The following is a 115,343-nucleotide window of genomic DNA, read 5'->3' on the forward strand; positions in this document are numbered from 1 at the left end:
CTATAATTACACGCACCTTTTTGATGACATCCCCTTCTGACCTCTGCCTGGTTCGTGCCTCATTCAGCCGGGCCTCTGCGGCCTGCCTTACGCTAAACGCATCTGCACAGGCCTTATCCTTTTCAGGCAGAATCGCGATTGCGCCATCAAGCTCTTTTGTCTCATTGTCCTGCTGTACGCGCAAAGTAGCCACTTTAATGTAATCGCCTTCAAGACTGAAAACCTTGCCGGATTTGTCCAGCTTTTTTGATTCCGGCTCAAACGCGTGACGGCGTTTCTCGAAATCCTGCTGTTTCTTGTCCAGTTCTCCCAGTTCTTTCTCCAGGGCAACCATCCCCTCGATCCAGGTCAGGGCCTTCTCCACTTCCTTCATTTTCCCGGCAAGTTCGGTTTCCTGCCTCTGCTTTTCTGTTAGACCGGTCTGCAAATCCCTCTCTTCATCTTCGCTTAAAACCTGGATTCCTTTCAGCTCGGCCTGCAATATCTCAAGTTTGTTGTGTTCTTCCGTACGGCGTTGATGAACTTTCACGGATATCTGGCTGTAGATTTCGGTCCCGGTGATCTGCTCCAGGATGGGCGCCCGCTCGTCGGGAGGGGCCTGGAGAAAGGCCGCGAACCCCCCCTGGGCCAGCAGCATCGAACGGGTGAAGCGCTCAAAATCCATACCCGTGGCCTTCTCTATAAATTCGCCCACCTGGTTTATCTTTGATTCCAGGATGGCACCGGAATCGGCATCGGCTATTTCATGCTTTGCCTGTTGTAATGCACCATCAGATCTTTTCCGGGCGCGATACTGGCTCCAGTGGCAGCGAAACCGGCCCTTCTGCGTCTCGAATGTCACCTCGGCAAAGCATTCACCCGTTTGGCGCGACATGATTTCGTTGCTGCTTTTCGTAACCTTATCCAGGCGGGGCGTCCGGCCGTAAAGCCCGAGGCAGATGGCGTCCAGGATGGTCGTCTTTCCTGAGCCTGTAGGGCCTGTGATTGCAAATATACCGCCAGACGAATAGTCCGGGTGGGTAAAATCAACCTGCCATTCGCCCGTGAGTGAATTAAGGTTCTTGAACCGAACACCCAGTATCCTCATGCCATGTTCTCCTATTCGGCTAAGGCGTCTTCGTCATGCAAAGAGGCGATGATTTCCTGATATGCGCTCAAAAGCTCCTGCCGCTGATCCTCCGGGACTTCGTGCGATTCAAGGCAGCGTTTAAACACGTCTGTTGCATCCAGATCGTCGAGTGTTTCATCCACATCCATTCCGCTCATGGCGCGTTCCAGCACCCGGTTGTTCTTGACGCGGAGGATCTCTATGCCGGTCCCTTCGATTGCCTCATCCAGGCGCTCGCGGAGGCTGCCGGCTATCTCATCTCCTTCATATACTATCTCCAGCCAGGCGTTGCTCCCCCCGGACTTTAGTTCTTCGATATTTCGTGCGATGGCTGGCCAATCCCCTTGCAGGGTCTTCAGTTCCTGGAACCTGGGTACTGGAATAGTTGTGACATTGGGCGCATTTCCCGAAAATTCCACGAGGACCACGCTCTTTTCCTGTTCAGCTTCCCCGAAGCCGATGGGCAGGGGTGAACCTGAATAGCGTATGAAATCTGAACCGCCCACCGTTTGAGGAATATGAAGATGCCCCAAGGCAAGGTAATCGATATGTTCGGGAAACACATCTGTTTTGACCTTTAAAAGGGAGCCGATATACAGTTCGCGCACCCCATCGCCATCAATGGTCTGGCCGCCTGCTGTGAACAGATGCCCCATGGCGATAATCGGAACGGGCTTTTTCAGCGTGGAGCGTTTCTGTTCGGCCGCCTCATACACCATATGGTAATGAGCCCTGATCCCTTCAATGATTTTCCTCTCCTTGTCCTCAATGCTCTCTCCGGCCTCGGCAGTGCGGATATCGCGGTCTCTGAGATAAGGGATGGCGCAGACAATAAGCTGCGGCTCATGATCCAGCCCGGCAAGCACGAGCAGTTCATCTTCAGGAGAATCGGATGCGCAACCCACGACATGGATGTTCAGAAATTGCAGTAGTTCCCTGGGTGCATTTAAAAAAGACGGCGAATCATGATTTCCTGCCGTGACCACCACATGACGGTTTGGAACGGCTGCCACACGGTACAGGAAACGATAATACAACGCCTGTGCATGGTTGCTGGGCGTGCTGTTGTCGAACACGTCCCCCGCCACGAGCAGCACATCGATGTTTTCGTCCTCCATAAGTCCAGCCAGCCAGTTAAGGAACGTTTCGAGTTCCTCGTATCTCTTGCGGCCATACAGAGCGCGGCCGATATGCCAGTCGGAGGTGTGGAGAAGCTTCATGTCTTATCCTTTTTTGTGTTTGTAGAAACCCGATCCGGTCACAGGACTTCTTGCCATGGCCCTCCGGGCGGCCAAGACTTGTTAAAGGATTCACCTAGGGCCACTGCCCTGACAGGCGGCATGACAAATGCCACGATGAACGTGACTGCCTCGGCAAGACTGACGTCTCCCCGCAGCCCTGCCCGGTTCAAAAATGCACGCCACTGCCGGAGCTTCTGAGCGTCTCCCGAAAACTCCGCTGTCAACGCCAGTGGCATGTCAAACGGGATGAAGGTATTCCTGCGTTCAAAGGTTTTCGCTATTGCACTTGTCAACGTCGTTCCATCGAAATCGAACATCCGGCCAATCGTCCACAGGTCATGGAAATCCTTCATGCGGCTGTTGGCGATACCAAGCTGCACCATTGCCTGAAATTTTTCCGCAACCACGGTTTCCCGCGGGTAGACGCGTAAATGGGGCGCAGGCAGGTCAAGCAGAGTTGGAAAATCAGCAAATGCGGTATCAGGGGTGACCGCATCCCCAAAACCGATGTCTACCTGTACATGAATTCGTGCACCGTCCAGGTCGGCATTGATTCTCACCCTGACGCCGCCATATTCCATCTGGTCTCTGATATCCTCGGCCTGTACACTTGCCGGCCCGAAATGGATGCCGTCATCTTCCACATCTGTCAGACAGACGGCACGGATTGTCCCGACAATCGTTTCGATGTCGTTTTCACCGAAACCGAGGAGATCAATATCACGGGTTTGCCGATACGACGGCATCCCCCAGACGGGGAAAAGCATGGCTCCCTTTAGGATAAACCGGTCGCGATATTCCGACCTTCCGAGGCGATAGAGAAAGCGCTCCAGTCCATAACGGGTCAGCATGAGATTAAAGTCGATTTGCCTTTCCCTGGATAGGTCAAGTAGTCGCTGTCGAACCGATGCAGCCATGTTTGTTCTTTTTGCCAGCGTCATAGGGTAATGGCATCCAGGTATGGCCGAATCACGTTGCTTACCCGACAGATTTTCGCGTTACGCCACACCTCGTCCACCGTGCAGCAACGCTTTTTCAGACATTCACGTAGGGATTCAAGAGCAACATCGAGCCCGATTTTGTTTCGATATTTAAAGCAATCGGCTACCGTCTTGGCCGGACTGTAGACCTTGATCGTCACACCATTCACCTTGTGTCTCTCCACCCCTTTGCTGAAGGCTTGACCGGAGAATCGAACAATACGGATCGGCAGGTCGGTTTGAGGTTTACGCGCCTTCGCGTCAATCGCCAGCCAGATTTCAAAAGGCGCCTGTGTAGTGAGGTCGTGATAGCGCAGGGCGGAAAGAAGGCAGACAACCCCATGCGGTACGCGCTTGCATACCTCCATCATTGTTATCTGTTCGTTTGCAGTTGACTTTGCCATACGGTATAGACCATGGCCAACCCGTTCTACATGCCCGGCACGGTGAAGACGCTGGAGTGCAGCACGCGGAATTCCATGCTGCTCAAGATCGCGCGGACGAAGCACGCCCCTTTTTTTCACGAGATCAATGACCTTTTTCTTATGCTCCTGATTCTGTCTCATAGAGATTCCTTGTTACGAAACGTCGGTAGTCGTATATATATACCGACGTTTCGTAACAATCAATCGATATTTGCTTTGACATGGGCTTTCCCGCTGTGCTATCAAAAGATTACAAAGATATACATATAATCAAGCCCGTATCGGCAACATTGCCTCATCTTGTGAATAAGAATAGGTGGGGTTATTATCATGCGGAATATATGTCCCCATGGAGTGCCAATGCTGTACGGCCGTTTTACCTTTGCCAGTGAGTTGAGTGCTGAGGCAGTTCTGCCGCCCTTTAAAGGTTCGACATTTCGCGGGGCCTTTGGGGTAGCGCTGAAGCGGGTGGTCTGTGCCCTGCGAAGACAGGAATGCCCGGACTGCTTATTGAACAGCCGCTGCGTCTATGCCTTCTTTTTTGAGTCCCCTCCTCCAAATCCCTTCGTAATCGAACCACCTTTGACCACCCAGACCCGCTTCTTGCCCGGCGAGGCCTTTGATTTTACACTCCTGCTTTTTGGGCGTGCCGTCGAGTATCTACCCTATTGCGTCTATGCGTTTGACCGGATGGGGCAAACCGGGATCGGGAAACGCGTCAACGGAAGGCGCGCAGGCTTTGTGCTTAAGGCGGTCGGGTCGGGACTTGGCGGGGAGACGATCTATTCTTCTCAAGACCGGCGACTTCAAGGGATGAACTTTTCCTCCGAACTCACGCTGCCTGAGCCACCGGTCGCCGACATCCGACGAATAACTATACAATTGGAAACCCCTTTGCGGGTAAAGCAAGAAAATCATCTTACAGCCGATCTGCCCTTTCACACCCTCATTCGGGCCGCACTTCGGCGCATTTCTTCGTTGTTTGCTTGCTACGGGGCAGGAGAACCGAACTTGGACTATAGGGGCATGGTTGAGCGGGCGCAGGCCGTCGAGATCGTCGAGGCCGATCTCAGATGGTTGGACTGGGAGCGCTACTCAAACCGCCAGGAAACGAGAATGCTCATGGGCGGCATGTCAGGAAGCATCACCTATTCAGGAGAGCTTCGAGAGTTTCTGCCCGTGCTTCGCGTCTGCGAGGAAGTACACCTGGGGAAACAGACCACCTTCGGGTTGGGGAAGATTGAGATAATCGAAGACGAGTTTCAGTAGTTTCAAGTTGCAGGAGTTTAAGAGTTGAAGAAAAACGCAGCCTTTGCGCCTTTGCGGTGAATGAGAAATGAAGAATATCCTGCTTGCCGTATGCGGTCTTAGCCCGCAGGTTATCACGGAAGCGCTTTACGCCCTGCACCAGGAGGGGAGGCGGGTCGATGCTATTCGGGTCATTACCACCCGGAGCGGAAAAGATATAATTAATGCCGCCCTGCTTTCACCTGTTGATGGCAGGTATTACCAGTATCTTCGTGAATACGGGATAGACCCGGGACAAATAGACTTCCATGCGGGTCATGTCTATACGGTAACCGACGAAAACGGCCAGGAAATAGACGACATCGGAGACGAGGACGACAACGAGCTTGTCCTTAAGAAATGCCTCGATATCACATTCGACCTTACACGTGATCCTGAAACTGCCGTGTTTTTCCTGGTCGCGGGTGGCCGGAAGACCATGAGTTCTTGTCTGACCCTCGCTGCCCAGATGTATGGCCGGAAGCAGGATCGCATATACCACGTACTTGTATCCCCCGAATTCGAGAGCAATCGTGACTTCTTCTACCCGCCCGCAAAACCGGTCAAGATTGAACTCAAGGACAAAAACGGAGAGAGGTTTACAAAAAGCACGAGCTATGCCAGGATCAATCTGATTTCCATGCCGTTTGTTTCTATTCGACAGAGGCTCTCCAGTGAGCGGCTGAAAACACCGCAGGACCCGGCCAGCCTGATGCTCTCCATTGTCCGCGAAGCAAAACCAATTTTGACGGTAAACATACCGGACAAGAAGTTGATCTACAAAGGCATGGAACTTGACCTGCCGCCGGCGCTCTTGACCCTTTATGCCTTTTTTGCCATGCAGAAGAAAGACTGCCGCCTGGAGAAAACCTCCTGCCGGTCCTGCTACGATTGCTTTTTGAGCATTCAGGACGTCTATGCCGGTCAGGAAAAAATAACCGAACTCTACCACCGTATGATTGGAAACACTCTGCCTTTGGTTCAGGCTGATAAAGGGATATTCAATCTTCAAGCGGAGGATTTTAATGCCTACAAGTCCAAGCTAAGAAAAAAGATCGGGCAGCGCTTCGGCCTCCATATACTGCCTAAAATCGAGATAACCTCCATCGGCCAGAAGCCGGACACCAGGCATGGGATACTGCTGGATAAGAGCCTGATACGGATAGTGCTGTAAAGGTGAACCCTGGCAACGTTGCCAGGGTTGAACTCTGCCGTATGGAAATTGTAACATGAGTCGGAAGACATAAGCTTTGAGAGCGAGGGGCAAAATGGGCTTTGATCAAAGGGAATATCAAACCGTGGTGCTGGGTGCGCTGATGCATGATATGTGGAGGGATTGATGGATATGAACATCTACAAAATAGCAATAGCAGCATTTTTGCACGACATAGGAAAATTTGCAGAGCGGGCCGGTGCTGCATTCAACGTAAGTCCCGACTTTATCAGCGGAAACATGGACCTTTATCAGCCCCACTTTCAGGAACAGTACACGCACAAACACGCACTATATACAGCAGCCTTTATCGATCACATCGAGAAGTTGTTGCCCAGGGAGTTCAACAGAGATGAATGGGGGCTGGGGGATTCCTTCATAAATCTTGCGGCCGGGCACCATAAGCCCGAAACACCCCTGCAATGGGTTATAGCGATGGCAGACAGGGTAAGCAGCGGTTTTGACCGCGATGAGTTTGAGAATTACAACAAGGAGAAATCTGACAAGGGGATAGCATTCAGGGATTATAAGAAGACGCGGCTCTTAACAATCTTCGAGGGGATCTCGCCGGACGGTAACTGGAAGGAAGATAATCTCGAATCGTACAGATTTAGATATCCACTCAGAGAGCTGTCGCCCGAGAACATCTTTCCAGTGGATGATCCTGAATACAGGAAACTAGATGGTGAACAGGCATCGAAGGAATACGAGGAGCTGTTCTTCAACTTCATCGCATCGCTGGAAAAGCTTGAACACAGGCGAAACATCCCACTATGGTTCGAGCACTTTGACAGCCTGTTTATGATTTATGCGTCCCATATCCCTGCCGCAACGGTGGGCAAGGTGGTGCCGGATGTCTCTCTTTACGACCATTCACGGACAACGGCGGCACTGGCTTCCGCCATTTATCTCTATCATCTCCATAGCAATAGCCTGGAGGTGGGAAAGATTACCGATTATGACAACAAGAAGTTCTTGATCGTAACCGGAGATTTCTATGGGATTCAGAATTTTATCTTCTCCGAAGGCGGAAGCACGAATAAGGCCTCTGCCAAGCTCTTAAGAGGTCGTTCATTTGCCGTGTCTCTCCTTTCCGAACTTGCCGCCGACATGTTATGCAGGCAGATCGGTTTGACTTTCATCTCGGTCGTTTTGAATGCAGCCGGAAAGTTTACCGTGATCGCTCCCAATACAGAAAAAACCAAGGACGGCATAAAGGGTGTGGAAGACAAGATCAATGACTGGCTGGTTTCCCGATTTTTCGGAGAATCCGCTTTTGGTCTGTCTTACGTGGAGGCATCTTGTAACGATTTCACATCGAAAAAGTTCGGGGAACTGTTGGAAAGGCTGGCCAAGACATCGGAGGAAAAGAAATTCAACAAGATCGATCTCGAAAAGTACGGCGGCGCGGTGCACGGCTATCTTGACCGGTTCAATAACAATCTGTCCAGTAAGCTCTGCCCGTTTTGTCATAAACGGCCATCGAGTCCGGAAGCAGAAAATGATAAGTTACTGAGCGACAAGGGATCAGCCTGCAAAGTATGCCGGGACCACATTTATATCGGCACACGTCTTGTGAGGACGTCGAGAATTGCCGTGACGACAATAGACGCAGAGATCCCCGGCCCCAAACTCTTGGATCCACTATTTGGAGACTACCAGGTCTCTCTCAATGTTGACGGAAAACTGGACAAATTGGCCGAGAAGGGAGTTCTGCTCAAGTACTGGGATATCTCGTTGCCACAGAATGGGAGAATAGCCAAGGACATAACCGCCAAATTTGTAAATGGCTATGTGCCTAAGTACGAGCAGGAAGATAATCATGATGAAAGGCTCCTGGTCGGACCGAAACGCGAAGAGACAATAATGGAACTCATAGAAGCTGTCCGACCGGGAGAGGAGACCCCGAAAACCTTCCTGCATATCGCAAAGAAGGCTTTGAATCATACGGACAAACCCGGCAGGTTCACTGGTATCGAGGCACTGGGCATCCTCAAGGCCGACGTGGACAACCTGGGGCTGGTCTTTGCTTGCGGCCTCAGACACAACAGCCTCTCACGCCTGGCAACACTCAGCAGGCAGATGAACCATTTCTTCTGTATCTTTCTGCCGTATGCTCTGAGCACAAAAGACGAGTTCAGGGACATCTACACGATCTTTGCCGGAGGCGACGACCTTTTTCTGGTGGGGCCTTGGAACAGGATTGTTGATTTTTCATCATACCTGAACAGTTCATTCAGAAGTTATGTGTGCGGCAATGACCAAGTCACGATCTCGGCGGGTATGAGCGTGAACAGACCTGGTGAGCCGGTCCCATCCATCGCTGACAAATCTGAGGCTGCCCTTGGGAAATCAAAACGGAATGGCCGAGACTCGGTCACGCTTTTTGGTGAGCCAGTAAAATGGGCGCAGTTCCAAGAACTGAACGGAGTGAAGGAGGCTATCGAAGCCTGGATGGACAGACCTATTATTAACAACGCCATGCTTTTCAGGCTGAATGCATTCTCCAATCTGGCAAAACAGGAGAAATACCTCTTGAGCCTGAAGGAAGGGATTGACATTGAAGAATGGAACTGCCTTAAATGGCGAGCCACTTTCAAATATACTCTGGCCAGAAATGTGGGCAAGAACTTGAAGGGCAACGAAAGAACGGAGGCTATGAAAGAGGTGGAAAAAGCTGTCGACTGGTTTGCGCAGTACGGCGGCGCTATGAAGATTCCTGTATGGCAGGTCATCTACAACCGAAGATAGGAGGCGACATGGGAGGATTTTGGAAAGACAAGAGCAAGAAACAGATTGATCCGGACTTGTTTTCTAAAACCGCAGAGACTTTGGCCAGGAAGATATCGGAAGAAGGGAGCAGCAAGCTGAACAAACCCACTCAGATACGGAAATTCTATGACGAGGTGGTACGGTTTGACAGCATATTAAAAAATAACCCCGGAGATTTCGATAACATTCTGCCTTATCTCAGAATGCTCAACGCAAAAGCGGCTTACGCAGCGGGCCGGGATTTGATTTCGGCGGGGTTCAAGGACTTCATTTCGAGTTCGTTGAACCAAGTCAAGGACAAGGATGACTTTGATGCCTTTGCGGGATTGTTTGAAGCATTTATAGGGTACTACAAGTTCTTTAGACCTTCTGAAGGAGGGGGAAGATGAGACTTACGAAAATCAAAAGGCTTGAAGGAACCATTACTCTAAAGAGTGGTCTACACATCGGTTCGGGCAATATGGAAATGCATATAGGCGGCACTGACAGTCCGGTGATAAAGCATCCCCATACGTTGGAGCCGTATATCCCTGGGTCCTCGCTAAAGGGAAAGGTCAGGGCGCTGCTCGAAATGGAGAGCGGGCTGATGCTTCACACCAAGGGAGACGTGGTGTCAAGTAAGACATTGGAAGCAAAAGAGGTCAAGGCTAACACGGAGTTGACAGATAAGTGTGAGGGAATTCTGAAGGTCTTTGGGTCAAGCGGCGCAGATAGAGAGGACGAAACGGGGTTCGGACCCACCAGAGTCTCTTTCGCGGACTGTTATCTGGATGACGTCTGGAAGAACAAGGCCAGGGATAATCGTTGGCTGCTGACAGAAGAGAAATCTGAGAACGTTATTAACAGGATCAAAGGCACCGCTGAACATCCAAGGTTTATCGAAAGAGTCCCGGAAGGCACAGTGTTCAGATTTCTGGTCACGTTTAAGGTGTTGCAGGATGGAGATGAAGCCCTCTTTGACGGAGTGCTCCTCAAAGGGCTCAAACTCCTTGAGATGGACGCGCTCGGGGGAAGCGGAAGCAGAGGTTACGGAAGGATCGGCTTTGAGTTCAACGATGGGGAAACAAATGCCAGATTCAAGACATTGAATCCGTTTTAGGAGGTATAGATTGAAGGTCTATGAAATTACCGTAAAACCTGTGAGCGGGTTTGGTACGCCTTTGAAAGGTGACACAATCTTCGGGCATTTTTGCTGGCAGATTGCCTACGACAAAGCGCTCGTTCGAAGCTCCATTGACGCTATCCTTTCAAGCTATCATACAATGCCTTTTGCCGTTTTTTCATCTGCTTATCCCAAATTGTGCATCGGGACCCAGTATCACTATGTCCTCAGAACGCCAAGCCTTCCGATCGAGAAGATTTTCACTTTGCCGGACAGCAAATGCGAGAGAATCCGGACACGTAAGGCCTATAAGAGCAAGGTGTGGATGGTGGTCCCAGAAGGAGGGAAGTTCTCTTCCCTCAAAGAACTGGAATTCCTGAGTGACCAAGAATTGCTCGATCGGGCGCGCGCCAACGTCAGTGAAGAAACCAAGAGGCACATGAGGCGGCGCTTGCGCGGGAACTTCACCGAGGACTTCCGCCAATTCCACAATACAATAGACCGGTTGACCGGTACAACAGGCGAAGGCCGTTTTGTCCCCTTTATGGCCGAACAACGGGTCTATTATCCGGAGACCGAACTGGCGGTATTCGTTGGTATCGATGAGACCGTACTGAGTATCGAACAGGTCATGACCGGACTTCAGCGAATCGGCGATCTTGGTTTCGGTAGAGATGCGTCTACGGGGTGCGGTCGGTTTGAAATCTGCGATGAGTGCGAAATAAACCTGTCCGAAATGGGAAGCGGCGCTCCCAATGCCTGTTACACCCTTGGCCCGTGTGTCCCGGAAAATGATACATTCACGGAGATGTTATTCACGCCCTTCACAAGGTTCGGAAGACATGGCGATGTTTTGGCGAAATCTGTTAATCCGTTTAAGAATCCCATCATCATGGCAGATGAAGGAGGGGTCTTCAAGCCAAAGATCCGGGACGTCTTCAAGAAACCTTACATCGGAAGCGCTGTTCGGGGCATCTCAAAAGCCCAGTCGGAGGCCGTCAGCCAGGGGTACTCCCTGTATATTCCCGTGAACGTGGAGGTTTAGGAGATGGTGAACGTATTGAATGTCAGACTCCATATTGTTTCGCCTGTGCATATCGGATGCGGGGATGTGTACGAACCGACGAGTTTTGTGATCGATGAACGGCGGCAGAAACTAATAGAATTCGATCCGATAGATTTCATTCGATCCCTTTCGGCTACAGACAGGGAGAGATTTACCGCGATTTGCATGGAAGGAACTATTTCGTCCATTGTTGATCTCTATCGCTTTGTCTCCGGCAGGCCAATTAAGGGGAGAGAGGTCGAGATAGCCTCCGGTTTGCCGGCACATTACAAGGAAATGCGTGCGCTCAATTCCAGAAACGAGGCATATGTCAAGCGAGAGATCAATCAGTTCACCATAAGCAGGACGGCGTTCAATCCCTATACCAAACTGGCCTATATACCCGGTTCCTCTCTGAAGGGCGCCTTGAGGACTGCGTACCTGAGCAAACTGGCGAAAGATGCCGGTATCAGGGAGTGGGGAAAAACACGGGGCGCCAAAGCCGCAGAGTTGGAAAAAATACTCCTCGGAGGGACGTTCGCATCGGATCCCTTTAGAATGGTCAAGAGCTCGGATTTATTGCCCGTGCGATCAGCGACAGCAAAGGTAGTCTATGCTGTTAACAAAAAGAAGAAGATGTCCAAATTCGAAGCGCGAGGCCCATTCCAGATCGTAGAAGCAATCACGGATGGGACTAGGTTCGAAGGCGTGATCAATATTCAGGAACCGGAACGACTTGCGGGGATCAAGAAACCGATAACAGCAGAAGGTCTTCTAAAGGCCGTTCATGATTTCTACATGCCCCTGATGATACAGGAAAGCAAAATTACTGACGAAGTCGGCACTGGGAATCCAGTGGCAAAGATGATCGATGAAGAGTTCAGAGACAGGTTGGGGAAATCGGCCTTCTTAGTACGCATTGGCAGACACTCGGGAGCAGAGGCGGTGACCATCGAGGGAAACAGAAACATAAAGATCATGCAGGGAGGAGGTGCTCCAGACAAATATCTCGACCACGCGACGACTATCTGGCTTGCATCGGAAACCAGCAAGCCAACTGTAAACAGCGGGCTGGTCCCGTTCGGGTGGGCAGTACTGGAGGTGGTGGACAAACTAACAGAGTCGGCTGCCGGGAGAGAAACGGATGCTGAACACCATCATCTCAATTCACCGGCGTTGGAGCGGGCAAGTATCGCGGACGTCCACGAGGCGACGTTGCCAGAGACAGATCCCGCAGATTCTCTAATGAAAAAACTTCTGAGAGATGTGGCTCGATGTCGCGGGCCTCAAGACAAGCATGTCTTAGTCCGGGCCTTTGACGAGGCCAAGGCACTGCCACCGGCAAAACGGCTGGAGTTTCTTCAAAAAGTTGAGGAATCGCTTCCTGCTGCGATGAAAGCGAATGCAAAGATAAAGGCTTTTCTGCAGGAACAGCGACAAGCTTTCGAAGCCGCTCAATAGCGAAAAAGTCGAAGGCGGGCGAACTCCATGGTACGAGCGAGGTGCAGCATGGTGGGTTCGTGGTGGGTTTGATCCCTTTCATCCCGGACTCCGGCCCGACCGGGACGAATTTGAGGAAAGAATATGACGAATTTTGAAGCGGATGTCGAAAAATGGAAACAACTCCTCCGGGAGAATCCGGCCCAGGCAAAGGAGTTTTATAATGCCAGCGTCTTTCCGGAGGCCATCTTCCGTTTTTGTCAAAAAGCTGAGAATCTTCGGCGACACCGGTTCGTCATTTCGCTTGTGGGTTTTTCGCCGCAACCCATTATTCTTTTCATCAAGGCCATTCGCCCTGAGAAAGTTTTGTTTCTGTATTCCGACGAATCAGAGAGCATGCTCGACATTATAGGGCAGTATACCGGGTTAACACTGTCCCAGATTGACAAATCGGTAGTGGATCCTTCTGATGTGACTGACGTGTACAAAGGGATCAAGCGATTTGTATCCGACAAGAACCAGGGAGAGGTTTTCGTAGATATCACCGGCGGTAAGAAGTCGATGGTGGCAGGGGCTGCATTGGCTGGATATATCCTCGATCTCACAGTAGGCTACGTGGACTATGAGAAATATCTGCCCGATCTGCGCCAGCCTGAACCAGGAACGGAATATCCTAATATCTTGAAAAACCCACTCACTGTTTTTGGTGATTATGAGATATCTAAGGCGCGCGAGTTTTTTAACCAGGGTCATTTTGCCCGTGCCCGGGAGATTGCCGAGAATTTAGAAGCGAGGATACCTGACGTCTGGCCAGCGAGGGAATTGAAAGACCTAATAGAGGTTTATAAAGCATGGGATGAATTAAACTTTGCCTTCGCTCTTGATACAATAAAGAATTTCCTAACACGTCACGAATATCATGCCGACAAACGTCTTCTGGAATGTGTCCGTAAGCACCTTGAGATATTAACCATTCTTGCCAATCCCCAACATCCCTCTAGTTCTCTATACTTGGCATTAACGTTTTTCTGCGTTGGTAAGCGCCTTGCTTCCAGACAACGTTACGACATGGCTGTTTTGTTGACGTACCGGACTATTGAACAGACACTTTCCATGTTTTTGCAGGAGTCGGGAATCGACTCTTCTGCACCGGTGTATCCGCCTAAATGCACCCGCGAAGCTTACAATCAAAAGCTCAGAGAGGTGTACGAAAAACAATATTACGAGAAGGACCTTCCCACAAAATTAGCACTCATGGATCAAGCTATCGTGCTGAGCCTTTTAGATCATAAGATAGTTAGCAGGCTTGACCTCAATAAACTTAAAGGCATTGTGGAACTGAGAAACTCTTGTATTTTTGCCCACGGTACGAAAACTATGATCGAGGAAGACTGGAGTAAATTCAGGAGGATAGCTGCCAAACTTTTGGCAGAAGCCCTCAAAATAAGGGGCGGGGGCGATCAAGACCTCTCCACCTACGAAGAAAATTTTGCATTCCCTCATTTGCCCTGACTGAACAAACTGTTTTCGGTTACCGGCGATGTAATCATATTCGACCATAGCCCGTTTTGATAAGAAAGTTTCAAGAGTTACAACAGGTTCAATAGTTTCAAAAGTTGCAAAAGTTACAGCAGGTTCAAAAGTTACAGAAGTTACAAAAGTTGAAAGGAGATGGGGATGAGTTTTAAGCGCTTTGAGGACATTATAGCCTGGCAGAAGGCCCGGGAGCTGACGAAGAGGGTCTATGCGCTTACAAGAAACGGAGATTTTGCAAGGGACTACGGCCTCACTGATCAGATCCGCCGGGCCGCAGTTTCCGTGATGTCCAACATAAGCGAAGGATACGAACGGGGAACGAAGGAAGAATTCATACATTTCTTGTATATAGCTAAAGGATCATGCGGCGAGGTGCGTGCCCAGCTTTATGCGGCGCTGGATCAGGACTATATTACAGAAGGGGATTTTGAGGATATTTCGTCACTGGCCGTTGAGACTTCCCGGCTCATCTATCATCTTATTGAGTATCTGAAAGGCACAAATATAAGGGGCGCCAAATTCAAAAAGCCGCCGGTAAAGAACTTTCGGGAAGAGGTGCAGGATCTCCTGAGTGAATACAGCAAAAAAGAATAGTTTCAGGAGTTGCATGAGTTACAAAAATACAGTTCAGGCCGCCCGCTATCACCACAACTTCTGCAACTATTGTAACTGTTTTAACTATGTACCTAACATTGGCAAAAAAACTTCTGGCCGAAGGCGATGAAGACCGCGCCCGAGATATAATCCTTGCCCATCGCCGGGGTGCCGGTAATGATCCGGAGGCGCACTTCCAATGGGGTCTCCTGTGTGAGGAAATCTCCGTCTTCAATCCGGCCTGCCAGTCCTACGAAGAGGCCCTAAGGCTGAGCCCGAGGAACAGCAAGTACTTATTTCAACTGGCCCATCTTTACGCCGATGCCGGCCGGAACGAAAAGGCCATGCGCTATGCCGAGCAGGCCGTCAAACATGACCCGGGCCATACGGAGGCGCGCCGGCTGCTGGCCGATTTGCTTGAAGCCCTCGGACAGGCAGGTTCCGCCGGCGTCGTCCGGGGTTCCGAAAGGGAGGAAAAGGCCCCGCTTCGCTATTTCCCGCCCTCGGTCGGCCAGGCTGATCTGGACACCTTTCTCCATCTCTTTTCCGGTCGGGAGATGGGTTATGCGACGCAGGCATTGGAAGATGTCACCGGCGGTGTCCGCTGGGCATATCAGGATGGGCCAATCACTCCTCAGGTTGTCGAAAAACACATCCTGGGCGAGATTACCTTGGGCGGGCTGCCGCTCCGTTCAGATAACACGGTTAAATACGCAGCCATTCATATCCGGCCCTATCAGCGCGCCGTTTTTCAATATCTCAAGAGCCCCAGCATTCTTATACAACTTGAGGAAGCGGCTCAGGAACAGGCGCGTAGGTTGGTTTCGGCCTGCGCGACTCAGGGAATCCCTGCCTATATTGCAGATTCCGGCCAGCGGAGCAGAAGGGTATGGTTTTTCTTTGCCCGGTTTTTTCACCTTCTGCTTGTAAAGCGCTTTTTAGCGCGCATAACGGAGGCCGTGCCGGTTTCAGATTCGCGCCTGGCAGTGGAGTCCTTTTTAGCTACCCGGCCTGTAGGAATCGGCTGGCAGGAGCAGGCCGTCTTATTACCTCTGGGTGTGGACCGCCGGACAGAAAAGAGAAACCTGTTTATAGACGGGGACGGCGCAGCCTTTCCGGAACAGCTAAAGTTCATCCGCAAGATACGCGAGATAGATGAACCCTTGCTGCGGAATGCCTTTAAGAACCCCCGTATTCGTTTCGGTGGCGGGGTATCTGGGCCAGAAGGACTGAAAGGCATGCAGAACAAATGTCCGGTACTTGTTGAACTGATTAATAAAGCCCAATCTGGCCGTAAATTAAGCAGCGACGAAAAGCTCATCCTCTTTTACACCCTGGGCTTATCCGCGAAGACCAAACCCTACATACATGACATACTTGACCCCTGCCCGGACTATAATTACCAGAAGGTTGTGCGCATACTCCAACAGCTTAAGCCGCACCCTATAAGCTGCCTCAAGATTAGAAGTCTCGTCCCGCATATCACGGCTTCAGTGAATTGTGATTGCGTTTTTGACTTGCGGGGCGGCAGATACCCGTCTCCATTCCTGCATATTGAGCCGCAAACATTTCTGTGCACGGCGCAACACAGACTGGCTGGGGCCTCTCTCAGGGAGATGGCCAATAACTACTTTTTGCTGCTGGCTAAGCGCGAGGAGGTTGGCCGGGATATGGAGAGGCTTGAAAGGGTCATTGAAGAACAACTGGCCGGAAAGGGTCTGGAGAGTGTGGAAACGGCTTACGGATCCCTGCGCCGCGTGGTAAGGGATGGAAGCCCCATGCTTTTATTGGAGCGATAGGGATGTCTGTTGTCTATCTGATGGAACAAGGCGCTGTGGTAAGCAAGGAGGGCCAGAGACTTCTAGTTAAGAAGAAAGGCCAACTGCTTCACACTATCCACAGCTTCAAGCTGGACCAGCTCGTGCTGTTCGGATCCATTTCTCTCACTCCGTCGGTGGTGGCGCATCTTTTGCAAAATGGTGTGGACACAGCCTTCATGACCATCCACGGCCGGTATCTGGGAAGATTGCAGCCGCCGGAAGGAAAGAATATCCTGCTTCGGCAGGCGCAGTACCGGCGTTTTGCGGATGAATCTTTTGTATTGGAGACGGCTCGATCCATCGTAAGAGGGAAATTGGCTAACCAGCGGACTGTTTTGATGCGGCTGAACCGGAACCGGGAGGAACTGAAGCTGGAGGAAATGGTCTTCGGCCTCAAGAAAATCATGGACAAGACATCGGAATGTTCCGGCGTGGAGGGACTTCGGGGGTATGAAGGCAGCGGGACGGCGACCTATTTCAAGGGGTTTTCTCAAGGTTTTCTGGCGGACGGGATACAGTTTACGGCACGAGTGCGGCGGCCTCCTACGAATCCGGTCAATGCCCTGCTGAGCCTCGGATACACCTTTCTCTTTAATGTTGTACTGGCTGCAGTGCAGATGGTCGGTCTGGAACCGTACCTCGGCAGCCTTCATACCGTTGATTACGGGCGACCTTCTCTGCCCCTGGATCTGATGGAGGAATGGCGGCCGATCATTATTGATTCTCTGGTCCTGAGCGTCTTCAATCTCGAGACGATAACGGAAAAGGATTTCACTACGGAGAGGCGCGCCCTGGATGACGAGGTCCTGCCGGAAGGAGAATCTTGTGATAAAAATGGGGCGTCTGGAGCGGGCATCCCGGTGTATTTGACTGATAGCGGGTTCCGAAAGTTTTTGACCCAGTTCGAACGGAAGATGGCCCAAACCGTCTCCTTTCATCTTACCGGTCAGGAGCTTTCGTATCGTGATTGTATCCGCGAACAGGTGCGCCATTTTGTTCGTTATGTGAAGGGTGAAGATAAAGCATATATTCCTATAACCATAAAGTAGTTACAAAAGTTACAATAGTTACAGAAGTTACAATAGGTTTATGTACGTTCTTATTTCTTACGATATTGTCAGCGATAGGGTGCGGAATAAGGTCATGAAATTTTTAAGGGATTATGGTGATCATGTGCAAAAAAGTGTATTTGAATGTCATCTGCATGAAGATAAATACAACGAAGTCAAGGATGGCTTGAGAAAGCTCATTAACCCTAAAGAGGACCGTGTTCGTCTTTATAGGATATGTCACGCCTGTATGGGCAGGGTAGAGATATCCGGTTGGGGTACAGTAAAAGAGGAAGAGGAGTTTATAATAGTTTAAAGTGTCATCACAGGATATAAATCATATCATAGCCAGTTATGATATATGTGACGCCCGGCGGCTACAGCGGGTGGCGAAGGTGATGAAGGACTTTGGTGCCCGAGTGTTGAAGAGCGTCTTTGAGTGCAACCTGACAACCGCCCAGTATCTGGAAATGAAATATAAAGCCGAGCAGATAATTAATCCGCTGGAAGATAGCGTACGGTACTATTTCCTTTGCGGCAAGTGCTTGAAGAATGTGGAGCGCATCGGGAAAGGCGGCGCGTTTACTCATGATGAGGACGTAACCATTGTCTGATATGTACCCTTTTTCTTATTTCCTGTAGGAGCACCTTCCATCTGTGACTCCAGCTTGTGTGTAAGGGTGCTGTGTCCGGAAAGCGGTGAGAGGGACTCGACAATAGTGCGAGAACCGCCGGTGATTTTTGGCGATTTTGTAACTTATTGATTTAGCTAATTATTGTTAATAAGCCTGAATGAAGTTGGCGCATTTGAGAAAAAAGCTGTATTTTCAAATACATAAGATCGAAAAAAGGAGGTATGAGCGATGAGAAGATGTGAGCAACGACTGAGGGCTTACGGAGGTCTGCGGAAACGCGACTTGATCGCCTTGATTTATCGTTATGATTTGAGGCCGCTGAAGGAACGACTGACCCGATGAAGAGGGGATTGCGACCCGATTGCGGCCGGTACGATAATGCGATGCATATACAGAAGGAACGACTGACCCGATGAAGAGGGGATTGCGACCCTGATATATGGTCCCATAATTATCCCGTGCCGGCGAAGGAACGACTGACCCGATGAAGAGGGGATTGCGACCTTCCAGCGAATCCCATTCATGATATGATTCTTGAAGGAACGACTGACCCGATGAAGAGGGGATTGCGACTCTTCCAGCGAATCCCATTCATGATATGATTCTTGGAAGGAACGACTGACCCGATGAAGAGGGGATTGCGACTTGATTTATAGCTACTGATATAATACCCCTGATAATGAAGGAACGACTGACCCGATGAAGAGGGGATTGCGACTGTATTGCAACATTGCCGTTCAACACGTCCTGTAATGGAAGGAACGACTGACCCGATGAAGAGGGGATTGCGACTGGATATTGTAGCTCTCTATTAGCTTCCCTGTTTCGAAGGAACGACTGACCCGATGAAGAGGGGATTGCGACACCATTTCGAGCCGGGTATCTACATTATGGATATTGGAAGGAACGACTGACCCGATGAAGAGGGGATTGCGACACACCTGGGGTTGCCCGGTATCTGTGTATTTTCTGCCGAAGGAACGACTGACCCGATGAAGAGGGGATTGCGACCCTGTTATATTTGCGGATGAAAAACATCTTTTTGTGGAAGGAACGACTGACCCGATGAAGAGGGGATTGCGACCACCCCCTGCCAGATACGATCGTGTATGGTCATGATGGAAGGAACGACTGACCCGATGAAGAGGGGATTGCGACCTCATTTCGGCCTTGTTTTTACATTTCCAAACTGCGAAGGAACGACTGACCCGATGAAGAGGGGATTGCGACCGAGCTGGTTCGGGTCTATTCTTTTTTGCGACTTAGAAGGAACGACTGACCCGATGAAGAGGGGATTGCGACATATGCCCCACATCGGGGATATAACCTACCGGAACATGAAGGAACGACTGACCCGATGAAGAGGGGATTGCGACTCTTACACGTGATATGTTCTATAGTTAGTCCTGGTGAAGGAACGACTGACCCGATGAAGAGGGGATTGCGACATTTCCGGGGATTCCGAAGGGAGGCATAATTTTGTGAAGGAACGACTGACCCGATGAAGAGGGGATTGCGACTGGGATAGATCATCTGTTCGGCCTGCGCAATAGCGAAGGAACGACTGACCCGATGAAGAGGGGATTGCGACCGATCAAAAATTTCCTGAATTTCATCGACCAAGGCCTGGAAGGAACGACTGACCCGATGAAGAGGGGATTGCGACCGTGCTGTTACTTCTTTTCGGTACAAATCCACAACGAAGGAACGACTGACCCGATGAAGAGGGGATTGCGACTTGGGACAATACCGTTCATAGAATATTTTCTTTCCAAGAAGGAACGACTGACCCGATGAAGAGGGGATTGCGATGCCTTTGACGTTTACACGTTCGAACGCTTATCATTGACAAACTATCCGGAATGTGAAACTCTTGCCCCGGTTATGCCTTATCCATTCCCGTCAGGAACTTTAAGAACCGGCAATGAATAAAAAACCGGCGGCAATCAATATCATCTGGCTTTTTCTGATCCTTCTGTCCGTGGTGGCAGCGGCCTATAGCGGAAGGATGAAAGAGACCCTGGATGCCTCTTTTGAGGCGGCCAAGGGCGCGGTGGAATTGGCCATTGGGTTGGTAGGCATCATGGCCCTCTGGCTGGGCTTAATGAAGGTGGCTGAGGTTGGGGGACTGCTTTCTATGGTGGCCAGGGCAGTGCGGCCGGTAATGGTGCGGCTGTTCCCGGAGGTGCCGTCCGGTCACTCTGCCATGTCGGCCATGATCATGAATATCTCGGCCAATGTCCTCGGCCTGGGCAATGCCGCCACGCCGATGGGCATAAAGGCCATGATGGAACTTGACAAACTCAATCCGCATAAAGGGCAGGCAACAAATGCCATGGCCCTTTTCCTGGCCATAAATACCTCCAGCGTCACTGTCCTGCCCCTTGGAATAATCGGGGTGCGGGCGGCCGCCGGGGCGGCCGATCCGGCATCCATTATTATTCCCACCCTTATTGCCACTATTTGCTCGACTGCAGTAGCTATTGCCGCGGCCAAGGTCCTGGCCCGGCGCAGCGAACCGGAAGAATACCCGGTAGATTTTGCCGCTAACCCCGGGGATGCCTCAGGCTCTTCAGGAGGAGAGACGCCTGAAAAAGTGGATCTGTCACCGCCCGGCCGTCTGGGCAAGGTGGTGGCCATCTCCATCATGGCGGCTATAGTCAGCGCCTTCATCTATCGGCTCACCAGGGATGGCGACGCCCTGGCCCTGGGTAAAGAGGTCATTACCTATTGGCTGGTGCCTCTTATCATGTGCGGCCTTTTACTCTTTGGCTATATGCGCGGGGTCAGGGTTTACGAGGCGGCCACGGACGGGGCCAAGGAGGGATTTCAGGTAGCCATTCGTATTATCCCGTTTCTGGTTATGATCCTGGTGGCCATTGGCATGTTCCGGGCCTCCGGGGCATTTGATATATTGGTCAGGATACTGGAGCCGGTTACCGCTCTGATCGGTATGCCGGTCGATGCCCTGCCGGTGGCCCTCATGCGGCCGCTTTCCGGGACCGGCGCTTTTGGTCTGGTCAGCGAGGTGGTCAGCCGTGACCCGAATGGTTTTTCATCTTTTCTGGTTTCAACCATGCAGGGATCGACGGAAACCACCTTCTATGTGCTGGCTATTTATTTCGGCGCCATAGGGGTTACCCGGATACGCCATACCTTGGCGGCCGCTCTCACGGCCGACGTTGCCGGTATCGGCGCTGCCCTGGCTGTCTGCCATCTCATGTATTGAACTTCTAAGTAGTGTTCATCCGGAAACTACTGTTTCCGGCCTCACGCTCTCAGCGATCAGCTGTCAGCTCGTGTCATAGGCAGATTCGCCGGGGCGAAAAAAAACGAAGACAAGCAACACATTAAGCTGAACGCAGATAGCTGAGCGCTGACAGCTCATCCGGAATTTTTGGGTTTCCGGATGAAAACTAAGAAATTTCTTTTTTCAGCACGGCTGGAATTTTAATACGCTGTTCCTTTTCCATGGCCAGTAAGTATTTGGATATATACTCTACCTCAATATCCATCACTTCACTGATGTGCGTGAGGGTTACGGGGTTTTCTTCGATGAGGACGGAGAGCCAATTTTTAATGTATTCGTCCTGACGGGCGGCCCCTGAGGATGGACATAGTCTCTTCTTTCCGGTTTTCCTGGTGTTCACCTGACTCAGCCCGGCGGCAACAAGGCCCCGGATTCTTTTGGTCTCAAGATTGTTTTGTAACGTCCTGAGTTTTTCGCGGGCCACTTTGTTCAGATGTAATGGACCCAGGGATATTATCTTCTCTGTAAATTTTCCGGCCATGTCATGCAGTCCTCTGCCTTTTATAGCCGGGATCCTGTCAAGGCATAATCTGTCTGTTTGTATGTGTGCCGCAGCAAGTAAGGAAGCTATCTCGTGGAATCTTTCAGCGCCGGAGTCAGTCTCTGCCCGGTTGCGGCAGTAATCCGGAGGGCATTCCAATATCAGGACGCCGTCAAAATTGGCCAGAAACGGTTCCAGCAGTATCTCCGGCTCAATCCGGTGTGAGCAGGTCACTTTGACTAAGCGGATATCAACCGGTGCCCGGCCTCTTAAGCGTTTCGTTAAATCCAAGGGATGGCCGGTGCATATAAATGTCAGTATGCGGGGTTCAAAACTGGATGTCACTTGTTGCTCTGCCTTCTCTTTTACTCCATCTTTAAATTGCCATTTCTATGCCAACCCCTGCGCTTATATATAACCAATTGATTATATTATATATTTATTTTCAGTCTGTTTTCCCAAGACATTATTTTTGGGTAAATACTCCGCAGGGTAACGCAAAATGCCCCTTTTCAGGAATGTATCGAGGATGATCGATTCGTAAAAAAGCCTTTTCACCGCTGAGTACGCAGAGCCCACAGAGAAAAACTGCAAACTATTCAATATGTTATCTCAGCGCTCTCGGTGACCTCTGCGGTAAAATTTTACTTTTTACGAGACCATCAAGGATGTCATTTCCCTTGACTCCCGGTGGCAGAGCCAATAGTATGGAAGACGTGCTGGAGTTTTCCGAATTTTCGGTACAATTAGGAAATTGTATTGATCTACCTTGACTACAACGCCACTACCCCGGTTGACTGCGAAGTGGCTGCGGCCATGCTGCCCTTTATAGAAGAGAAATGGGGCAATCCCAGTAGTTCGCACCAAATGGGCCGGGAGGCCCGGGCGGCGGTGGAAACTGCCAGGGGTCAGGTTGCCGGACTCCTTAGGTGCAGGCCGCAGGAAGTGGTTTTTACCAGCGGGGGTACGGAATCCAATAACGCCGTATTGAAAGGCGTAGCTCACGCCCTGCGCAAGAAGGGGAGGCATATCATCACCTCGGGGATTGAGCACCCTTCCATCCTGCAGCCGGCCATTTTTTTGATGGAGAATGGCTGGGAAGTCACCTTTCTTCCCGTAGATAGCTATGGCATGGTTGATCCGGATGATGTCCGCCGGGCGCTACGCAAGGACACCGTCCTGGTCAGTCTCATGCATGCCAACAATGAGACCGGAACTATCCAGCCCGTAGTCGAGATAGGGGCGGTGGCGCGGGGACATGGTATTTACTTCCATAGTGATGCTGCGCAGTCCGTAGGAAAGGTCGAGACTTACGTTGAAGATATGGGCGTAGATTTTCTGACCGTGGCCGGCCACAAGGTCTATGCGCCTAAAGGGATCGGCGCCCTCTATATACGCGAGGGGGCTGCGCTGGAGCCGCTTCTGCATGGCGCGGGTCAGGAGGGCGGCCGCCGTGCCGGTACGGAAAACGTTATCCTGGCGGTGGCCCTGGGTGCGGCCTGCGCGGTTGCCGCCCGGCGGCTGCATGATGAGACAAACCGGCAAAGGAGACTGAGGGATCAACTCTTTGAAAAAATCGCCTCAGAGATTCCGGACGCAGTGCTCAACGGGCATAAGGATAAAAGACTCCCCAATACCCTGAATATCGCCTTCCCCGGCCTGGCGGGCGGGGAAATACTGGACGCTATCCCCGGGCTGTGCGCCTCTACCGGCGCGGCCTGTCATGACCGTTCGGTTACCCTGTCACATGTCCTGGCCGCCATGGGGGTGTCCAAGGAAGTCGGGATGGGGGCTATACGCCTGACGGTGGGCCGATATACAACCGAAGAGGAGATTTACCGGGCCGCTTCCCGGATCGTGGCCGCGGTCAAAAAAACAAAAAGAAGGAGCTATTAAGTGGATAAAACAAGACGTCTTCTTATTATAGCGGCGGCGGTCGCATTCCTGGCCCTGATCTTTGGGCAGACGGCGGCAGCCCTTTATACGGACTGGCTGTGGTTTGATTCCCTCGATCTTTCTCTGCTCTTTACCCGGGTCTTCAATATCCAGGCCCTTTTGGGGCTGGTCTTTGGTCTGGTCTCCGGCCTGCTTTTTTATCTGAACGGGATTTTCGCTCAGCGCTGGGGCGGACCGGCGGTCCTCGGCTCCGGTGAGTATCTACAGTTTTCGGCCATGGATCGCCTGTCAGAGAAGATCCCCTATCTCTTAAAAGGCGCGTCCATTCTGATAGGTGTAGTAATGGCCTTTTATGGGGCGGCCCAGTGGGAGGCTTTTCTCAGTTTCTTTTACGGAGTCCCATTCGGCAAGAGCGACCCGCTTTTTGGACATGATATCGGATTTTATATCTTTAGGTTGCCGTTTATCGAACTCTTGATCGGGTGGCTGTTCAGACTCCTGTTTGTAATGTTTTTAGCTGCCATGGGAATCTTCGCCCTCCGCCTGCAGATTGTGCTGTCGCCGCAAGGCGTCGATTTCCGGCTGCCGGCCAAGAGATATCTGGTCCTGTTTGGCGCGCCGTTTTTTGTTATTATAGCCGGTTATTTTTTTCTGGCACGGTACGACTTGCTCTATGCAAGCCGCGGCGTTGTCTTCGGGGCCGGTTACGCAGATGAAAACGGGCTTCTTCCGGCCTTGAATGTAATGGTCGCGATTTCCCTGGGCACAGCCGGCGCTTTCTTTTATAACTTCTTTCGCTATAATGTTAAGGCCATCTACGGCACGCTGGCCGCTTTTGCCGGCATCTACCTCCTCGGTATCCATATCTACCCCATGGCCCTCCAGCGCCTGGTGGTGTTGCCGAATGAGATAGCCAAGGAAACCCCATACCTCATGCGTGATATAGCGGCTACGCGCGCCGGGTACGGCATTACGAGTGTCGAGGAGCGTGACCTTTCCGCCGCCGCCTCCTTGACGCCGGAAAGCCTGGCCAGAAACGACCTGACCATCAAGAACATACGGCTCTGGGATCACCAGCCTTTGCTTGAGACGTATGGTCAGATCCAGGAGATACGGACCTATTACAAGTTCCTGTCTGTGGATAATGACCGCTACTATATAAACGGCGAATACCGTCAGGTCATGCTTTCGCCGCGGGAGCTTTCCTATGACGATCTTCCCAGCCGGGTGTGGATTAACGAGCACCAGATTTATACCCACGGTTATGGACTGACCCTGGGCGTGGTTAATCAGGTGACCCGGGAGGGGCTGCCGGCGCTCATGATTCAGGATATCCCGCCGGTTTCCAAGACCAATCTCAAGGTGGACAGGCCTGAGATCTACTTCGGAGAGATTGATAACGACTATGTCTTTGTCAATACCAGGCTTAAGGAATTTGATTATCCTTCCGGGGAACAAAATGTATTTGCCCGCTACGAGGGCAGGGACGGGATCACAATAAATTCAGTATTGGACAAGGCATTGTGGGCGTTTCGGTTTAGTTCTTTGAAGATACTTCTTTCTACGGATATAACACCCGGAAGCCGCATTCTGTTTGACCGCGATGTCTATTCGCGGGTAAAAAAACTGGCCCCTTTCCTCCGGATAGATCGCGACCCATATATGGTAATTTCCGGCGGCAGGCTTTATTGGCTTATAGACGGTTATACCTCTTCCGATCTGTATCCCTATTCCAGACGGGTGAAAGGCGGGGATAATTATATACGCAACTCGGTAGTGGCCGTGGTCGATGCTTACAATGGGAATGTGAACTTTTTTATCAAGGATGCCGACGACCCGATAATTCGCACCTATGCCAGGATATTCCCCGGTGTATTCAAGCCTCTTTCCGCCATGGATGCCGATCTTCAGAATCATCTCCGCTATCCGCACTGGCTCTTCCGCACCCAGGCAAACATATATACCACATATCACATGACAGAGCCCCATGCCTTTTACAACAAAGAGGATCTATGGGAAATACCGGGAAGTCTGCGCGCCGAAAATGTCCAGATGGAGCCTTATTATACCATCATGCGTCTTCCGGGCGAGGACAAAGAGGAGTTCATCCTCATGACACCGTTTAATCCCAGTAAGAAAGATAATCTGGCCGCCTGGATGTGTGCCAAATGTGACCCCAAAGAGTATGGAAAGTTAGTAGTTTATCGCTTTCCAAAACAGAAACTCATATACGGACCACGACAAATCGAGTCCAGGATCAATCAGGAGCCGGAGATTTCCCGGCAGCTTTCGCTTTGGGATCAGCGAGGCTCAAACGTTATTCCGGGGACGCTCCTCGTTATCCCCGTCGAGGAATCCCTGATTTATGTACAGCCCATATACCTCAAGGCTGAAACCGGACAGATCCCTGAATTAAAACGTGTTATCGTAGCCTACGAAAACTCGATAGCGATGGAAGAGACGCTGGAGCAATCCTTGGCCAGGGTCTTTGGAACAAGACTTCCTGCGGCAGTCCAGGCGACGGCATCCGCTCCGTCCGCAGCCGAAGGGCGGCCTTCTGATCTCGGGGAGTCGGCCTGGCATCATTTTGAAAATGCCCGGCGATATCTGAAAGAGGAAAACTGGGCCGCATACGGTGAAGAACTAAGGAAATTAGGAGACGTCCTGAAAAGACTCAAGGAGAAGAAATAAAACAGGCATGATAGCTCATGGCTGATGGCTGATAGCTGGAAGCTTACTCTCACGCAAAGCGAAGCAGGAAGACATGATACAGGGTAACTACGCTGTATAAGACAGCAATGCCGGTAATTAACCAGTTGACGCGCAGATGCCTGCTCAGGGCACAGAGCAGGAGCAGGCCTCCGGCGGTCATAAGATATTTGAAGAGGAATGCCTGATACCCGCCCAGTGTAAAGAGATAATACATGACCGGGTTCAATTCTCTTAGTCCAAGCGTGATCATGTGTCTTACGGTAAAGAGATAATCAAGTATTGAGCAGGAGAGGATAAATAACACAGAAAAGGGAAGGCGATATCCCATGGGTATCGTCATCACGGCTGTCCGATCATGCCACAGGCAGATTAGACGAGGCGAACTGTTCCTGTTATACTTAGCGGCAACAGATTCTTTGGTCAACATTTCTCTCTCTCCCAGCTCTATTGCTTAGATTCTCTCATGGAAAGTGGCTGAGTTTTCTTTGCAAGACGCTGCAACGGCGGAAAGGTGAAGGCATGGCAGTAAATACTTGCAGTTAGACTGGTCACAAAACCCACCAGCGGCCTTACCAAAGCAATCAAAATTACCTTCTTTTAATTGCCTTCTGCGAATAACCGGGGTTACAGTTTGTACCTGACAGATATCACACAGCCCGGAGGATGGGCTGTTAGATTGATAAGGAGTAGAACAGGCCACCTCCCATTTTTTACCGCATACAATACATATTACCGGTTTTTTATATTCCACCCCGGTCGAAGATGTTCGCCCCCCGGCGAATGCGGATCTTAGACTGGTATTGTTTCCGTTACCTCTTTGTGGCATGCCCTTTCCCTCCTTGCTATGGGCGAGCATATTTCATGCCATCACTCCGTTGTCTGTAATCTATTGTTTTAATTGGTCTTTGTTAGTAGCGCGGCGTTCTGTGTGTAATATTTTACCCTTTCAAGGGAAAATATTTTCCACAATGTGGTATTCTATTACCCACCGTCCCGTTCGCCTCTGGCGCACGCGGCCCGCCGAAGGCGGACCGTGGCCAGAAGGCACTCCTATAGATGAGTCAGTAGCCTCCCTCAGAAACAGCCTACTTTTTGTCTAACATGAAAAAAAGGATATTATCGGGTTGGAAAATTATAAAAGTTACGATAGCCGTTGTCACACATTTCAATTAATTACCTTTCTATTTAAAGTTAGTTGTTTTTCCTGCCGATTCTTATAAATAAGCGTTCAGCTATCAAATGCACCATAAACCTTTCCCTGCTGACCGCTGAATGCTTATCAGCTCAAAACGAGAGGGATCCAATGGAGACTGGCGAGATTTGTGTATCTGCCGGGGCCAGGCCATTAACTACAGGCCTGGCGGCTATGGGTATTGAAAATGAGGCAGTGAGACAGCTTAACGGCGTCTTTGCCCGGAATTTTATATGCATGCCGTTAAAAGTCGTAGATGAAAAACTTCAGGTGGCCGTGGCTGACTCCGACGATTATGAAACCCTGGAGGCCGTTAAATCTTATACTGGTAAGGACGTGATACCGGTAACCGTGCCTGCTGCTGAGATATTAACGGCGATTGATACATTTTACGGAGACCTGGAATATAATGATGCCGAGGCAGGCCGACTGGAGGACATCCGGCCCACCCATAAGACCTTTGCGGTTATTTCGAATAAGGGAGGGGTGGGCAAGACGCACGTCTCCATTAACCTGAGTTGTGCCCTGTCTAAACTGGGTAAACACATCCTCCTTATCGACGGCGATCTGGCCAATGCCGATGTTTCCAACAAGCTGGGGATATTCCCTTCATGTACCCTCCAGCATTTTTTCAGCCATGCGAAAAAGATAGAGGAGATTATTTACCGGACTGCTTACGGTTTTGAACTAATAGGAGGGGTCTCCGGAGAGTACAAGCTGGCCAATCTCAATTATGCCCAGCGGCATAAGTTTATTAAACATTTTTTGGCCACAAGCAAGTATTATGATATGACCATATTTGATCTTGGGGCGGGTATCAGCTATGCGGTGCTCGACTTTGCCCTGGCGATGGACGAGATAATCATTGTAACTACGCCTCAGGATATAATCAGCGGATATGCGTGTGTAAAAGCCGCTTTCCAGCGTTTTATGGAAATCGAGAACAAACTCAGACGTAATAAGAAATATGAGGCCAAAGATTGTTTTGCGCCCTACATAGCGGTCAATCAGACGAGGAATCCCCGGCAGGGCAGGATGGTTTTTGAAAATATCGTAAAAACCGCGGACGAGAACATAAATTCCGATGAGACAGAGTTTGTTTTAAGGCCGAACTATATGGGCTCCCTGCCTTATGAGTCTGAGGTTATTAACAAGGCCGAGCTGAAGAAAAGGCCGCTTTTTACCGAATTTTCTCAATCGGGCTTTTCCCGTTCTATTGAATCCCTGTCCAAGGTCTTGCTTGACCCATCAACCGGACCGGAGGAAGAGACAGAGCCTGCCGGTAAGCTGTGGCGTATCTCTAAGATATTAGGTTTGAATTTTTTCTAGGCTGAACTTTGCGCCGTTTGATAATGGCCCGGGCGGCCACCAGACCGCTCACCGAAGCCTGTATAAGCCCGCGTGTAATGCCTGACCCATCTCCTGTGATGAAGAGATTTTTGGCCTCTGATTCCAGTTCGGTATTCAAACGAATGCGGTGTGAGTAAAACTTAACCTCCACTCCGTAGAGGAGTGTGTGCCGGGAATATACACCGGGCACAATCCTTTCCAGGGCCTCCAGCATTTCCATGATATTTTTAAGGTGGCGGTAAGGGAAAACAAAGCTGAGGTCGCCGGGTGTGGCCTCGGGCAGAGTCGGACGGGTGATACATCGGGAAATTCTTTTTTCGGTGGTGCGCCGCCCGGCCAGCAGATCGCCCAGGCGTTGGACTATTACCCCGCTGCCCAACAGATTGGCCAGGGAAACGATGGCCCGGCCATAGCCTATAGGATCATCAAAAGGCTCGGTAAAGCGACTGCTCACCAGAAGCGCAAAATTTGTGTTTTCCGAGCGTTTTTCCGCGTAACTATGGCCGTTTACGGAGATGAGGCCATCGACGGCCTCGCTGACCACCTCGCCATAGGGATTCATGCAGAACGTTCGAATCCGGTCGTCAAAGGTCTGTGAATAGTAGATAAGCTTGGCCTCATAAACCACATCTGTCAGCTTTTGCATCACTACCGCGGGCACTTCTACCCGGACGCCGAGGTCCACCGGATTGGGCGTGGCCGTAAGACCCAGACGGGCCGCTTCTTTTTTCATCCAGCTAGCCCCTACCCGGCCCGGAGCGGCAATCACATATTCTCCCCGCAAGACCTCCCCGGAAGGTAATCGCACTCCCTTTGTCTGGCCTGATTCCACCACAATCTGATCCACTTTTGTCTCTGTCCGGATATCGATTTTGTCCTGTAGATATTCCCGGATGTTGGTCAGGACCCTTACGCAGTTCTCCGTACCCAGATGTCTTATGGGTGAATAGATAAACTCCATCTGGGCCAGCTTGGCCTGTATTTCCAGGTTATCCAGGACCTCCCGTGGCGGGCTGTAGGTTTTGGCAGGGGCGCCGAAGGAAAGGAATATATCATCGGCCTGCTGCAGGAGGCTTTTTACTTCTTTCCGGGGTATAATCTCACCCAGAAATCCTCCTACATCCGGGGAAAGGGTGAGTTTGCCGTCACTGAAGGCCCCGGCGCCTCCCCATCCGCAGAGGAGGTCTTTACCGGAGCGATCTGTCCTCTCGTAAATGTCTTTGCCCTGTTCAATAAGCAGTATGGGGCCGATTCCGGCTTTAGTCAATTCCAGACAGCTAAAAAGACCGGACGGTCCGGCGCCTATAACGATTACTTTATATTTCTTCATATCATCTCGCCTCATCAATAACAGTTCAAACTGCTTAACCTGTTCAAACGGTTCAAGTCGTCTTTCCTCAGTGTACTCTGTGGTTTCTTTTTCATAGAGTTTTTGACATTGCCTATTTTGGTTTTTCCGTCTGTTTTATCATTTCTCTACACTTCGCACAGGGTTCTTCACTTTTCCTGTCCGTATCCTGGAGGCTATTTGAAAAATGCATGACGCAGCGTGTGTCCGGACAATGGGATAGCCCATAGAGATGTCCTACCTCATGCACCGCCTCCTTGATTGCCCGCGTGGTGAGCAGAGCCGGATCCGCCGGCAGTTGATAAAACTCCTGCCTGAGGCGGGCAATGGAGATTACGGCTATATCCGTAAGCAGACCGGCCAGGCCAAAGACAAAATTCAGAGAAGGCGCATAGAGGTCAAAGTCGGCCACGGCCAGCACCTTTCCGGATTTCTTTTCTCTTTCAAGAGACTGGACAAGTAGTTCGGCGCTGTATTGGCGCCGTCGGGGATTATAAGCCGTGTCCGGGATAGGTATGGGTTCCTTTTCTATGATGACCCTTGCATTAAATATCCCGGCAAGCCGATGGGCTATTTTTTCTAATAGCCACGCATCGGGTTCTCTACCTATCGACGATGAAATCGGCTGGATGTAAATGTGCCCGGTCATATTTCCTTATACTGTTTGCAGCCGCCCGTTTTCGGCACAACCTGCGTTTGGAGACGTTAGCTCCCACCGGCCTTTATCATTTGCGGGAAGTTCGCCTGAAGGTAATATGGATTTGCTTGACACTGCTTTCGATCTCCTTATAGCTTACTTTATCACAGAAATAGTAGTAAGTACAAAAATGATATGGGATTTTATCTGTTGGCCGCCCAGCTTTTACAAAATATTTGACAATATCATTGTATATAGCGAAAATTTAATAAAGAAAAAACGTGAACTTAACGTGCAACTCCGTTTGATACTTTAACCCGCTCTTTTCATGGTGGCTCATCGTGAAAGAGTGTGGGTAATTTTCTCTTAAAATAAGGCGTGCTTCTTATCATCCCCCCTTTAGTAAAGGGGGGCGAGGGGGGATTTGAAAACGCCTGGTAGTAACTATGCTTTCGTATAATAAGAGCCTAAAACAATTATGATTTATAAAATTTCCCCTAAAGCCCCTCTTTTCCAAAGAGGGGAATAGAGAAGAGTAACAAATTACCCACTCGATTACGCGAAGACCCTTCATGTTAAAATCGACGTGGTCCTTTAGAAAGAGCTCATGTCAGGAGACAATTCATGGGTGAATCGGCATTGGAAAGCGCGCTGAGTAGATGCCCGCTTTTTGCCGGACTGGGCGATAAAGACTCGCGGGAGGTGTCTTCCATATCCGTCAGGCAGCGGTATAAGAAAAGAGGGCTTATTTTTTCAGAAGGAGATGTGGCAAAGGGATTTTATGTAATCCTGTCTGGTAAGGTAAGGATATTTAAAACATCTCCGGAGGGCAAGGAGCAGATCATCCATTTTTTCTCTACGGGTGACATGTTTGCCGAGGTAGCCCTATTCCACGGGACTACCTATCCGGCCTCAGCCGAGGCCTTAACAGATACGGAGATCCTTTTTTTCCCTAAACAGAGATTTTTGCGGCTAATTCAGGAGCAGCCTCAACTCAGTCTGAACATGATGGCTAATCTAGCCAGGATGCTCAGGTATTTCACTAAGTTGGTAGAAGAACTCTCTTTGATGAATGTTTCCTCCAGACTGGCTGCTTATTTGCTAAACACAGCAGACAGATACAAAGGGGATAAGTTTGTTTTGGAGATAAGTAAAAACCAACTGGCCTCAAGATTGGGCACCGTAAGCGAAACTCTTTCCAGGAGCTTTAGAAAATTGAAGGAGCAAGCCATCATAGAGATAGAACAGGACACCATTTGCATCCTCAATCGGCAGGCGTTAGAGGATATATCGACCGGCCTAACCCCTATGTAAGCCTTTTGACTTAAGTCAAGGTTATTTGCCTCCTTAGTGCTTATATTACAGGTGAAGAAAAAATAAGGAGGAGACAAGATGACCATGCAAAAATCAGAAGGGTCAACATGCCAGGCCTGTCCCCTAGGGAAAGTGATGGGTCAGAAAGGATGCCCCGGCACAAAATTGAAAATGAAGCTGCTGGCCTGGTTAAAAAAACATGCGCCTAAAAAATGAAGCGAAATGGCATTTGAACTATTCAAGGAGGACAAATTATGTCCAGATGCCCCGGCCAGGATACCATGTACTGGAAGCCCGAAGATATCTTCGAGGTAACTTGTCCCGTGTGCAGCACGCCCGTGGAATTTTTCAAGGACGACAGTTCGCGCAAGTGCCTTGTCTGCGGTCTCAGATTCAGGAATCCCCGTCTCGACCCGGGCTGTGCCGGGTGGTGTCCTCACGCCGAGCAATGCCGGACCGGAGACAAGGTGCATTTAGTAGAGGCGGAGAGCCTTTAAAAAATTTTTTAAGACAAAATGATGGAGGTGCATTATGGTGTACAGAGTTAGCCTTATGTTATTCGTGGCCCTGCTCTTTTCTCTCAGCGCTTCAGCGCAGGAATGCGCGGACTGCCACCGGAAAGTCACGGCCCATATCGTCTCTGATTGGCAGGCCAGCAAGCATAGCGAGAACGGCATCGACTGCCCGGCCTGTCATGGCGGCCAACACAAATCGACTCAGGATGTGGCAAAGGCCCGAATCCCAACTCCGGAGACCTGCGGTAACTGCCATGAAGACCGCGTTCAGCAGTTCAAAAAAGGGAAACATGCCATGGCCTGGGCGGCGATGAAGGCCATGCCCACCGCTCACTGGCAGCCCATGGCCCTGACAGAAGGGCTGAAGGGTTGCGGCGGGTGTCACAAGATCGGTTTGAAGACGGAACAGGAGATAAAGGATTTAGGAAAGGAGGGGGCCGCATTTGGCGTGGCTTCCTGTGACGCGTGCCATACCCGTCACACCTTCTCGGTTCAGGAGGCAAGACAGCCACAGGCATGCCAGACCTGCCACATGGGCTTTGATCACCCTCAATGGGAGATGTATTCGTCTTCCAAGCATGGGGTCAGGTACTTGTTAAGACAGAACAAGACACTTCCCGAGACTACTGCGGCGCCGACCTGCCAGACCTGTCATATGCAGGAAGGCAACCATGCGGTCCGAACCGCCTGGGGATTTCTGGCAGTGAGGCTTCCCTTACCGGAAGATAAACAGTGGGCTGACGACCGGGTTACCATTCTTCAGGCCTTGGGTGTACTTGACCCTATGGGGAAACCAACTCCGCGGCTGGATGTGGTGAAGGCGGCAGATGTGGCCAGGCTCACGCCGGAAGATTGGCAGAAAGAGCGCGACAAGATGATCAAAACCTGTAATCAGTGCCACTCTGCCAATTTTGCCGGGAGGGAGATGGAGAAAGGCGACCGTATGATTAAGGAGGCGGATCATCTCCTGGCCGAGGCCATCCGCACGGTGGCTGCCTTATACAAGGATGGAATTCTTCCTAAACCGAAAAACTATGCCTATGCCTTCCCGGACTTACTGACCTTCCACGATGCTCCCACGGTCATTGAACAGAAACTCTTTGTGATGTTTCTAAAACATCGGATGAGGACATTTCAGGGCACATTCCACGCCAATCCTGATTATGCACTCTGGTACGGCTGGAGTGAGATGCAGCGGGACCTCGCAGAGATCAAGGAGATGGCTGACGAGTTCCGGAAATGTTGCCGGAGCCGTAAGAAATAATGAGATTGTGAGGTGATGGCTATGAAAACATACAACGTACCCGAAATCTCTGAAGGAATATATTGGGTGGGGATAAAGGACTGGAACCGCAGAATCTTTGACGCCCTGATTCCACTTCCCCAGGGGACAACGTACAACGCTTATCTGGTGCGGGGAAAAGAAAAAACGGCGCTCATCGACACGGTGAATCCCGGATTCGAGAGGGAGCTGGAAGAAAAGATCGCGCAAGTGATAGGTGAAGCCCCGCTAGATTACATTATAATGAACCATGCCGAACCGGATCATGCCGGCGCCATCCCTGTCATGATGGAGTTATATAAAGGGGCGCAGCTTATTACCACAGAAAAGGGCGCAAAAATGGCGCAGATCTACTATAACGTGCCGGCAGAAAGGATAAGGGCGGTTAAAGACGGGGATACGATTGAACTCGGCGGCAAGACCCTGAAATTTATCGAGGCGCCTTTTTTACACTGGCCGGAGACCATGTTTACATATCTTGCCGAGGATAAGATTCTTTTCTCCTGTGACTTTTTTGGGGCGCATACCGCCTTTGGGCTGTATGACAACGAAGTTGAAGACATACTGCCATTGGCCAAGAGATATTTCGGGGAGATCATGATGCCCTTCAGAAAGATGGGTCAAAAGGCCTTGGAAAAGATACAGGATTTAGAGATCAAGGTCATTGCCCCCAGCCACGGCCCTGTTTATAAAAACCCGGAAAAGATACTGGAGGTTTACCGTAAATGGACGGCCGGAGAGACGAGGGAAAAGGCGATTGTGGTTTATGTCAGCATGTGGAAATCTACCGAGGCGATGATAAAAACCATGGTGGAGACGCTCTTGGCCGAGGGTATTGAGGTGAGCCTGTATAACGTTGTCAATTCGGATATCGGAGATATAGCCGGAGACCTGGTCGATGCGCGCGCCATTGTACTCGGCACACCGACCGTACTGGGCGGAATGCATCCGGTGGCTGCGCACGCCGCAAATCTGGCAAAGGCATTGCGGCCGCCGTTGAAATACGGGGTTGTCCTAAGCTCTTACGGCTGGGGCGGGGGAGCGCGCAGACAGGCCCTGGAAGTATTAGGGCCGACAAAGATAGAGGTAATCGACACCCTTGAGGTAAACGGCCCTCCGTCAGATGAGGATCATAAAAAGATAGGTGAGATAGGAAGGCAACTCTCCCGTAAAATTAAGGAAAATGGATAGGTGATACAAAGGCCGGATACAAGTTCAGGTCGCAGCGCTCAACCGGCCACGGACGGCTAAACTGCCCCCCGGTTTACTATCTTAGGAGGCTTATTCTGAGAGACAGTTGCAAGGCAAAGGGCCAACTCATAGATGAGGTGGCACAACTGGGCAAAAAAGTTGCTGAATGGGAGGCACCGGAGGACAGGACCGGGCGGGCGGAGAGGATATCAGGGACGAATGAGGAGATATTGGCGGGGATTATTGTCTCGATAACAGACCACATGAGCATGATCGATGAAAACCACAACATTGTATGGGCAAACGAGGTCGCCAGGGAATTGTTCGGGCCGGATCTGGTCGGCAAGAAGTGTTACAGGGCCTACCATGGGTATGATAATCCCTGTGAACCGTGCGTGGCGCGAAGGTGTTTTGAGGATGGAAAGGTTCACGACCAGGAAACGGAGGTTATCAGGGCCGATGGGAGGCAGATGGTATTCTGGTGCGTGGCCGGTGTGGCGGCCCGGCACGAAGACGGCCGGCCCAGGTTAGTGGTGGAAATCTCCCGGAATATTACCGTCCGAAAGCAGGCAGAGAAGGCGCTGCGGGAAAGCGAGGCGCGCTACCGTGCGGTCGTTGAGGATCAGACTGAATTTATCTGCCGGTTCCTGCCGGATGGGACCCTTACCTTTGTCAATGAGGCTTACTGCCGGTATTTCGGCAAAAGGCGTGAGGAATTAATCGGCCACGATTTTTTGTTGCTCATTCCCGAAGAGGACCGGGAAGGCGTCAAAAATCAAATTTCGTCTCTATCCCCGAAAAATCCCGTTGCCATGTACGAGCATCGTGTTATTGTACCGGACGGCATCCATTGGCAGCAGTGGAATGACCGCGCCATATTGGACGAACAGGGGCGCATTGTTGAGTTTCAGTCGGTGGGACGCGATATTACCGAACGCATGGAAGCGGAACAGCGGATTCGCGATTACCAGAAGCAGCTCGAGTCGTTAGCCATGGAATTATCGTTGGCCGAGGAGCGGGAGAGGCGGCGTATTGCCACGGATATACACGATGATATAGGCCAGGCCCTGATCACTGCCAAACTTAAGCTGGAGATGCTGCAACAATCGGTCTCTTCCACCAGAACTGCGGCCCGGTTGAACGAAATTACCGCCCTTCTCCATCAGGTGATTGAACGTGTGCGGTCGTTGACATTTGAACTCAGCCCCCCCATCCTTTATTATTCGGGTTTTGAGGATGCGGTAGAGTGGCTTTGCGAGCGCATGCAACAGGAGCATGGCGTCCGGTTCGAATTTACGGGTGACGGACAGCATATACCGATGAACGAGGACGCCCGTATCCTCCTCTTTAAGGTGGTGCGGGAACTGCTGACAAATATCGCCAGACATGCGCAGGCGCAAAAGGCCCGGGTTTCCATCACAAGGGACGGCGATAATGTCCAAATCCACGTTCACGACAACGGCATCGGCTTTGATGCCTCCCACGTCAACTCCTATCCGGCCGGAACTCCCGGTTTCGGCCTCTTCAGCATTCGTGAGCGGCTGAGACATCTGGGGGGACATTTGGAAATCAATTCCACGACCGGTAAGGGAACACGGGTTACCGTAATAGTCCCGGCAACATGCCGGAAGTGAGCTGAAAGGCAAATAGATTGAGTATAAAGATTCTCCTGGTTGATGACCATACTATCGTACGCGAAGGTATTCGCGCCTTACTTGAGAAACAGCCCGATATGGAGGTGCTCGGCGAGGCGGAAGACGGGAGGATAGCCGTGCGTCTGGCCCGGGAACTGCGGCCGGACGTGATCCTTATGGATGTAGCCATGCCTGGTCTGAACGGCATAGAGGCCACCCGTCAGGTCACCGGCGAGGTTGCCGGCGTCAAGGTACTGGCCTTGTCGATATATTCGGACCGGCGGTTCGTGCTCGATATCCTCAAGGCAGGGGCTTCGGGTTATCTATTAAAAGACTGTGCCTTCGCCGAATTGGTCCGCGCCGTTAGATGCGTGACAGACAACCAGACCTACCTGTCCCCTACCATAGCCCATATCGTGGTCAAGGACTATCTGCATAAGATGGCTGAAGTGCAATCTTCGATTTTTTCCGCTCTGACCAACCGGGAGCGCGAGGTGGCACAGCTTATGGCAGAGGGTAAATCTACAAAGCAAATCGCCACCGCCCTGCACGTGAGCACAAAGACGGTCGAGACCCATCGCCAGCAGATCATGAAAAAGTTAAAAATCCACAGCATAGCCGAACTGGTCAGGCTTGCCATCCGCGAAGGCCTGATTCTTATCTAAACCGGGACCGTCATTTATACCTTATCCACCTCCTAACCTTGACTTGACGGCTTCATAAAAAGTCAATTTCTCACGCCAAGGCGCGAAGACCGCGAAGGAAAAATGAAAATCTGGAAATCAAGAAATCAGTAATAAAAGATTTTTTCATGAGTTCATGAGTTCCAGATTTTATTCTTTTTGCGGCCTTAGCGGCTTTGCGTGATATTTTGGTCTTTTTATGAGTTAGCCAACCCTAAATTCAGATATATCGAAGCCGGAATTCAGTAACTTCCCCTATTATGTTATAAGTTCATGCAGCCGTAACTAAGACGAAAGAAGGAATACAGGCGGTAGGCCTGACCAACAAAATAAGGAGGAAAGGAAATGCCTATTAAGAGTAAGAAAGAGGTTAAAAAGGTTGGAACCAATGATGCACTGTTAAGGGAGCTTAACGAGGCCAAGGCCAGGGCCAGGCAATGCGAAAATATCGTAGCCTCGATAGCCGCACCCATGTTCGTAACCGATAAGGACCTGGTCATTACCTCCATAAATGATGCGGCCCTCAAGGCCATGGGCTATGCACGGGATGAGGTGGTGGGGAAGATGACCTGCGCCCAGATAGCCAGGACGCCCCTTTGCGGCACCAACCAGTGTACCATAAAGAACTGCATGCGCACCGGTGAGGTAATCAACGGTGAGACGGTGGCCGAGACCAGGGATGGCCGGAAGGTGCCCATCCAGGCGGCCTGCTCCGCCCTCTTTGACGAACAGGGCAATCCCTATGGCGGCATGGAGGTTATTATAGATCGGTCTGAGGCGGTCCGCGCCAAGTGGGAGACGGATAACATCCTTAAATCCGTCGCCGCACCGATGTTTGTAACCGATAAGGACCTGGTCGTCACCTCCATAAATGATGCGGCCCTCAAGGCCATGGGCTATGCACGGGATGAGGTGGTGGGGAAGATGACCTGCGCCCAGTTAGCCAGGACGCCCCTTCTGCGGCACCAACCAGTGTACCATAAAGAACTGCATGCGCACCGGTGAGGTAATCAACGGTGAGACGGTGGCCGAGACCAGGGACGGCAGAAAGGTGCCCATCCAGGCGGCCTGCTCGGCCCTCTTTGACGAACAGGGCAAGCCTTACGGCGGCATAGAGGTAATCATCGACATAACAGAGGTCAAACGCCTGCAGAAAGAGGCCGATGAGCAGCGGGAATACCTGGCAAGACAGGTGGCCATGCTCGTGGAAAACATGGATAAGTTCAGTAACGGAGATCTTACCATCGAACCGAAAGCCGAACGGGATGATGAGGTGGGTCGGCTCGTTGACAGTCTTAACAGGACCATTGTGGGGTTGAGAGATATCGTCGGCCAGATAAAGGATGCGGCCGATAATGTGGCCTCCGGCAGTCAGCAGACGAGCAGCGGGGCGGAACAACTCTCGCAGGGGGCGAACGAGCAGGCGGCTTCCATTGAGGAGGTCTCCAGCTCCATGGAGGAGATGAACAGCACGGTGACGCAAAACGCAGACAACGCCAAACAAACGACTTCTATTGCCGAGAAGGCCGCCGGCAATGCCCAGGAAAGCGGCAATGCCGTGGCGGAAGCGGTCGGAGCCATGAAGCAGATTGCGCAAAAAATATCCATCATTGAAGAAATCGCCCGCCAGACAAATCTCCTGGCTTTAAATGCGGCTATCGAGGCGGCCCGGGCCGGGGAACACGGACGGGGCTTTGCCGTGGTGGCGGCCGAGGTGCGCAAGCTGGCCGAGCGCAGCCAGACCGCGGCCCAGGAGATCGCCAACCTGTCCGGCAGCAGCGTTCAGGTGGCCGAACGCGCCGGCACTCTGGTGGCCGAGCTGGTTCCCAATATACAGAAGACCGCCGAGCTGGTTCAGGAGATAAACGCCTCCAGCACTGAACAGGCCAGCGGCGTTGAACAGGTGACCCAGGCTATCCAGCAACTGGATAAGGTGGTGCAGCAGAATGCCAGCGCGGCGGAAGAGATGTCGTCCACCGCTGAAGAACTCTCCGCCCAGGCCGAGAACCTCCTGGAAACTATCGGATTTTTCAAACTGGACGGGCATGGTGAACGCACTGTGAAAAAACCGGCCGCCGGGCATATTTCTCAGACTCGCGGCCCGGAAAGGAAAAAAACGGCGCCGGCAACAAAATCCGCCTTACATAAGACGGATATCAGACCGGCCATAGCGCATAAATCGACCGGGATAGACCTGAAAATGAAAGACAAGGATATATCCGATCAGGAATTTGAAAGATTTTAGCCCAAAAGGAGACTTAGTCATGGCTGATATTAAACAGTACCTTACATTTGTCTTAGGCGGAGAAAACTTTGCGCTCGAGACCTCAAGGGTGAAAGAGGTCCTTGAATATACCACCATTACCAGGATTCCGCGCATGCCGGACTTCCTCTGCGGCGTGATAAACTTGAGGGGCAACGTGGTTCCGGTCATGGATATGCGTTTAAAGCTGGGGATGCCGTCGGCCGGGCGGACGGTTGATACCTGCATCGTGATCGTTGAGGTGGATTTTGATGATGAATCGGCCACCATAGGGTGCCTGGTGGACTCGGTCAAGGAAGTCCTGGAGATAGCGGCCAATGAAATCGAACCCCCGCCCAAGATGGGGATGCGCCTTGGAACGGATTTTATCCAGGGCATGGCCAGACAGGGCGAGAGTTTTATTATCATCCTGGACATCAACAGGATAATCGCGGCTGAAGATATAATGCTGCTTCAGGGCGCGGCCGGTAAAGGAGCCGATTCGCCGATGAGGAATCCCGCCGAGGAGTGTGTTGATATATAAACGAAAATTTGGGTAGAGTAGGGAATTAGAGATAGAACAACACCACTATGCCGGTTCCCTGCTCTACCCTTATTTTATTACTTTTCTTTGGGGGATTTGTATGGCATAAGTATATCATAAATATCAAGATACGCATGTGAGACAAGACAATAAAAAGGCGCTGATATGCAGGAATCAAGACCGGATCTGAAAGAGAAGATTAGACGAATACTTGTTCATGCGGACATTGCCTTTCACGTGCTGGCGGGTCTTTTACTGCTTATCGCCTGCGGATTCATCATGTATTATGGGATTATTAATCTTATGCAGCCATCCCGCGTGGCCATAATCAGCCTGGTGAATGATGTGCTTCTGGCTCTGATTATCCTTGAGCTTTTCTGGACCATTATCCGTTTCCTTAAGAAACAAAGATTTACACTCGGACCTTTTCTTTCTATCGGGATAATAGCCTCGGTTCGGCGGATACTGCTGGTCGAGATCGAGATATCACATGTGGAGCACGTTCAGATGGAACGGCTCTGGGAGATCGGGCTTAGCGCCCTGGTAATTTTACTCCTGGTCTTTGCCTATTATCTGGCTGCGAAGGTAGAAAAGATGGGGGTAGAGTGAAGGTAACTTCTCTTCACAATAGCATCAGGAAAGGGCGGCCCAGGTAGCCAGAAACAGGGTGATGCTGATTATGCCGTTCATGGTAAAGAAAGAGAGGTTGATTTTTGAAAGGTCTTTGGGCGTAACAAATATATGTTGCAGCGCCATAGCCATCGCCGTCAGGGCGATGCCCGCATAATAGACCCACCCCAATCCGGTCATAATGCCGGTATAGAGAAAGAACAGAAAGGCCAGGATATGGAACCCTACGGCAAAAGCAAGCGCCCTTTCTTTGCCGAATTTGCAGGGTATCGAGTGCAGTCCTTCGCGGCTATCAAATTCGAAATCCATACAGGCATAAATGGTGTCAAAACCTGCCACCCAAAATATGACCCCGGCGCTCAGGATAAGAGGCGCGGCTTCGAGCGCCCCTTTAACGGCTATCCATCCGGCGGTGGGGGCAATGCCCAGGGCCAGACCCAGAAATATATGCGACAACCAGGTAAATCGTTTGGTGTAAGAGTAAGAGATGACTATGGCCAGGGCCAGGGGGGATAGCATAAATGTCAGCCGGTTTAGCTTATAGGCCGCAAAGAAGAAGAGCAAAGAGGCCAGGATCACAAAGAGCCATGCCTCGCTTATCTTTATCGCGCCTTGGGGCAGGGCCCGGCCTGCGGTGCGGGGATTCTTGCGGTCATAGGGGAGATCAATTATCCGGTTAAAGCCCATAGCCGCCGTACGCGCCCCGGCCATGGCCAACAGGATCCAGAGACATTTTGCCGACTCCGGCACGCCGCCCGCCGCCAGAAAGGCCCCCATGAAGGCAAAGGGCAGGGCAAAGATGGTGTGCTCGAATTTAATCATCTCCAGGAAGGTATGGGTCTTTCGTATCATGAGTCGATACCCCACCTTTTGGCCTCTGGATCGGGCAGGCCGAGGACATCCAGGATTCTGTCCACGAACATAGCGACCAGATCTTCAATGCTCGCGGGGTGATGATAAAATCCGGGCATGGCCGGCATAATGGTCGCTCCGGCCTCTGCCAGGCGCAGCATATTGCTTATGTGTATCCTGTTTAGCGGGGTCTCCCGCAAGATCAATAAAAGTCTTCGGCCTTCTTTTAAGGTCACATCCGCGGCCCGATGGACAAGGTTACTCGATATGCCGTTGGCTATGGCGCCCAGTGTGCCCATGGTGCAGGGGATAATAATCATGCCGTCATGGGGGAAAGACCCGCTGGCTACCGGCGCGGCAAAATCTTTTTCGTCGTAGAGCCTGGTCATGTACCGGCTGACCTCTGAGGTAGAAAGACCGGTTTCCAACTTCAATACCTGGGCCCCGGCCGCGGACACGAGGCCGTGTATCTCCACGTTTTGCGCCGCTAATTTCTGTAAGAGGGATACGGCGTAGGGCATGCCGCTGGCCCCGGTCAAGGCCACGATGTAACGTTTAGGTGGATATGCCGTCATAACCCCAGCTTTCCCCAGATGGCGTCAATTTTCTTTTTCACGGCCTCATCCATCTCAATGACCTCCGGCCAGTCGCGTTCAAATCCCTCCTCCGGCCACTTGCGTGTGGCATCGATGCCCATCTTCCCGCCATAGTGGGGTAGGGTAGAGGCATGATCCAGGGCATCCACCGGACCATCGGTAATAACCGTATCCCGCCGCGGATCGACGTTGTTGCCGATACGCCAGAGGACCTGTGACAGGTCCTGGACATCGACTTCCCGGTCAAAGATGGCGATGATCTTGGTGAACATCATCTGGCCCATCCCCCACAGGGCGTGCATCACCTTCCGGGCATGCCCCGGATAACGTTTATCAATAGAGATGAAGGCGAGATTGTGGAAGACACCTTCCAGAGGGAGGTTCATATCCACGATTTCCGGCAGTTGTTTCTTTATCAGCGGCAGGAAGATGCGTTCCGTGGCCTTGGCCATATAACAGTCTTCCATGGGTGGGCGGCCCACGATGGTCGCCGGATAGACGGCGTCTTTGCGATGGGTGATACAGGTGACATGAAAGACAGGATACTTGTCCGCCAGTGAATAATAGCCGGTATGGTCGCCAAACGGGCCTTCCATGCGTCTTTCGCCCGGCTCTACATAGCCCTCAAGGATAATCTGCGCCTCGGCCGGCACCTGCTGATCGACGGTAAGGCACTGCACCAGTTCGACCGGTTCGGAACGGAGAAAGCCGGAGAAGACCATCTCGTCGATGTCTTCCGGCAGAGGGGCCGTGGCCGCATAAGTTGTAGCCGGGTCTGCGCCGATAGCTACCGCCGCTTCCAGCCGCTCGCCGCGTTTTTCGGCTATGCGGTAATGCTGGGCCCCGCCCTTGTGGGTGTGCCAGTGCATACCGGTTGTGGCGGCGTCAAAGACCTGTATGCGGTACATCCCGCAGTTACGCACGCCGGTCTCCGGGTGTTTGGTAAAGACCAGAGGCAGGGTGATGAAAGGCCCGCCGTCCTTAGGCCAGCAGTGCAGCGCCGGAAGGCGCCCAAGGTCGATATTATCTTTTATTACTACTTCCTGGCAGGGGGCCTTGCTCACCATCTTCGGGAACATATCGGCCAGCCGTTTGAGCTTTGGTATCATCTTGAGCTTTTTGATTAAGGTATCCGGGGCCTCGGCCTCCAGGAAGGTCAGGATGTCTTTTCCGATCTCTTCGAAATTAGAGACCTGGAGGGCCAGGCACATGCGCCGGTATGATCCAAAGGCGTTCATCAAGACCGGCATGTCATGACCGACGACATTGGTGAAGAGGAGAGCAGGCCCGCCTTTTTTGCAGACGCGGTCCGTGATCTCGGTAATCTCCAGATAGGGGCTGACCGGCTCAGTGATTCTCTTTAATTCACCTTCTTTTTCCAGAAGGCGGATGAATTCCTGCAGATTCTTATAGCCCAAAGCGAACCTCCTGTTTTTGCCGCCACATCCACGGACTTCTATATTCGGATATTCGGTACAGTCTTTGGTTAAGTAACATTTGGTTAAATAGGGTGTCAAGCGGATTTGCGAATTTCCGGGGCGCGGCTATAGAAATAGTTTGACAATTCCGGTAGATATAGCGAAGATATGGGAGCCGTAATAGAAATCAGCAAACTACGTCATGAAATCCCGATCGCTTTTCAATCTGGCAAGATTTGTGAAGAATCTTAATCGGCTTCCGGATCAGTCGTTCCACGATGAGTAAGGGCGGCGGGCGTCCACAGGCGCATAACACGCCGCATCACGTCGTTCGTTCATGTGAGCAAGAGACGTTGTTTCTTACATTGCTTTTCTTTTGATTTGAAAAAGAGTGTAAAAGGAGAGCTGCCTAAAGTGGCCCTGTCCACTATTGACAGTACACCTGTCATGCCATATTAAGAAATGCAGGCATAAAGAGATAAAAAACGGAGGTAAAATAAAAATGATTGAATTGGAATATTCATTAATAATTGAGGCAACAGAAGAACCTGATTTTTTTGGATTTTATTCTCCGGATTTGGCAGGTTTCACAGGAATTGGGCATTCTATTGAAGATTGTTTGTACAAAGCCAAATGGGGGATGATAGAGCATGTTAATTTGCTCAAAGAACAAAGGCTGCCTGTTCCATCTAAAAATCCAAATCCCAAAATCATAATTCAAAATGAAGAACAAGTTGTAGCTGCTTGAAAATTGGGCATATGTCCACTAACAGCGACTTGGCGGCAAATCCGCTGCTCCAACCAAACGTGTTTGGGCTTCGGCAAGGCAGGAGTATCGCGCGGTTTACGGTTTTTTCCCGGTATATAAAGTCACTATACCGGCCGTGAGCGGCCGACGATCCACCTTTATGTAGCTGGCCGCTTCCATCTTTTGTGCCAGTTCTTCGGGTGAGCAGAACTGCTGGATGGAAGTTGCCAGATAACGGTAAGCCTCTTCATCTCCTGATATCCAGCCACCTATACGAGGCAGGATTTGCCCCAGGTAGAAAAAATAGAGCGGCCGCATGACCGGATTTTTAGGGCGGGAAAATTCAAGGATGACGAGTTTCCCTCCGGGCCGGAGGACGCGCCACATCTCCTTAAGGCCCTTATCCAGATTGCTCAGGTTACGTACCCCAAAGGCCACGGTAATCCCGGAAAAGCTCTCATTACGACAGGGGATTTCTTCGCCGTCTGCACAAATCGGAATAATTTGCCGGCCTGCTGCCTGTCCATTTAGTCTGTTGCGACCGCAGGCCAGCATATCCCGGCAGAAATCAAGGGCTAATACATATCGTTCGGGCCTGCGTCCGGCTATACTAAGGCTTAAGGGCAGTGTGCCGGCGCAGAGGTCGAGGATTGGTCCTTCCGTATAATTGTCTAATTCACGGGCGGTCACCCATCGCCAGTAACGGTCAATATTTAAACTCAGCAGGGAGTTGAGGAGATCGTAGCGCGGGGTGATGGATGAAAATTTCTTTTCTACAAAGACCTTTTTTTCTTCGTTTGACATTTAGATTATTGCCTTGTCTGCCTCGGGTATAAATTCTATGTCCACCGGATAAGGATATTCACCGCGTTTGACCAGATAGCGGAAGAACAGCCTCATTCCCTCCAGCGCCTCCGGGGTTAAGTCAAAACACAGGGTTCGCAGGTAGGCCAGACAGGCCTCCTTGGACATGGGGATATGTGGAGCAAAGCGATTGCCGATCTTTTCCAGGGTCTTAAGGCCCTTATCCCGTGACTGTTTAAGGAGGCGGCAGGCCTCCCATACCTTCTGCGGGAACTGATTATAGAATTCCCGGCGCACTGCCCACACCGCATATACAAAAGGCAGGCCGGCAAACTTCTTCCAGGTCTCGCCGAGATCAATAATATAAGGCTCCTGACTCTCGATGCGAAACCGCAGGGCCTCGTCGCCGATAGCCAGAAAGCCGGCGACCTCCCGGGCATGGACGTCTTTTGCGGACAGGTCGCCTGTCTCATAGATGGGAAATACCTCATAAAATTCTTCCAGGATAATCTTCAGGAGAGCTACCGAGGTTTGTGACTTATCAGTTATAAGGATGCGTCGCCCGTTAAGGGCCTTAAGCGGATACTTACTGAAAAAGAGCACGCTTTTGACCGTTCCCTGCGAGACAATGGCCAGTTCAGGGAGGAGGAGGTATCTTTCCGCATGGAGTCCGTATTCCTGTGAGGATATGACGCTGATGTCCAATTCCCCTCGGAAAAAGCGGGCGTTTAGTTCCGAAGGAGATCCCTCTATCACCTGAAAGCCGTTTAAGCCTACTATGTGTTCGAGTGGGTAATATATAGGGCTGGTGTTAATAAAACTGAATTTGCCAATTCTGATTTGATCCATTTTTGTTCCTCTTAATGTAAGCGTTCAGCCCTCAGCAGTCAGCTATCAGCACGATAAAGAAAATAATAATATGGAGACATTTTTTGTTTTTACTGAAAGCTGACCGCTAATTGCTGAAAGCCGTCTTTTAATGTATCCAACGTACAGGTATAGTTGCGGCGCCGGCCATTATGCCTTCAAGCGCTTCCCGGCTGCCTTCTCCGCCGGCCGGGACAGAGATCATCCCGGCTCCCTTTCCTGGCGTCAGGCTGCCCAGCCGGTCTTCCCGGCCAAGTGCCCGGGCGCCGTTCAGGGTGGCCATCTCCAGTATTTTTTCCGGGGCCAGGCCGGGCACGTGTTTTCTGACTGCCGCCATCTCTTCTAAGATATTGAGGCTCTCATTGCTGGCCAGGCTATCCGTCCCCAGGGCCGGATACAGCCCATAGGCGAGCATCTTTTCCACCTTCGGGAGGCCGACGTTGAGAAAGAGATTACTCCCGGGGCAGAGGCAGCATTTTACCCTGCGGGCAGCCAGGATGGCCATATCTTCCTCTGACAGGTGTACGAGATGTACACAGACCGTGTTACTGTCCAGGACGCCAAGTTTATCGAGATATGATACCGCGCTTTCCCCTGGCGGAATAAAATCATCATCCCACGCTGAACGTTCTCTGAGCAGGTCTTTCAATGGTCCGTTTCCATGCGCGAGGAGTTCCTGTTCCTCCGGACATTCACCCAGGTGCACGGAGAGCATCTTCCCGCGCTTATTGGCCCACGATTTGAGGGCCGAAAACAGTTCGGCAGAGACGGTGTAGGGGGCATGGGCGGCCACATGGAATGCGTCGTCGGTCTCATGCGATTTACCGGCTTCTGCCAGCATTTCTTTGGCCCTTGCCGTCTTCTCCCGGTTAAAGCCCATGAACTCGCGAAAAAAAACGATATTTTCCCTTTGTTTTCGGCATAACTCATAAGCCATCCGGGTATTGCCTACGTCACCGATGAGACCGACGCCACGCCGGCGCATGGCCGCAAGTGCACTGGTTATTGCCTTTTCTGTTTCTGCCGGCGGTATGTCCTCCCGCACTTTGATAAGCCCCCTGACCCAGTTAACAAAACCATCCTTTCCGGATACGCGTCCGCGCAGGGCGGCAAGTTCAAGATGGGTATGGGCGTTGACCATGGCGGGCAGGATGCTTACCTCTCCATGGTCAACTACGCCGCCGCTATAAGTGTCTTTGAGGTCCTTAAACCGGCCCACGGCCTCTATCCGGCCATCGGCAACCATAACCGCGCCGTCACTAACCGGCGCTGAAGAGACAGGAAAGACCCATCTGGCACGGTGGATTTTTACTTGAGCGCTGACTGCTGATGACTTGCGCAGGCTGAAGCCTGTGGCTACGCCTTGGGCTGATAGCTGATAGCTGATAGCTGATGGCTTAAATAAATTCATAGGCCATATTTCTGCGGGCCGGTTCATAGCCGGCATCAGTAATAATTCGTCTGATCTCCTTTTCGCTCAACTGATAAGAAACGCCGGTGGCGGCCACCACATTTTCCTCGATCATGGTACTGCCGAAGTCATTCGCGCCAAAGGTAAGGGCCACCTGTGCCACCTTCGGCCCCTGGGTAACCCAGGAGGCTTGTAGATTGGGAATATTATCCAGGACGATCCGGGAAACAGCCAGCATACGCAGGTATTCGACGCCTCCCACGGGGGCAACGTTTATACGGGTATTATGCGGCTGGAAAGGCCAGGGGATAAAGGCCGTGAACCCCTGAGTCTTATCCTGAAGCTCACGTAGGCGCATAAAGTGTTCGATGCGCTCTTCGATAGTCTCTACATGGCCGAACATCATCGTGGCTGTAGTTTTAATCCCTTGCCGATGCGCCTCTTCCATAACTGCCAGCCATTCATCTGCTGAGCATTTACGGGGCGACACGGCCTGTCTTACCCTGTCCACCAATATTTCCGCGCCTCCGCCTGGAATAGAGTCGAGGCCGGCCGCGCGCAGCCGTCGCAGTACATCGCCGATACTCAGCCCGGACTGCCGGGACATGTGCACAATCTCCGGAGGCGAGAACCCATGTATATGTATAGGATGCTCACTTTTAATGAAGGCAAGCATCTCTTCATAAAAAGAAAAGGGCAGGGTAGGGTGTAAGCCGCCCTGAAGGAGTATCTGTACGCCTTCCAGGGAAAGGGTTTCCTCTATTTTTCGGGACAATTCTTCCCTGGTCAGGACATAGCCTCCCTGTGCCCCATCTTCTCTAAAGAAGGCACAGAACCGGCATCCCGATATGCATATATTCGTATAATTGATGTTGCGGTCAATGATATAGGTAACCAGCTTTTTGGGGTTAAGAAGGCGGCGTTTCAGATCGGCCAGTTCTCCCAGGGCAAGGAGGTCGGAATCCCTATAGAGCTGAAGGGCCTCTGCTTTCGAGAACCTTTGGTTATGGTCTATTTTTTTGCGCCACAAATTGTAACTCACGGCTGGGCCTCGACAATATTGTACAGGGTGTCCCGTTCTACCGGCGTACAGCCGGCCTCATGGATTAAACGCCGGAGTTCCGCGCGGGTCATCCCCTGGGCCGTCTCCGCACCGGCCATGTGGGTGATTTTTTCCTCGATGATCGTTCCATCCAGATCATCTGCGCCAAAATTAAGGGCGATCTGGGCCAGTTTGGGGCCGATCATCACCCAGTAGGCCTTGATGTGCGGAAAATTATCGAGCAGGAGACGGGCGACGGCGATATTTTTAAGGTCATTAAAGCCGGTGGTGTTTGAGAGGTCGGAAAGCCCCGTGTTTCGCGGATGAAAGGCCAGGGGAATAAAGGACATGAAGCCGCCGGTCTCATCCTGGGTCCGGCGCAGGGCCAGAAGATGGCCGACCCTTTCTTCCGCAGACTCGATATGCCCGTAAAGCATGGTGGCGTTGGACTTAATGCCGAGGCGATGCGCGGTCCCGGCCACTTCCAGCCAGCCTTCCGGAGATAGTTTTTTGGGGCAGAGGCGTTCCCTTATACGGGGACTGAAGACCTCTGCCCCGCCGCCCGGAAGCGAACCTAACCCGGCCTCGCGCAGGTCGCAGAGCGTATCGGATATACTTTGTCCGGAGATATTGGCCAGATGGGCGATTTCTACGGCGGTAAAGGCGTGTATGTGGATCTCCGGCCGTGCCTTTTTAATCTCCCGGATCATCTCCACATAATAGCGATAAGGCAGGTCAGGATGTATCCCGCCTACGATGTGTACCTCGGTTATCGGCTCATGGCGACGTTTTTGAATCTTGCCGACTATCTCCTCAGTGGACATTTCATACGCGGCCGGATCGCCCTTGTCCTTGCCAAAGGCACAAAAACGGCAGAGATTGACGCAGATATTGGAATAGTTGATATGCTGATTGTATATGTAAAATGCCTTGTCGCCGTTCAGTCGGCGGCGTACCGTATTGGCCAGGGCCCCGATGGCCAGAAGGTCATTGGATTGGTAAAGCCTCAGCCCGTCTTCAAAGGATAACCTTTCGCCGGCTTCGACCTTACCGCATATCTCTTGCCACCACGGTTCTCTTTTCGACCGCTCCATGTTCATGTTAAATCCCGTCCGCCGCGGCGAATCCCTGCCGCAGCATGGTTACTATGCTGTCGATTTTTTCTTCCAGGCCTTTCTTCTCGTTTAACTCCAGGGCCGGATCAAGATAGGGCAGGGCATAGTTCTGCAGGAACTTATCTAAGACCGCGTCTAGAATAAACACAGCCAACACAGGGTCCAGGTCTTTTCTGACCTCACCCCGCGCCTGCCCCTCTTTCAAAAGGGAGAGAATGTACTCACGGGAGAACAGCCTTATCGTCTGCAGGAAGTCTTCCCGTAGAGGAGAATCGCGTTCGAAAAGAATGCGGAGATAAACCCGGTAGAGGGCCGGATGTTTATCTATGAACTCAACCCCGGCCATAAGGGATCTCTTTACCCGCGTGAAAAAATCTTCTTCCTGACTCTCCTTTTTGACATGCTTCAGCATCTGCCGCACTATGGCAATGCCCTGATTGAAGATAAAGAGAAACAGGCTTTTTTTGCTGTCGAAGTACTGGTAGATGGAACCCTTGGCGATATTCACGCGGGAGACTATGGTGTTAATGCTGGCCTGCTGATAGCCTCGCTCGGAAAACTCCTGAACGGCCGCCTCTAAGACGCGCTGCTGTTTGTCCGGGGGGAGGTTAAAGAAGGTCTGTCTTGGGGTAAGCTTGGTATCCATAATATGACCGGGTGGTCATATTAGAAAGCCCAGACCAAAAAGTCAATTAAATTTTATGTCAGTTTAGTTCCTTGCAAAAGTATTATTAAATCCATCCCGACCTCCCTTTTTCACAAGGAGCAATGTAGGGTGGGCTTTGCCCAGCAAGGGAATGATGGTGGATAAAACCCACCCTACGGGACTTAGAGGAACCCCTGATTTTTTCGCTTCACGGCTTGCGCAGCGACCCTTTCGGGGCTCACAGGTGGGGAACGCTTACCCCTTCCAGCCACTAAAGGGCTGGCTTTCCCCTTCCTGCTCGCCCTTGATGGGTACCCCGCTGCTCCAGCAAGTTTCGCTCAGAAACATAGGGGTTCCTTAAAAACTCAGGGAACTCCAGTTACAATTTACCTTGACTAAGGACAAGTTGAAGTTAGAGAATAGTAAATAAGGGAGGTGACAAATATGGCAGGCGGAGACGTCAAAATTAATATTATTTTTTGGAGCATGTACGGCCACGTGTACCGTCTGGCAGAGGCAGTTGCCGAAGGCGCCAGGGAAGTACCGGGCGCACAGGTTAACCTCTTTCAGGTTCCGGAGACGCTTTCTGATGAGATTCTGGCCAAGATGGGCGCTGTCGAGGCCAAGAGGCAGTTTGCCCATCTGCCGGTAGCCACGGTGGAGAATTTGGCCGAAGCGGATGCCGTTATTTTTGGTACGCCTACGCGCTTTGGTATGATGTGCGCCCAGATGCGGGCCTTTCTCGATGCGACCGGCGGGTTATGGAGGAGAGGGGCCTTGATTGGGAAAGCAGGGAGTGTATTTACTTCCACGGCCACCCAGCACGGGGGCCAGGAGTCAACCATCCTTAGCTTCCATACCACACTCTTACATCACGGGATGATTATAGTGGGCGTGCCCTACTCTGAAAAAGGACTGCTGGTTGTTGATGAGGTATCCGGCGGCAGCCCTTACGGGGCCTCCACCATAGCCGGCCCGGAGGGGAGCCGCCATCCGACTGAAAATGAACTGGCCATTGCCCGTTTTCAGGGCAAACACGTAACCGGGATTACAAGGTATCTGGTTTTAGGGAAGGGAGGTGAAACCCATGTTATCAAAGATACCCATCAATCTGGATAAGGTAAAGGCAAAGGACCTGGACAAGGAGATACTGCGGGCGGCGATAATAGCGGAATTGGATGCCATAAATCTGTATGAACAGATGGCGGCGCTGACCCAGAGCAAAAATCTTAAAAAGATACTTTTAGACGTAGCCAGAGAGGAAAAGACGCACGTGGGAGAGTTTCAGGCCCTGCTGTTAAAAGAAGATAAGGAGCAGGTAGAGGAACTGGAAGAGGGCAGAAAGGAAGTGGAGGAAGAACTGGCAAAATAAGAGATAAAGGAGGGATGTCAATGGAAACATCGAGATTATATACCCTGCCGGAGCTGCCTTACGGATATAAGGACTTGGAACCGCACATATCAGAAGAACAACTAAGGATACACCACGACAAACACCATCTGGCCTACGTTAATGGCGCCAATGCCATACTGGAGAAGCTGGATAAGGCCAGAAAAGACGGCGCTGATCCGGACATGAAATCGACCCTCAAGGAACTCTCATTCCACATAGGCGGACATCTGCTGCACTCGTTATTTTGGGGCAATCTGGCTCCGGCTGGTAAGGGTGGTGTAATGCCGGGAGGGACAATCGGCGATGTTATAGCAAAAGAATTCGGCGGCCCAGATCGGTTCAAAAAGGAATTTACCCAGACGGCAGTGAGCGTAGAAGGTTCCGGGTGGGCGGCGCTTACCTTTTGCCGTAAGACCAACAGGCCCATCATTATGCAGGTGGAAAAGCACAATATAAACGTCTATCCGATGTTTAAAATACTTATGGTTATTGATGTCTGGGAGCATGCGTATTACCTCGATTACAAAAACGAGAGGGCCAGATTTGTCGATGCCTTCTGGAATATTGTTAACTGGAATGAGGTAAACAAGAGACTGGAAGCATTGTTAAAGTAGATAAAAGTAGTCGCCACTTCGCTAATAAAACTAATAAGAAAGGAGGATCAGGATATGAAACGACATACATGGAAGTATGGATGGGCGCTGGTGGTGATTTTTGCCCTGGCGCTCATTGTCTGGGGTATAGCCTATGCTCAGGGACATGGAAAAAAAAGGACAAGTAGTTACGCCCCCGTAGTCATTACTGAAGAAATTACCACTACCATGGCCCGGATGAAAGCGGATAAACCTAAGGTGATGCAGCGGCAAATGGATTTGCTCAACGAGCGCTACGACTTGAGTAACCGCCCGGCCAAAGGCGTAATGATGTCCGGCGGTAAACCTGTCCAGGAGGGTGTAAGGAGCAAACTTCCCAAAGGGATGACCTGGGAAAAGTTGGCTGCCATGAATCCGGAAGAAATACAGGAAAAGAATTTATGGCCCGCGGGCTTTTATCCGCTGCCTCATCCCAACCATTCTGAAGGAGGCATGGTTTTTCCTAAGTTCCACATTGAGGAGGTGAAAAAACAGACGGGGCGTGACCTGACCCGCTTTGATCTGGATTTTGATTTACCCGATCACCTGTTACCTGAATTTCCTGCTCCAATCTATCTTACCACACGGCCTGACCTGGGTGACGTCTCGCAAGGCAAGCTGGTGACTATTGATAATTACTATGAGCTATTTGATGGTATATTGAACCCTAAGCAAATAGAAGGCCTGCGGTTGTTGGTGACACCTTTCCCACAGCAGCAGTTTAATGCCGCTGAAGATCGACGTTCCGAGAAGGCGAGCCTCGGAGTAGCCTGTTTCGATTGTCATGCGAATGGCCATACGAATTCGGCTACCCACTTGGTAGGGGATATCCGTCCCCAAGAGTTTCGCCATCGCCTTGACACACCGTCTTTGCGTGGAGTCAATATTCAGCGACTTTTTGGTTCTCAGCGCGCGCTGAAATCCATTGAGGATTTTACGGAGTTTGAGCAGCGTGCGGCTTACTTTGATGGTGATCCGGTTATTGCCACAAAAAAGGGTGTGAACATCCTTGAACGGGGCAGTCAGGTCCACTTTATGGCGGAATTCCAGTCGCTGTTAGATTTTCCACCGGCCCCCAAGCTAAATATCTACGGCATGTTTGATCCTCAAAAAGCTACTGTAGAGGAGGTAAAAGGGCAGGAGATATTTTTCGGTAAGGCTAAGTGTGCGGTGTGCCATCCAGCTCCTTACTACACGGATAACCTCATGCACAACCTAAAGACGGAGCGTTTTTATAAACCGCGTATGATCAATGGCCGCATGGCCAGCGCTGATGGTCCTATTAAGACCTTTCCTTTGCGGGGCATCAAGGACTCACCTCCATATCTCCATGACGGGCGGTTGTTGACGCTGGAAGACACCGTGGAGTTTTTTAACCTCATTCAGGGACTCAACCTGACCGCAGAAGAAAAGAAGTGGCTGGTGGCCTTTATGCGGGCACTTTAATTATGCGTGATAATACATGATAGAGCTTAGATATTTAAATAGCGAAGTGGCGCTTACCAATCTTTTAGTTATCCGTCTTAAGTAAGTTGGACTGTTGCAGTTTTGTTGTCCGGCATTTTTTTGATGTGGTGGAAGGGAGTTGTATGGATTTCCTACCCCTATATCGATTTCTGCGGAGATTTGGCTTGTCTGAACGGATACTGAAATAGGGCATGGCAGATTTTTTTCAAGACCTTCATCCTGTACTGCAGGCGCTGCTGGCAACGTGCTTTACCTGGGTGATGACCGCTCTGGGCGCAGCCACTGTATTCCTGGTCAGGGATATAAACAGAAAGACACTTGACGGGATGCTGGGTTTTGCGGGCGGGGTTATGATCGCAGCCAGTTATTGGTCGCTGCTCGCGCCGGCCATTGAGATGTCGGAAGGCAAGGGTGTTCCGGCCTGGTTTCCGGCTGCGGCAGGCTTCCTGGCCGGGGGCATTTTCCTGTGGACTATAGATAAAATACTGCCGCACCTCCACCTGGGCTTTAGCATAGAGGAGGCTGAAGGTATAAGGACGTCATGGCGCCGCACGACCTTGCTTATTCTGGCTATAACGTTACACAATATTCCCGAGGGGTTGGCAGTCGGAGTGGCCTTCGGGGCGGTAGGAGCAGATCTGCCTTATGCGACCTTACCGGCAGCCATCGCCCTGGCCGTGGGTATCGGAATCCAGAACTTTCCGGAGGGGCTGGCGGTCTCTATGCCCCTTCGGCGTGAAGGGCAATCCCGCCTGAAAAGTTTCTGGTATGGGCAGTTGTCTGCGGTAGTTGAGCCGGTAACGGGGGTCCTCGGCGCCGGAGCGGTTGTCCTGGCCCGGCCTGCGCTGCCGTATGCCCTGGCTTTTGCTGCGGGCGCCATGATTTTTGTCGTGGTTGAGGAACTGGTACCGGAGTCTCAGCGTAGTGGTAACACGGACGTGGCTACTATGGGTCTCCTGGCCGGGTTTGCCGTTATGATGGTTCTTGACGTGGCCTTTGGTTAGTACGGTCATAAAGTTTTTTACCTGGAGGGATTATGAAAGGAAGGGTATCTACTGATGTTGAGGGTAACTTTGAGGTTCAGGAGCTTGAAGAGGGCATGTACATTGTTTGTCCTAACTGTGGCCATCTGAATACCTATAACGCAGAGAAGGCCCAGGATGGATTCTTCTACTGCGAAAATTGCGGGTTTCAACTGGTCGCTCCGGAATAACGGATTTACAAATCTGTCGGCAGCTCTTTCATCTCCCGGTAGGTAAAGACCGGGCCGTCCACACAGGTCAGTTGGTGACCAATGCTGCAATGCCCGCACTTGCCCACCCCGCATTTCATATGCCTTTCCAGGGTGGAGATAATATCATCTTCGGAAAATCCCATCTTGAGAAGATCCATAACTACAAAGGAGATCATCACCGGTGGGCCGCAGATAATAGCCAGGGTGTCCTGACCGGAGAGGTCGGCCTTGTTCCATAAGGTAGTGACCGGGCCTACGTTCCCCCTCCATTTTGAATCCGGACGATCCACAGTCACCAGGACTTTAACGTCCCTTTCCTTGGGCCAGCGGGACAGTTCATGCCTGAAGGGGATATCGGATGGGGTTCTCGCTCCATGCAGGATGGTAACCCGGCCGAATTCCGCTCTCTTATCCAGTGCGTAGTTAATCAGACTGCGCAAGGGAGCCAGTCCTATGCCTCCGGCCACAAATAACAGATTCTTCCCGATCAGCCTTTCCACGGGAAAACTCCGGCCGTAAGGCCCTCTGAGGCCGATCTCATCACCAACTTTGTGCCCATGTATCTTCCCGGTTAAAGAGCCGGCCTTTTTTATGCTTAACTGCAAATTTCCCGGTTGAGTAGGGGAGGAGCTTATGGATATCGGGACCTCACCGGCCTGAAAGACGGAGACCATCATGAATTGCCCGGGCCGGAAGGAAAAGGATTTTTTCAATTTTCTGTCTTTAAACGCCAGAGTAAAGGTCTTTATATCGCCGGTTTCTTCCTTTATATCCTTAATAACGGCAATATGCGGGAGATAGATATTGTTGCTCATCTCTGTTGCCCTACGAACTTCTTAGTTTTCATCCGGAAACCCAAGAATTCCGGATGTGCTCTCAGCACTCAGCTATCAGCGTTCAGCTTAATATGTTGTTTGTTTTAGGTTTTTGCTGAAAGCTAATCGCTGATCGCTGAAAGCGTGAAGCCGGAAACGGTAGTTTCCGGATGAACACTTCTTAGTCTTCTATAGTTTCTGTTGTGCCGGGTATCTTCAGTTGGTAGCCAAGGGCCCTGGCAATCGCTTCCTTATCCGCCATGCCCATTTCAATCAATTGAGCGCCCAAGGGCTTCCCGGTCGCGGCCTGTTTCTCTATTGCCGAATCCAAATCTTTCCGGCTGATAAGCCCGGCCTCAAGGAGCAGTTCCCCTAGTCTCCGATGGGCGGATTCGTGCGTCCTCTCTCTTTGTTCGGAGATGAGACGGATGAAACTTAACATGTCTATACGGCCAAAACAGATGTCCGCGCAGCGGCCGCAGCCCACGCAACTGGGGATGTTATACTTCTGTTTGTCATAGAACAACTTGTGATAAAAGCGCCTTTTTATCCGCTGGGCCTTATCCTGACGCGGGTTGTATCCTCCAGCCAATCTGCTGAAGCCGGCAAAGGTGCAGGCGTCCCAGGTTCTGAGGCGTTCCCCTTCTTTCCCGGAGCCTGGGCTGTCGAATATATTGAAGCAGTAGCAGGTGGGGCAGACATAGGCACAGCCGCCGCAGTTCTGACAGCGGTTGCCCAGTTCTTCCCATACAGCCGGGTCAACTTCCTGGTTTATGAGTTTTTCTATGGCGGCATCGAAATCGAGGCGGTGCCGGAATTTACTCTCCGATTCCAGGACTACCTCATACTGCGCGTCTATATCCGTTTGCGTAGCCGGACGAAAAAAGTAAGACCATCCGGCCAGGAGTTCCCGGCCTCGCGGCCGGCCGATTTCCACAAAGAATCTATCACCGAGATCTGTTAACTGGATATCATAGCCGTAAGTCAAAAAGGGGCCGCTCTGGGCGCTCTTGCAGAAGCAGTTTTCTCCGGGCTGATTGCAGCCTAAGTTGATAAGGATGGTATCCTTGCGCCGGTCCAGGTAATATTTGTCCTTCAGGCCTTCCTGAAAGATCAGGTCGTAAAAGAGTATTCCCCGCGTGTCACAGGAGCGAAGGCCGAAAATGACCCGGGGCGTACTGTCTGCCGCGTCTTTAAATGTATAACCGGATTTATCATAACGGTACGCAAAAAGTGTCTCCACTTGTGGCATGAAGAAACGCTTGGGAGAGAGGATGGGTCGATTGGTCAGATCGATACGGACATCATCTACAGATGAAATAACCTCGAATAACGTATCCCCATAGGTATTCCGGACCGGCGCTATGAGTTCAAATCCCTTGGTTATCTTGCGCAGGAAGCTGTTCAGGTGTTCTTTGTACAGGATGAGTTTATCGGTCATCATTTCACCTTTTCCAGACGCACGGCGCATATCTTCAGCTCCGGTATCCGGGCCTGGGGATCGACGGCATTGTTGGTCAATACATTGGCCGGGGCTTCCCGGAAGTGGAAGGGCATAAAGAGCATTTTACCGGGGAGGCCCTCGACTAATCTGGCCCTGGTAACTACCTCTCCGCGAGGCGAGATGACCTTGACCGGCTCTCCATTTATTATTCCCAATGCCCGCGCATCTGCGGGGCTTATTTCTATAAACCCTTCCGGGCATTCTCGTTTCAGTATGGATATCCTTCTGGTCATACTGCCGGTATGCCAGTGCTCATAGACGCGTCCCGTTGTCAAGGCAAAGGGATATTCCTTATCAGGTGATTCGTCCGGCGGCCGGTAAGCGATACAGGAAAATAGCCCCTTACCCCGCGCAAATGATTTTTTGTGCAGATATGGCGTTCCGGGATGGTTGCGATCGGGACATGGCCATTGTAGCCCCTGGACTGTCTCCAGCCGATCATAATAAACGCCCCCATAGATGGGGGTGAGCAAGGCGATTTCCTCCATGACCTCGGCCGGAGATTCGTAGTCCATGGGGTATCCCATGTGCCGGGCCAGCTCGATAATTATCTGCCAGTCCGGTTTAGCTAGGTGGACGGGCGGGACGGCCTTTCGCATCCTCTGAATGCGCCGCTCCGTACTGGTTACCGTGCCATCTTTCTCGGCAAAGGCGGCGGCGGGCAGGACCACGTCTGCGACTTCCGCGGTTTCGGTAAGGAAGATATCCGCCACGGCCAGGAAATCCAGGTTTTCTAAGGAAGCCCTGACGTTTTTCATATCCGGGTGACTTAACATGGAGTTTTCGCCCATGATAAACATGCCCTTTATTCTCCCTGTCTCATGGAGCATATCCATACTGCTTAACCCAGGGGCGGTAGGCAGATCGGTATTCCAGGCCCGTGAGAATTTATCCAGAACTGCCGGATCATCAACCCTCTGGTAGCCGCTTAACATTCCTGGAAGGGCGCCCATATCACAGGCCCCCTGTACGTTGTTTTGTCCGCGCAAGGGGAATACACCGGTAATTTCCTGTTCTACGTGGCCGGTCATCATGGCCAGGTTGGCGATGGACTCCACGTTGTCCGTGCCGGAAACATGCTGGGTAATCCCCATGGAATATATAATGATGGCCCTTTTGGCGCCGGCGTATATTTTGGCGGCCCGTCTCAGGTCTTCCGGGGCTATGCCGCTTATCGCCTCCACCTGGCTCAGGTCGAAGCGGGAGAGGAATTTCCTGAATTCTGAGAAATTCTCCGTGCGCATCTTGATAAAAGAGTCATCTACCAGTCCCTCATCCAGGATGATTTTCATCATGCCGTTCAGCCATATTACGTCTGTACCCAGGCGGGGGCTTAGATAGATATGGGCGAATTTACTGAGTTCGATGCGTCTGGGGTCTATGACGATCAGTTTGGCGCCCTTGTCCAGGGCCTCAAATATAAATCGGGCAATCTGCGGATGTTGTTCGGTGGTGTTAGAGCCGGTGACCAGGATGACCTCGGCCCCGGCCAGCTCAGAGATGGAGTTGGTCATGGCCCCGGAACCAAAGGCATTGGTCAACCCCAGGACACTGGGAGAGTGGCAGAGGCGGGCGCAATGATCTATGTTGTTGGTTTTCAGTATGGTGCGGCCGAGTTTCATTAAGAGATAATTTTCTTCATTGGTGCATTTGGCCGAGGAGAGTATGCCTATGGATTCGCCCCCATAATTTTTTTTAAGCCTGAGCAGTTCATGGGAGATACGTCTCAGAGCCTGGTCCCAGCCGGCCTTAACCAGTTTTCCGTTTTTTCGGATCAATGGTTCGCGTAGCCGCTCCGCATGCCGGACGTGCTCTATACTGTTCCACCCTTTCACGCACAGGTTGCCGCGGGATATGGGGTGTTTTTTACTGGGAGTGACACCCACCATCCTCCCGTTTTCTACGTGCAGATATAATCCGCAGCCGCAGGCACAGAAAGGACAAGTGGTTAAGACGCTATGCATGGGTGATTCCTCTACGGAAGGATTCTCAGTTATATATGTACTATCGGCAGGGGATGAGGCAGACTTAACCTTAAAACACGTTCGAACGTTTACAGCGGTAAAAAGTATTTGCATTTATGACCGTTAGAGTATAGTAATTAGCGTTCAGCGATCAGCGATTAGCTGTCAGCAAAAACCTAAGACAAACAACACATTAAGCTGAACGCTGATAGCTGAGTGCTGACAGCTTCATTTCTTGGGAGATATACATTATGGACACCTTACAGGAGAAATTTTCCAGGCTGGACCGGCCTGAGATCTTGCAGTACATATTTCACCCCCGCAAGGATTATTCAGACCATGCGCCGGAAGGTATTATAGAACATTTCATCCCTGTGGATGGAGGCGTACAGATCGGCGCGCGTATGCATCTCTCCGTTCCCGATGCCCCCCATATCCTTTTCTTTCATGGCAATGGCGAGATAGCCGGCGACTATGATGACATTGGGCCTGTATACAATCGCTGCGGCTTTAGTTTTATCGCCGTTGATTTTCGTGGATATGGAAAGAGCACGGGTGAGCCTACGGCCGGCTCCATGCTCCGTGACGCCCATGCTGTATATGCGGATATTAAACGGTTTCTAAAGGAAAGCAACCGAACCGGCCCGCTTGTATTGATGGGACGTTCCCTGGGCAGCGTATCCGCCATTGAACTGGCAGCGTCTTATAACGATGAGATTGCCGCTCTTATCCTGGACAGCGCCTTTGCCAGTACGGTTGCCCTTCTGGGGCGTATCGGTGCTCCAGGTTCCGATCTGGGGATATCAGAAGAAGACGGCCTCATTAACGTCAAAAACATAGTCAAGGTCACAAAGCCCACACTTATTATCCACGGTCAACGCGATGCCCTCATCCCTTTAACCGACATAGAGGTGCTTATGTCTTACGCCGGCGCCAAGAAGAGGCAGCTCATCGTGGTGCCGGGCGCAGACCACAATGATATTATAACCAGGTGCGGCGAGGCTTACTTCCAGACCATTCAGGACTTTGTCATCGGGCGGAAACGAACGTATTTTCGTGACCTAAAAAAAACTTGAGCCAGTTAAGGCCGAATTTCATCAGCTCGACGTCGTCTGCCCTCAGTTTTTTTATGACTTGGGAGGGCACCTTGAATCTTTTGAGGAAGGTGCTTTCAAAGACGAAACCTCTGAATGCGTCGAGGTTGTAGCAGGCCATAAAGGCCATCTTTCGCTTCTGTTCCGCATTCTTTTCCAGCGTCCAGGGCGCCTTCCGGATCAAGGTGTCAAACTCTACCCAAAGGTCGTTCATAAGATTGAAGGTCGCAATCTCCTGATCCCGGATCCACTCCGCCACCGTCCATTCCCGGCTTTCATTATGACCAAGGCAGTGCTCCGCCCGATGGACAAAATAATAATCTTTTGGTCCGGTTTCAGGGAGGCCTCTATCCACGGCGCGCTCCAGAGGATACATACGGCAGGCCGTAGGGCGGTCTTCATATATAGTACAGCCGGCCTCACCTAAAAAGGGACAGGTGCGTTCTGTGTTGTCGGCCATCTTTAACGTGACTGTCGGGAAGAAAGGATTGTCCTGGTAGGCCATAATAGTATGTTTATCCAGGAAGGCGTCTGAAGAAAGCCCCAGGCGACTTTTCAGGCGGATAATGTCGTAGGGATAGAGGAGCAGGTCAACTCTGCGACAGCAGAGCATGAAACAGGCCACACCCGGATGGCAGGCAAATCGAAACGTCCCCTCACCAATCGGCGACATACCTGCTGGGAAGACTTTTTTATCCATATATGCAATCCTATTGCTACGGCAATTAAACAGATTAAATCCCCCTCACCCCCCTTTCCCAAAGGGAGAAGTGTTTTTCCTCCCTTTGAAAAAGGGAGGTTGGGAGGGATTTAAGAATACTTTTTCAAACAGCTAAACTGATACCGTATTTGTAACTTAGACGGCATTTTTGTGCAGATAATCCTTGATAACGTCTGTATCGGCTTCCAATACCTCACACCGCGCCTCGCGTTCCCCAAGACCCTGCAGTCTCGGCGGCAGTTCCGGTTCTCTGCCCAGGGCCTGAAAAACGGCCTCGCCAAATTTGGCCGGATGAGCGGTAGCCAGGCACACCATGGGGACATCCGGCTCACGAAGGTCCAGTCCCGCCCTTACCCCGACCGCCGTGTGAGGATCGAGAATATAGCCGGTTTCTTCATAAAAGGAACGGATAGTTTTAAGTGTGGTTGGCTGATCCACACTCCGGCTGACAAAATCCCTCCTGACAACTTCATGTTCTTCTTCTGTAAATTTCAGATGGCCGCTTTTGCTGAAGGCCTTCATGGCCTCTCTGACCCGCTCTGCATCTTCATTATAGAAATAGTAAAGATAACGTTCAAAGTTGCTGGCCACCTGGATGTCCATAGATGGGCTTACGGTCGGCACTACTTTACCGATAGAATAATCCCCGGCATTAATAAAGCGGGTCAGGATGTTATTTTCGTTGGTGGCCAGCACCAGCCTGTGAAATCCCTTGCCCATCATCCGCCTGGCTATATAGCCGGCAAAGATGTCCCCGAAATTTCCGGTAGGGACGGCAAAACTGATCTCTTCGCGGTCTGTCTCTTCCCTGACCCGGAAATAGGCATAGAAATAGTAAACGATCTGCGCCAGGACGCGTGCCCAGTTTATGGAATTTATGGCCCCCAGGGCGTGGGTTTCTTTGAATGGGAGGTCATTAAATACGGCCTTGACGATGGCCTGGCCGTCATCAAATGTCCCCTTTATGGCGACGTTGAAGACATTGGCATCGGTTACTGTGGTCATCTGCAATTCCTGAATAGGGCTGACCCGCTTGTATGGATGGAGGATAAAGATATTGATGTTTTTTTTGCCCCTTACCCCATAGATAGCCGCACTTCCGGTATCACCGGACGTAGCCCCCAGGATGTTCATCTTCCGGCCGCCTTCGAGAAGCAGGTATTCAAAGACATTTCCCAGAAACTGAAGGGCCACATCTTTAAAGGCCAAGGTTGGACCGTGAAAAAGTTCAAGTACGTAAATCCCATCCTTTTTGACCACAGGCGTAATCTCCGGGTGGTCAAAGGCAGAGTAAGAACGCTTTACCAGTCTTTTCAGGTCTTCGGCCTTGATATCCGTGATGAACAGGGACATGACCTTAAAGGCCAGTTCCGGATAGGATAGCCTGGCCCAACTTCTGAGTTCTCCGGCGCTTACCATAGGGATAGATTCAGGCAGTAAAAGTCCGCCATCCGTAGCCAGGCCCATAATGACTGCCTCCCGGAAGGATACCGGCTTTATTTGTCCTCTGGTGCTTATGTATCGCATTTTTTTGCCCTTGACGCCTTTTCAATACTTGATGGTCTCATAACAAGTAAAATTTTACCGCAGAGATCGCTGAGAACGCTGAGATAACATAGTGAATAGTTTACAGTTTTTCTCTGCGCACTCTGCGTGCTCAGCGGTGAGAAGGCTTTTTTACGAATTGATCATACTTAGTTACTGAAATTTAACAGAATCAGGGCAAAAAAGAAAGGGTAAGGGGGGGTAAATTTAAAGAATATAGAATGCGGGGTCAGGAAGGGCGTTTCGGGTTGCGAGTTACGAGTTTGTTAATCCGAAACCCGTAACCCGGAGGCTGAACATGCATAGCGAGCGCATTCCCCGCTGCTTGCCGCAGGGTTAGCGAGCGAATACGATGCATTTTACCTTGCATACGGAGATTCCCCGCAGCTTGCTGCGGGGAGCTTCAAAGCTGATAGCTGAAAGCCTGAATCCGGCCTTAGGCCGACCGTAGGCCGGAAACGGTAGTTTACGGATGGGGAGTATTTGATTTTTTCGGCCCCTTGCACTTGTTACAATATCCGGCCGTGTCATATTCCCGCCGGAGCATACAAACCTGGGGCGCTATCCTGGCCTTGAAGGTCTCGCACCATTCCGTCTTCTTGAGTTTTTCTTCTTCCATTTCTATGTGCCTGGGTATGTCGCGGTAGCGGTAAACCTTTTTCATCTTTATGACATGGTCGGATAGTCCGATGTTGTCGATCTGGTCACCTGTCTGATCAACTTTATAGAAGCAGAGCATAAGTGTTTTGCTTTTCGATATCTTATCTTTTTGGGGCTTAGACTGGTTGGGCATTTTCTCCTCCTCTTATTGTACTGTCAGAACTTAGCCACAGAGGACACAGAGAATCGAAAAATGTACAAGTATGCCGTCTTTATTTTGTTTTTTAAACATCTTTTCTTTTCTCTGCGCTCTCTGTGGTTAATATCTTTTTTATAGAGTATCAAATTTGATGCCAGAATGAGTACTCGTTCAAAAGGAGGCCAATTGCCTGGGTATCCGCAAGTTCCGGTAGTAGGTGGGGGTGGTGAGGGAAAAGGCCGATGGGACAAAATGTCACAGGGGGAGGAGCTTATTGGTTAGATAATGCGCTTATTGTATGATATAGGCGGAACAGGACAAATTGTCACCCGGATGGGACAACTTGTCCCGATATAAAAATTGATGGTCTCGTAAAAAATCAAATTTACCGCAGAGATCGCCGAGAACGCTGAGATAACATATTGAATAGTTTACAGTTTTTCTCTGCGGACTCTGTGTGCTCAGCGGTGAAAAGGCTTTTTTACGAATTTATCAAAATTAGGTTATCTGCAGATTGTAGGCCTTTATCTTGCGATAAAGGGTGCGGCGATCGATGCCCAGGATCTTCGCAGCCTCCGATTGGTTTCCGCGGGTTAAGTTGAGTATATCCTGGATATGTTTTTTCTCCAGATTTTCTAAGCTGGAAGGTATAGGGATTTCTTCGTCAGATGCATAGGGGACCGAGCGAAGACCCTCGGGCAGGTTTTCGGGCTGGATCACGGGGCCTTCGGTGAGGATGGCCGCCCGTTCCAGGACATTTTCCAACTCCCGAACGTTTCCCGGCCAGGCATATTCCATAAGAATGCGCATCGCTTCTCTTGAGACACCAAGCGGCTTTTGGTTGTTCTCTGCGGCATGTTTCTTAAGAAAGTGTCTCACCAGCAGGGGGATGTCTTCTTTACGGTCCTTTAATTCCGGGAGGCTTATGGGGATTACGTTTAACCGGAAATAGAGGTCTCCTCGTATCTTCCCTTCTTTAAGTAGTTGTTGGAGATCATGGTGTGTAGCCGCGACAAGTCTTACGTCGATTTTAATATCTTTCGTTGCGCCTACCGGCCGGATTTCCCTCTCCTGGATAGCCCTGAGCAACTTGCCCTGAATGGAAACAGGCATATCGCCAATTTCATCCAGGAACAAGGTCCCGCCATCTGCTTCGACAAAAAGGCCCATTTTGGCATGCCTGGCATCGGTAAAGGCCCCCCTGGCGTGACCAAAAAGCTCTGTTTCCAGAAGGGTCTCGGGTATGGCCGCACAATTGAAGGCGACAAATGGTTTATCCGCACGGGGACTGTTATAATGCAGGGCCCTGGCTACGAGTTCCTTGCCGGTGCCGCTCTTCCCGTAGATTATGACGGTGCTTTTGGCCCTGGCCACGCGGCGGATCAGGGAAAATAACTCCTGCATGACCGGGCTTTTCCCGATAATGTTTGAGAAACAAAACTCTTTCGTTATCTCCTGGCGCAAACCGGCTACTTCAAGCTGGAGCCTTCGCTCCCGGAGGGCGGCTTCTACCACAGACAGGAACTGCTGTGTTTTAAACGGCTTGGCTATATAGTGGTAGGCCCCCTTCTTCATGGACTCCACTGCGGCCTCGATAGAACCAAAGGCGGTCATCAGTATAACCGGGACATCCTGATGATTTTCCTTTATCCTTTTCAGGAATTCCAGACCATCCATCCCTGGCATGCGGATATCAGTGATTACCAGGTCGATATCTCCCACAGCGGAGTTAGCCAGGGCGTCCTGCCCGTCAAGGGCGGTTTCCACGTCATAACCTTCTTTTTCCAATACCTTCCTGAGCATAATGGTCATTTGCACGTCATCATCAACGATGAGTATGGAATAAGGGATATCAGGCATGGCTAATGGTCTCCTCTGTTCCGCTGCCCTTCAGAGGTGCACTCAGTGGAAGATGGATTGTAAATGTAGCGCCCCTATTAACCTCGCTTTCTACCTCGATGCTACCCGCGTGATCTTTGACTATCCTCAGGCAAACGGCCAGTCCCAGACCGGTTCCCTGGCCCATGGCCTTGGTAGTAAAAAAGGGGTCAAATATGGATTTTAGATTTTCTTTTTCAATGCCGTGACCGGAATCCTTTATCTGTATACAGATACACGGCGTCTCTATCCTGAAAGCGGTGGATGCTGATAATAGAGTGGTGTTTATTTGCAAAGACCCACCCGTGGGCATGGCCTGAAAGGCATTCAAAAGGAGATTGGTGAATAGTTGTCGCAGCCTGTATTTATCACCCATTAAGGGCGGCAGGGCCGGGGTTAAATTCAGTTGTATGTTATGACCCGGTTTAATCATATGTTTTAAAAGGCGGAGGTTGTCATGAATGATCTCGTTTATATTTAACGGGGCAAACTCTAAGGACGAAGGACGGGCAAAATCCAGGAGATTCTTAACCTGGTCGGATATCCTCTGGCACTGATCGATTATGGTCTCCAACTCTTCCCGCATGGGATGCTGCTCAGGAAGGTCGGCCAAGAGAAACTCGGCATTACCGGAGATAATATTCAAGGGCGTACCGATTTCATGGGCAATACCCGAGGCAATAAGCCCCACCGTAGCCAGTTTTTCGGAGTGGATCATCTGTTCCCGTTGTTGCCTGCGTTCGGAAATGTCTCTGGCTATACCCTGAAATCCGATTATCTTGCCTTCGGTGTCATGTATGGGCTGGATATTGACCATAATGGTTTTCCCCCCCCCATTCTTAGCCAGTATTTGCAGGTCTTCAACCAGGGCACGGCTGGTCTTCACCAGCGTCCTGATCTGCGCTATGGCCTTTTTTTGCGACTCCGGAGTAAGGATGTCAAAAACACTTTTACCACGTAACTCGGCAGGCGTATAACCGGTCAAGACACTTATGTTCCGGTTTACAAAGGTAATGCGACTGTATGAGTCGAGAGTGTATATCAAGTCGTTCGAGTTTTCAACCAGCAAGCGGTACCGTTCTTCCGATTGTTTTAACATCTCCAGGGCGGCGGAAAGTTCCTGATATTTTTCGGAGAGGTCTTCTATAACCGCATAAAGTGTCTTATACGGATAGCGAATAGATGAGACAAAGACTACCCAATAGATAATGCCATAAGCCGCAATTATGAAGAAATGAGAAAAGGGATTGTGATTTATTAGCGGGCAGTCTTCACACTGGAAGCATAATCCGCTGCTCAATGCCTCGCTGTATGCCAGCAGGGCCAGGGCGCCCAGGAATAAGGCATTGGATTTGGATTCGGTAAACAGTTCTTTCTTATAGCAGAGGTACATAGCCACGGCGTAAAGGGGTACAGTCAAGAAATCCCGGTTGATAAGGCGGGCCGCATTTATTGGCGAGAGGGCAGATTGGTGGGATTTCAGGTACGAGCCGGCGCCTATTATCAGAGTGAGGAGAACGAGAACTCCTAATAAATAGTGAAGACGTCTGCGTGTCGAAAATGTCCTGCCCACGGCAAATATACTGAACAGAAGACCTAACGGCAGCAAAAGTTGACCCGTAGCATAAAAACAAAGGGGATTGTTTAGTGACCCGTTGTTTTTGATAAGGGTAAGACTTTCCTGGTAGTGCATGATATGGAGCAGGCTCAAAAGGCCGACCAGCAGAAAGGCATTTCCCAGAGATAATATGAACGTGTCCCGCCGGTCGGGATAGGTATGCCAGGCCAGCAGAAACAGAGATACAGAGACAAATACACCTAAAAATTCAGCAACGAGATGCAGGGGCGGGAATACCTTTGTTATTGATAGCGTAATCCCGGTATCATGTAAGTAGCGGAGGAAGAGGACAGTAGGGAAAAAGGCGGCTACGGCTATAATAAGTATAGTCCGCTCCAGGTGATTTGAAGGCCTTGTCGCTGACAAGCCCGCCCCGGCGGATCTATGATTTTCCCGGCTCAATATGGGAATACCTTTCCAGGATTTAAAATATTGTTAGGATCGAGCGCTGCCTTTATCTTCTTCATGGTCTCGACAGCCAGGGGGCTGAGTTCAAGCCCCAGAAAGGGTGATTTCGTTATACCGATGCCGTGCTCACCCGATAATGTCCCTCCCAATTCTAAGGCGGTGCGGAATATCTGTTCCTTAGCTTTTTGGGCCCTCTGCAACTCAACCCTGTCTTCCCGGTCGATCATAATATTTATATGGATATTACCATCTCCGGCATGGCCAAAACAGAGGACGATTAAGTCGTTTTCCGTACCTATGGCCTTAGCGCGGGAAACCATCTCTGCTATGCGGCTGCGCGGGACGACAATATCTTCGCTTATTTTATGGGGTTTAAGTTTAAACAGGGCCGGAGAGACGGCCCGGCGGGCCTGCCATAGGAGAGCCGCTTCGCTTTCGTCTCCGGCTGTCCGGATATCGCGGGCCCCCATTTTTTTACATAGTTGGCAGATTGTGTCTGCCTCCGCTTCTACCGCTTCTTTACGGCCGTCCACTTCTATTAAAAGCAGGGCCCCGGCTTCCCTGGGTAGCCCCAGACGCAGGCAGTCTTCTACACAGGAGATAGCGGTCTGGTCCATGAATTCCAGGGCCGCCGGTATAATTCTGGCGCTGATAATACCGGATACGGTCTGCATAGCCGTATCCAGTCTGTCAAATACAGCTAACAGGGTCTTCCGGGCTTCCGGCAGGGGAAGTAACTTCAGAATAATCCTGGTAATGATTCCCAGTGTCCCCTCAGAGCCTACAAAGAGCTTGGTTAAGTCATACCCCACCACACCTTTTCGGGTGCGCACACCCGTCCTGATAATTCCGCCGGTGGGCAGCGCTACTTCCAGGCCGGTTACATAATCTTTAGTGACACCGTACTTAACGGCCCGGGCGCCGCCGGCACATTCAGCCACATTTCCGCCTATAGTAGAAAACTTGAGGCTGGATGGATCAGGGGGGTAAAAAAGGCCGACCTTTTCTATCTCCCTTTGCAAGTCACCGGTTATTACCCCTGGTTCTACTACCGCTGTCAGATTTTCCGTATCAATTTCCAGGATACGGTTAAGGCGGGTGAGCGCCAGGACCAGTCCACCATTTATCGCCAGAGCGCCCCCGGTCATGCCGGTTCCGGCCCCGCGGGGCGTGACCGGAAATTTTTCCCGGTTGGCGAGTTGTATAATAGCGTCTATCTCTTCTGCTGTTCCAGGGACGGCCACAGCATCCGGCAGATAGAAGAGATTAGTAGCATCATAGGCATAGCAAATCCGGTCCTCCTGAGAGGTAAGGAGGTTTTTTTTACCGATGATGTTTTCGATCTTAGATAATGTAGCCGGTGAAATCATATTTGTCCGGAATACAGAAGTCAGAATAGAAACCCTGGCTTTCAGCTCTTTCTGTCTGGATTTTATAGCAGAAGGGGACCGGAAAAACACTACTTTTTTGCTTGCAGGAGAATGGCAAAGTCTCAAATATCACGCAAAGCCGCCAAGGACGCAAAAAGAATAAAATTTGGAACTCAGGAACTCATGAAAAAAGGCTTTTATCACTGACTTCCAGATTTTCTTTTTTCCTTCGCGGTCTTCGCGCCTTCGCGTGAGAAATTGACTTTTTACGAAGCCGTCAAATAAAACGGGGATTGGGAGGCAAAACCCCTCAATCCCCGCTCTCATGTCCTTAAAATCGTTTTATTTACTTACCGTGACACTCTCCGCAGGCCACCGGCGCTTTTTTGCCTTCTTTTTTGGCCTTCATGTGGCACTCCTTACAGTTCTTATGAAATGCCAATTCCGGTGAGGCCATTTGCTGCTTCTCCTGTGGGGAGAGTTGGGCCATGGGTTTGGCTACACTATGGCAGCTATCACATTTTTTTACCGCATCACCCTTCTTCCAGGTATTCTTGCCATCTTTATAGACATGATGGCAATCAGTACAGCCGATCTTGTAATCAACGGCGTGTTTCTTGTGGGTGAATTTTACCAGGCCCTTGGTATGCTTGGCATAGGCCTTGCTGCTGATAGTGACCGTGTCCGGCTCTGCGGCAAAGGCTACCGCTACCAGACAAAAAGAGGCGATTACAGCCATAATAATTGCTAGTTTTTTCATCTTTTTCACCTCCTTTCTTGTTAAATTCAACAACCGACGAAATAAAAGGGGCTACCGGCCGTCAGCCTTAAGCTGACTGCTGATAGCTGAACGCTGATTACTTTATCTACTTAGACGCCTGATTTACCCGGCCGGATTACCCGAATACCATCACCTTAAAAATAGTTAGGCAGGCGTCTTACCTGTCAAGACCGGGTAGTTACGGAGTCACACACTTCGCAAATTCTATATAAAATGGCTTGAGCTTGTCAAGCTAAAAGATTCCGGGCTCACTCTTTATTTTTATGAAGCCCGACGTTTCTTAATAAAAACTAAATAGTTTTCATCCGGAAATTACGGTTAGAATTCACGCTTTCAGCCGTCAGTAAAAAATCTAAGACAAACAACACATTAAGCTGAACGCTGATAGCTGATTGCTTTATCCGGCCTTAGGCCGACCGTAGGCCGGAAATCTTGGGTTCCCGGATAGTAACTAATCAGTAGTGGTAGAGGCCGGAACGTCTAAGACCGGCTTTTTTTGGTATATGGCGACGGCCCGTTGGTGGGCTTCAAGGGTGATCGAGAAATGATGCGAGCCATCGTTTTTGGACACAAAATACAAAACCCTTTTTTTTACAGGATTAATTGCCGCGTTAATTGCCGCTTCTCCCGGGCAGGCTATGGGGCCTGGCGGTAATCCCTTGATTATGTATGTATTATAAGGGGTTGGTGTCCGTAGATCCTTTCTGGTGAGGTTGCCGTTAAAATCGCGTATCCCATAAATAACCGTCGGATCTGCCTGCAAGGGCATGCCGCGACGCAAACGGTTATGGAAGACGGCCGAAATAAGTCTCCTCTCGCCTGGCACCCCGGTTTCCTTCTCGATAATGGAGGCCAGCGTTACAACCTCACGCATGGACAGACCTCGCCTTTCAGCCTCTTCTGCATAGTTTTGTGAGTATATCTTCTTAAACCGGTTTGTCATCTTACGAAGGACATCTTCCGCCTGCATGTCCCTCCAAAATTCATAAGTATCCGGGAAGAGATAACCCTCAAGACTTGACCCCTCGAGTCCAAGGGATGATATAATATCCTGGTCAAAGGCCATGGCCAGGAATTCTTGTTTTTTTACCAGTCCTTCTTTAGCGAGTGTGTCGGCAATCTGATAGATGTTGTAGCCTTCGGGGATAGTGACCATGTGCTGAATAACCCAGCCATTAACCAACTTACTGAGCACTTCCCGGGGGAGCATAGATGGGCTTAGCTCATATTCTCCGGCCCTTACCTGGTTGACTGACCCGGTGAGTTTTGCCAATATGGCAAATTTAAAACTGCTTCTGATAATGCCTTCCTTTTCCAATTGACGGGAAATAGTCAGAAATTTGGTCTTTGGCCGGATATAGATAACCTTTGACTTCGCATGTCTTTCCGGCGGGATATAGAAAAACGTGAAAACCTGATAGGCGAGAAAGAGCGCAACATATACACCCACCAGCGTCCGCCACCTAACATATTTCCTAATACTATCAGGTATCCGTATCATCTGCTGTCCAAGAAACCCTGGAGGATATAGGCTGCGGCCAGGTGGTTAACCACTTTTTTGCGCTTGGCACGGCTGGCGTCACCCGCAAGTAATGTCCTTGTAACCGCCACTGTGGAAAAACGCTCATCCCAGGTGTGGATAGGCTGCGGAATAGCCGATTTCAGCTTTTCTGTAAATTCCAGGACAAAAACCGCCGCCGGTCCGAGGCTCCCATCCGTTTTTTTGGGGAGCCCTACGACCACTTCCGTGACGTTTAACTCGCTGATAAGCCTTTTCAGGGCATCTATATCTTCCTCTTCGGTCTTCCTGGATAAGGTCTTTAGCGGTTGAGCGGTAATGCCCAGTTCATCGCTTACGGCGATGCCGATGGTCTTCGTACCTATGTCCAGACACATAATGCGCATAATTACCGGCTCCAATAAACCCTTATAGTCTTTTCGGCATCGCCGTACTGGAAGGAAAATTCGCCCTGATAGGCCCGGGATAGCGCCTCCCCGATGCGGCGGGCCATATGCACCCCGGTTGTCGTAATCAGGGTGTGGTCGTCTCCATCAACAATGGACATGATCCTTTCCATGGGGTGTTCTCCCTTCTCCAACTCCTCTTCATTATGGATGAGGTTCAGCAGCTCTTCACGGTGTTGTTTGAAAAAATCACCCTTGATCTCCACATACCCTGCCGGATAGTCATCAGCGATACGCTGACAGGCAGGGCAGACCACCCTATTGGCTTCCTTCGGCGGTTTTTCCCATGACCAACGCCCGTCCTGAAAAAGGGAACCACATTCAGTACATACCGTCGGTTCCGGCCACTTGCCCCATTCTTTGTAAGTATCGTGCCTTTTTTCCTGGACCAGCTTGTCTCTTCTTCTACCGTGTTGGCTTTTATCCATGGCAATCCTCCGTTTTCATGCCCTTACTGTTTTCTTCTAAATGGTGTCCTGCGGGATTTATCCGGTATTTTTGTTTATAGTATAACATAGCTGCTTAAGAAGCCGAAACCCCCGTGGTTAATTTTCTCGTGCCCCGGCGATGAATTCTTCGGTCATCCGGTAGGCCTCGTCATCGGTGAACTGTCTGGGAGGATGTTTCATAAAGTATGCCGAAGGAGAATAAAGAACACCTCCCTGGCCCCGGTTGAGAGCCAGCTTGCAGCATCGGATGGCATCAATGGCCACCCCTGCGGAGTTCGGGGAATCCTCAACCGAAAGCCGCAGTTCGAGGTTCAGGGGGACGTCGCCGAAAAGCCTGCCCTCCATCCGGATAAAACAGACCTTATTGTCTTTCTGCCAGGCCACATAATCGCTGGGGCCGATGTGTATATTTTCAGGCTCAAGCCTTTCGGCCAGGACTGACTGGACGGCCTCTGTCTTCGATACCTTTTTTGAAATAAGCCTGCTTCTGTTGAGCATATTGAGGAAATCGGTGTTGCCGCCGGTATTCAACTGATAGGTCCTTTCGAGCTTTACCCCCCTTTTTTTAAACAAATCAGCCAGCGTCCTATGTATGATGGTGGCGCCGATCTGGGATTTTATATCATCACCGATCAGAGGTATGCCTTTCTCTTTAAATCTATCCGCCCATTTCGAATCACTGGCTATGAAAACCGGCATACAGTTAATAAGGGCTATCCCTGCCTCAAGGGCGCATTCAGTATAGAACCTTACCGCCTGTTCAGAGCCTACCGGGAGGTAATTTAGCAGGATCTCTGCCCTTGATTCCTTCAATACCTTAATTATATCTTCTTTCGACGCCTCTTTTTCGTCGCTAAGGACGAATGTATATTTGTCATCGTAATTCTTCATGTGCTCTGAAAACCCATCGAGTATCTTCCCCATTCTTACCCGGACGTTTGTTTCGGGGATATTTCTACAAAATACGGTCGTGCAGTTTGGGAGTTCAAAGATAGCGTCGGATACATCTTTCCCGACCTTCCTTTTATCAATGTCAAAGGCCGCTACCACCTCAATATCAGAGGGCCTGTATCCTTCGATGTCCCGGTGCATCAATCCGATAGTTTTTTTACTCTCTTTATTTCTATAATAGGCAATACCCTGGATCAATGAACTCGCACAGTTACCAAGCCCCGAAATGGCTATCCTGATCTTCTGCATAAACAACTACCTCCCATACCTTAAAACTTTGCAGCCATTTCATCAATTTTGACGTCAATGTTTAACTTGTGGAAACGGCATCGTATGACGGAGTTCAACGTCAGTGGGGAAGCCCTCTTTCCTCCCCTAATTTGTAATCATATCACATTATTCTCCGATTATACAAACATCTCAAGGACATGCGTATAGGGTTTTCCCCTTGCCGGGGGGCCTCACGCTTGATATAGTCAGATAACCACGCGCATTTCTTATATCACAATTTAGAGATAGTATGAAACACGCATCCGCCTGCGGCGGACAAAGGACAATAAAAATAATCCCCCCTTTTTTTAGTAAAGGGGGCATCCGTTAAATCCCACTTTGGAAAAGGGGGATACAGGGGGATTTTCAGGTGAAAAAAACCATAAGATTGGGCATCAGTGCCTGTCTGCTGGGTAGTAAGGTCCGTTTTGACGGAGGGCACAAATGGGACCGGTTTATCACCGATACCTTGGGAAAGTACGTGGAATATAGGCCGGTATGCCCGGAGGCGGAATGCGGTTTAGGTATCCCACGGGAGCCCATGCGCCTGGCAGGAGAACCCGATTCCCCCCGTCTGACGACGGTGCATACCGGTGAGGATCATACGAAGCGCATGGCCCGCTGGGTGCGGAAGCGTGTGGTTGAACTGGCGAAGGAAGACCTGTGGGGTTTTGTCTTTAAGGCCAGATCGCCCAGTTGCGGCGTGAGGGGAATCAAGGTCTTTAATGAAGAAGGGGGGTGCGCAAAAAACGGGATGGGCATATTTGCCCGGGCATTCATGGACCATTTCCCCCTCTGTCCGGTGGAAGACGAAGACCGGCTCCATGATCCTGCCATTCGGGAAAATTTCATAGAGCGTATCTTTGTCTGTAAAAGGTGGCGCGAGATGGGGGCACAAAAGATGAGCCGGGATAATCTGGCAGATTTCCATAACAGGCACGAGCTGCTTATCCTTGCCCACAGTCCAAAGCGCTCCGGTACGATGAAAAAATTGGCAGCCAGGGACCAAAAGAAACCGGTCAGGGAACTGTATGCGCAATACCAGAACCTTTTAATGGAGGCCCTGCGCTTGAAAGTGACGCCGAGGAAAAATGTCGGCATCCTGCAGCATATTGTGGGGTGTCTCAAAAATCAGCTTTCCCCGGAGGAAAGAAAAGAGCTGCTGGAGGCCGTCGATTCTTATCGCCAGGGGCGTGTTCCTCTGATTGTCCCTACTACGCTTCTGAATCATTATGTACGCAGATGTGATCTTCCTTACCTGAGAGAACAATACTATCTGTATCCTCACCCTATAGAACTCCAATTAAGAAACCATGTTTAAGGGAAGAACTAACACCGTCCCCATCGGCTGCGGTGGCGGAACGCCATCCGCACGGGTGAACATGCATAGCGAGCGCATTCCCCGCTGCTTGCTGTGGGGAGCTTCAATTGTTAGGCGCTTTTTTGATTTTTATAGTGTGAAGCATACCAATCTATAACCTGTCTGATCATCTTTTGATACGAGGTGTGCTGTTTCTTTACTTCTTTTTTAAAAAAATCAATGCTCGATTTTTTCAGGGCAATCGTTACCTTCACGTTTTCCTCTTTCAAGACCAACTGGTCCGGCGGCGGAAGAAAATCCTTAACAACTCTTAACTCACCCATCGGTTCATTCGTGTGCTTTATTTTGCTCTTCATATATCTGCCTCCCTTTTCTCCAATATCCAGTCCCATAAATGCGGATAACATTACCCCGGTACGTAAACCTCACGGTCATTATGCCTCCACCGACACGGCCAATGCAGTAAAACCGTTCCTCCTCTGTACTATGATGCATAAAAAGATGTCCTCCTGTTAAGAAGAAAAAGAACTTTGCCCAAAACTCTATAAACTTAACAGGAGGACATATGGTGAATAATGATTTGGATGTTAACAGGGTTAGAGTATTTCGTCTAATAAAACAAGAAAGGCATATTTACATGACCGTTGTTTCCTAAGATTACGCCAGAAGCTTAGTGCCAAAATAACGATGGCTAAACCTCCTTCTTTCCAGGAGGTAAAGGGTTATGACCATTAACAGCCAAAACGTATTAAATATAATGTGCCAATGGCTTGTGCTGGTGAGTATGCTGTCTTCAGCAAAACAGCCACAATAAAATTCCAGGCCCCGGGCAATGTTAAGGCCGGTAACCAGAATAAATAATACCAGCAAACCGCTCTGCATGATTATACAGGCCCTCACGAAGATGCCGGCCAAAATGAAGATTCCTGTCCAGAACTCGATCCAGGGTAATATCACCGCCGTCATATTTATCAACCAATAAGGTAGTACCTCATAATTTACAATTATTTCTTTAAATCGGGTGGCGTCCTGAATCTTGGAGAGGCTTGCATATATGAACAGGCCGCCCAGGCAGAGTCTCAACAGAAAAATGATAATAACTCGCCTCGGGATCGACCATCTCTTAGAAACCCACCTTAAGGTTACAAAGGCCATTTCCCACCTGATTAATTTTTACGACGAATCATAAATCCAGCTTTTGTTATAAGAACTTAAAACGTTTAATACCCTTAATACAATGATCGGCAACACTAAAAAATAAGTTTAATCAGGTGAAAAGTATCAACTTATATCAGTTTCTTGCTGTGATTTGGGACGGTGGATTTTACGGGCGGGATATGAGGGACGGCATCAAAAATAAGTGATAGTTTTCAACAACGTCCCCATATTCACGTCCCCATATTCACCATATTCTCCCATTTTGATGTCGCCAGAGTTGAAGGCGCAATAGAACTGAACAAACGACTGATATGGCGTGGATAAATCACCTTGTTCTTCTTTTCCTGTAATGGCTTTCTGAATTGGCTGCATAGCTTTCCCCATGTGTTGTCTATCAAGCCCATGGTTCCCTAAAATATCATATCCTACCAAATCATTATAAATGACAAATAATCTCTTGACAGGGGGCAATATAGGATGTCCCCATCGGATTCATGGCGGAGGCTTGTGGAGTCACGCTCAGAACCACTTCCGCCGCCTGAAATACATAATCATGCCGACTACCGTCAGCACTATCACCGTCCACACGCCAGCGTAGCCGAAACGCCATTTCAGTTCCGGCATATGCTCGAAATTCATCCCGTAAATCCCGACGATGAACGTCAACGGGATGAACAGGGTGGCGATGACGGTCAGGACGCGCATGACTTCATTCATGCGGTTGCTCATGCTTGAGAGGTAGATATCGAGGGAACTGGAAAGCGTATCCCGCAACGTTTCGATGATATCGAGCACCTGGATCGAGTGCTCGTAGAGGTCCCGGAGAAATACGCCGGTGGACTTGGCGATCAGGGGCGACTCGGACTTCTGAAGACCGCCGACCAATTCACGCACAGGCCACAGCGACTTCCGCAACAAGATCATGTCGCGTTTTGAACGGTGAATGGCGCTGAGGACCTCAGGTGTCGGATGTCCCACCACCCGCTCCTGGAGAAACTCAATTCCTTCGCCGACGTCCTCCAGGATGACGAAGTAGTTGTCAACGATCTCGTCGAGGAGACAGTACACCAGGTAGTCGGCGCCGAGTGTGCGGACACGGCCCTTTGCCGAGCGGAGTCGATCGCGGACCGGATCGAACACGTCGCCCTCGACTTCCTCGAAAGAGAGCACGAAGTCACGTCCCAGGATCAGGCTGATCTGCTGCGACACGATCTGTTGGTTGTCACTGTCGCGGTGCAGCATCTTTAAAACCACGTAGATATAGTCGCCATAGTCTTCCATACGCGGACGCTGTCCGGTGTTCAGGATGTCTTCGAGAGTCAACGGGTGGATGCCAAAGACGTCTCCGAACTGCTGGAGTTGTTGGACATCGTGAAGGCCGGCCATGTTTATCCAGCTTACCGTTGAGCTGGCCGCAGCGAGACGATACTCATCGAGAGTTTCGACCTTTCGTTCAGTCAGGTGGCTCCCATCGTACCCGATCAGGACAATCGATGATTCTTCCACCTGCTTCTTGCCAAGGTGAACCAGGGTGCCAGGAGGCAACCCGACCTTCCTTCGCCGAGATATTCTCTTTTCCGTCATGGGCCCCCTTTTCGGGCATCGCGAACAAGTTATTCTATAGTTTCTTAATAGCTCCACAACCCAAGGGGTTCTTTTAGGGCTCTATGCAATAACAATTTATGCCTGGCTATCCAGCCCATGGTCCCCTAACATATCCTATCCCACTTAACTTATTATAAAATAACATATAATCTCTTGACAGATTTTTTACAACAAATTACCTCTGTATAATATGTTATTTTTATGATTTACAATTATATAGATACCGTGAAAAGTGTCACCATTAAAGAGGCAAAAAGCCTTCTGGATTTGTAAGGGGAGATATTGTGGTTAATGGTTTGACAATGCGGAGATTTTAGGAGGAGGGGCAAGAAATGACCGATTACATCCAGGTGATTACAACCACGGAGAAAAAGGATGATGCCCAGAAGGTAGCGCGGGTTGTTGTTGAGAAAAGGTTGGCCGGCTGTGTCCAAATAATCGGTCCGATAATTAGTACTTATCATTGGAAAGGTGTTATTGAAACCGCCGAAGAGTGGATGTGTGTAATCAAAAGCAGAAAAGACCTTTATCCGGAACTCGAAAGGTCTATTCGAGAGGTCCACCCGTATGAAGTGCCCGAGATTTTAGCCGTGCCAGTAGCTGAGGGCAGTAAGGATTATCTGGAATGGTTGGGCAATGAAATCAAGGAAGGGTAGGTATGCTGGTATGGAAATTGCTATTTCATTTTAAGTATGATAGGCAAAATCGACCCGCGTATTCCAAGTGGCCTTCCTGCTTCGGCTCCCTCTGCGCCTTCCGGGTCTGCACCCCATCCTGATTTTGGCAGCATATTCCGCGCCTCTATAGCCGGTCAGACCAGGGAACAACCCCTGGATATAGTGATTATTCAGGCCCTAAGCCGGGCCTTGCAGGCCATCCTTTCTGAAAATGTATCCGAAGAAAACGGCAGCCTGCCCTCATCACTTTTCCCTTTGAATTTCCCCGACCTGTCCCCTCAGGCCAATAGAGCGGAATACCGTCCGAAGGGAGGGGAGCTTGACGCCGGAGTGTCAAATAATTTACAGGGCGGACAGGATATTGAACATATCGTGAGCGAGGCGTCCCGAAAATACGGGGTAGAACCCGCGCTCATCAAATCGGTTATTGCGGTGGAAAGTAACGGCGATCCGCAGGCCGTATCACCGGCCGGCGCCCGGGGTCTCATGCAGCTTATGCCGGCAACCGCGGCCGAATTAGGCGTAACCGATCCCTTTGATCCGGCACAGAACGTCATGGCCGGGACGCGCTATCTGCGCCAGTTGATGGACCGTTACCAGGGGGATGTAAAGCTGGCCCTGGCCGCCTACAACTGGGGGATGGGTAACCTGGAAAAAAGGCCGGAGGCCCTGCCTAAAGAGACGCGGGAATACATAGCCAGAGTTGAAAGCCGTTATCGTGGCTATGTTGCGTAGTTACAAGATCACGTTAAAGTTCAAAGCGCTGTAACACGTTAGGTGTTTGAAACAGTCCTACACTCAGAAAAGGCTATTAATCTGGAACTCAGGAAATCAGGGAAGTGCAAACCCAAATAAAGAGGGTCTATCTTTTCCTGATTTCCTGAGTTCCAGATTTGATATGTTTCTTTGCACTTTTTATCATGCGTTTTCAAGACACTAAATTGTTACCAAAGCTCAAATTTCAAATCAATTACAAATGACAAAGTTCAAATAGTAGCAGCCCGCCATTCTTTATAGATGCGGCCAACGCTCGTGGCTATAAAGGGCAATTTATGGATAACTGGAAGAAAAAGATCAAAAAGGCCGTCTCGCTGAAGTATGAACCGGTCAAAGACCACGCCCCAAAGGTCACGGCCAAGGGGCAGGGAGTTATTGCCGATAAGATCATAGCCCTGGCCAAAGAGAACAATATCCCTATCCATGAAGACCCGGACCTGGTTGAAATATTATCGAAACTTGACCTTGAAGAAGAGATCCCGCCAACCGTTTACGTTCTGGTCGCCGAGATACTGGCCTTTGTCTATCGCATGAACGAGCGCTGGCCGGGGCGAACGGCAGAAAATTCTCAATAGGTAAAATTTGCCTACGGCTCCGGCAGACAATTCCTCCCGGCAATACAAGCGGCATCGGCTAATTTCCATGAGAGACTAGTTAGCGCTCATCCGGAAACCACCGTTTCCGGATTCACGCTTTCCGCGATCAGCGATTAGCTATCAGCAAAAAACTAATATAAACAATACATTAGCTGAACGCTGAAAGCTGAGTGCTGATCGCTCATCCGGAATTTTTGGGTTTCCGGATGGAAACTATTTAATCTCCCGGATAATGGCATAAGCATTGCACAGAGTAAGGTGCAATCATCGAAAAGTATATATTGGAAGGGTATATGGAAGTCATCTTTAAATCGGGTCTGGAAGGAACGGTAGAGAGCGGCCTCCTTCTTGAAAAAAAGATGGATCTCACGGCCAACAACCTGGCCAATGTCGCTACGGCCGGTTTCAAAAGAGACCGCATATCTTTCCGTGAGTTACTGCTGACTGCCTATAATGGAGAGGTAAAACAGGCTAAAACAGAGTCGATTTATACGGATTTCGGTCCGGGAGAGGTTAAACGGACCGGCAATCCACTGGACGCGGCCCTAAACGGCCCCGGCTTTTTCAAGATAGAGACCCCCGATGGGATCCTCTATACAAGGTCCGGAAACTTTGCCCTTAATGGCGACAATGTGCTGGTTACCGCGCAGGGTTACCCGGTTATGGGACAGGGTGGGCCGATAACCCTGGATGGGACAACTATTGAGATTAACGAGGTGGGGGGCATATCCATGGATCAGGCCGGGGATGGGGTCATGGCCGAGGCGGATAGCTTGGCTGTAGTTAATTTTGACGATCCATCCGTACTGGAAAAGCTGGGGAATTCACTGTACCGGCTGAAAGATCCCCAGGCCTATGAGATCCCGGCCGACGGGACACAGGTCAGGCAGGGCTATCTGGAACAGTCCAATGTCAACGTCATGGAAGAGATGGTTCAGATGATTCAGGTGCAGCGAAATTATGAGTCTTATCAGAAAATAATCCAGCTACTTGATGAAATTGACTCACGCGCGATCAATGATGTCGGAAAATTGACATAACAGAAAGAACAGCTATCAGCAGTCAGCAGGCTGATTGCCGACAGCTTATCCTAAAAAGGAGGTAGCATTTATGCTACGAGGCATGTGGACAGCGGCTTCCGGTATGGCATCACAGCAGCTTCAGCTGGATGTCATTGCCAATAACCTGGCGAATGTCAACACTACCGGGTTTAAGAAGAGCAGGGCGGATTTTCAGGATCTGCTTTATCAGACCCTGCGCATGGCCGGAGCGACAACCGCTACCGGAGGAACAGTTCCCACCGGTATTCAGATCGGCATGGGCTGCCGGCCGGTAGCGGTGCAAAAACTGTTTACGCAGGGTGACTATAACCAGACCAAGAACGAATTGGATTGGGCCATAGAAGGTAAGGGGTTCTTTAAGATCCTCAGCAATGAGGAGGAACTTTATACCAGGGCCGGCGCCTTTAAACTGGACAGGGACGGCTACGTTGTAACCTCAGACGGTGACCGCCTGCAGCCGGAATTTGCCGTGCCCACCGGGACGGTAAACATCTCCATCGATTCCGGCGGGCGACTGGTAGCCGCGGGTGCGGATGGCACAGAACTGGGCTCAGTGCAGGTTGTTTTGTACAGCTTCCCTAATCCGGCCGGCCTGTACAGCGTGGGGCGAAATCTTTTGCGGCCGACCGAGGCCTCAGGCGAGGCCATTCAGGGAAACCCTGGGATAGAAGGGTTCGGGACCGTAGCCCAGGGATTTCTGGAGGTATCCAACGTGGATGTCGTGGAAGAGATGGTCAGCATGATCATCACCCAGCGGGCCTACGAGGTCAATTCCAAGGCTATTCAGACCGCAGATCAGATGCTTGAACTGGCGAATAATCTCAAGCGATAGGCAATGCAGCTTTCAGCAGTCAGCGATCAGCTTTCAGCCCTGAAATTGAAATCCAGAAGGAACTGGATGCCGGATCAAGTCCGGCATGACAAGTATTTAAATGCCGGGTTAATAGAATCTAGGGGTCAGTAGTAAATGGTTATGAGGAAAACAACAACAATCGGTATAATCGGCCTTTCCTTCCTTATCGTGCTGGGCGTGTTACAAGCCGCGCCCGCCCTATCCGGAGAAGGTGGGGGGGCGTGCTCTCCCTATACCCTTACGCAGGAAAACATTGAGTCCATTTACAAAGATTTTGTTTATGCGCACATGCCCTGGCCCAGGGAAGATGTGGTTATCTCGCGTGTGCATGCCGGTGAGGTAATAGTGCTGCCGGGCAGCCAGTTTACTTTTGAAGTGACACCGCCGAACGGCGCATACCTGGGGGATACGGCCTTGAGGGTGGTCTTCAGGGTTAACGGGCGGGAAGTGAGAAAGGTACGCATCTTTGGGCATATTGATATCTATAGGGAGGTGGTCTGTATGGATCATTCCATGCGAAGGCACGAGGTTATACAGGAAGACGATTTGTGTACGGCGCGCCGGGATATATCACGGATCAGTAATGCAGCCATAAGTGATATAAGAGAGGCGGTTGGCAAGAGACTGGTCAGCTCGGTGCGGGCCGGAGAAATTATTAAGCGGGACATGCTCGAACTCGCCCCCATCATAAAAAAAGGAGATCGGATTGCAATAATAGCGGACACGGAGACGCTGTTAATCAGGGCCCGGGGAGAGGCCATGGAAGGGGGGGCAGAGGGTGAGATGATCCGGGTGCGCAACAGCAAGAGTAAGAAGGAGGTCTATGCCCGGGTCATAGACGCATCTACCGTTCAGTTGGAACTTTAAGTACGGGATGGAAAGCGCTATGAATAGCTTGAGACGGTTTATGACTACTATTATTCTCAGTCTGGTTCTGGCGGGCTGTGCAGGCATGATGCCTGAAGATAAAACGCTCATGTCCTCTATTGCGCCCGATATGCCTTCTCCGGAGCCGCATAGGCTGGAAGGGGCTATCTATGCCCAAAATATGCCGGTAAAGATTTTTAGTGACTGCCGGGCCCGAAGCATAGGGGATATTGTCACGGTCAATATCGTGGAGACCTCCAATGCCTCCAAGAAGGCCGCTACTAAAACCGGCCGAAGCACCAGCGTAAAGGGCGGCATATCGGCTCTGCTTGGTTTTGAGGGTGCCGTAGAGGACAGGAACAGCAGATTTAGTGCCGACAGCATGATCGAAGGCGGTATCGCCAGTGATTTCGATGGGTCAGGATCAACCAGCCGGAATTCGACGGTAACGGCCTCTATCTCCTGCCGGGTGGCCAATGTCTTACCCAATGGGAATCTGGCCATTCGCGGGTCCAGGGAGATTCGGGTGAATAACGAGACACAATACATGATATTGACCGGAGTTATTCGTCCCGAGGATATTGCCGCGGATAATTCCATTATATCGTCTTATGTTGCCGATGCCCGCATTACGTACACGGGCCGGGGTGTCCTGAGTGAAAAGCAGAGCCCGGGCTGGCTGGCGCGCATACTGGATTATATATGGCCGCTGTAGGAAGCTCAAGGCTCAAAGCTGAAAGCTCAAAGCAAAAAGCTAAGAGCCTCGATAAAGTACAGGCTTTTGAAATTACATAAGAGGTCATCCATGAACCACCTGCAACGGATCCTTCTAGCCGCCCTTATAACGCTACTCTCATTTATATATCTTGCCGGTTCGGCTCAAGCCGCCCGGATCAAGGACATTGCCTTTTTCAAGGGGGTGCGCACCAATCAGTTGGTTGGTTATGGACTGGTAGTCGGCCTGAACGGCAGCGGTGACAGCGACCAGACCAAGTTCACGGTGCAGTCTATAGTGAATATGCTGGAACGTATGGGCGTACATGTCTCAGCCAAAGAGGTAAAGGTCAAAAATGTGGCCACGGCGATGATTACTGCCCAGTTGCCGCCGTTTGCCAAGGCGGGAAGCAAACTGGATATCCTGGTATCCTCAATGGGCGACGCCAAAAGTCTCCAGGGAGGCACCTTGCTCCTGACGCCCCTTAAGGGGGTCGATGGTCATATTTATGCCCTGGCCCAGGGACCCGTATCTGTGGGCGGATTTGCCGTAGGCGGCGCGGCCGGGGGCGGTGTCCAGAAGAATCATCCTACCGCAGGGATGATAGCAGCCGGGGCAACCGTAGAAAGAGAAATTCCATACGCCCTTGGCTCCCAGAAAGAGATAATGATCGGCCTCTACCGCCCGGATTTTACCACTGTAACCAGAATGAGCGCAGCAATTAACAAAGAGGTGGGGATGGCTGTTGCTGAACCAATAGATGCGGATGCGGTGAAGGTTACGGTGCCTGAATCTTTATCCGAAGACGTAGTCAGGCTTATGGCCCGACTGGAGATGGTTGAGGTCAGACCGGATATTGCCGCCAAGGTGGTCTTAAATGAAAAGACCGGTACGGTAGTTATGGGTGAGAACGTGCGGGTGTCCCGGGTAGCCATAGCCCATGGGAATCTTAGTATCCAGATCAAGGAAAGGAAGATAGTCTCCCAGCCCCTTCCCCTGGCCAAAGGGGAGACGGTAGTCACTCCGGAGTCGGAGGTCGCCGTAAAGGAAGAGGCCGAGAAATTGCTCCTCCTTGAGGAGGGGGCGAGCATTGGTGAGGTAATCAAGGCCCTTAATGCTATCGGAGTCACGCCGCGTGATTTGATCGTTATCCTGCAGTCCTTGCGGGCGGCCGGGGCATTACAGGCGGACTTAGAGATTATTTAGTTTTCGTCCGGAAACCGAAAATTTCCGGACGAGCAGTCAGCACTCAGCTATCAGCGTTCAGCTTCCGGCCGCTGATAGCTAAAAGCTAAAAGCTGAAGGCTGAAAGCTGAAAGCGAAATTATCATGGCAGATAATATCTCCATACCTGCTGAAAGCAGCAAAATCAAGGTCATAGGGCAATCGGCCGATAAGCGTACTAGGGATGACAGGTTAAAGGCGGCGTGTGCTGAGTTCGAGTCGCTTTTTATCCATCAGTTGTTAAAGATGATGCGTGATGCCGTTCCTAAAACAGCCCTTTTTCATGGGGGGTTAAGCGAGGATATTTATACCTCCATGTTTGACCAGGAAGTGGCCAGGAAAATGGCTGAGGATAGGGGGATTGGCCTGGGGAAACAGCTTTATGAACAGGTTTCAGAGGCGGTAGCAAAGACCAGGAGAAACGAAATCCCCGGTTCAATCGGACGTGGGGGCCTGAAAGACAAAGAAACGAGTGGGGTAAACAAAGATGGCGACCAAAAGGAATGATCGTAACTTGCTTCTTCCCAAAGGAATATTTGAACTCCTGGAAAAAGAGGTGGGTTTTTACCAGGAACTTTTGAGGCTGCTGGACAAAGAGCATGAGTGCCTGCATAGCCTATCTGTAGAAGAACTCTGCGCGGTAAGCAAGGCCAAGGAAACAGAGATATTGAAGATAAAGGTAGTAGAGGAGAACCTGAAAGATATTACGGCCGGGCTTTTCAAAAATCACGGTTATGTGTCGGAAGACACCACAATAACCGCACTGATGGAGGTCGCCGATAAAAAGCAGGCCGGGATACTTAAGAATTATCTGGCCATTCTTACTGCCTTGAAGGGAGACATACGGGAGCGGAACGGCAACAACAAACGATTCATCGAGGAAACCCTGGAGGTTATAGAAGATTCCCTGTCCATTCTGGTGCCGCCCCGCAACGCTCCTTTTTATACTCCGCAGGGGAAGAACGCGCGTTGTTCGTGTAATGCCAATGTGTTAAGCAGAGAGGTGTAAGACATGAGCGGTGTAAATGCCGTACTAAGCATAGCCAGGACGGCCCTTCTTACCCAGCAGCTGGCCATTGAGGTGACCAGCCATAATGTGGCCAATGTAAATACGCCGGGATACTCCCGCCAGCAATTGGTTATGGAGCCGAATAACTCCACTACGATAGGGTTAGGAGAGATAGGAACAGGCGTTCAGGGCCAGGCTATAATCCAGTACCATGACAAGTTCATGACTGCGAAGGTGAATCAGCAGGTGTCCTCTATGACCGGTTTTGAGGCCAAGAAATCGAGCATGGCGGTTGTAGAAACGCTTTTTAATGAGACCACGGATGGAGGGCTTAGTGAACTTTTAGGACAATTCTGGGCAGCCTGGCACGACTTGGGCAATAACCCTTCCGGTAAGGCCGAAAGGGCTACGCTGGTTGGGCGGGCCGAATTACTGGTCGATCACTTTCAGGGTCTGTACAGCGACCTGATGCGCCTCAGCACGGATATGGATATTAATCTCGACGCGGGGATTGAAGAGATCAATTCCCTTACCGGACAGATCGCGGATCTCAATGTGCAGATTATAGCGGCCGACCAGGGTGTAGGTGCAGCCAATGATTTGCGGGATAAGCGTGACTATCTGGTGCGGCAACTGGCGGAGCTTATGGATATTAATTACTTTGAGATAGGCAGCGGCGCCTATACCATTATGTCCAATAGCGGGCATATCCTGGTGGAAACCGATAAGTCCTGGGACCTGGAACTGAATGGCGGCCAGGTTTACTGGATCAGCAGCACCGGGGCAGAGGTGGAGATGCGCAGCGGTGATGTGCAGGGAGGGAAATTAGGAGGCTGGTTGGCGGTCAAACAGGAGATTATCCCCGATGTATTGGACAAGGTGACTAACCTAGCCGAGTCTTTTATCAGAGAGGTGAACAGCCAACACAGTCAGGGTATGGGGCTGGCGCCATTTGCCACAGTGACCGGCGCTTATGCCGCTGATAGCACTGAGGAAATAGGAACCAGTGACTCCGAGTTGCCTTTCTACGACGTGGTGCAGGACGGCTCCTTCAATTTATGGTTGTATGACAGCAACGGCGACGTCATCGGGGGGGCAGCCAATAATATTGCGATAGATGCGGACGTGGGGGGTACCACATTGAATGCCCTTGCCGCTACAATCGACGCTATCTCCGGGATTGACGCCTCGGTTAGCGGCGGAAAACTGACCATAAGCGTTGATACCGGCGAAGAGCTCACGGCAGTTGGATTTGGCTTCTCAGATGACACCTCTTCCGTTCTGGCGGCCTTGGGCATTAATACTTTTTTTGACGGCTATGATGCCGGGTCAATAGCCCTTAACTCGGTTCTCACCGATAATACGGATAACATTGCGGCGGGGACTATAGATTCAACAACAGGTGACTATAGCCTTGGTGATAATGAAAATGCCCTGGCCCTGGCCGATTTGCAGATTCAGGAGGTGGACATCGGCGGGCAGTCAGCAACCCTTGACGACTATTATAATGCCCTGGTGGGAGAAATCGGCATTACAGCCCGCGGGTATAACAGCGGCTATGATTTTAGCCGGAACATGGTTAATCAGTTGGGTCAGCTGCGTGATTCCGTCTCCGGCGTCTCTCTGGATGAGGAAATGACCAAATTAATCCAGTACCAACAGGCATACTCGGCTGCGGCCAAGTTAATCCAGGCCTCGGATGAGATGATGCAAACCCTTCTTTCTGCAAAATAGGAGTAATCAACCATGCGTATAACTATGAATAATATCTATGGTTCGATAATCAACAATCTGGATAAATTAGCCGATGATATGCATACATTAAATGAGACCATCTCCTCCGGCAGGAAATATACTACGCCTTCCGATGATCCGGTGAGTTTGATCGGCGCCCTGGAAATACGGTCTATAATTGATGAAACAAAACAGTACGAGCGTAACGTCACCTATGGCATATTATGGACAGACAGTGCAGAGATTGCCTTGAGACAAACGGATGAGATCATATCCCGGGCCCGGGAGATAGCCGTTCAGATGGCTAATGCTACGCAGAACGAGGCTACACGAGCTTCAGCGGCAATAGAAGTCGGGCATCTGATTGAACAGATGGTGGCCCTGGGAAATTCCCAGGTAGCCGGGGAGTATATCTTTAGCGGACAGAAGACAAATATAGCTCCCTTTACCTATGATTCGGTAGCGGGTACGGTTACCTACAATGGCGACGAGAACGACATAAACATCCGGGTAGGCCGCAACAACAGCGCGACCATCAATAAAAACGGCAAAGACGCCTTTATGGACGATGATGAAACATCCAACCTTTTTACCTATCTTATTGACTTAAAGGAGGCTCTGGAGGGCAACGACGGGAGCGGGATTCAGGACAGTCTCGGCAGCTTAAGCGATGCCGCTGATTATATCAATGAGAAGGTAGCCGATTTTGGAGCGAAATATAATAAATTGGATATGAAAAAATATATATACGCCGAGTTGGAATTAAGCAACACGGAAAGATTGTCCGATATAGAAGATACAGATTTAGCAGAGGCCATATTGAATCTGCAGACCAAGGAGGTTGCCTATCAGGCGGCCCTGACTGCGGCCTCAAAGGTTATGCAACTCAGTCTTGTCGACTTTTTACGATAACGGGTGATTTTCTCACCATGGAGGGTGAATGCTGGTCTTAACGAGGAAAAAAGGCGAAAGCATTATTATTGGCGATGATATTCGTGTCTATGTAGTGGATGTAAAGGGGAAACAGGTCAGATTAGGAATAGAAGCCCCTCCCAATGCGCCGGTACACCGTGAGGAAGTCTATAGAATTATTCAACTTGAGAATCAGTATGCGGCGCGGGAAGCGCCACTTGATCTGACTCAGGCTTCAGATGTCTGGAAAGAAGAAAAAGAAGGCGGTAAGAATGAAAACTGAGACTAACTTGAAATTAAAATCGGTTGACGAAGAGCAAAAGATAAAACTTAAGACCACAAGATTCGGTGAACTTGAAGTACCCGGGGGAAATGTCATACATATGCCCGGCGGAGTCCTGGGTTTTCCAGGCTGTAAGGATTACATCCTGATACCACACAAGGAGAATTCACCTTTCTTATGGTATCAGTCGTTAGACGACCCTGCCCTGGCCTTTGTAGTTATTAACCCCCTTATATTAAAGCCGGATTATGATGTCCCGATAAGCCCCGCACTTATGGAGGGCCTCGGTGCGGAAAAAGTCGAAGAACTGGAATTGCTGGCTATCGTGACCATACCTAAAGACCGGCCTCAAGAAATGACCGTCAATCTGCTGGGGCCGATCGTTATCAATTCTGCCAGGAGACTGGCCAAACAGATTGTATTGGACCCGGAACGTTACAGCACCAAGACTCCGATCCTGCCGCAGAAGAAATAAGATTTTTTGTAACAATTTAGCGTCTTGAAAATGCATGATGAAAAATGCAAAGAAACACATCAAATCTGGAAATCAGGAACTCAGGGAAGCGCAACCTCAAATAAAGAGGGTCTATCTTTTCCTGATTTTCTGAGTTCCAGATTAATAGCCTTTTTTGAATGTAGGACGGTTTAAAACACCTAAATTTTATAATGCTGGATGATACAAAATTAAAAGCCGGAGAAAAATCTCCGGCTTTTAACGGGGAGGAGGAGGGGCTACCTATGCAAGGTCCTGGATCAGGTTTGAGATCATCTTGTTGGCAATTTCCCGGGCATCGACCCTGTACTGGCCGCTTTCGATCTTTGATTTCAGCTCTTGTACCTTTTCGGCACGAACATCCGGGGTATTTTTCAGCACTTCTTGTACTTTTTGGATATCCCGTGATGCCGCGGAGAGTTCCACTTTATCTGTAGCCTGGGACTGTTCAGCGGCAGGTTGCTTTTCTCTTTCAACCTGCCTGGTTTCCTGCGCAGCCTGGTTATTTTGTACGTATTGAGCTACATTTTCTTTGGCGTTAATGTCTGTTATCTTCATCTCAGGTTCTCCCTCAAGCCATGTTTTCTTGCACTACCAGTTCAGTAAGTTCGAAAAGCCTTTTTTGCAGGTATTCGGAATCTTCAAAACTGAGGCATTTTACTACTTCTCGGTCTTTCTCGTCAATTACTTTAAAAATAATATTTGATCCGGTCTCCTCTTTCTGGATATCCAGCGGCCGGCCGTATTCCTGGCTCAACTTGTTCAGGATTTCACGTTCAAAACCACTCCAATTCTGCTTATGGGTAAGCTTGTCAATCACTTCAGACGCTATGTCTTTAATGACCTGCCGTTTTTTGGCTTCTGCAGATATAGAGATACGGTCTAACTGTTCCTGTTCCTCAGTTCGCTGGACCTTGTTCAGATTGTGGGTACGACTAATTTGCTGGCCGTAGGCCCTTATTACATTTTGAATATGGTAGTTGGTTATAGTCATGTATAGCTCACCTTTCAATCCTCTTATCGGCAGTTCCTTTAATAACTTTAAAAGGATCTCAGGACAGTTGCCATTTCTTTGATCTTGTGATATAAGTTATAAATAGGATTGAAGATGGCTGATAATCAATCGCTACCCATTTCACTACGTTCTTATGTGGGGGCGCCGGTCCTGCCGGTGAATTTAAATCCCTCCCCAAGGGGATATATCCCACCTGCCGCTAATTCAGAGAATAAAAGCACGCCTGCTCCTGGCGTTGATTTTAATCGCAGGAATTATTCCCTGGTTTCGGCCTACTTTATTAAGGCCTATCAACGACAGGTTGAATTGGCCGAACAAGGATCACAAGTAGACAAAGTCAACCTCTTTGTCTGAATAGCCTTCTTTCTTACTGTCCCTGACCGGGTCCGCTTGTTTTTTTCGCCTAATTTGTGTATATAACTCCTCGCAGTGAAAGAGCTACGCGATGACCGATACTGTTTTGCCTGTGGACCGGAAAATCCTATTGGCCTTAAGATAGTCGTTGACTACACGGGAGGCGGAGCGGCAAGCACACTCACCTTGCAAAGAGTGCATGAAGGCTGGGCGAATGTTATACATGGGGGGATAATCTCAACCATCCTTGACGAAATTATGGCCCACGCCGTATACTACTATATCGGGCCCGGAGTAACCACAAGCCTTAAGGTGGACTTCAAATCTCCCCTCGCCCCGGGTGAAACCATTATAGCCAGAGGTTGGATAAAGGAAAAAAGGAGCCGGGCGGCTATAGCGTCGGCGGAGATAACTACTGAAAAAGACCGGCGCCTCATAGCCAGCGGCGAGAGTTATTTTATCCTGCTTTCGCGCAAAAATAAGGAGAAGGGTTATGCTTGAATTAAAGGATTTATGGGTTGAGGTCGAAGGCCGGCCAATCCTTAAGGGTGTAAACCTCAAAATTGAGCAGGGAGAAACCCACATCTTATTCGGTAAGAATGGTTCCGGTAAGACGACGCTCCTTTTGACTCTTATGGGTTTTTCCCGCTACAAGATTATAAACGGCGCTATAATTTTCAAGGGGCAGGACGTCACCGCCTTTTCCCCCCATGAACGGGCCAGTCTGGGCATAGGCATCTCTTTCCAGAGGCCGCCTACCTTACATGGGGTGCGTCTGCGGGATATGTTGACTATTTGTGGCAACGGCAGCGGCCGGGGCGAGGTATTGGCTACACAATACAATTTTGCCGATTTCCTGGACCGCGAGGTGAACCTGGGTTTTTCCGGCGGAGAGATCAAAAAGAGCGAGCTGCTGCAACTCCTGACGCAGGATCCGGATCTCGTCCTCTTAGACGAGCCGGAGTCCGGTGTGGATGTCGAAAACTTAAATGTCATCGGCCAGATGATCAAGGAACTCCTACAGAAAAAGCTCAAGCGACACCGGCAGAAATCCGGCCTTATTATCTCTCATACTGGTTTTATTCTGAATTACCTGGAGGCAGACAAGGGGCATATACTCCTTGACGGCAAGATTCATTGTCAGGGCAACCCCAGGGAGATGTTTGAAGAAATACAAAAATGTGGTTATGAGGAATGCGCAAGATGCAGAAGATAGAAGAGAAGGCAAAAAAGGCCCTGAAGAAAAAAGCCGCTTACGGGGAAGACATAGAACTGGAAAAATTTGTCAGGCAGGCCGAGCCTGTTTCTTATGCTGATCTTGACCCGGAAGAGCAAAAAAGACTGCATCAGACCGGTCTCGACTTGAGTAACCAAGGACATTCAGGCGCGTTTTTTCAATCAGATTGTTCTGTTGTCCACTGTCAGTCAACTTATAAGGGACTGGAGGTGTTGCCTATTAAAGAGGCCATCCAGGACCCTGAAAAAATCAAAGATTACTGCTGGCAGGCCGTAAGTGTCGATACAGACAAATATACGGCAGCCTCGGAACTTGACCTGGACAACGGGTACTTTATCCGCGCCCTTCCCGGAGAAAAGGTCATTTATCCGGTGCAGGCCTGTCTCTATATCCGCAAAGAAAAATTCGCCCAGCATCTGCACAACATCATCATAGCCGAAGAAGGCTCCGAACTGCACATCATCACCGGCTGCGCTACCTCTCCTCATCTGGTCTCCGGCCTGCATATCGGCGTATCTGAATTTTACATCAAAAAAGGGGCCAAGCTCACTTTCACCATGATCCATAACTGGGGCGAGGACGTCTATGTACGCCCCCGCTCCGGCGTCATCGTCGAAGAAGACGGCGTCTTTATTTCTAATTACATCTCGCTCGGGCCGGTCAGGTCCCTGCAGACCTATCCCTCGGCCACTCTGGCCGGCCGGGGGGCTCTAGCCCGTTTTAATTCCATACTGGTAGCGCCGCCGGGCAGCGAACTCGATATCGGGGCCAAAGTCACGTTAAAGGCGCCCGAAGCAAGGGCCGAGATTATCTCGCGGGCTATATCCACTGGCGGAAAAATTATTGCGCGTGGCCTTCTGGTGGGTGAAGTGCCCGGCATAAAGGCGCATCTGGAATGCAAGGGACTGATACTATCTGAAAAAGGGATCATCCGGGCCATACCTGAACTGGAGGGTCAGGCCTCCGGCGTCGATATGTCGCACGAAGCGGCAGTAGGAAAGATCGCTCAGGAAGAGATTGAGTATCTCATGGCCAGAGGACTAAGCGAAGAAGAGGCTACTTCCACTATTGTCCGGGGATTCCTGAACGTCCAGATAGACGGGTTACCCGCGGAATTGCAGGCTGAGATAGAGGCCGCTGTTAAAGAAAGCGAAAAGGCTTTGATCTGAACCGCCTCCGGCGGTTCATTTCAGGTACTTCAACCGCCGCTACAACTTTTTGCAGTGCGCACGGCGATATCCTCCGGAGTGGCAGGACGTACTTCCTCTACTGAAATGCGGGCGTAAATCGGATGGTTGGCGCCCAGATACTGGCCTTTAGGGATTACGATTTCAAAGCTCTCTCCCTCTTTAGTCCCTAACAGCTTCTCTTCTATGGCCGGGATAATGCGGTCATATCCGATCAGTAACTTGGCCCGGTAAACGTTAAGTTTATCCTCCGGGTCCGCATTTTCCTCAAAGCGCACCGTATATTTTATAACTACATGGGTATTCGGTCCTACTGTTAGCATTATTGCTCCTTAAAAAAACCGTAATTACTCAGGTTGTCAGGTTCACGGTTCACGGTTGGCTACTTCGCGCTTCTCATATCAATCTTCAGTGCTCTCTAATCTTGAACCATGAACCTTGGAACCTTGAACCTGGATAGTTACTTTTTACCACGCAGAATCTCGCCGATTTTGTTTACTACCTCATCCGGTCCAGGAAAAACCCCCTGCGCCTTTCTCGAAAATAGAATCTCGCCGTCAACCCGTACATCAAAGACGCCCCCATCGCCCTTTATGAGGACAGGTTCTGTATTAAATGCCTCTTTGATCTTATCCGCCAGCCTGACGGCCCTGGGGAGAAAATTTCATCTGCCGCAGTATTCGATCACAATTTCCATATATTGTCCTCTTGTGTATAAGCCATTATAAAAAAAACCGGGTCTTATGCAAGTAAAATCTGATAGATTTTACATCCAGGCGAAGAGCTCTTTCCCTAAATACATCCCGGCCGGGTCACATTCTAGACCGCTTAACAAATTTTTCGGCCAAAACCCGCCATTCCTTTAATCTCAAGGCATAAAGTAAAAAGAAATATGAAAACCCGGCAAAGGCTATAGTAATCGAAAGGGAGAAAAACTCTGCATGGAGGCCATGTCCCCAGATGCCTTCAAGCCACCCGTGTACATAATATACGATCAGGCCCATAGCCGCCGAGGCCATAAGCACCTTGGCCAGAGACTTAAAAAGATAGCCCAGGTCATAGCCTTCTACCTTTCGATACAGGATAAGGCTTAGAAATACAAAGTTCAAGATCATGGTGATTGATGTGGAGAAGGCGATGGCCTTGTGCTGAAAGCTGTCTATAGTCATAGTAATCACCAGGATATTGACCACTACGGCCATAAAACTCGCTATAACCGGGTACTTTGTATCGTCCAGGGCGTAAAAGACCGGGACAATGATCTTTACTGCGGCATAGGCAAAAAGACCGATAGCGTAAAAAGATAATGCCTCCGCCGTGTGCAGGGTATCATAACCGGTGAAACGCCCGTGCTCGAAGATTAACTTTATTATCGGCTTGGCGAGTATTACCAGCCCGCAGGATGCCGGTATGGTCAGGGCAAAGGCCATGACCAGAGCAGAAAGATAAGCGCCTTTAAGCTGAGTTAAGTCTTTATTGGAGGCATGGCGCGAAACCACCGGCAGCGTGGCAATGGAAATAGCCACTCCAAAGACTCCAATCGGAAACTGCATCAGGCGGAAGGCGTAATTAAGCCAGGAGACACTCCCTTGCTCACAACTGGCCGCAAAGTAGGTATTTATAAAGATATTAAGCTGGGTGGCGGAAAGTCCGATAATAGCCGGGATCATCAGCTTAATTACCCGGCGCAGGCCTTCGTCCCGAAAAGAAAGCAGGGGGCTCAGGTGAAAACCCACCTTATGGAGGGACGGCAGCTGTATGGCGAGCTGCAGGAAGCCTCCTATAAGTGTGCCTACGGCCATGCCCACGATAGCAGGCTGACCGAAACGAGGAAAAACAAAGGCCAGGATAACGCCGCTGACAATGGATCCCAGGTTAAAAAAGGCAGAGGACATGGCCGGGATAAAAAAATACCCCTTGGTGTTAAGCATGCCCATCACCGCCGCAGCAAGCGAGACCAGAATAAAGAACGGGAACATAATGACGGTCATGTCCCTGGTCAGGGCAATTTTCCCCGGTATCCTGGAAAAATCAGGGGCCATCAGCATTATGATGTCCCCGGCAAAAAATATACCGATTAAGGTCAAGGCGCCTACGATAATAAAAAGGGAGGTCAGGACGTTGTTGGCCAGCCTCCAGGTCTCCTTAGGGCCTTTTTTCTGGTCATAGTCGGTAAAGACGGTGACAAAGGCCGAGCTTAATGCGCCTTCGGCAAAGAGATCGCGCAGAAGGTTGGGGATGCGGAAGGCCACGACATAGGCATCGATGAAATAACCGGCCCCGAAAAGGCCCGCCAGGACCTGTTCCCGTATAAGGCCCAGGATGCGGCTGGCAAAGACCGCCACGCTGACCGATCCGGCCGAACGGGCTATCTGGGCCGTATCCGTCTCTTTTGATCTCGGATTTCGGATTTCGAATGTTGACTTTTCCTTTGACATAGACCTTTAACGTACCCTTATTTCTTTGGGTCTTCGCGTAAGCGAGTGGGTAATTTTTTACTCTTCTCTATTCCCCTCTTTGGAAAAGATGGGTTAGGGGAGATTTTATAAATCATAACTGTTTCAGGCTGTTATTATACGAAAGCATAGTTACTACCAGGCGTTTTCAAATCCCCCCTCGCCCCCCTTTACTAAAGGGGGGATAATAAGAAGCACGCCTTATCTTAAGAGAAAATTACCCACACTCTTTCACTTTGAGCCATTCTACGGGAGTAATGGCCGTCAATCAAGTAAAAATGAAGGGCCTAAAGTTTTCTTGACTCAGGGTCAGGCTTTGTTATAGTGCTGGAGTCAAAAAACAGGGCATTCCGGGGGATGTTTTGGAAAAGGAGTGGCATAAAAACGATCCGGATTTATTAGCGCTGGAAAAGTTGCAGAGAGAGACAAATCTGCATCCCCTGATAGCGCTTTTTCTCTGTAATCGCGGCATAAAGGATACAGCCGGGGCGCACAGCTTCCTGCATCCTTCCCTTAAAGACCTTCCCTCACCCTTCCTGCTCAAGGATATGGATAAGGCGGCGCACCGCCTGGCCGATGCAGTGCGTCGCCGTGAAAAGATATTGATCTATGGAGATTATGATGCGGACGGGGTCACGGCCACCGCTGTCTTGTGGCTTTTTCTAAAGAGAATGGGCGTCGCTGTCTCTCATTACATACCAGACCGGACCCGTGACGGTTACGGTCTTAAGACGGAGATACTAAGGCGTTTTCTGGATGATAAACCGGACCTGCTTGTCACCGTGGATTGCGGTATCTCCAACCATGAAGCCGTTGCCTACGCCAATGGGCAGGGTATAGAGGTCATTATTACCGATCACCACTGTGTGCCGGATGTGCTTCCTCCGGCCCTGGCTGCGGTCAATCCGAAGCAGCCAGGATGTAACTATCCGGACAAAGAGCTCGCCGGCGTGGGGGTGGCCTTTAACCTGATTATGGCCTTGAGGCGGGTACTGTTTCATGACTCTACGGCCGGCGCATGGTCGGACCGGGAGCGTCCCAATCTCAAAGAATATCTGGATCTGGTAGCTATCGGGACCATAGCCGATATGGTGCCTTTACGGGGTGTAAACAGGATACTGGTCAAAGAGGGATTGAAGATCATTGACAGGGCAAGGCGGCCCGGGGTTGCCGCTCTAAAGGCGATCAGTTTGGTCAATACTGCGAAGGCCTCATCCTACGACATAGGTTTTCGGCTCGCTCCACGGTTAAATGCCGCGGGCAGGATGGGATCCGCCGATGAGGCCTTCGCTTTACTCGTGACTGAAGACGGCGTCCGGGCTGAACTGATAGCCTCCGCTTTAGACCAGGCTAACCGCAGGCGCCAGGCCGTGGAAGAAGATATGCTCACGGAACTTACCGGCTATATTACGGAAGAGGTGTTGCAGACGGAAAAGGCCCTGGTCTATGCCTCGCCGCACTGGCATAGAGGGGTGCTCGGTATCGTAGCTTCACGCCTGGCGGCGAAATATGCCCGGCCCGCCATACTCTTTTCTCTGGAAGATGGAAAGGCCAGGGGATCGGGCCGGAGCGCCGCAGGCCTTGACCTTTATGCATTGCTGACCATGTGTCGTGAGCTGTTGGAGGATTTTGGCGGTCATAAGGAAGCCGCCGGATTATCGCTGCGCGAGGAAAATCTGCCTTTGTTCAAGGAGGTTTTTCAGACTGCGGTGTCTGATAAAGTAACCACGGAGGACCTCGTTCCCAGGCTATGGCTGGAAGGCAGCGTTCAGTTGTCAATTTTACGTGAAAAATCCTTTCTTAATGATTTCTACCTGCTGCCGCCTTTTGGGATGGGGAACCCGAATCCTCTTTTGGACACCTCACCCATTAAGATCATAGAGCAGCGGTTAATCGGAGAAAAGCACGTAAAATTAAGAGTGCACCAGGACGGGCGGGTATGGGAGGCTATGGGCTTTAATATGGCTCCCCTGCCTGATGCGGAATTTCTGGAGGCGGCCCTGGCCTTTGCCCTGGATACCAATAACTACCAGGGCCGGGAATCCCTGCAATTGCGGGTGGTGGATCTAAAGGTGATGGGGACTTAGCCACAGAGCGCACAGAGATAGAAAGATTTCGAAATTAGAAATTTGTCATTTTGTATCAGTTTAGCTTTTTTAAAAAGTATTTTAAAATCCCTCCCAACCTCCCTTTTCCAAAGGGAGGAGAAACACTGCCCCCTTTGAAAAAGGGGGATTAAGGGGGATTTTTGAGCCGCCATTTTCTGAACGACTAGCTCTTTTCAAACAGCTAACGTGTTACGTCATTTGGAATTCGCGCAAAGCGCTTTTGGTTGCGGCTTCGCCGCGCTGTGAACTCTGGGCCGAATTTGACAGTGCTATCATTAATGGAGGGATTTTAAGATGAGACTGCCGGTATCGGAAACTATCTTAGATAATGGGTTGAATATCCTGCTTCTCGAAAACCATAAGGCCCCGGTAGTCAGTTTGCAGGTATGGTACCGGGTGGGATCGCGCAATGAGCGTCTGGGTAAGACCGGGATTTCGCACCTCACCGAGCACCTTATGTTTCGCGGCACTAAAAAATACAGGCCCAAGGAGTTTTCCCGCCTGGTTAAAAGAAATGGGGGAAACGAGAACGCCTTCACCTCTCAGGACTATACGGCCTATTTTGAGAATATAGCCGGGGACCGCCTGGAAGTACTCCTTGATCTGGAATCTGATCGCATGACCAATCTGGCCGTTGATAAGCAGGCATTTCTCACGGAGCGGGATATAGTAATGGAGGAACGCCGGCTGCGGACCGAGGATGATCCGGTCTCCTCCCTCTTTGAAGAAATGGATTCTGTCGCCTTCCGCACCCACCCCTACATGTGGCCGATAATAGGCTGGATGGGGGATATCGGCCAGACCGCTTATGAAGACTTTAAGGATTATTACCGGCTGCATTACAGGCCGAACCGGGCCACTGTCATTGTCGTCGGCGACATGGAAAAAGAAAAGCTATTGTTAAAAATCAAGAAATATTTCGGCTGTATCAGACCCGGGCCGGAGCCATCCCCGGTCGTATGTGATGAGCCGCCCCAGAGAGGAGAAAGAAGATTCTACCTGAAGCGGGAGGCCCAGCTTTCTTATCTGCTTATGAGCTTCCATACCCCCAATCTCAGGCATGAAGACAGCTTTGCCCTGGAGCTTCTGGCCCTTATTCTGGGCCAGGGCAAGAGTTCGCGACTTTATCGCCGTCTCGTGCGCGAGAAACAGTTGGCCCTGGATATCAATGTCAATTATCCCCGGTTAGCGCATGATCCCAATCTTTGCCACATCTTCGCGCCCATAATGCCCGGTAAGACGGCCGAGGCAGTGGAAGAGGAGATTGAAGCGGAATTGGAAAAGATAAAGAGGCAAGGCGTGACGGAAAAAGAGCTGCAAAAGACCAGGAATATGTCCGAAGCGGCCTTTGTGTTCCATCAGGATTCATTTTTTTACCAGGGAATGTTGCTGGGCATCTATCATACGGTGAGTAACTGGCGGGATCTGTATGCCTATCTGCCGGGTATCGCAAAAGTTACTGCTTCCGATATAAAAAGGGTGGCCAATACCTATTTTCATAAGGATAAAAAGAATGTAGGGGTTTTGGTCCCGGTATTGCCGGGTTTCTCCCACGCCTCGGCGCATCTGCGAAAGGTATCCGGGAAGAAAAGCTCTCAGTTTTCAATAGCCTGAAATACTACAAATTCTTAAATTTGGAACTCAGGAACTCATGAAGAAAAATGCTGTTCTATTCCTGATTTCTTGATTTCCAGATTCATTCATATAACTGGTAACACTTCAGGCTTTACAACGCATCGTAGTTACGACAGGCTTTCAAAAATCTAAATTGTTACTAATTAAGGAGTTCTGTTTCATGTCTAAAAAAACGGTGTCCTCCGGAAGCGCGTTTGCCAGGCGTATTGTCCTGCCGAATGGGACGGTCGTCCTGCTCAAAGAGGTAAAGGCCCTGCCATTAGTATATATGCATCTGGTCATTGAGGCCGGTTCCCTGCTTGATCCGGGGGGCCGGGAAGGACTGGCGGCCCTTACCGCTGAGGGACTTTTAACCGGCACCCGCCGGCGCACGGCTGCCCGGATCAGTGAAGAGATAGAGTTTACGGGAGGGGCGCTGGCAGTCCAGCCTAGAAAAGATTATACCTCTATTACCCTGAATGTCTTGAAGAAGGCCCTGCCTACCGGTCTGGAGATTCTGTCCGATGTCCTTACCCAGCCGGCCTTCCGGCCAAAAGAGATCGCCAAAAAGAAGGAAGAATTCAAGGCGCGCATCCATAAGGAAGAGGAAGATCCGGGTACGCTTGCCAACAAGACCTTTCTGGCGGAGCTATTTAATAAGCGTCTTTATGGACAGCCGCTGCTGGGAACAGAGAAATCCATATCCGGTCTGACCAAAAATGACCTGATGAGTTTCTACCAGGAGCGATTATCCCATTCCCGGGTCATCTGTGCTGTGGTCGGCCAGATTACAGAAAGAGAGTTTATGCCCTTATGGGAAAGATATCTGGGGCCCTGGCCGGAGACCGGCATCGAGACTCCGATTAATATCCCCTCAGATAGCAAAGGGGGAAGCGGCCGGATAAAAAAGATCGACCGTGATCTTACCCAGGCCAATATTGTCCTTGGCCACAGAGGCATCCCGCGCAGCCACCCGGACTATTACGCCGTCTTTGTCATGAACTACATCCTGGGGGGCGGCGGATTCCGTTCTCGCCTGATGGACAATATCCGGGAAGAAAAGGGGCTGGCCTACAGCATCTATAGCGCCTTTGTTTCAGGCAGGCACGCCGGTTATTTCCAGGCCGTAGTGGAGACCAGGAATGCGACGGCCGGCGTGGCTATAGATGAAATTCTCAAGGAAATGGAACAAATCAGGGTAAATGGTGTATCTGATGAAGAACTGAACGAGGCCAGGTTGTATCTTACCGGCAGCTTTCCCTTAAAGATGGACACAAATGCCAAGATCGCCGGGCTCTTGACCGATATGGAGTTCTACAACCTGGGTCTCGATTACCCGGCGCGTTATCCGGCGATTATAAATGCAGTAAGCAAAGATCAGGTGGCGGATGCTGCCAGGAAGTATCTCTACCCTGAGAATTATACCCTGGTCATTGTAGGCAGGCAAAAAGAGATAAAATGGCCGCAATAAACAAGAGGTTTTTTTCCATTTCACTGGTAAAGATCGACTGGTTGGGCTTTAGAGGGACAATGCCCCTGCGGCCGACGTTACACTATCCATGTGAAGGCCGGGCCGCAAGGACATGGGGTTGATTCAGAATGCCAGGCTGATGGTTACGCCGCCGTAAACAAAGTTATCGTCTTTGCCGGTCTTGCTGCGGTATTTCATCTCGTCGCTCGCATCGCTTGAAAGCGGAAAAGTGTACGATAAGGAAGGGGTTATTGTCACATAGTTCGCTGCCGAAACAGGCAGCCTGGCTGAGATCACGCCATCGTGGAAGTTATTAAACTTGTCGCCCGTGGCCACTCCTTGATCGTTAATCTCCGGGTAGTCGGCGGCGTCTTCGCTCTTCAGGTAGCTCGCCGAGGCAGCAAGGTCCAGGGAGACAGCCGCGGTAATCTTGAAAGAATGGGAGATTCCAAGAAGAAAATACCAGTGCATATAGCTGTCAATCTCCTTGTAAACAGTAAGCGAGGGTGACAGCAGCGTATCAATACCTAAACCCATAAAGACCTCCTGAGAATCATCAACGCCGTCCAGGCCATAATAGATGTAGCCTCCATTTATGTTCAAAGGGCCAAAGTCCCTGCCGTAGGATAGTGTAAGATCTGTCTCGTTCCAGTTGGACGGATTATTCCCGGCTGCCGCATAGGGATCGGTGTCCAGATTGCCCCATAGGTTGGCTGAAAAGCCTTTATAGCCGATGGTTATGGAAGGTTGGACAACAATACTGTCCCGGCTCAATTCCTGCCCCCGCCAGATATAGTCACTTAAAATGGAAACCGACAGGTCGGCAGAGGGCATATCCTCTTCCGCCATGGCCGGTAACGTAATAACTGCACTCACAATTAAGCCTACAATAACCGTTAGAAAACCTTTCAAGTAAAGCGAATCTTTTTTCATTATCTTCCTCCTACAGTATGTGAAAAACAAATTTTATGACCTCCTTTCTATTTCCTTTAGGTTTCATGCTATACCAAGAACCATGCCAGTTAGAAAAGACAGCAGTGAATAGAGATAACTATTTATGATTACAACTGAAAATATCCGGATGGGATTTGCTTTATTGGAGATGGGGCATCGAAAGTTTACAGAACGGTAGGACGTCGGCGTGATTTTTTACATAATTGTATTAAGCCTAACCTATTGCAAATAAGCCGAGCAAAACTGAAAGGTACAACTAAAATGTCTAAGGCCCCTAGACTACAATACATTATATATTAGAGGCATTGGCTAATAAATCATTACAGCGGGTCGCCATTGGCGCTCGCTGAATGCAAGCGTTATACTCGGAGAAAGTTTAGCCCACCCTACCGGGCTATGCCGTCGGATAATAAATCGCCATATTTATGTCGAGTTGACATAACCTTGATAATTACAACAAAAAACAGGCTTATGGATTTTATGCTATCGGCTTATGTAATTGATATTTAATTGGATTTCATTTTATTGTACTGTTTGCCAAATTGTAGTATCATCGCTTTTATATGCGAGTTTTGATGAAAAAAGTCGAGTCGATATAATATATGATGTTGGCACATACGGAATGAATTTCATCATAGTTGGCCTTAGTAGGTTTCTGATAGAATTGTGATGAACGGAGGAGCAAATGAAAATTAGTGAACGAACCCGAAAACAGATTAACGCAGAGATCGCAGCGGCACGGAACGATATTCGCACCGACAAACTGGATGTAAGTTACGGAGAACTCGCCAATCTCTATGAGAACACAGAATTGGTGATTAGACCAGAGTACCAGAGGTTGTTCCGTTGGACGCCTACACAGAAAAGTAGATTCATCGAATCAATTTTGCTTGGATTTCCTACCCCTGCGATCTTCGTCGCCGAAGACGACAAAGGAGTTTGGGAACTGGTAGACGGGCTGCAGCGCGTTTCAAGCGTTCTAGAGTTCATGGGCGTCCTCAAAGATGCAAAAGACGTTACGGGAACCAAACTCCTGTCAGGATCTGTCCTCGTGCGTGCGGGACACAAACCTCGCTTACCCTCCATAGAGGGCGTATCCTTCTCCGATCTCAGCCTGCAGGCCAGGCTTTCTATCAAACGCGCAGGTTGCAGAGTTGAGGTTATCAAAGTTGGTAGTCATCCAAAGATGAAATACGACGTTTTTGAACGGCTCAACACCGGCGGCTCATCGCTCGAACCGCAAGAGGTAAGAAACTGCATTTTTAGAGCGACTGCCCCAGATTTCGTCGAGTGGATTGAGAAACTCGCCGCATTTCCTCCATTTCGGGAATACCTCGGGATGTCGGAACTTCAAGCCAACACCATGTTCGACCGAGGCTTAATACTACGATACTTTACCCTGCGGAACGCATACAAGGAGTTCGAACACGACGTAGAGCCCTTCATAACGGACTTTGTGCGCCAGGTTCTTGAAAACGAGAGGGGTTTCGACCGGAACGGCGAAGATGCTTCTTTCAAGGAGACATTCAAGAGAATTTCGGAAGCCCTGGGGGAAGACGCCTGGCGACACTACCGCGACGGGCGACACAAAGGCCCTTTATCTGTCTACGTCTTTGAAACTATTTCCGTTGGAATATCCCGAAATCTGTCGGTAGTCAGTGCTCTTTCATCGAGCCAACTCAAACGCCGCATTGTGGAATTCAAGCAACGGCCGGAATTTGTAAACAACACTGGGGCGGGTGCAAACATAAGGTCAAAATTACATAGCAGGATAGATTTCGCAATTTCTTTTTTTTCTAAGGCATAGCAGCTTATGGGATCCATGTCCACCCTGTTCGAGGCGATTGGGGAAAACCTTGATCAGCGACGCCTTGAATTCACAAATATCCGTCGAGTCGTTCTGAAGTTTGTGGGAGGTCCCCTCGAACCTGCCGCAGCGCGCATGGCTATACCGATGATCTATGCAGTATGGGAAGGATTTGTCAAAGAGGTGTGCCAGCTTTACTTGGAATACGTAGAACAGAGTGTTTCCAATGCGTCCTATCTTCAGCCTGCCATACTGGGACACATGTGGACGCCGGAACTGCGCCCATTAACTGGGGGGCTGAATTTCTCCAAAAAGAAGTCCGTTGCCGAGATGGCTTTGGCAGCGGCAAGTACCCCAGTTGAATTTCGTGATACGGAAAGAGAGGTCAACACCAAGTCAAATCTCAACTATGCTGTACTCGAAGATATCGCGGATCATCTATGCTTAAATATCTCGACCATAGTAGGATGGCGGGCTTCTTTGAACGCCCTGGTAAACCTAAGGAACAATATCGCCCATGGGGCGAGACCAAGAGGGCTTTCATACATAGAGATCGACGATTATGCCCGCAGCACCCTGTCTCTGATGGAAGCATTTGAGACGGTCCTATTAACGGCCGCGAGAAACAGGACGTTTTGCACGGTGTGACAGACCAAATGGGGGCGAGGGTATAAGGTGGCAATTAAAAAAATATAACACCGGTAGTGACCGGACCACATGATATAATCTGAGTGCCCAAGTGGCTGCACCAGATAGCCGGAAAATCCGGCTCCCGGTGACCCGCTATGTTGGCCTGAATAATAATCTGGAATATCATTGTGAAACTTGATAATCTTTCTTTATAATGCATACACACATGGTTATGACCCAAATGGACAATCAAACTGCAAGAGCGGTAGCCCACTACTGGAAAACAAGGGCGACTCAAAGGCAAAAACAGGAGACGGGGGGAAAGGCCGATCAGGGTCTCCGAAGTGCCGTCACCGGCGGTGCCCAGATGGACGGGTTTATTGACCTTTTCACCACACTCATCACACAAGCCGGAATCCCCCTCCGCTATGTATTTCAAAAGAAGACTGTTGAACTTCCCGGTTTTTTCCGCCCAACCAAAGAATGGGACCTGCTAGTCATCCGTGATCAAACATTGATTGCCGCCATTGAAGCTAAATCCCAAGTCGGGCCGTCTTTTGGCAACAACTTTAACAACAGAACGGAAGAAGCAATGGGTAGCGCCCTTGACCTTTGGACGGCTTTCCGCGAGAAAGCATATCTTGATAGTCCACAGCCATTTCTCGGCTACTTTTTCATGCTTGAAGATTGTGAGGCATCCAACCGCCCTGTCGGTATCAAAGAACCTCATTTCAAGGTATTTCCGGAGTTTGTTGACGCATCGTACATGCGACGGTACGAGTTATTCTGTAGGAAACTTGTTTTGGAACGTCACTACACAGCCTCTGCCTTCATTACTTCATCCATTCAAGACGGTCTCAAAGGTATGTTTAAGACGCCTGCGGATGACTTGTCGGTCGACCGTTTTGCAAAAATTCTTGTTGCCCATGTGGCGACTTTCCTGTGAACTCATGCAGCCCACATTTCACAGACTGATTAATGGTGACGCAAGGGACTTGTCTTTCTTAGAAGATGAGTCGGTGCATCTTGTTGTCACATCTCCTCCTTATTGGAACCTCAAGCGTTATAATGAGAACCCTGATCAACTTGGCCATGTTCAAAACTACGAAGCATTTCTCACAGAATTGGAAAAAGTATGGCGCCACATATTCCGTGTTCTCGTTCCGGGTGGTCGTTTGGTTTGTGTTGTCGGGGATGTCTGTGTGTCACGCCGCAATTTCGGGCGGCACCTTGTCTTTCCGCTTCATGCCGACATCTGCGTGATTTGCCGGCGTATTGGTTTTGATAACCTTAATCCCATTGTGTGGCACAAGATTGCCAATGCTTCATACGAAGTTCAAAACGGATCTAAGTTCCTTGGTAAACCTTACGAACCGAATGCAATCATCAAGAATGATATGGAATTTATTCTTATGCAGAGGAAGCCCGGCGGATATCGAAAGCCTACGGAGTCACAACGCGAAGCCAGCAAAATAAGCAAAAAGGAGTTTGATCGCTGGTTCCAGCAAATCTGGAATATCACAGGAGTTTCTACCAAGCAACATCCTGCACCATTTCCTCTAGAACTGGCTACACGCTTGGTACGGATGTTTTCCTTCTCCGGAGATACGGTACTAGATCCATTCTCCGGTTCAGGTACAACGATGGTTGCGGCCCTGAAAACAGACCGCAACAGTATCGGCATTGAAATTGATCCTGAATATTGTAGGATGGCAGCTAGATATCTGAAAGCAGAAACCGCTGATTTCTTTTCAAACGCCAAGCTCCTTTTCGAAAAGGTCACTGTTGAGAAAACTTGCATGGTCAGGGAAGATCAAACACTGTATGAAGTAAAACCCACGAAGAAGAAACTGGCATAGGCCAACATGGCAATCCAGCCGACTCGTTACACTCGCACTCGCGTCTGATTTTTGTGTTCGTCTAAAGACGGGGAGACGGGAACGTCCACAAAATTATAAATTTCCAGGTAGCGCGTCAGCTTTCCCCGCACCTATTGCGACACAGCCTCTTAATGGGGGAGGGCCAGGATTTCCGGATGAAAGCTGTTCAGAGGCGGCTCTTATCTTTCATCTGTTTGCCCCTTCGATTACAGTAACTTTTATGTTGACTTCCAGAATTCTACGCCTTAATATTACACATAATATGTGGACACAGGGAGGACAGCTATGAAACGCAATGTGACTCTTGCTCTGGATGAAGAGCTTCTTCATAGAGCCAGGATAGTATGTCAAAAAAAGAGAACAACTCTGACCCAGGTTATCCGAGATCGATTGGAAGATCTGGTTCGCCAGAATGAAGAGTACCAGAGCGCTATGGAACGAATCATTGCCCGAATGAAAGAACGACCTATCAAAGTCGGAAAAAAGACCTGGACCAGAGAGGAGCTTCATGCGCGATAGCCTCTTTTTCGATACCAATATTTTAGTTTATGCCTTTGACAAGACTGACCAGAAAAAATATGAAATTGCTTCCCGTTTGGTAACGGAATCCTTCCAAAAGGGAAACGGAGTTATCAGTGCCCAGGTCTTGAAAGAATTCTTTGTCACGGTTACTCGCAAGGTTCCTGAAAAAATGAGTGTAGATGACGCGGAACAGACCATACGCGACTTTTCTGTTTGGAAAGTGGTTGACACTACCGTTCCCTTGATCTTAAAAGCGATTGGATTCCATAAACAGTTTGATTTTTCTTTTTGGGATGCCACGATTGTGGCTGCCTGCCACCTTGCAGGTTCTTCTGCTCTTCTATCAGAGGATCTGTCCCATGGTATGTTGATTGAGAATATCCGGATTATAAATCCATTCCGTGCAGACCAGCCCTAATAAATCTCCCTCATCCTCTCAAGGCATTGGTGGTAATCTTAAGACCGGGCGGGGACTGATGTCTCTTGCGACTGTTGGGGATAGATAGTGAGGTTAATCCGGGCCGCGGGCCATCAGCCTGTCTTTTTATGCCCTTCCAATTTAAAAAGCAGGGCCTTTTTGACCTCTTCACATTGTTCCGGATGATATATCTTTTGTCCATATAAATCCCGAACATAAAATACATCCACCACCTGGTCCACCTTGGTAGATATCTTGGCCGATCTGATGTCCAGCCCCATATCAAATAGCGTCCGGGCAAGGGAGTAGAGGAGCCCGGGGCGGTCGTTTGTATAGACTTCAATAACCGTGTAGAAGTCCGAGCCTTCATTGTCGATCACTACTTTTGATGAACGTCCGCGTTTTTTAGCCTGAAGTGATAATGGCGTCGTCTTTTCGGCCAGTCGATAGTCAAATGAAAGCCTCCCGCTTAAGGTCTTTCCCAGGTCTTCTGCAACCTTTTTCCATCTTATTTCACCTGAAATCCCCCCCAGCCCCCCTTTAACAAAGGGGGGTAAGGTGGGATTATTTTCATTGTCCTTTGTGTCGTCATGCAACATGTGTGTTTCGTCGGCGGGCTCTTCGATAAGTTCTCTAACCTGAAAGATATCTACCGCTATTCCATCGCCCCAGGTAAAAATCTGTGTCCCAAGGACATCGAGGTCGTTTAAGGCCAACACCCCTGAGATCTGCGCAAAGAGTCCAGGCTTATCTTCGGCCAGGACAGTCAGCTCCCGAAAACTATTTCTCGCTTCTATAAACAGGGCAAATTTCTTATCGCTAAGCTCTTGGGCTAATTGAAGATGCCTTAGAATCTTGTGCGGTGTTACAGTAAGGAGATAATCTCCCGGCATGTTCTCTATGTGCTTCGACACGGCAGGATTCTTTAGCTCCGGCGTTAAACCGTCTTTGACCTGGGCCAGGACTTTTCGTATCCTTGCTGTGGTCTGTGGAGTGGCTAATTCGCCTCGTTGCAGGATGTGTTTGATTTTGAGGTAAAGTTCGTCCACCAGAGCCGCTTTCCAGGCTGTCCAGGCCAGGGACCCGGTCGCTTTGGAATCGGCTATGGTCAGAAGATAAAGCATATTAAGCCTTTTTATATCCTGAATCTTTTGGGCGCATTCCACGATGATCTTTTCATCTTCCATATCCCGGCGCGTGGCTATCTCAACGAGAAGAAGGTGATGGCGGACGACAAAAACCATATCACGCATAACATCCTCCTCCAGACCCATTCTTCCGGCGATTTTCGGGATCAAATCCGCCCCTTTTTCGGCATGGTTATGGCCTATACCCTTGCCGATATCATGTAGCAGCGCGGTTAGAAAGAGGTACTCAGGTCTGTCTATCTCAGCAAAGGGGTATTTGTCTTCTTCACGCATGAGGCTTAATTCCAGAAAGGTCAACAGGGAGTGCTTATCCACCGTGTAAATGTGATAGGCATCGTGTTGAACCTGGCAGCGGATATTCTCAAATTCAGGTATATATAGGGCCAGGAGGCCGGTTTGGAGCATAACCTCCAGTTGTTTGAAGGCGGACGAACCCAGCTTCATAAGGTTGAGCATAGACCGGCTGGTCTGGCGGGAAGAACGGAATGAGTCGTTGACCAGGCATAGGTTATCTCTTATGAATTGGCCGGTCCGCGGGTGGATTTCTGCGCCGTATCTCGCTGCGTATTCAAAGATCTTTAACAGCAGATAGGGCTTTTTGACTAAGGCCTCGGGCCTGTCTATCCTTATTTCTTCCTTGTAAATAGATACATCTTTTTCCAGGATACGATCGGGTAAGTCCACGGTTTTGGCGTGAGGCTTGATCTTTAAGGCGTGCAGGATACGGTCAAAAAACAAAGAGGAAATATATTCGATGGTAGAGGCGTGTAGGTAGAATTCCCGCATAAGTCCTTCTACCTCGAGAAAATCTGCCCTTGCGGCAAATTCGAGTGCGCCGGCCATGTCTTCCTGATATTCAAAACAAAGTTGATCGTTTTTTCTGCCACTGAGGATATGAAGCCGGTTTCTTATCCGCCAAAGGAAATCGAGGGACTGCTCCAGGGAAGTCCGGTCATTCTGAGAGAGAAGGGCGGCATTGACCATTTCCTCCAAGGTGGACAGATTAAAGAGGGCCTTAGCCGTCCACAGGATGCTATGGTAATCTCTCAGGCCGCCCTTTCCCTCCTTGATATTCGGCTCCAGGAGGAAGGCCGCCTCGCCGTATCTCTGATATCGTTTCTGATTTTCTATCAGGATATTTTCTAAAAATTTTTTCCTTTGTCCTTCGATAATCCTTTCATGGAATCTCTTTTTGAATTTTCCAAAAAGCTCTCTGTTCCCGGCCAGGCACCGTGCGTCCAGAAAAGATGTCTGGGTGTGAAAGTTTTCCCCCGCGATGTCGATGCAGTCCGTTACGGTCCTGACGCTGTGTCCGATCTCCAGGCCGGCATCCCAAAGGGGATAAAATATTTCTTCGGATACGAATTCTACCACCGGACCTGCCCCCCCGGTGCAGAGAATCATTAAATCGATATCAGAGTAGAGCGCCAGTTCGTTTCTTCCATAGCCGCCGACAGGGACAAGGGTTATGGAACGAAGGCTTCCCGTATGGGTTTTTTGCCATTTTCTCTCTGCCTGATAGAATACAGAGACCAGGAAGACATCCGTTATTACCGATAGTTCACGAACCGCTTCCCTGCCTGGGAGCTGTGGGTCTTGCGAATTCCTTACGGCCTCACGCTGGTCTTTAAGATGCCGGATATGCTCCTTAAGTGACTTTTCCATTGGCCTCAGACAGCATCGTTGCCCTTTTCTCCTGTCCTGATCCGAATCACCTCATCTATGGAATAGACAAATATCTTGCCGTCGCCGATTTTTCCAGTCTTGGCGCTCTTTATAATAGTTTCCACCACCCGCTCGACCATCACATCATCAATGACCACCTCAATCTTGATCTTGGGCACAAAGTCCACCACGTATTCAGCCCCGCGATAGACCTCCTTGTGGCCCTTTTGACGTCCAAAACCCTTTACTTCGGTAATGGTCATGCCCTTTATTCCGATTTGGCTTAGGGCATCCTTTACCTCGTCAATCTTAAATGGCTTAATAATCGCTTCTATCTTTTTCACGGCCTCCTCCTGAGCGCTTGGTCTTTATAAGTTGTACGCTGTTTCGTTATGCTGGGTGAGGTCAAGCCCGCTCACTTCGTCTTCAGGGCTGACCCGCAGGCCCATTATCCAATCCAGCGCCTTCAATATGATAAGGGACATGATAAAGGCATAGCCGATGGTTACAATAACCGAGAGGGCCTGGATGCCCAGTTGGCCTGGATTGCCGAAGAAAAGGCCGTTCGCGCCGGCCGCATTGATGGCCTTGTCCGCAAAAAGTCCGGTAGCCAGGGCCCCCCATGCGCCTCCCACACCGTGGATGCCTACCACATCCAGGCTGTCATCGTAGCCTAATTTAGTTTTTATGACGATGGCAAAGTAACAGAGAACTCCGGCTACCATTCCGATAATAAGGGCCGCCGGCAGGCCGACAAAACCGCAGGCCGGGGTGATGCCTACCAGGCCGGCCACGGCCCCGCTCGCCGTTCCCAGGGTAGTGGGCTTACCGCGGTATATCCATTCCACGATTGTCCAGGTCAAGGCCGCTGAGGCTGCTGCTGCGTGTGTGGTAACAAAGGCATTGACGGCCAGCGGGCCGCAGCCAAGGGCGCTCCCGGCATTGAAACCAAACCATCCGAACCACAATAAGGCGGCGCCCATGATGGTCATGGGCAGGTTATGGGGATGCATGGGTTCCGTGCCATAGCCTTTTCTTTTCCCAATGAGCAAGGCCGCGGCCAGGGCAGAAGCGCCGGAACTGATGTGAACGACCGTTCCGCCCGCAAAGTCCAGGGCCCCGAGGTTTCGTATCCACCCGCCTATTCCCCAGACCCAGTGGCAGATGGGGTTATAGACCAGGGTCACCCATAATATGGTGAAAAGCAAAAATGCGCTGAACTTCATGCGTTCCGCAAATGCGCCGGTAATCAGGGCCGGGGTTATTACTGCGAACATCCCCTGAAATATCATGAATGCAAGATGCGGTAGCGTTTCAGAATACCCGGCAAAAGATGACAAACCCACGCCGTTCAACCCGAACCAATCCAGGCCTCCGATCACCCCTCCCATATCCGGGCCGAAGGCCATGCTATACCCCCAGAGTACCCATTCTACGCTGATCAGCGCAAGTATCACGAAACTTTGCATAATAGTCCCCAGGACATTCTTGCCCCGGACCATGCCCCCGTAGAAGAACGCCAGCCCTGGGGTCATAAACATGACCAGGGCTGCCGAAAGCAAAACAAACATAGTATCTACAGAGTTAACCATAACCACTACTTTCCCCTTTCAATGTTTTTGATTGAGGATAAAAGCACCATCCATGCCATCCTAAAAAAGGTAGCAGAAACAGACAATTAAGTTTTTGTCAGATGGTTATTCACAAAATATTTTTTACGGTTTTGTGATAAAGGCAGCGCGCTTTTTACAAAATTGTAATGAACATGCATAGCGAGTGCATTCCCCGCTGCTTGCAGCGGGGTTAGCGAGCGAATACGATGCATTTTACCTTGCATACGGAGATTCCCCGTCCGCCCAAGGTCCGCCTGCGGCGGACGGGGAGCTTCAATGTCTGCCCAGTGCATTCAGGAGAGATTATCCTTGCCTTTTTCCGGCGGGCTTGCCTTGTGGGCGGCAGGGGAGGGCGGTCGGGCGCAGAGATATGTCTTGAGATTTAACTCACCTTGAACTGTTTTGGGTCCAGTCCATACTTGTGAATCTTGTAATTCAGAATACGCAGGCTCGTATCCAGGTATTGAGCCGCCTGGGACTGATTGCCCCTGGTCTCTTTTAATGCCTCTATAATCATCTCTTTCTCAGTGTTATCCACCGCTTCGGCCAAGGAGAGGCGACTATGGGTCCTGGAGCTGCCCGGCGTCTGTAACGTCGGAGGAAGATGGTAGCTCTTTATAACCTCTTCATCACAGATCAGGATGGCCCTTTCCATACAGTTTTGAAGCTCCCGAACGTTGCCCGGCCAGTGGTATTGCATGAGCATATCAATGGCCGGGGTGGAAATACGGCGGATGTTTTTATTGTTTTCGCGGCAGAACCTTTCTAAAAAGTGTTCGGCCAAGAGCAGAATATCAGTTCTCCGTTCCCTTAATGGCGGTATATGGATGGGAAAGACATTGAGGCGGTAGTAGAGGTCTTCCCTGAACGTTCCTTTGCTGAGCGCCTCTTCAAGATCCTTATTGGTTGCGGCAATTATCCGAACGTCACAGTGAATCGTTTGCGTGCCGCCCAGGCGCTCGAATTCGTGCTCCTGGATGACGCGCAGCAACTTGACCTGAATGTTCTGGCTGAGTTCACCCACTTCATCCAGGAATATAGAGCCTCCTTCGGCCAGCTCGAAGCGTCCCTTTTTTTGATGGATAGCCCCGGTAAAAGCGCCTTTCTCATGGCCAAACAGTTCGCTTTCAATGAGGGTTTCCGGCAAGGCCGAGCAATTGACCTTAATAAATGGTTTATGGGCTCGGCGACTGTTATAGTGGAGGGCATTGGCCACCAGTTCTTTGCCGGTGCCGCTCTCCCCCCGGATGAGTACTGTAGCGTTGCTTCCGGCCACCCTGGAGATCATCTCATAGACCTCCTTCATCCGGCTGCTGTTTCCCACGATATGGGAAATACTGTACTTGTCAGTCAGCCGGTGCCTCAACTCCAGATTTTCGTTGATCAGGAGTTCCTTTTCTTTCTCCATCGTCTGTATCTTGATTACTGTCTGGGCAATCAGGGAGGAAATGATGGTCAAAAGTCTCAGGTCTTCATCTAATGAGACATCTGTCTGGAAGAGCCTGTCCACACTTAAGGCCCCTACCGTTTTCCGGGCGGCCTTTATCGGCACACAAATAAAGGAGATATCCTGCTTGGCCAGATCCCCCCGGGAGCGGGTTCGATTAAGAAATAAGGGTTCTTCACTGATCCTGGGGACAACCATAGGCTCTCCGGATTCCACTACCTTGCCGGTGATCCCTTCGCCTAGTTTGTATCTGCCGCGTTTGCGGGCCTCGGCAGTCAATCCATGCGCTACTTCAATCTGGAGCTCGGAGGTCATGGGATTGAGAATGGTAATTGTACCCCTGGTCATACCCAGTTTTTTTGCCAGTATGTCGAGGGTGCTATGCAGAGAGTCCCTCAGGTACAGAGAGGCGCCTAAGGCCCTGGCAATCTCGTATAGGCAGGTAATTTCTTCTATCTCACGAGATGTTTTTCTGTCAATACGCATACATATTCCCATAAGGTCGGTGTGAGAAAGGGACTACTTTCTTGAATGGCACAGATAACACCTTTCGAAGATCAATATCAAGGTCTTCGCAGTATTCCTTAAGATACATTTTAAGGTTTTTTTGGTCCTCGTTGTCTAACTCTTTGGGAATTAGCCCAAATCCCAGTTGATGAGGATCGACCTCGCCCCGGACGTATATAACCCCCCCGTGCATTCCGGTGCCCATAAATATCCCCGCTATGGGCCTGGCGGCATCCTGGCTGAACATACCCAGGAGGATGATTACTCCTCCAGCCATGTATTCGCCAAGAAAATCACCGGCCTTGCCGCCGATAACGATCACCGGGATCTTGTCCTGGTAGGCTTTCATGTGGATACCGGCGCGGTAGCCGGCGTCGCCTTTGATATGAATCCTCCCCCCCCTCATCCCGTAGCCTACGACATCTCCTGCCATGCCTTCGACAACGATCTTGCCGACGTCCATGGTGTTGCCCACCCCGTCCTGGGCATTGCCGTGGACTACGACGTGTGGTCCCTTCATGAAGGCCCCCAGGTCTTGTCCCGGAACGCCATAGACCTCCATGCTGATTTTTTTGCTTATGCCATCCGCGATGTAACGCTGGCCGTTGACATTTCTCAGGATAAAATTTTCCTCTCCATTCCCTACGGCCTTTCTTATCATATCGTTCAAGTCTTTATAGTAAATTCCCTGCGCGTTAATTTCCATAGGGTTCTCTGTCTTGTCTCTCATAAAAATTACCTTGCTCCGGCACAGGCCGGGCTTATCCTGGGCTGTTTTTTCGTCGTGGAAACGCCCTTGTCCATAGTTACAATAACCGGCTCTCCGGCCTTGGGCGCCCAGACCTTTTCCGGATCAGGGCAGATAGCCCGGATAGCCGATTCTTCGCTGGCCATATAAACCGTGTCCCCCTTGACGGCAGCGACCAGGGGGCGCAGCTTTACCCGATCATTAAGGCCCACCAGACCCCCGTTGTAGGCAAAGAGGATGGCAAAGGGGCCGTTTAACAGGCCGCTGCCATAAACCATACGAATAGCCGTAAAGAGCCTCTTTGATTCTTTGTCCATCCGGTCGATTTCCTGCCAGAATGGCGGGGCAAAGACCTTGCAGGCCAGTTCTACAGGCAACCCATGCCTTCGGATGATGAGATCAAGGAGATAGGCCACTACTTCTGTATCCGTAAGCAGGGTGCAGTGGTACCCGAACATCTCCAGATAACGCTTGTTGATGCCGTAGGAAGAAATCTCGCCGTTGTGCACGATTGACCAGTCCAGGATGGTAAAGGGATGAGCGCCGCCCCACCAGCCCGGGGTATTGGTCGGGAACCGGTTATGGGCCGTCCAGATATAGCCGGAATATTCGTCCAGGCGGTAAAAGTCCGCGATATCTTCCGGGAAGCCCACGCCCTTAAAGGCCCCCATATTCTTGCCGCTCGAAAAGATATAGGCGCCTTTAATGTCCCGGTTAACATTCATAACCACGCGGACTATATAGTCATCGTCACTCAAGCCCGGCCAGCGGCATATCCTGTCCCCTTCCTTCACCGGTTCAACAAAATAGCGACGCAGGATAGGCGGGTCGGTAATGTATTTGCTGGGCCGGGTCGGGATCTTTTCCTGATGCACGATAGATACGGTCTGGTTTAAGAAACCTTCAGCCGCATGGAGGGCGTCAAGATTATCCGCCATAATGTGCAGGGCGTAGTGATCCTTAAAATCAGGATAGATACCATAGGCGGCAAACCCTCCGCCCAGGCCATTTCCTCTGTCGTGTTGACAGGCTATAGAGCAGATAATGCCTTCACCCGTGATCCTTTCCCCGTTTTTATTGATGATTCCGGAAAGTCCGCACCCGGAAATGTCCTTTTGATACTGCCAACTCTTCATGATCGCGTGGTTCCCCGTACAGTTTTTAATTAGTTACTTAACCGCTCCGCGCGTATTTCCCCGGGCAGAGAACTAAGGCTAAGGGTATCTTTCATTAATTCTTCTTTAAAGCCGCTAACGTCCACTTTGTTTCTGATCAGGCCGGTCAGTATCCCCGCCCTTTCTACCTCGCCAATCAGCATGGCGCCGACCAGTATCCCATCTCTGAGTACCAGCTTCCGATAGACATTCTTTTCAGGGATAAGTTTGGTTATGACCTCATAGCCGGGACCGGCTGGATTGGCCGTACCCATGGACATGGTGGGAATACCATAAAACTCAATGGAATTCATGGGAAGCCCGCCCTTATAGGTCACTCTGGCCCCGGCCATATTCCGGCCGGCATACTGCCCCTGGGTATAGGCATTGGGCCAGATCGGCACTACACGCCTTTCACCGGAGAGAAGATCAAGGGCCTCGGCTACGTCTCCGGCTGCGTAAATACCGGCGACAGAGGTCTCCAGATAGTCGTTGACCACTATGCCGCGATTTGTCTCTATGCCGGTTCCCTTAACGATATCCTTGTCGGGGATAACC

Annotated in this window: 111 protein-coding genes, 2 pseudogenes and 1 CRISPR repeat array (1 of these 114 running past the window's edge); of the genes and pseudogenes, 63 read left to right on the forward strand and 50 right to left on the reverse strand. The window is 50.3% G+C overall.

Annotated features, from left to right (window positions below):
• The 4 genes from RDU59_05820 to RDU59_05835 all read right to left on the reverse strand — a co-directional run.
• Positions 1–1,087 (reverse strand): AAA family ATPase (locus RDU59_05820; protein ID MDQ7837991.1); only part of this gene is annotated, 1,087 nt, incomplete at its 3' end.
• Positions 1,088–1,098: 11 nt separating this feature from the next.
• The gene (locus RDU59_05825) at positions 1,099–2,328 is read right to left on the reverse strand and encodes an exonuclease SbcCD subunit D C-terminal domain-containing protein (protein MDQ7837992.1); all 1,230 of its coding nucleotides are present in this window, start codon (positions 2,326–2,328) and stop codon (positions 1,099–1,101) included.
• A 38-nt stretch (positions 2,329–2,366) separates the two neighbouring features.
• Positions 2,367–3,266 (reverse strand): nucleotidyl transferase AbiEii/AbiGii toxin family protein, encoded by a 900-nt coding sequence (locus RDU59_05830; protein MDQ7837993.1) that lies wholly within the window; start codon positions 3,264–3,266, stop codon positions 2,367–2,369.
• A gap of 20 nt (positions 3,267–3,286) precedes the next feature.
• The gene (locus RDU59_05835; GenBank protein MDQ7837994.1) at positions 3,287–3,895 is read right to left on the reverse strand and encodes a type IV toxin-antitoxin system AbiEi family antitoxin domain-containing protein; all 609 of its coding nucleotides are present in this window, start codon (positions 3,893–3,895) and stop codon (positions 3,287–3,289) included.
• Between the two features lie 189 nt (positions 3,896–4,084).
• On the opposite strand from RDU59_05835, the gene cas6 reads away from it, so the two are divergent.
• The 14 genes from cas6 (at position 4,085) to RDU59_05905 (ending at position 21,476) form a co-directional block, all read left to right on the forward strand.
• Positions 4,085–5,023, forward strand: a complete 939-nt coding sequence (gene cas6 / locus RDU59_05840; protein MDQ7837995.1) for a CRISPR system precrRNA processing endoribonuclease RAMP protein Cas6 — start codon at positions 4,085–4,087, stop codon at positions 5,021–5,023.
• Positions 5,024–5,090: 67 nt separating this feature from the next.
• Complete coding sequence (gene csm6, locus RDU59_05845) at positions 5,091–6,215, forward strand: CRISPR-associated ring nuclease Csm6 (GenBank protein MDQ7837996.1); 1,125 nt, start codon at positions 5,091–5,093, stop codon at positions 6,213–6,215.
• 171 nt (positions 6,216–6,386) lie between these two features.
• Complete coding sequence (cas10, locus tag RDU59_05850) at positions 6,387–9,005, forward strand: type III-A CRISPR-associated protein Cas10/Csm1 (GenBank protein ID MDQ7837997.1); 2,619 nt, start codon at positions 6,387–6,389, stop codon at positions 9,003–9,005.
• An 8-nt stretch (positions 9,006–9,013) separates the two neighbouring features.
• Positions 9,014–9,415: a type III-A CRISPR-associated protein Csm2 gene (gene csm2 / locus RDU59_05855; protein ID MDQ7837998.1), complete on the forward strand. Its 402-nt coding sequence runs from the start codon at positions 9,014–9,016 to the stop codon at positions 9,413–9,415.
• Complete coding sequence (gene csm3, locus RDU59_05860) at positions 9,412–10,125, forward strand: type III-A CRISPR-associated RAMP protein Csm3 (protein MDQ7837999.1); 714 nt, start codon at positions 9,412–9,414, stop codon at positions 10,123–10,125. Before csm2 ends, csm3 begins: the two co-directional genes overlap by 4 nt.
• A gap of 10 nt (positions 10,126–10,135) precedes the next feature.
• Complete coding sequence (locus tag RDU59_05865) at positions 10,136–11,173, forward strand: hypothetical protein (GenBank protein ID MDQ7838000.1); 1,038 nt, start codon at positions 10,136–10,138, stop codon at positions 11,171–11,173.
• Between the two features lie 3 nt (positions 11,174–11,176).
• On the forward strand, positions 11,177–12,634 hold the full coding sequence (gene csm5, locus RDU59_05870) for a type III-A CRISPR-associated RAMP protein Csm5 (protein MDQ7838001.1): 1,458 nt from the start codon (positions 11,177–11,179) through the stop codon (positions 12,632–12,634).
• Positions 12,635–12,757: 123 nt separating this feature from the next.
• The gene (locus RDU59_05875; GenBank protein ID MDQ7838002.1) at positions 12,758–14,125 is read left to right on the forward strand and encodes a TIGR02710 family CRISPR-associated CARF protein; all 1,368 of its coding nucleotides are present in this window, start codon (positions 12,758–12,760) and stop codon (positions 14,123–14,125) included.
• A gap of 165 nt (positions 14,126–14,290) precedes the next feature.
• Positions 14,291–14,743: a four helix bundle protein gene (locus RDU59_05880; GenBank protein ID MDQ7838003.1), complete on the forward strand. Its 453-nt coding sequence runs from the start codon at positions 14,291–14,293 to the stop codon at positions 14,741–14,743.
• An 86-nt stretch (positions 14,744–14,829) separates the two neighbouring features.
• Positions 14,830–16,542, forward strand: coding sequence for a CRISPR-associated primase-polymerase type A1 (locus RDU59_05885; GenBank protein ID MDQ7838004.1), 1,713 nt, complete (start codon positions 14,830–14,832; stop codon positions 16,540–16,542).
• 2 nt (positions 16,543–16,544) lie between these two features.
• Entirely contained in the window at positions 16,545–17,612 is a 1,068-nt protein-coding gene (gene cas1, locus RDU59_05890; protein ID MDQ7838005.1) for a CRISPR-associated endonuclease Cas1, read from the forward strand.
• 40 nt (positions 17,613–17,652) lie between these two features.
• Positions 17,653–17,928 carry a CRISPR-associated endonuclease Cas2 gene (cas2, locus tag RDU59_05895; protein ID MDQ7838006.1) on the forward strand — a complete coding sequence of 92 codons (276 nt, stop codon included), beginning with the start codon at positions 17,653–17,655 and terminating at the stop codon, positions 17,926–17,928.
• Position 17,929: 1 nt separating this feature from the next.
• Complete coding sequence (gene cas2, locus RDU59_05900) at positions 17,930–18,226, forward strand: CRISPR-associated endonuclease Cas2 (protein MDQ7838007.1); 297 nt, start codon at positions 17,930–17,932, stop codon at positions 18,224–18,226.
• Between the two features lie 341 nt (positions 18,227–18,567).
• Positions 18,568–20,059: direct repeats of the CRISPR family, unit length 37 nt; unit sequence GAAGGAACGACTGACCCGATGAAGAGGGGATTGCGAC.
• A 112-nt stretch (positions 20,060–20,171) separates the two neighbouring features.
• Positions 20,172–21,476, forward strand: a complete 1,305-nt coding sequence (locus RDU59_05905) for a spore maturation protein (GenBank protein MDQ7838008.1) — start codon at positions 20,172–20,174, stop codon at positions 21,474–21,476.
• Between the two features lie 187 nt (positions 21,477–21,663).
• Here the strand turns inward: RDU59_05905 and RDU59_05910 are convergent, their stop codons facing one another.
• Positions 21,664–22,383 carry a hydrogenase iron-sulfur subunit gene (locus RDU59_05910; protein ID MDQ7838009.1) on the reverse strand — a complete coding sequence of 240 codons (720 nt, stop codon included), beginning with the start codon at positions 22,381–22,383 and terminating at the stop codon, positions 21,664–21,666.
• Positions 22,384–22,797: 414 nt separating this feature from the next.
• Between RDU59_05910 and RDU59_05915 the strand changes: the two genes are divergently transcribed.
• Together RDU59_05915 and RDU59_05920 are read left to right on the forward strand one after the other, a co-directional pair.
• Positions 22,798–23,934 (forward strand): cysteine desulfurase family protein, encoded by a 1,137-nt coding sequence (locus RDU59_05915; GenBank protein MDQ7838010.1) that lies wholly within the window; start codon positions 22,798–22,800, stop codon positions 23,932–23,934.
• Positions 23,935–26,625 carry a UPF0182 family protein gene (locus RDU59_05920; protein ID MDQ7838011.1) on the forward strand — a complete coding sequence of 897 codons (2,691 nt, stop codon included), beginning with the start codon at positions 23,935–23,937 and terminating at the stop codon, positions 26,623–26,625.
• A 49-nt stretch (positions 26,626–26,674) separates the two neighbouring features.
• Here the strand turns inward: RDU59_05920 and RDU59_05925 are convergent, their stop codons facing one another.
• Complete coding sequence (locus RDU59_05925) at positions 26,675–27,073, reverse strand: DUF5658 family protein (protein MDQ7838012.1); 399 nt, start codon at positions 27,071–27,073, stop codon at positions 26,675–26,677.
• A gap of 876 nt (positions 27,074–27,949) precedes the next feature.
• Here RDU59_05925 and RDU59_05930 point away from each other — a divergent pair.
• Positions 27,950–29,167, forward strand: coding sequence for an AAA family ATPase (locus RDU59_05930; protein MDQ7838013.1), 1,218 nt, complete (start codon positions 27,950–27,952; stop codon positions 29,165–29,167).
• Here the strand turns inward: RDU59_05930 and RDU59_05935 are convergent.
• Positions 29,139–30,518, reverse strand: coding sequence for an FAD-dependent oxidoreductase (locus tag RDU59_05935; protein MDQ7838014.1), 1,380 nt, complete (start codon positions 30,516–30,518; stop codon positions 29,139–29,141). The genes RDU59_05930 and RDU59_05935 overlap by 29 nt on opposite strands.
• 112 nt (positions 30,519–30,630) lie before the next feature.
• On the reverse strand, positions 30,631–31,185 hold the full coding sequence (locus RDU59_05940; protein ID MDQ7838015.1) for an archaemetzincin family Zn-dependent metalloprotease: 555 nt from the start codon (positions 31,183–31,185) through the stop codon (positions 30,631–30,633).
• A 612-nt stretch (positions 31,186–31,797) separates the two neighbouring features.
• On the opposite strand from RDU59_05940, the gene RDU59_05945 reads away from it, so the two are divergent.
• The 10 genes from RDU59_05945 to RDU59_05990 all read left to right on the forward strand — a co-directional run bounded on the left by RDU59_05945 (position 31,798) and on the right by RDU59_05990 (position 41,187).
• Positions 31,798–32,487, forward strand: a complete 690-nt coding sequence (locus RDU59_05945; protein MDQ7838016.1) for a Crp/Fnr family transcriptional regulator — start codon at positions 31,798–31,800, stop codon at positions 32,485–32,487.
• A gap of 254 nt (positions 32,488–32,741) precedes the next feature.
• Complete coding sequence (locus RDU59_05950) at positions 32,742–32,984, forward strand: hypothetical protein (GenBank protein MDQ7838017.1); 243 nt, start codon at positions 32,742–32,744, stop codon at positions 32,982–32,984.
• Between the two features lie 34 nt (positions 32,985–33,018).
• A complete protein-coding gene (locus RDU59_05955; GenBank protein ID MDQ7838018.1) occupies positions 33,019–34,266 on the forward strand; it encodes a multiheme c-type cytochrome in 1,248 nt (415 codons plus the stop codon).
• Between the two features lie 21 nt (positions 34,267–34,287).
• A complete protein-coding gene (locus tag RDU59_05960; protein ID MDQ7838019.1) occupies positions 34,288–35,475 on the forward strand; it encodes an FprA family A-type flavoprotein in 1,188 nt (395 codons plus the stop codon).
• Between the two features lie 137 nt (positions 35,476–35,612).
• The gene (locus tag RDU59_05965; GenBank protein ID MDQ7838020.1) at positions 35,613–37,109 is read left to right on the forward strand and encodes a PAS domain S-box protein; all 1,497 of its coding nucleotides are present in this window, start codon (positions 35,613–35,615) and stop codon (positions 37,107–37,109) included.
• A 17-nt stretch (positions 37,110–37,126) separates the two neighbouring features.
• Positions 37,127–37,774 (forward strand): response regulator transcription factor, encoded by a 648-nt coding sequence (locus RDU59_05970; GenBank protein MDQ7838021.1) that lies wholly within the window; start codon positions 37,127–37,129, stop codon positions 37,772–37,774.
• 363 nt (positions 37,775–38,137) lie between these two features.
• Positions 38,138–38,797, forward strand: a complete 660-nt coding sequence (locus RDU59_05975) for a PAS domain-containing protein (protein MDQ7838022.1) — start codon at positions 38,138–38,140, stop codon at positions 38,795–38,797.
• A complete protein-coding gene (locus RDU59_05980) occupies positions 38,784–40,037 on the forward strand; it encodes a methyl-accepting chemotaxis protein (protein ID MDQ7838023.1) in 1,254 nt (417 codons plus the stop codon). Before RDU59_05975 ends, RDU59_05980 begins: the two co-directional genes overlap by 14 nt.
• A 19-nt stretch (positions 40,038–40,056) precedes the next feature.
• Positions 40,057–40,578: a chemotaxis protein CheW gene (locus RDU59_05985; GenBank protein ID MDQ7838024.1), complete on the forward strand. Its 522-nt coding sequence runs from the start codon at positions 40,057–40,059 to the stop codon at positions 40,576–40,578.
• A gap of 165 nt (positions 40,579–40,743) precedes the next feature.
• Complete coding sequence (locus tag RDU59_05990; GenBank protein MDQ7838025.1) at positions 40,744–41,187, forward strand: phosphate-starvation-inducible PsiE family protein; 444 nt, start codon at positions 40,744–40,746, stop codon at positions 41,185–41,187.
• A gap of 24 nt (positions 41,188–41,211) precedes the next feature.
• Here the strand turns inward: RDU59_05990 and RDU59_05995 are convergent, their stop codons facing one another.
• From RDU59_05995 to RDU59_06005, 3 genes are read right to left on the reverse strand one after another with little or no spacing between them, the layout of a single operon-like run.
• A complete protein-coding gene (locus RDU59_05995; GenBank protein ID MDQ7838026.1) occupies positions 41,212–42,060 on the reverse strand; it encodes a UbiA-like polyprenyltransferase in 849 nt (282 codons plus the stop codon).
• A complete protein-coding gene (locus RDU59_06000; GenBank protein MDQ7838027.1) occupies positions 42,057–42,635 on the reverse strand; it encodes a UbiX family flavin prenyltransferase in 579 nt (192 codons plus the stop codon). The genes RDU59_05995 and RDU59_06000 overlap by 4 nt, the downstream gene beginning before the upstream one ends.
• On the reverse strand, positions 42,632–44,074 hold the full coding sequence (locus RDU59_06005) for a menaquinone biosynthesis decarboxylase (protein ID MDQ7838028.1): 1,443 nt from the start codon (positions 44,072–44,074) through the stop codon (positions 42,632–42,634). Before RDU59_06005 ends, RDU59_06000 begins: the two co-directional genes overlap by 4 nt.
• Before the next feature lie 502 nt (positions 44,075–44,576).
• On the opposite strand from RDU59_06005, the gene RDU59_06010 reads away from it, so the two are divergent.
• Positions 44,577–44,822 carry a type II toxin-antitoxin system HicB family antitoxin gene (locus tag RDU59_06010; GenBank protein ID MDQ7838029.1) on the forward strand — a complete coding sequence of 82 codons (246 nt, stop codon included), beginning with the start codon at positions 44,577–44,579 and terminating at the stop codon, positions 44,820–44,822.
• Between the two features lie 96 nt (positions 44,823–44,918).
• Here the strand turns inward: RDU59_06010 and RDU59_06015 are convergent, their stop codons facing one another.
• The 6 genes from RDU59_06015 to RDU59_06040 form a co-directional block, all read right to left on the reverse strand.
• Positions 44,919–45,626, reverse strand: coding sequence for a ubiquinone/menaquinone biosynthesis methyltransferase (locus RDU59_06015; protein ID MDQ7838030.1), 708 nt, complete (start codon positions 45,624–45,626; stop codon positions 44,919–44,921).
• Positions 45,627–46,475: a menaquinone biosynthesis protein gene (locus RDU59_06020; GenBank protein ID MDQ7838031.1), complete on the reverse strand. Its 849-nt coding sequence runs from the start codon at positions 46,473–46,475 to the stop codon at positions 45,627–45,629.
• Between the two features lie 127 nt (positions 46,476–46,602).
• Entirely contained in the window at positions 46,603–47,904 is a 1,302-nt protein-coding gene (locus RDU59_06025) for an amidohydrolase family protein (protein ID MDQ7838032.1), read from the reverse strand.
• Positions 47,891–48,946, reverse strand: a complete 1,056-nt coding sequence (gene mqnC / locus RDU59_06030; protein ID MDQ7838033.1) for a cyclic dehypoxanthinyl futalosine synthase — start codon at positions 48,944–48,946, stop codon at positions 47,891–47,893. The genes RDU59_06025 and mqnC overlap by 14 nt, the downstream gene beginning before the upstream one ends.
• On the reverse strand, positions 48,943–50,046 hold the full coding sequence (gene mqnE / locus RDU59_06035) for an aminofutalosine synthase MqnE (protein ID MDQ7838034.1): 1,104 nt from the start codon (positions 50,044–50,046) through the stop codon (positions 48,943–48,945). The genes mqnC and mqnE overlap by 4 nt, the downstream gene beginning before the upstream one ends.
• Before the next feature lies 1 nt (position 50,047).
• A complete protein-coding gene (locus RDU59_06040) occupies positions 50,048–50,707 on the reverse strand; it encodes a TetR/AcrR family transcriptional regulator (GenBank protein ID MDQ7838035.1) in 660 nt (219 codons plus the stop codon).
• A 444-nt stretch (positions 50,708–51,151) separates the two neighbouring features.
• Between RDU59_06040 and wrbA the strand changes: the two genes are divergently transcribed.
• The 6 genes from wrbA (at position 51,152) to RDU59_06070 (ending at position 55,412) form a co-directional block, all read left to right on the forward strand.
• Positions 51,152–51,826, forward strand: a complete 675-nt coding sequence (gene wrbA, locus RDU59_06045; protein ID MDQ7838036.1) for an NAD(P)H:quinone oxidoreductase — start codon at positions 51,152–51,154, stop codon at positions 51,824–51,826.
• Entirely contained in the window at positions 51,795–52,079 is a 285-nt protein-coding gene (locus RDU59_06050; GenBank protein MDQ7838037.1) for a ferritin family protein, read from the forward strand. The genes wrbA and RDU59_06050 overlap by 32 nt, the downstream gene beginning before the upstream one ends.
• Before the next feature lie 20 nt (positions 52,080–52,099).
• On the forward strand, positions 52,100–52,714 hold the full coding sequence (locus tag RDU59_06055; GenBank protein ID MDQ7838038.1) for a superoxide dismutase: 615 nt from the start codon (positions 52,100–52,102) through the stop codon (positions 52,712–52,714).
• Positions 52,715–52,768: 54 nt separating this feature from the next.
• Positions 52,769–54,178, forward strand: coding sequence for a cytochrome B6 (locus RDU59_06060; protein MDQ7838039.1), 1,410 nt, complete (start codon positions 52,769–52,771; stop codon positions 54,176–54,178).
• Between the two features lie 212 nt (positions 54,179–54,390).
• Positions 54,391–55,203, forward strand: coding sequence for a ZIP family metal transporter (locus RDU59_06065; GenBank protein MDQ7838040.1), 813 nt, complete (start codon positions 54,391–54,393; stop codon positions 55,201–55,203).
• Between the two features lie 32 nt (positions 55,204–55,235).
• Positions 55,236–55,412: a hypothetical protein gene (locus tag RDU59_06070; GenBank protein ID MDQ7838041.1), complete on the forward strand. Its 177-nt coding sequence runs from the start codon at positions 55,236–55,238 to the stop codon at positions 55,410–55,412.
• A gap of 5 nt (positions 55,413–55,417) precedes the next feature.
• On the opposite strand, the gene RDU59_06075 is transcribed toward RDU59_06070, so the two are convergent.
• The 3 genes from RDU59_06075 to fdhF all read right to left on the reverse strand — a co-directional run bounded on the left by RDU59_06075 (position 55,418) and on the right by fdhF (position 59,716).
• Complete coding sequence (locus RDU59_06075) at positions 55,418–56,248, reverse strand: FAD/NAD(P)-binding protein (protein MDQ7838042.1); 831 nt, start codon at positions 56,246–56,248, stop codon at positions 55,418–55,420.
• Between the two features lie 181 nt (positions 56,249–56,429).
• Positions 56,430–57,719, reverse strand: a complete 1,290-nt coding sequence (locus tag RDU59_06080; protein MDQ7838043.1) for a 4Fe-4S dicluster domain-containing protein — start codon at positions 57,717–57,719, stop codon at positions 56,430–56,432.
• Positions 57,689–59,716 carry a formate dehydrogenase subunit alpha gene (fdhF, locus tag RDU59_06085; GenBank protein ID MDQ7838044.1) on the reverse strand — a complete coding sequence of 676 codons (2,028 nt, stop codon included), beginning with the start codon at positions 59,714–59,716 and terminating at the stop codon, positions 57,689–57,691. Before fdhF ends, RDU59_06080 begins: the two co-directional genes overlap by 31 nt.
• A gap of 251 nt (positions 59,717–59,967) precedes the next feature.
• On the opposite strand from fdhF, the gene RDU59_06090 reads away from it, so the two are divergent.
• A complete protein-coding gene (locus tag RDU59_06090; GenBank protein MDQ7838045.1) occupies positions 59,968–60,792 on the forward strand; it encodes an alpha/beta fold hydrolase in 825 nt (274 codons plus the stop codon).
• Here RDU59_06090 and RDU59_06095 read toward each other — a convergent pair.
• The 11 genes from RDU59_06095 to RDU59_06145 all read right to left on the reverse strand — a co-directional run bounded on the left by RDU59_06095 (position 60,746) and on the right by RDU59_06145 (position 73,544).
• A complete protein-coding gene (locus tag RDU59_06095; protein ID MDQ7838046.1) occupies positions 60,746–61,510 on the reverse strand; it encodes a YkgJ family cysteine cluster protein in 765 nt (254 codons plus the stop codon). The genes RDU59_06090 and RDU59_06095 overlap by 47 nt on opposite strands.
• A 156-nt stretch (positions 61,511–61,666) precedes the next feature.
• Positions 61,667–63,058 carry a threonine synthase gene (gene thrC, locus RDU59_06100; protein MDQ7838047.1) on the reverse strand — a complete coding sequence of 464 codons (1,392 nt, stop codon included), beginning with the start codon at positions 63,056–63,058 and terminating at the stop codon, positions 61,667–61,669.
• A 484-nt stretch (positions 63,059–63,542) separates the two neighbouring features.
• On the reverse strand, positions 63,543–63,869 hold the full coding sequence (locus RDU59_06105; GenBank protein MDQ7838048.1) for a hypothetical protein: 327 nt from the start codon (positions 63,867–63,869) through the stop codon (positions 63,543–63,545).
• Between the two features lie 504 nt (positions 63,870–64,373).
• A complete protein-coding gene (locus RDU59_06110) occupies positions 64,374–65,735 on the reverse strand; it encodes a sigma-54 dependent transcriptional regulator (protein MDQ7838049.1) in 1,362 nt (453 codons plus the stop codon).
• Positions 65,728–67,737, reverse strand: a complete 2,010-nt coding sequence (locus RDU59_06115; GenBank protein MDQ7838050.1) for a PAS domain S-box protein — start codon at positions 67,735–67,737, stop codon at positions 65,728–65,730. The genes RDU59_06110 and RDU59_06115 overlap by 8 nt, the downstream gene beginning before the upstream one ends.
• A gap of 32 nt (positions 67,738–67,769) precedes the next feature.
• Positions 67,770–69,149: an FAD-linked oxidase C-terminal domain-containing protein gene (locus RDU59_06120; protein ID MDQ7838051.1), complete on the reverse strand. Its 1,380-nt coding sequence runs from the start codon at positions 69,147–69,149 to the stop codon at positions 67,770–67,772.
• A gap of 346 nt (positions 69,150–69,495) precedes the next feature.
• The gene (locus RDU59_06125; protein MDQ7838052.1) at positions 69,496–69,909 is read right to left on the reverse strand and encodes a cytochrome c3 family protein; all 414 of its coding nucleotides are present in this window, start codon (positions 69,907–69,909) and stop codon (positions 69,496–69,498) included.
• 472 nt (positions 69,910–70,381) lie between these two features.
• Positions 70,382–71,380, reverse strand: a complete 999-nt coding sequence (gene mltG, locus RDU59_06130; GenBank protein MDQ7838053.1) for an endolytic transglycosylase MltG — start codon at positions 71,378–71,380, stop codon at positions 70,382–70,384.
• Positions 71,381–71,427: 47 nt separating this feature from the next.
• Entirely contained in the window at positions 71,428–71,835 is a 408-nt protein-coding gene (ruvX, locus tag RDU59_06135) for a Holliday junction resolvase RuvX (protein ID MDQ7838054.1), read from the reverse strand.
• Between the two features lie 2 nt (positions 71,836–71,837).
• Complete coding sequence (locus RDU59_06140) at positions 71,838–72,323, reverse strand: BCAM0308 family protein (GenBank protein MDQ7838055.1); 486 nt, start codon at positions 72,321–72,323, stop codon at positions 71,838–71,840.
• Between the two features lie 117 nt (positions 72,324–72,440).
• The gene (locus tag RDU59_06145; GenBank protein ID MDQ7838056.1) at positions 72,441–73,544 is read right to left on the reverse strand and encodes an inositol-3-phosphate synthase; all 1,104 of its coding nucleotides are present in this window, start codon (positions 73,542–73,544) and stop codon (positions 72,441–72,443) included.
• Between the two features lie 391 nt (positions 73,545–73,935).
• Between RDU59_06145 and RDU59_06150 the strand changes: the two genes are divergently transcribed.
• Entirely contained in the window at positions 73,936–74,886 is a 951-nt protein-coding gene (locus tag RDU59_06150; protein MDQ7838057.1) for a DUF523 and DUF1722 domain-containing protein, read from the forward strand.
• A 110-nt stretch (positions 74,887–74,996) separates the two neighbouring features.
• On the opposite strand, the gene RDU59_06155 is transcribed toward RDU59_06150, so the two are convergent.
• From RDU59_06155 to corA, 5 genes and pseudogenes are all read right to left on the reverse strand, one after another.
• Positions 74,997–75,242 (reverse strand): CopG family transcriptional regulator, encoded by a 246-nt coding sequence (locus tag RDU59_06155; protein MDQ7838058.1) that lies wholly within the window; start codon positions 75,240–75,242, stop codon positions 74,997–74,999.
• A pseudogene (locus tag RDU59_06160) lies at positions 75,214–75,381 on the reverse strand (BrnT family toxin). The gene RDU59_06155 and the pseudogene RDU59_06160 overlap by 29 nt, the downstream one beginning before the upstream one ends.
• A 162-nt stretch (positions 75,382–75,543) precedes the next feature.
• A complete protein-coding gene (locus RDU59_06165; GenBank protein ID MDQ7838059.1) occupies positions 75,544–76,041 on the reverse strand; it encodes a MauE/DoxX family redox-associated membrane protein in 498 nt (165 codons plus the stop codon).
• 195 nt (positions 76,042–76,236) lie between these two features.
• On the reverse strand, positions 76,237–76,515 hold the full coding sequence (locus RDU59_06170; protein MDQ7838060.1) for a hypothetical protein: 279 nt from the start codon (positions 76,513–76,515) through the stop codon (positions 76,237–76,239).
• Positions 76,516–76,563: 48 nt separating this feature from the next.
• On the reverse strand, positions 76,564–77,628 hold the full coding sequence (gene corA / locus RDU59_06175; protein ID MDQ7838061.1) for a magnesium/cobalt transporter CorA: 1,065 nt from the start codon (positions 77,626–77,628) through the stop codon (positions 76,564–76,566).
• Between the two features lie 353 nt (positions 77,629–77,981).
• On the opposite strand from corA, the gene cutA reads away from it, so the two are divergent.
• The 14 genes from cutA (at position 77,982) to RDU59_06245 (ending at position 88,832) form a co-directional block, all read left to right on the forward strand.
• Complete coding sequence (gene cutA, locus RDU59_06180) at positions 77,982–78,305, forward strand: divalent-cation tolerance protein CutA (protein ID MDQ7838062.1); 324 nt, start codon at positions 77,982–77,984, stop codon at positions 78,303–78,305.
• 36 nt (positions 78,306–78,341) lie between these two features.
• Positions 78,342–79,061, forward strand: coding sequence for a lytic transglycosylase domain-containing protein (locus tag RDU59_06185; protein MDQ7838063.1), 720 nt, complete (start codon positions 78,342–78,344; stop codon positions 79,059–79,061).
• A gap of 317 nt (positions 79,062–79,378) precedes the next feature.
• Positions 79,379–79,678, forward strand: a complete 300-nt coding sequence (locus RDU59_06190) for an EscU/YscU/HrcU family type III secretion system export apparatus switch protein (protein MDQ7838064.1) — start codon at positions 79,379–79,381, stop codon at positions 79,676–79,678.
• 314 nt (positions 79,679–79,992) lie between these two features.
• Positions 79,993–80,739, forward strand: a complete 747-nt coding sequence (flgF, locus tag RDU59_06195) for a flagellar basal-body rod protein FlgF (protein MDQ7838065.1) — start codon at positions 79,993–79,995, stop codon at positions 80,737–80,739.
• Positions 80,740–80,809: 70 nt separating this feature from the next.
• Positions 80,810–81,592 carry a flagellar basal-body rod protein FlgG gene (flgG, locus tag RDU59_06200; protein MDQ7838066.1) on the forward strand — a complete coding sequence of 261 codons (783 nt, stop codon included), beginning with the start codon at positions 80,810–80,812 and terminating at the stop codon, positions 81,590–81,592.
• Between the two features lie 135 nt (positions 81,593–81,727).
• A complete protein-coding gene (gene flgA, locus RDU59_06205) occupies positions 81,728–82,480 on the forward strand; it encodes a flagellar basal body P-ring formation chaperone FlgA (protein ID MDQ7838067.1) in 753 nt (250 codons plus the stop codon).
• Positions 82,481–82,520: 40 nt separating this feature from the next.
• Positions 82,521–83,195 carry a flagellar basal body L-ring protein FlgH gene (locus RDU59_06210; GenBank protein ID MDQ7838068.1) on the forward strand — a complete coding sequence of 225 codons (675 nt, stop codon included), beginning with the start codon at positions 82,521–82,523 and terminating at the stop codon, positions 83,193–83,195.
• Positions 83,196–83,285: 90 nt separating this feature from the next.
• Positions 83,286–84,401: a flagellar basal body P-ring protein FlgI gene (locus RDU59_06215; GenBank protein MDQ7838069.1), complete on the forward strand. Its 1,116-nt coding sequence runs from the start codon at positions 83,286–83,288 to the stop codon at positions 84,399–84,401.
• Positions 84,402–84,524: 123 nt separating this feature from the next.
• Complete coding sequence (locus RDU59_06220) at positions 84,525–84,926, forward strand: rod-binding protein (protein MDQ7838070.1); 402 nt, start codon at positions 84,525–84,527, stop codon at positions 84,924–84,926.
• Positions 84,907–85,428, forward strand: coding sequence for a flagellar protein FlgN (locus RDU59_06225; protein MDQ7838071.1), 522 nt, complete (start codon positions 84,907–84,909; stop codon positions 85,426–85,428). The genes RDU59_06220 and RDU59_06225 overlap by 20 nt, the downstream gene beginning before the upstream one ends.
• Before the next feature lie 3 nt (positions 85,429–85,431).
• Entirely contained in the window at positions 85,432–87,162 is a 1,731-nt protein-coding gene (gene flgK, locus RDU59_06230; protein MDQ7838072.1) for a flagellar hook-associated protein FlgK, read from the forward strand.
• A 12-nt stretch (positions 87,163–87,174) separates the two neighbouring features.
• A complete protein-coding gene (gene flgL, locus RDU59_06235; protein MDQ7838073.1) occupies positions 87,175–88,074 on the forward strand; it encodes a flagellar hook-associated protein FlgL in 900 nt (299 codons plus the stop codon).
• A 28-nt stretch (positions 88,075–88,102) separates the two neighbouring features.
• Complete coding sequence (gene csrA / locus RDU59_06240) at positions 88,103–88,357, forward strand: carbon storage regulator CsrA (GenBank protein MDQ7838074.1); 255 nt, start codon at positions 88,103–88,105, stop codon at positions 88,355–88,357.
• Positions 88,347–88,832 (forward strand): flagellar assembly protein FliW, encoded by a 486-nt coding sequence (locus RDU59_06245; protein ID MDQ7838075.1) that lies wholly within the window; start codon positions 88,347–88,349, stop codon positions 88,830–88,832. Before csrA ends, RDU59_06245 begins: the two co-directional genes overlap by 11 nt.
• Before the next feature lie 261 nt (positions 88,833–89,093).
• Here the strand turns inward: RDU59_06245 and flgM are convergent, their stop codons facing one another.
• Together flgM and RDU59_06255 are read right to left on the reverse strand one after the other, a co-directional pair.
• Complete coding sequence (gene flgM, locus RDU59_06250; protein ID MDQ7838076.1) at positions 89,094–89,408, reverse strand: flagellar biosynthesis anti-sigma factor FlgM; 315 nt, start codon at positions 89,406–89,408, stop codon at positions 89,094–89,096.
• A 13-nt stretch (positions 89,409–89,421) separates the two neighbouring features.
• Positions 89,422–89,844 carry a DVU0524 family FlgM-associated protein gene (locus tag RDU59_06255; protein ID MDQ7838077.1) on the reverse strand — a complete coding sequence of 141 codons (423 nt, stop codon included), beginning with the start codon at positions 89,842–89,844 and terminating at the stop codon, positions 89,422–89,424.
• A gap of 114 nt (positions 89,845–89,958) precedes the next feature.
• Here RDU59_06255 and RDU59_06260 point away from each other — a divergent pair, with 114 nt between their 5' ends.
• The 4 genes from RDU59_06260 to RDU59_06275 all read left to right on the forward strand — a co-directional run bounded on the left by RDU59_06260 (position 89,959) and on the right by RDU59_06275 (position 92,625).
• A complete protein-coding gene (locus RDU59_06260) occupies positions 89,959–90,219 on the forward strand; it encodes a hypothetical protein (protein ID MDQ7838078.1) in 261 nt (86 codons plus the stop codon).
• A gap of 75 nt (positions 90,220–90,294) precedes the next feature.
• Complete coding sequence (locus RDU59_06265; GenBank protein MDQ7838079.1) at positions 90,295–90,720, forward strand: PaaI family thioesterase; 426 nt, start codon at positions 90,295–90,297, stop codon at positions 90,718–90,720.
• A complete protein-coding gene (locus RDU59_06270; protein ID MDQ7838080.1) occupies positions 90,713–91,435 on the forward strand; it encodes an ABC transporter ATP-binding protein in 723 nt (240 codons plus the stop codon). Before RDU59_06265 ends, RDU59_06270 begins: the two co-directional genes overlap by 8 nt.
• Positions 91,414–92,625: a SufD family Fe-S cluster assembly protein gene (locus tag RDU59_06275; GenBank protein MDQ7838081.1), complete on the forward strand. Its 1,212-nt coding sequence runs from the start codon at positions 91,414–91,416 to the stop codon at positions 92,623–92,625. The genes RDU59_06270 and RDU59_06275 overlap by 22 nt, the downstream gene beginning before the upstream one ends.
• Positions 92,626–92,654: 29 nt before the next feature.
• Here the strand turns inward: RDU59_06275 and RDU59_06280 are convergent, their stop codons facing one another.
• From RDU59_06280 to murJ, 3 genes and pseudogenes are all read right to left on the reverse strand, one after another.
• Positions 92,655–92,966, reverse strand: a complete 312-nt coding sequence (locus tag RDU59_06280) for a hypothetical protein (GenBank protein MDQ7838082.1) — start codon at positions 92,964–92,966, stop codon at positions 92,655–92,657.
• Between the two features lie 137 nt (positions 92,967–93,103).
• Positions 93,104–93,289 (reverse strand): annotated as a pseudogene (locus tag RDU59_06285) (Rdx family protein).
• Between the two features lie 166 nt (positions 93,290–93,455).
• Positions 93,456–95,081, reverse strand: coding sequence for a murein biosynthesis integral membrane protein MurJ (murJ, locus tag RDU59_06290; GenBank protein ID MDQ7838083.1), 1,626 nt, complete (start codon positions 95,079–95,081; stop codon positions 93,456–93,458).
• 380 nt (positions 95,082–95,461) lie between these two features.
• On the opposite strand from murJ, the gene recJ reads away from it, so the two are divergent.
• The 3 genes from recJ to RDU59_06305 all read left to right on the forward strand — a co-directional run bounded on the left by recJ (position 95,462) and on the right by RDU59_06305 (position 100,292).
• Positions 95,462–97,186, forward strand: a complete 1,725-nt coding sequence (gene recJ / locus RDU59_06295; protein ID MDQ7838084.1) for a single-stranded-DNA-specific exonuclease RecJ — start codon at positions 95,462–95,464, stop codon at positions 97,184–97,186.
• A 315-nt stretch (positions 97,187–97,501) separates the two neighbouring features.
• Entirely contained in the window at positions 97,502–98,821 is a 1,320-nt protein-coding gene (locus RDU59_06300; protein ID MDQ7838085.1) for a pitrilysin family protein, read from the forward strand.
• 181 nt (positions 98,822–99,002) lie between these two features.
• On the forward strand, positions 99,003–100,292 hold the full coding sequence (locus tag RDU59_06305) for a pitrilysin family protein (protein ID MDQ7838086.1): 1,290 nt from the start codon (positions 99,003–99,005) through the stop codon (positions 100,290–100,292).
• A 123-nt stretch (positions 100,293–100,415) separates the two neighbouring features.
• Here RDU59_06305 and RDU59_06310 read toward each other — a convergent pair whose 3' ends face one another.
• Positions 100,416–101,225, reverse strand: coding sequence for a hypothetical protein (locus tag RDU59_06310; GenBank protein MDQ7838087.1), 810 nt, complete (start codon positions 101,223–101,225; stop codon positions 100,416–100,418).
• Positions 101,226–101,931: 706 nt separating this feature from the next.
• Here RDU59_06310 and RDU59_06315 point away from each other — a divergent pair.
• The 6 genes from RDU59_06315 to RDU59_06340 all read left to right on the forward strand — a co-directional run bounded on the left by RDU59_06315 (position 101,932) and on the right by RDU59_06340 (position 106,503).
• A complete protein-coding gene (locus RDU59_06315; GenBank protein MDQ7838088.1) occupies positions 101,932–103,053 on the forward strand; it encodes a DUF262 domain-containing protein in 1,122 nt (373 codons plus the stop codon).
• A gap of 6 nt (positions 103,054–103,059) precedes the next feature.
• Positions 103,060–103,701 (forward strand): MAE_28990/MAE_18760 family HEPN-like nuclease, encoded by a 642-nt coding sequence (locus tag RDU59_06320; GenBank protein ID MDQ7838089.1) that lies wholly within the window; start codon positions 103,060–103,062, stop codon positions 103,699–103,701.
• A gap of 223 nt (positions 103,702–103,924) precedes the next feature.
• Complete coding sequence (locus RDU59_06325) at positions 103,925–104,629, forward strand: PaeR7I family type II restriction endonuclease (protein MDQ7838090.1); 705 nt, start codon at positions 103,925–103,927, stop codon at positions 104,627–104,629.
• A 4-nt stretch (positions 104,630–104,633) separates the two neighbouring features.
• Positions 104,634–105,542: a site-specific DNA-methyltransferase gene (locus RDU59_06330; protein ID MDQ7838091.1), complete on the forward strand. Its 909-nt coding sequence runs from the start codon at positions 104,634–104,636 to the stop codon at positions 105,540–105,542.
• 306 nt (positions 105,543–105,848) lie between these two features.
• Positions 105,849–106,082 (forward strand): hypothetical protein, encoded by a 234-nt coding sequence (locus RDU59_06335; protein ID MDQ7838092.1) that lies wholly within the window; start codon positions 105,849–105,851, stop codon positions 106,080–106,082.
• Positions 106,072–106,503, forward strand: coding sequence for a PIN domain-containing protein (locus RDU59_06340; protein MDQ7838093.1), 432 nt, complete (start codon positions 106,072–106,074; stop codon positions 106,501–106,503). The genes RDU59_06335 and RDU59_06340 overlap by 11 nt, the downstream gene beginning before the upstream one ends.
• A gap of 113 nt (positions 106,504–106,616) precedes the next feature.
• Here RDU59_06340 and glnD read toward each other — a convergent pair whose 3' ends face one another.
• The 8 genes from glnD to RDU59_06380 form a co-directional block, all read right to left on the reverse strand.
• The gene (gene glnD / locus RDU59_06345; GenBank protein ID MDQ7838094.1) at positions 106,617–109,316 is read right to left on the reverse strand and encodes a [protein-PII] uridylyltransferase; all 2,700 of its coding nucleotides are present in this window, start codon (positions 109,314–109,316) and stop codon (positions 106,617–106,619) included.
• 5 nt (positions 109,317–109,321) lie between these two features.
• Positions 109,322–109,660, reverse strand: a complete 339-nt coding sequence (locus tag RDU59_06350) for a P-II family nitrogen regulator (GenBank protein MDQ7838095.1) — start codon at positions 109,658–109,660, stop codon at positions 109,322–109,324.
• 24 nt (positions 109,661–109,684) lie between these two features.
• Positions 109,685–110,908, reverse strand: coding sequence for an ammonium transporter (locus RDU59_06355; protein MDQ7838096.1), 1,224 nt, complete (start codon positions 110,906–110,908; stop codon positions 109,685–109,687).
• An 86-nt stretch (positions 110,909–110,994) separates the two neighbouring features.
• Positions 110,995–111,222, reverse strand: a complete 228-nt coding sequence (locus tag RDU59_06360; protein MDQ7838097.1) for a hypothetical protein — start codon at positions 111,220–111,222, stop codon at positions 110,995–110,997.
• 89 nt (positions 111,223–111,311) lie between these two features.
• Positions 111,312–112,862, reverse strand: a complete 1,551-nt coding sequence (gene nifA, locus RDU59_06365) for a nif-specific transcriptional activator NifA (protein ID MDQ7838098.1) — start codon at positions 112,860–112,862, stop codon at positions 111,312–111,314.
• Complete coding sequence (locus RDU59_06370) at positions 112,852–113,589, reverse strand: hypothetical protein (protein ID MDQ7838099.1); 738 nt, start codon at positions 113,587–113,589, stop codon at positions 112,852–112,854. Before RDU59_06370 ends, nifA begins: the two co-directional genes overlap by 11 nt.
• 29 nt (positions 113,590–113,618) lie before the next feature.
• Positions 113,619–114,767, reverse strand: coding sequence for a glutamine amidotransferase family protein (locus tag RDU59_06375; GenBank protein MDQ7838100.1), 1,149 nt, complete (start codon positions 114,765–114,767; stop codon positions 113,619–113,621).
• 29 nt (positions 114,768–114,796) lie between these two features.
• Positions 114,797–115,343: the end of an FAD-dependent oxidoreductase gene (locus tag RDU59_06380; protein ID MDQ7838101.1), read on the reverse strand. 710 nt of this gene lie beyond the right edge of the window; only the last 547 of its 1,257 coding nucleotides appear in the window; the start codon falls outside the window, past its right edge; its stop codon occupies positions 114,797–114,799.

The sequence above is a fragment of the Thermodesulfobacteriota bacterium genome (genome assembly GCA_031082315.1).
In the GTDB taxonomy this organism is placed as follows: Bacteria; Desulfobacterota; QYQD01; order QYQD01; family QYQD01; genus QYQD01.

Excerpts from the sequence above, each read along its gene's own strand:
- RDU59_05825 (MDQ7837992.1), bottom strand. The coding sequence starts at position 2,328 with ATGAAGCTTCTCCACACCTCCGACTGGCATATCGGCCGCGCTCTGTAT.
- RDU59_05830 (MDQ7837993.1), bottom strand. The coding sequence starts at position 3,266 with ATGGCTGCATCGGTTCGACAGCGACTACTTGACCTATCCAGGGAAAGG.
- RDU59_05835 (MDQ7837994.1), bottom strand. The coding sequence starts at position 3,895 with ATGAGACAGAATCAGGAGCATAAGAAAAAGGTCATTGATCTCGTGAAA.
- cas6 (MDQ7837995.1), top strand. The coding sequence starts at position 4,085 with ATGCGGAATATATGTCCCCATGGAGTGCCAATGCTGTACGGCCGTTTT.
- csm6 (MDQ7837996.1), top strand. The coding sequence starts at position 5,091 with ATGAAGAATATCCTGCTTGCCGTATGCGGTCTTAGCCCGCAGGTTATC.
- cas10 (MDQ7837997.1), top strand. The coding sequence starts at position 6,387 with ATGAACATCTACAAAATAGCAATAGCAGCATTTTTGCACGACATAGGA.
- csm2 (MDQ7837998.1), top strand. The coding sequence starts at position 9,014 with ATGGGAGGATTTTGGAAAGACAAGAGCAAGAAACAGATTGATCCGGAC.
- csm3 (MDQ7837999.1), top strand. The coding sequence starts at position 9,412 with ATGAGACTTACGAAAATCAAAAGGCTTGAAGGAACCATTACTCTAAAG.
- csm5 (MDQ7838001.1), top strand. The coding sequence starts at position 11,177 with ATGGTGAACGTATTGAATGTCAGACTCCATATTGTTTCGCCTGTGCAT.
- RDU59_05875 (MDQ7838002.1), top strand. The coding sequence starts at position 12,758 with ATGACGAATTTTGAAGCGGATGTCGAAAAATGGAAACAACTCCTCCGG.
- RDU59_05880 (MDQ7838003.1), top strand. The coding sequence starts at position 14,291 with ATGAGTTTTAAGCGCTTTGAGGACATTATAGCCTGGCAGAAGGCCCGG.
- RDU59_05885 (MDQ7838004.1), top strand. The coding sequence starts at position 14,830 with ATGTACCTAACATTGGCAAAAAAACTTCTGGCCGAAGGCGATGAAGAC.
- cas1 (MDQ7838005.1), top strand. The coding sequence starts at position 16,545 with ATGTCTGTTGTCTATCTGATGGAACAAGGCGCTGTGGTAAGCAAGGAG.
- cas2 (MDQ7838006.1), top strand. The coding sequence starts at position 17,653 with ATGTACGTTCTTATTTCTTACGATATTGTCAGCGATAGGGTGCGGAAT.
- RDU59_05905 (MDQ7838008.1), top strand. The coding sequence starts at position 20,172 with ATGAATAAAAAACCGGCGGCAATCAATATCATCTGGCTTTTTCTGATC.
- RDU59_05925 (MDQ7838012.1), bottom strand. The coding sequence starts at position 27,073 with ATGTTGACCAAAGAATCTGTTGCCGCTAAGTATAACAGGAACAGTTCG.
- RDU59_05930 (MDQ7838013.1), top strand. The coding sequence starts at position 27,950 with ATGGAGACTGGCGAGATTTGTGTATCTGCCGGGGCCAGGCCATTAACT.
- RDU59_05935 (MDQ7838014.1), bottom strand. The coding sequence starts at position 30,518 with ATGAAGAAATATAAAGTAATCGTTATAGGCGCCGGACCGTCCGGTCTT.
- RDU59_05940 (MDQ7838015.1), bottom strand. The coding sequence starts at position 31,185 with ATGACCGGGCACATTTACATCCAGCCGATTTCATCGTCGATAGGTAGA.
- RDU59_05945 (MDQ7838016.1), top strand. The coding sequence starts at position 31,798 with ATGGGTGAATCGGCATTGGAAAGCGCGCTGAGTAGATGCCCGCTTTTT.
- RDU59_05950 (MDQ7838017.1), top strand. The coding sequence starts at position 32,742 with ATGTCCAGATGCCCCGGCCAGGATACCATGTACTGGAAGCCCGAAGAT.
- RDU59_05955 (MDQ7838018.1), top strand. The coding sequence starts at position 33,019 with ATGGTGTACAGAGTTAGCCTTATGTTATTCGTGGCCCTGCTCTTTTCT.
- RDU59_05960 (MDQ7838019.1), top strand. The coding sequence starts at position 34,288 with ATGAAAACATACAACGTACCCGAAATCTCTGAAGGAATATATTGGGTG.
- RDU59_05975 (MDQ7838022.1), top strand. The coding sequence starts at position 38,138 with ATGCCTATTAAGAGTAAGAAAGAGGTTAAAAAGGTTGGAACCAATGAT.
- RDU59_05980 (MDQ7838023.1), top strand. The coding sequence starts at position 38,784 with ATGCGCACCGGTGAGGTAATCAACGGTGAGACGGTGGCCGAGACCAGG.
- RDU59_05985 (MDQ7838024.1), top strand. The coding sequence starts at position 40,057 with ATGGCTGATATTAAACAGTACCTTACATTTGTCTTAGGCGGAGAAAAC.
- RDU59_05990 (MDQ7838025.1), top strand. The coding sequence starts at position 40,744 with ATGCAGGAATCAAGACCGGATCTGAAAGAGAAGATTAGACGAATACTT.
- RDU59_05995 (MDQ7838026.1), bottom strand. The coding sequence starts at position 42,060 with ATGATACGAAAGACCCATACCTTCCTGGAGATGATTAAATTCGAGCAC.
- RDU59_06000 (MDQ7838027.1), bottom strand. The coding sequence starts at position 42,635 with ATGACGGCATATCCACCTAAACGTTACATCGTGGCCTTGACCGGGGCC.
- RDU59_06010 (MDQ7838029.1), top strand. The coding sequence starts at position 44,577 with ATGATTGAATTGGAATATTCATTAATAATTGAGGCAACAGAAGAACCT.
- RDU59_06015 (MDQ7838030.1), bottom strand. The coding sequence starts at position 45,626 with ATGTCAAACGAAGAAAAAAAGGTCTTTGTAGAAAAGAAATTTTCATCC.
- RDU59_06020 (MDQ7838031.1), bottom strand. The coding sequence starts at position 46,475 with ATGGATCAAATCAGAATTGGCAAATTCAGTTTTATTAACACCAGCCCT.
- RDU59_06025 (MDQ7838032.1), bottom strand. The coding sequence starts at position 47,904 with ATGAATTTATTTAAGCCATCAGCTATCAGCTATCAGCTATCAGCCCAA.
- mqnE (MDQ7838034.1), bottom strand. The coding sequence starts at position 50,046 with ATGAACATGGAGCGGTCGAAAAGAGAACCGTGGTGGCAAGAGATATGC.
- RDU59_06040 (MDQ7838035.1), bottom strand. The coding sequence starts at position 50,707 with ATGGATACCAAGCTTACCCCAAGACAGACCTTCTTTAACCTCCCCCCG.
- wrbA (MDQ7838036.1), top strand. The coding sequence starts at position 51,152 with ATGGCAGGCGGAGACGTCAAAATTAATATTATTTTTTGGAGCATGTAC.
- RDU59_06050 (MDQ7838037.1), top strand. The coding sequence starts at position 51,795 with ATGTTATCAAAGATACCCATCAATCTGGATAAGGTAAAGGCAAAGGAC.
- RDU59_06055 (MDQ7838038.1), top strand. The coding sequence starts at position 52,100 with ATGGAAACATCGAGATTATATACCCTGCCGGAGCTGCCTTACGGATAT.
- RDU59_06060 (MDQ7838039.1), top strand. The coding sequence starts at position 52,769 with ATGAAACGACATACATGGAAGTATGGATGGGCGCTGGTGGTGATTTTT.
- RDU59_06065 (MDQ7838040.1), top strand. The coding sequence starts at position 54,391 with ATGGCAGATTTTTTTCAAGACCTTCATCCTGTACTGCAGGCGCTGCTG.
- RDU59_06070 (MDQ7838041.1), top strand. The coding sequence starts at position 55,236 with ATGAAAGGAAGGGTATCTACTGATGTTGAGGGTAACTTTGAGGTTCAG.
- RDU59_06075 (MDQ7838042.1), bottom strand. The coding sequence starts at position 56,248 with ATGAGCAACAATATCTATCTCCCGCATATTGCCGTTATTAAGGATATA.
- RDU59_06080 (MDQ7838043.1), bottom strand. The coding sequence starts at position 57,719 with ATGCGCCGTGCGTCTGGAAAAGGTGAAATGATGACCGATAAACTCATC.
- fdhF (MDQ7838044.1), bottom strand. The coding sequence starts at position 59,716 with ATGCATAGCGTCTTAACCACTTGTCCTTTCTGTGCCTGCGGCTGCGGA.
- RDU59_06090 (MDQ7838045.1), top strand. The coding sequence starts at position 59,968 with ATGGACACCTTACAGGAGAAATTTTCCAGGCTGGACCGGCCTGAGATC.
- RDU59_06095 (MDQ7838046.1), bottom strand. The coding sequence starts at position 61,510 with ATGGATAAAAAAGTCTTCCCAGCAGGTATGTCGCCGATTGGTGAGGGG.
- thrC (MDQ7838047.1), bottom strand. The coding sequence starts at position 63,058 with ATGCGATACATAAGCACCAGAGGACAAATAAAGCCGGTATCCTTCCGG.
- RDU59_06105 (MDQ7838048.1), bottom strand. The coding sequence starts at position 63,869 with ATGCCCAACCAGTCTAAGCCCCAAAAAGATAAGATATCGAAAAGCAAA.
- RDU59_06110 (MDQ7838049.1), bottom strand. The coding sequence starts at position 65,735 with ATGCCTGATATCCCTTATTCCATACTCATCGTTGATGATGACGTGCAA.
- RDU59_06120 (MDQ7838051.1), bottom strand. The coding sequence starts at position 69,149 with ATGATTTCACCGGCTACATTATCTAAGATCGAAAACATCATCGGTAAA.
- RDU59_06125 (MDQ7838052.1), bottom strand. The coding sequence starts at position 69,909 with ATGAAAAAACTAGCAATTATTATGGCTGTAATCGCCTCTTTTTGTCTG.
- ruvX (MDQ7838054.1), bottom strand. The coding sequence starts at position 71,835 with ATGCGCATTATGTGTCTGGACATAGGTACGAAGACCATCGGCATCGCC.
- RDU59_06140 (MDQ7838055.1), bottom strand. The coding sequence starts at position 72,323 with ATGGATAAAAGCCAACACGGTAGAAGAAGAGACAAGCTGGTCCAGGAA.
- RDU59_06145 (MDQ7838056.1), bottom strand. The coding sequence starts at position 73,544 with ATGCAGAAGATCAGGATAGCCATTTCGGGGCTTGGTAACTGTGCGAGT.
- RDU59_06155 (MDQ7838058.1), bottom strand. The coding sequence starts at position 75,242 with ATGAAGAGCAAAATAAAGCACACGAATGAACCGATGGGTGAGTTAAGA.
- RDU59_06165 (MDQ7838059.1), bottom strand. The coding sequence starts at position 76,041 with ATGGCCTTTGTAACCTTAAGGTGGGTTTCTAAGAGATGGTCGATCCCG.
- corA (MDQ7838061.1), bottom strand. The coding sequence starts at position 77,628 with ATGACGGAAAAGAGAATATCTCGGCGAAGGAAGGTCGGGTTGCCTCCT.
- cutA (MDQ7838062.1), top strand. The coding sequence starts at position 77,982 with ATGACCGATTACATCCAGGTGATTACAACCACGGAGAAAAAGGATGAT.
- RDU59_06185 (MDQ7838063.1), top strand. The coding sequence starts at position 78,342 with ATGATAGGCAAAATCGACCCGCGTATTCCAAGTGGCCTTCCTGCTTCG.
- RDU59_06190 (MDQ7838064.1), top strand. The coding sequence starts at position 79,379 with ATGGATAACTGGAAGAAAAAGATCAAAAAGGCCGTCTCGCTGAAGTAT.
- flgF (MDQ7838065.1), top strand. The coding sequence starts at position 79,993 with ATGGAAGTCATCTTTAAATCGGGTCTGGAAGGAACGGTAGAGAGCGGC.
- flgG (MDQ7838066.1), top strand. The coding sequence starts at position 80,810 with ATGCTACGAGGCATGTGGACAGCGGCTTCCGGTATGGCATCACAGCAG.
- flgA (MDQ7838067.1), top strand. The coding sequence starts at position 81,728 with ATGGTTATGAGGAAAACAACAACAATCGGTATAATCGGCCTTTCCTTC.
- RDU59_06210 (MDQ7838068.1), top strand. The coding sequence starts at position 82,521 with ATGACTACTATTATTCTCAGTCTGGTTCTGGCGGGCTGTGCAGGCATG.
- RDU59_06215 (MDQ7838069.1), top strand. The coding sequence starts at position 83,286 with ATGAACCACCTGCAACGGATCCTTCTAGCCGCCCTTATAACGCTACTC.
- RDU59_06220 (MDQ7838070.1), top strand. The coding sequence starts at position 84,525 with ATGGCAGATAATATCTCCATACCTGCTGAAAGCAGCAAAATCAAGGTC.
- RDU59_06225 (MDQ7838071.1), top strand. The coding sequence starts at position 84,907 with ATGGCGACCAAAAGGAATGATCGTAACTTGCTTCTTCCCAAAGGAATA.
- flgK (MDQ7838072.1), top strand. The coding sequence starts at position 85,432 with ATGAGCGGTGTAAATGCCGTACTAAGCATAGCCAGGACGGCCCTTCTT.
- flgL (MDQ7838073.1), top strand. The coding sequence starts at position 87,175 with ATGCGTATAACTATGAATAATATCTATGGTTCGATAATCAACAATCTG.
- csrA (MDQ7838074.1), top strand. The coding sequence starts at position 88,103 with ATGCTGGTCTTAACGAGGAAAAAAGGCGAAAGCATTATTATTGGCGAT.
- RDU59_06245 (MDQ7838075.1), top strand. The coding sequence starts at position 88,347 with ATGAAAACTGAGACTAACTTGAAATTAAAATCGGTTGACGAAGAGCAA.
- flgM (MDQ7838076.1), bottom strand. The coding sequence starts at position 89,408 with ATGAAGATAACAGACATTAACGCCAAAGAAAATGTAGCTCAATACGTA.
- RDU59_06255 (MDQ7838077.1), bottom strand. The coding sequence starts at position 89,844 with ATGACTATAACCAACTACCATATTCAAAATGTAATAAGGGCCTACGGC.
- RDU59_06260 (MDQ7838078.1), top strand. The coding sequence starts at position 89,959 with ATGGCTGATAATCAATCGCTACCCATTTCACTACGTTCTTATGTGGGG.
- RDU59_06270 (MDQ7838080.1), top strand. The coding sequence starts at position 90,713 with ATGCTTGAATTAAAGGATTTATGGGTTGAGGTCGAAGGCCGGCCAATC.
- RDU59_06275 (MDQ7838081.1), top strand. The coding sequence starts at position 91,414 with ATGCGCAAGATGCAGAAGATAGAAGAGAAGGCAAAAAAGGCCCTGAAG.
- RDU59_06280 (MDQ7838082.1), bottom strand. The coding sequence starts at position 92,966 with ATGCTAACAGTAGGACCGAATACCCATGTAGTTATAAAATATACGGTG.
- murJ (MDQ7838083.1), bottom strand. The coding sequence starts at position 95,081 with ATGTCAAAGGAAAAGTCAACATTCGAAATCCGAAATCCGAGATCAAAA.
- RDU59_06300 (MDQ7838085.1), top strand. The coding sequence starts at position 97,502 with ATGAGACTGCCGGTATCGGAAACTATCTTAGATAATGGGTTGAATATC.
- RDU59_06305 (MDQ7838086.1), top strand. The coding sequence starts at position 99,003 with ATGTCTAAAAAAACGGTGTCCTCCGGAAGCGCGTTTGCCAGGCGTATT.
- RDU59_06310 (MDQ7838087.1), bottom strand. The coding sequence starts at position 101,225 with ATGAAAAAAGATTCGCTTTACTTGAAAGGTTTTCTAACGGTTATTGTA.
- RDU59_06315 (MDQ7838088.1), top strand. The coding sequence starts at position 101,932 with ATGAAAATTAGTGAACGAACCCGAAAACAGATTAACGCAGAGATCGCA.
- RDU59_06320 (MDQ7838089.1), top strand. The coding sequence starts at position 103,060 with ATGGGATCCATGTCCACCCTGTTCGAGGCGATTGGGGAAAACCTTGAT.
- RDU59_06325 (MDQ7838090.1), top strand. The coding sequence starts at position 103,925 with ATGGACAATCAAACTGCAAGAGCGGTAGCCCACTACTGGAAAACAAGG.
- RDU59_06330 (MDQ7838091.1), top strand. The coding sequence starts at position 104,634 with ATGCAGCCCACATTTCACAGACTGATTAATGGTGACGCAAGGGACTTG.
- RDU59_06335 (MDQ7838092.1), top strand. The coding sequence starts at position 105,849 with ATGAAACGCAATGTGACTCTTGCTCTGGATGAAGAGCTTCTTCATAGA.
- RDU59_06340 (MDQ7838093.1), top strand. The coding sequence starts at position 106,072 with ATGCGCGATAGCCTCTTTTTCGATACCAATATTTTAGTTTATGCCTTT.
- glnD (MDQ7838094.1), bottom strand. The coding sequence starts at position 109,316 with ATGGAAAAGTCACTTAAGGAGCATATCCGGCATCTTAAAGACCAGCGT.
- RDU59_06355 (MDQ7838096.1), bottom strand. The coding sequence starts at position 110,908 with ATGGTTAACTCTGTAGATACTATGTTTGTTTTGCTTTCGGCAGCCCTG.
- RDU59_06360 (MDQ7838097.1), bottom strand. The coding sequence starts at position 111,222 with ATGCACTGGGCAGACATTGAAGCTCCCCGTCCGCCGCAGGCGGACCTT.
- nifA (MDQ7838098.1), bottom strand. The coding sequence starts at position 112,862 with ATGCGTATTGACAGAAAAACATCTCGTGAGATAGAAGAAATTACCTGC.
- RDU59_06370 (MDQ7838099.1), bottom strand. The coding sequence starts at position 113,589 with ATGGAAATTAACGCGCAGGGAATTTACTATAAAGACTTGAACGATATG.
- RDU59_06375 (MDQ7838100.1), bottom strand. The coding sequence starts at position 114,767 with ATGAAGAGTTGGCAGTATCAAAAGGACATTTCCGGGTGCGGACTTTCC.